This is a genomic window from Mesorhizobium sp. C432A (genome assembly GCF_030323145.1).
Classification (GTDB): Bacteria; Pseudomonadota; Alphaproteobacteria; order Rhizobiales; family Rhizobiaceae; genus Mesorhizobium.
In genome coordinates, this window is the sequence record NZ_CP100470.1 from 2025001 (window position 1) to 2140343 (window position 115343).

At 63.1% G+C, this 115343-nt stretch carries 95 protein-coding genes, 1 tRNA gene, 2 rRNA genes and 2 pseudogenes (2 of these 100 only partly in view); 46 read left to right on the plus strand and 54 right to left on the minus strand.

All coding sequences use genetic code 11. The annotated features are described in order from the left end of the window. The 3 genes from NLY33_RS09750 to NLY33_RS09760 all read left to right on the plus strand — a co-directional run. A 23S ribosomal RNA gene (locus NLY33_RS09750) occupies positions 1–1838 on the plus strand; it begins 964 nt to the left of the window's first position. 200 nt (positions 1839–2038) lie between these two features. Beyond that, positions 2039–2153: ribosomal RNA gene (gene rrf, locus NLY33_RS09755) — 5S ribosomal RNA — on the plus strand. Positions 2154–2380: 227 nt separating this feature from the next. After that, positions 2381–2457, plus strand: a tRNA-Met gene (locus tag NLY33_RS09760). A 311-nt stretch (positions 2458–2768) separates the two neighbouring features. On the opposite strand, the gene NLY33_RS09765 is transcribed toward NLY33_RS09760, so the two are convergent. Continuing rightward, positions 2769–3557, minus strand: a complete 789-nt coding sequence (locus NLY33_RS09765; protein ID WP_023704278.1) for a SapC family protein — start codon at positions 3555–3557, stop codon at positions 2769–2771. Between the two features lie 238 nt (positions 3558–3795). Here NLY33_RS09765 and NLY33_RS09770 point away from each other — a divergent pair, with 238 nt between their 5' ends. After that, positions 3796–4065 carry a DUF6916 family protein gene (locus tag NLY33_RS09770; RefSeq protein ID WP_023704276.1) on the plus strand — a complete coding sequence of 90 codons (270 nt, stop codon included), beginning with the start codon at positions 3796–3798 and terminating at the stop codon, positions 4063–4065. A 70-nt stretch (positions 4066–4135) separates the two neighbouring features. After that, the gene (locus tag NLY33_RS09775; RefSeq protein ID WP_023707559.1) at positions 4136–4708 is read left to right on the plus strand and encodes a 2OG-Fe(II) oxygenase; all 573 of its coding nucleotides are present in this window, start codon (positions 4136–4138) and stop codon (positions 4706–4708) included. A 15-nt stretch (positions 4709–4723) separates the two neighbouring features. Here the strand turns inward: NLY33_RS09775 and NLY33_RS09780 are convergent, their stop codons facing one another. From NLY33_RS09780 to NLY33_RS09800, 5 genes are all read right to left on the minus strand, one after another. Continuing rightward, positions 4724–5167, minus strand: coding sequence for a GNAT family N-acetyltransferase (locus tag NLY33_RS09780; protein WP_032995624.1), 444 nt, complete (start codon positions 5165–5167; stop codon positions 4724–4726). A 94-nt stretch (positions 5168–5261) separates the two neighbouring features. Then, positions 5262–5789: a phage tail protein gene (locus NLY33_RS09785; protein WP_023686661.1), complete on the minus strand. Its 528-nt coding sequence runs from the start codon at positions 5787–5789 to the stop codon at positions 5262–5264. 9 nt (positions 5790–5798) lie between these two features. Then, positions 5799–6320, minus strand: a complete 522-nt coding sequence (locus tag NLY33_RS09790) for a phage tail protein (RefSeq protein ID WP_023672956.1) — start codon at positions 6318–6320, stop codon at positions 5799–5801. Between the two features lie 12 nt (positions 6321–6332). Continuing rightward, on the minus strand, positions 6333–6839 hold the full coding sequence (locus NLY33_RS09795; RefSeq protein WP_023704274.1) for a phage tail protein: 507 nt from the start codon (positions 6837–6839) through the stop codon (positions 6333–6335). Positions 6840–6957: 118 nt separating this feature from the next. Next, positions 6958–19893 (minus strand): inverse autotransporter beta domain-containing protein, encoded by a 12936-nt coding sequence (locus tag NLY33_RS09800; RefSeq protein WP_156932560.1) that lies wholly within the window; start codon positions 19891–19893, stop codon positions 6958–6960. 261 nt (positions 19894–20154) lie between these two features. Here NLY33_RS09800 and NLY33_RS09805 point away from each other — a divergent pair, with 261 nt between their 5' ends. Continuing rightward, positions 20155–20703 (plus strand): invasion associated locus B family protein, encoded by a 549-nt coding sequence (locus NLY33_RS09805; protein ID WP_031196023.1) that lies wholly within the window; start codon positions 20155–20157, stop codon positions 20701–20703. 55 nt (positions 20704–20758) lie between these two features. On the opposite strand, the gene NLY33_RS09810 is transcribed toward NLY33_RS09805, so the two are convergent. The 9 genes from NLY33_RS09810 to NLY33_RS09850 all read right to left on the minus strand — a co-directional run bounded on the left by NLY33_RS09810 (position 20759) and on the right by NLY33_RS09850 (position 28699). After that, a complete protein-coding gene (locus NLY33_RS09810; RefSeq protein WP_023672952.1) occupies positions 20759–22267 on the minus strand; it encodes an aldehyde dehydrogenase family protein in 1509 nt (502 codons plus the stop codon). A gap of 20 nt (positions 22268–22287) precedes the next feature. Beyond that, positions 22288–22632, minus strand: a complete 345-nt coding sequence (locus NLY33_RS09815; RefSeq protein ID WP_023672951.1) for a cupin domain-containing protein — start codon at positions 22630–22632, stop codon at positions 22288–22290. A gap of 23 nt (positions 22633–22655) precedes the next feature. Continuing rightward, positions 22656–22997, minus strand: coding sequence for a cupin domain-containing protein (locus NLY33_RS09820; protein ID WP_023672950.1), 342 nt, complete (start codon positions 22995–22997; stop codon positions 22656–22658). 21 nt (positions 22998–23018) lie between these two features. Then, the gene (locus tag NLY33_RS09825; protein ID WP_023672949.1) at positions 23019–23369 is read right to left on the minus strand and encodes a cupin domain-containing protein; all 351 of its coding nucleotides are present in this window, start codon (positions 23367–23369) and stop codon (positions 23019–23021) included. Next, positions 23366–24640 carry a glycosyltransferase gene (locus NLY33_RS09830; RefSeq protein WP_023707560.1) on the minus strand — a complete coding sequence of 425 codons (1275 nt, stop codon included), beginning with the start codon at positions 24638–24640 and terminating at the stop codon, positions 23366–23368. Before NLY33_RS09830 ends, NLY33_RS09825 begins: the two co-directional genes overlap by 4 nt. 9 nt (positions 24641–24649) lie before the next feature. Then, a complete protein-coding gene (locus NLY33_RS09835; protein WP_023707561.1) occupies positions 24650–25723 on the minus strand; it encodes an ABC transporter ATP-binding protein in 1074 nt (357 codons plus the stop codon). Beyond that, complete coding sequence (locus NLY33_RS09840) at positions 25720–26511, minus strand: ABC transporter permease (protein WP_023707562.1); 792 nt, start codon at positions 26509–26511, stop codon at positions 25720–25722. The genes NLY33_RS09835 and NLY33_RS09840 overlap by 4 nt, the downstream gene beginning before the upstream one ends. A 186-nt stretch (positions 26512–26697) precedes the next feature. Beyond that, on the minus strand, positions 26698–27540 hold the full coding sequence (locus tag NLY33_RS09845; protein WP_023707563.1) for an ABC transporter permease: 843 nt from the start codon (positions 27538–27540) through the stop codon (positions 26698–26700). A gap of 94 nt (positions 27541–27634) precedes the next feature. Continuing rightward, complete coding sequence (locus tag NLY33_RS09850; protein ID WP_023686655.1) at positions 27635–28699, minus strand: polyamine ABC transporter substrate-binding protein; 1065 nt, start codon at positions 28697–28699, stop codon at positions 27635–27637. 235 nt (positions 28700–28934) lie between these two features. On the opposite strand from NLY33_RS09850, the gene NLY33_RS09855 reads away from it, so the two are divergent. The 5 genes from NLY33_RS09855 to ggt are packed head-to-tail and all read left to right on the plus strand — an operon-like array spanning position 28935 to position 35490. Beyond that, positions 28935–29873, plus strand: a complete 939-nt coding sequence (locus NLY33_RS09855) for a GntR family transcriptional regulator (RefSeq protein ID WP_023698838.1) — start codon at positions 28935–28937, stop codon at positions 29871–29873. Positions 29874–29883: 10 nt separating this feature from the next. Next, positions 29884–31161: a glycosyltransferase gene (locus NLY33_RS09860; protein ID WP_023707564.1), complete on the plus strand. Its 1278-nt coding sequence runs from the start codon at positions 29884–29886 to the stop codon at positions 31159–31161. A gap of 14 nt (positions 31162–31175) precedes the next feature. Then, positions 31176–32558 (plus strand): glutamine synthetase family protein, encoded by a 1383-nt coding sequence (locus NLY33_RS09865; RefSeq protein ID WP_023707565.1) that lies wholly within the window; start codon positions 31176–31178, stop codon positions 32556–32558. A 2-nt stretch (positions 32559–32560) separates the two neighbouring features. After that, the gene (locus NLY33_RS09870; RefSeq protein WP_031196022.1) at positions 32561–33862 is read left to right on the plus strand and encodes an NAD(P)/FAD-dependent oxidoreductase; all 1302 of its coding nucleotides are present in this window, start codon (positions 32561–32563) and stop codon (positions 33860–33862) included. A gap of 41 nt (positions 33863–33903) precedes the next feature. Further along, positions 33904–35490, plus strand: a complete 1587-nt coding sequence (gene ggt / locus NLY33_RS09875) for a gamma-glutamyltransferase (protein ID WP_023707567.1) — start codon at positions 33904–33906, stop codon at positions 35488–35490. Positions 35491–35512: 22 nt separating this feature from the next. On the opposite strand, the gene NLY33_RS09880 is transcribed toward ggt, so the two are convergent. The 5 genes from NLY33_RS09880 to NLY33_RS09900 form a co-directional block, all read right to left on the minus strand. Beyond that, a complete protein-coding gene (locus tag NLY33_RS09880) occupies positions 35513–35677 on the minus strand; it encodes a hypothetical protein (RefSeq protein ID WP_023698833.1) in 165 nt (54 codons plus the stop codon). Continuing rightward, entirely contained in the window at positions 35674–36729 is a 1056-nt protein-coding gene (locus tag NLY33_RS09885; protein WP_023707568.1) for an ABC transporter ATP-binding protein, read from the minus strand. Before NLY33_RS09885 ends, NLY33_RS09880 begins: the two co-directional genes overlap by 4 nt. 11 nt (positions 36730–36740) lie before the next feature. After that, a complete protein-coding gene (locus NLY33_RS09890) occupies positions 36741–37574 on the minus strand; it encodes a carbohydrate ABC transporter permease (RefSeq protein WP_023686650.1) in 834 nt (277 codons plus the stop codon). 10 nt (positions 37575–37584) lie between these two features. After that, positions 37585–38514, minus strand: a complete 930-nt coding sequence (locus NLY33_RS09895; RefSeq protein WP_156932559.1) for a carbohydrate ABC transporter permease — start codon at positions 38512–38514, stop codon at positions 37585–37587. 67 nt (positions 38515–38581) lie between these two features. Further along, positions 38582–39895 (minus strand): ABC transporter substrate-binding protein, encoded by a 1314-nt coding sequence (locus NLY33_RS09900; RefSeq protein ID WP_023672935.1) that lies wholly within the window; start codon positions 39893–39895, stop codon positions 38582–38584. 237 nt (positions 39896–40132) lie between these two features. Between NLY33_RS09900 and NLY33_RS09905 the strand changes: the two genes are divergently transcribed. The 5 genes from NLY33_RS09905 to NLY33_RS09925 are packed head-to-tail and all read left to right on the plus strand — an operon-like array spanning position 40133 to position 45170. Further along, positions 40133–40810 carry a beta/alpha barrel domain-containing protein gene (locus tag NLY33_RS09905; RefSeq protein ID WP_023672934.1) on the plus strand — a complete coding sequence of 226 codons (678 nt, stop codon included), beginning with the start codon at positions 40133–40135 and terminating at the stop codon, positions 40808–40810. Further along, entirely contained in the window at positions 40810–42267 is a 1458-nt protein-coding gene (locus tag NLY33_RS09910; protein ID WP_023704259.1) for a xylulokinase, read from the plus strand. The genes NLY33_RS09905 and NLY33_RS09910 overlap by 1 nt, the downstream gene beginning before the upstream one ends. A gap of 14 nt (positions 42268–42281) precedes the next feature. After that, positions 42282–43574 (plus strand): iron-containing alcohol dehydrogenase, encoded by a 1293-nt coding sequence (locus NLY33_RS09915; protein WP_084565728.1) that lies wholly within the window; start codon positions 42282–42284, stop codon positions 43572–43574. A 7-nt stretch (positions 43575–43581) separates the two neighbouring features. Beyond that, positions 43582–44385, plus strand: coding sequence for an HAD-IIB family hydrolase (locus NLY33_RS09920; protein WP_023692036.1), 804 nt, complete (start codon positions 43582–43584; stop codon positions 44383–44385). Between the two features lie 2 nt (positions 44386–44387). Further along, entirely contained in the window at positions 44388–45170 is a 783-nt protein-coding gene (locus NLY33_RS09925) for a DeoR/GlpR family DNA-binding transcription regulator (RefSeq protein WP_023686645.1), read from the plus strand. Between the two features lie 10 nt (positions 45171–45180). Here the strand turns inward: NLY33_RS09925 and NLY33_RS09930 are convergent, their stop codons facing one another. The 7 genes from NLY33_RS09930 to NLY33_RS09955 all read right to left on the minus strand — a co-directional run bounded on the left by NLY33_RS09930 (position 45181) and on the right by NLY33_RS09955 (position 51154). Continuing rightward, complete coding sequence (locus tag NLY33_RS09930) at positions 45181–45690, minus strand: L-2-amino-thiazoline-4-carboxylic acid hydrolase (RefSeq protein WP_023704257.1); 510 nt, start codon at positions 45688–45690, stop codon at positions 45181–45183. Then, on the minus strand, positions 45687–46472 hold the full coding sequence (locus NLY33_RS09935; RefSeq protein ID WP_023704256.1) for an ATP-binding cassette domain-containing protein: 786 nt from the start codon (positions 46470–46472) through the stop codon (positions 45687–45689). Before NLY33_RS09935 ends, NLY33_RS09930 begins: the two co-directional genes overlap by 4 nt. Further along, positions 46469–47077 carry an ATP-binding cassette domain-containing protein gene (locus NLY33_RS29650; protein ID WP_502882067.1) on the minus strand — a complete coding sequence of 203 codons (609 nt, stop codon included), beginning with the start codon at positions 47075–47077 and terminating at the stop codon, positions 46469–46471. Before NLY33_RS29650 ends, NLY33_RS09935 begins: the two co-directional genes overlap by 4 nt. Then, positions 47074–47469: an ATP-binding cassette domain-containing protein gene (locus NLY33_RS29655; RefSeq protein ID WP_502882068.1), complete on the minus strand. Its 396-nt coding sequence runs from the start codon at positions 47467–47469 to the stop codon at positions 47074–47076. Before NLY33_RS29655 ends, NLY33_RS29650 begins: the two co-directional genes overlap by 4 nt. Continuing rightward, the gene (locus tag NLY33_RS09945; RefSeq protein ID WP_023704254.1) at positions 47466–48296 is read right to left on the minus strand and encodes an ABC transporter permease; all 831 of its coding nucleotides are present in this window, start codon (positions 48294–48296) and stop codon (positions 47466–47468) included. Before NLY33_RS09945 ends, NLY33_RS29655 begins: the two co-directional genes overlap by 4 nt. Further along, on the minus strand, positions 48293–49279 hold the full coding sequence (locus tag NLY33_RS09950; RefSeq protein ID WP_023704253.1) for an ABC transporter permease: 987 nt from the start codon (positions 49277–49279) through the stop codon (positions 48293–48295). The genes NLY33_RS09945 and NLY33_RS09950 overlap by 4 nt, the downstream gene beginning before the upstream one ends. Before the next feature lie 270 nt (positions 49280–49549). After that, on the minus strand, positions 49550–51154 hold the full coding sequence (locus tag NLY33_RS09955) for an ABC transporter substrate-binding protein (protein WP_023704252.1): 1605 nt from the start codon (positions 51152–51154) through the stop codon (positions 49550–49552). Between the two features lie 363 nt (positions 51155–51517). On the opposite strand from NLY33_RS09955, the gene NLY33_RS09960 reads away from it, so the two are divergent. Beyond that, the gene (locus NLY33_RS09960) at positions 51518–52708 is read left to right on the plus strand and encodes a M24 family metallopeptidase (RefSeq protein WP_023704251.1); all 1191 of its coding nucleotides are present in this window, start codon (positions 51518–51520) and stop codon (positions 52706–52708) included. A 170-nt stretch (positions 52709–52878) separates the two neighbouring features. On the opposite strand, the gene NLY33_RS09965 is transcribed toward NLY33_RS09960, so the two are convergent. The 3 genes from NLY33_RS09965 to NLY33_RS09975 are packed head-to-tail and all read right to left on the minus strand — an operon-like array spanning position 52879 to position 55362. Beyond that, a complete protein-coding gene (locus NLY33_RS09965) occupies positions 52879–53295 on the minus strand; it encodes a cupin domain-containing protein (RefSeq protein WP_023669853.1) in 417 nt (138 codons plus the stop codon). Further along, positions 53292–54155, minus strand: a complete 864-nt coding sequence (locus NLY33_RS09970) for a phosphoenolpyruvate hydrolase family protein (RefSeq protein WP_023704250.1) — start codon at positions 54153–54155, stop codon at positions 53292–53294. Before NLY33_RS09970 ends, NLY33_RS09965 begins: the two co-directional genes overlap by 4 nt. 13 nt (positions 54156–54168) lie before the next feature. Next, entirely contained in the window at positions 54169–55362 is a 1194-nt protein-coding gene (locus tag NLY33_RS09975; RefSeq protein WP_023704249.1) for a Tm-1-like ATP-binding domain-containing protein, read from the minus strand. Between the two features lie 111 nt (positions 55363–55473). On the opposite strand from NLY33_RS09975, the gene NLY33_RS09980 reads away from it, so the two are divergent. The 7 genes and pseudogenes from NLY33_RS09980 to NLY33_RS10010 all read left to right on the plus strand — a co-directional run bounded on the left by NLY33_RS09980 (position 55474) and on the right by NLY33_RS10010 (position 62169). Continuing rightward, positions 55474–56157, plus strand: coding sequence for a TetR/AcrR family transcriptional regulator (locus tag NLY33_RS09980; RefSeq protein ID WP_023704248.1), 684 nt, complete (start codon positions 55474–55476; stop codon positions 56155–56157). Between the two features lie 358 nt (positions 56158–56515). Then, positions 56516–57832: an ABC transporter substrate-binding protein gene (locus tag NLY33_RS09985; RefSeq protein ID WP_023669849.1), complete on the plus strand. Its 1317-nt coding sequence runs from the start codon at positions 56516–56518 to the stop codon at positions 57830–57832. A gap of 68 nt (positions 57833–57900) precedes the next feature. Further along, positions 57901–58805 (plus strand): annotated as a pseudogene (locus NLY33_RS09990) (carbohydrate ABC transporter permease). Between the two features lies 1 nt (position 58806). Then, complete coding sequence (locus NLY33_RS09995; RefSeq protein ID WP_023682998.1) at positions 58807–59766, plus strand: carbohydrate ABC transporter permease; 960 nt, start codon at positions 58807–58809, stop codon at positions 59764–59766. Continuing rightward, a complete protein-coding gene (locus NLY33_RS10000; protein WP_023704247.1) occupies positions 59763–59984 on the plus strand; it encodes a hypothetical protein in 222 nt (73 codons plus the stop codon). Before NLY33_RS09995 ends, NLY33_RS10000 begins: the two co-directional genes overlap by 4 nt. Then, entirely contained in the window at positions 59981–61084 is a 1104-nt protein-coding gene (locus NLY33_RS10005) for an ABC transporter ATP-binding protein (RefSeq protein ID WP_023704246.1), read from the plus strand. The genes NLY33_RS10000 and NLY33_RS10005 overlap by 4 nt, the downstream gene beginning before the upstream one ends. Next, on the plus strand, positions 61084–62169 hold the full coding sequence (locus NLY33_RS10010; protein WP_023669844.1) for an ABC transporter ATP-binding protein: 1086 nt from the start codon (positions 61084–61086) through the stop codon (positions 62167–62169). The genes NLY33_RS10005 and NLY33_RS10010 overlap by 1 nt, the downstream gene beginning before the upstream one ends. A gap of 38 nt (positions 62170–62207) precedes the next feature. Here NLY33_RS10010 and NLY33_RS10015 read toward each other — a convergent pair whose 3' ends face one another. After that, a complete protein-coding gene (locus NLY33_RS10015) occupies positions 62208–62786 on the minus strand; it encodes a TetR/AcrR family transcriptional regulator (RefSeq protein WP_023704245.1) in 579 nt (192 codons plus the stop codon). Between the two features lie 93 nt (positions 62787–62879). Between NLY33_RS10015 and NLY33_RS10020 the strand changes: the two are divergent. Continuing rightward, positions 62880–63790, plus strand: a pseudogene (locus NLY33_RS10020) (SDR family oxidoreductase). A 2-nt stretch (positions 63791–63792) separates the two neighbouring features. Here the strand turns inward: NLY33_RS10020 and NLY33_RS10025 are convergent. After that, entirely contained in the window at positions 63793–64140 is a 348-nt protein-coding gene (locus tag NLY33_RS10025; protein WP_023704244.1) for a GFA family protein, read from the minus strand. Between the two features lie 116 nt (positions 64141–64256). Here NLY33_RS10025 and NLY33_RS10030 point away from each other — a divergent pair, with 116 nt between their 5' ends. Then, a complete protein-coding gene (locus tag NLY33_RS10030; RefSeq protein WP_023704243.1) occupies positions 64257–65552 on the plus strand; it encodes an amidase in 1296 nt (431 codons plus the stop codon). Between the two features lie 22 nt (positions 65553–65574). Here NLY33_RS10030 and NLY33_RS10035 read toward each other — a convergent pair whose 3' ends face one another. The 5 genes from NLY33_RS10035 to NLY33_RS10055 form a co-directional block, all read right to left on the minus strand. Further along, positions 65575–65952, minus strand: a complete 378-nt coding sequence (locus tag NLY33_RS10035; RefSeq protein ID WP_023692018.1) for a hypothetical protein — start codon at positions 65950–65952, stop codon at positions 65575–65577. Positions 65953–65955: 3 nt separating this feature from the next. Further along, the gene (locus NLY33_RS10040) at positions 65956–66936 is read right to left on the minus strand and encodes an NAD(P)-dependent oxidoreductase (protein WP_023686626.1); all 981 of its coding nucleotides are present in this window, start codon (positions 66934–66936) and stop codon (positions 65956–65958) included. 85 nt (positions 66937–67021) lie between these two features. Further along, a complete protein-coding gene (locus NLY33_RS10045) occupies positions 67022–67738 on the minus strand; it encodes a FadR/GntR family transcriptional regulator (RefSeq protein WP_023686625.1) in 717 nt (238 codons plus the stop codon). A gap of 2 nt (positions 67739–67740) precedes the next feature. Continuing rightward, on the minus strand, positions 67741–68910 hold the full coding sequence (locus tag NLY33_RS10050; protein WP_023683009.1) for a mandelate racemase/muconate lactonizing enzyme family protein: 1170 nt from the start codon (positions 68908–68910) through the stop codon (positions 67741–67743). Between the two features lie 9 nt (positions 68911–68919). Further along, a complete protein-coding gene (locus tag NLY33_RS10055) occupies positions 68920–69807 on the minus strand; it encodes a sugar phosphate isomerase/epimerase family protein (protein WP_023669836.1) in 888 nt (295 codons plus the stop codon). Between the two features lie 399 nt (positions 69808–70206). On the opposite strand from NLY33_RS10055, the gene NLY33_RS10060 reads away from it, so the two are divergent. The 3 genes from NLY33_RS10060 to NLY33_RS10070 all read left to right on the plus strand — a co-directional run bounded on the left by NLY33_RS10060 (position 70207) and on the right by NLY33_RS10070 (position 73443). Further along, positions 70207–71262 carry a sugar phosphate isomerase/epimerase family protein gene (locus NLY33_RS10060; RefSeq protein ID WP_023704241.1) on the plus strand — a complete coding sequence of 352 codons (1056 nt, stop codon included), beginning with the start codon at positions 70207–70209 and terminating at the stop codon, positions 71260–71262. An 18-nt stretch (positions 71263–71280) separates the two neighbouring features. Then, on the plus strand, positions 71281–72468 hold the full coding sequence (locus NLY33_RS10065; protein ID WP_023700155.1) for a Gfo/Idh/MocA family protein: 1188 nt from the start codon (positions 71281–71283) through the stop codon (positions 72466–72468). 123 nt (positions 72469–72591) lie between these two features. Then, on the plus strand, positions 72592–73443 hold the full coding sequence (locus tag NLY33_RS10070) for a sugar phosphate isomerase/epimerase family protein (RefSeq protein ID WP_023700154.1): 852 nt from the start codon (positions 72592–72594) through the stop codon (positions 73441–73443). A 288-nt stretch (positions 73444–73731) separates the two neighbouring features. Here NLY33_RS10070 and NLY33_RS10075 read toward each other — a convergent pair whose 3' ends face one another. The 7 genes from NLY33_RS10075 to NLY33_RS10105 form a co-directional block, all read right to left on the minus strand. Then, positions 73732–74748 carry a zinc-binding alcohol dehydrogenase family protein gene (locus NLY33_RS10075; RefSeq protein WP_023704240.1) on the minus strand — a complete coding sequence of 339 codons (1017 nt, stop codon included), beginning with the start codon at positions 74746–74748 and terminating at the stop codon, positions 73732–73734. A gap of 70 nt (positions 74749–74818) precedes the next feature. Next, positions 74819–75784, minus strand: coding sequence for an ABC transporter permease (locus tag NLY33_RS10080; RefSeq protein ID WP_023704239.1), 966 nt, complete (start codon positions 75782–75784; stop codon positions 74819–74821). Between the two features lie 23 nt (positions 75785–75807). Continuing rightward, the gene (locus NLY33_RS10085) at positions 75808–77331 is read right to left on the minus strand and encodes a sugar ABC transporter ATP-binding protein (protein ID WP_031196018.1); all 1524 of its coding nucleotides are present in this window, start codon (positions 77329–77331) and stop codon (positions 75808–75810) included. Between the two features lie 147 nt (positions 77332–77478). Beyond that, positions 77479–78471, minus strand: a complete 993-nt coding sequence (locus NLY33_RS10090) for an ABC transporter substrate-binding protein (RefSeq protein WP_023669816.1) — start codon at positions 78469–78471, stop codon at positions 77479–77481. Positions 78472–78483: 12 nt separating this feature from the next. Beyond that, on the minus strand, positions 78484–78699 hold the full coding sequence (locus NLY33_RS10095) for a hypothetical protein (protein WP_023669815.1): 216 nt from the start codon (positions 78697–78699) through the stop codon (positions 78484–78486). A 73-nt stretch (positions 78700–78772) separates the two neighbouring features. Next, on the minus strand, positions 78773–79771 hold the full coding sequence (locus tag NLY33_RS10100) for an aldo/keto reductase (protein ID WP_023704237.1): 999 nt from the start codon (positions 79769–79771) through the stop codon (positions 78773–78775). A gap of 52 nt (positions 79772–79823) precedes the next feature. Then, positions 79824–81329 carry a UxaA family hydrolase gene (locus NLY33_RS10105; protein WP_023704236.1) on the minus strand — a complete coding sequence of 502 codons (1506 nt, stop codon included), beginning with the start codon at positions 81327–81329 and terminating at the stop codon, positions 79824–79826. A gap of 256 nt (positions 81330–81585) precedes the next feature. Here NLY33_RS10105 and NLY33_RS10110 point away from each other — a divergent pair, with 256 nt between their 5' ends. The 5 genes from NLY33_RS10110 (at position 81586) to NLY33_RS10130 (ending at position 85841) form a co-directional block, all read left to right on the plus strand. After that, positions 81586–82485 carry a GntR family transcriptional regulator gene (locus tag NLY33_RS10110; protein WP_023692007.1) on the plus strand — a complete coding sequence of 300 codons (900 nt, stop codon included), beginning with the start codon at positions 81586–81588 and terminating at the stop codon, positions 82483–82485. A 118-nt stretch (positions 82486–82603) separates the two neighbouring features. Next, positions 82604–82960 carry a DUF2946 family protein gene (locus tag NLY33_RS10115; protein WP_023704235.1) on the plus strand — a complete coding sequence of 119 codons (357 nt, stop codon included), beginning with the start codon at positions 82604–82606 and terminating at the stop codon, positions 82958–82960. Between the two features lie 104 nt (positions 82961–83064). Next, positions 83065–83604, plus strand: a complete 540-nt coding sequence (locus tag NLY33_RS10120) for a copper chaperone PCu(A)C (RefSeq protein WP_023704234.1) — start codon at positions 83065–83067, stop codon at positions 83602–83604. 39 nt (positions 83605–83643) lie between these two features. Beyond that, positions 83644–84162: a YcnI family copper-binding membrane protein gene (locus tag NLY33_RS10125; RefSeq protein ID WP_023700138.1), complete on the plus strand. Its 519-nt coding sequence runs from the start codon at positions 83644–83646 to the stop codon at positions 84160–84162. A 53-nt stretch (positions 84163–84215) separates the two neighbouring features. Next, entirely contained in the window at positions 84216–85841 is a 1626-nt protein-coding gene (locus NLY33_RS10130) for a copper resistance CopC/CopD family protein (protein WP_023686611.1), read from the plus strand. A 25-nt stretch (positions 85842–85866) separates the two neighbouring features. On the opposite strand, the gene NLY33_RS10135 is transcribed toward NLY33_RS10130, so the two are convergent. Further along, complete coding sequence (locus NLY33_RS10135; RefSeq protein ID WP_023692002.1) at positions 85867–86304, minus strand: VOC family protein; 438 nt, start codon at positions 86302–86304, stop codon at positions 85867–85869. 206 nt (positions 86305–86510) lie between these two features. On the opposite strand from NLY33_RS10135, the gene gnd reads away from it, so the two are divergent. Beyond that, positions 86511–87938, plus strand: a complete 1428-nt coding sequence (gnd, locus tag NLY33_RS10140; RefSeq protein ID WP_023704233.1) for an NADP-dependent phosphogluconate dehydrogenase — start codon at positions 86511–86513, stop codon at positions 87936–87938. 34 nt (positions 87939–87972) lie between these two features. Here gnd and NLY33_RS10145 read toward each other — a convergent pair whose 3' ends face one another. After that, positions 87973–89016 carry a LacI family transcriptional regulator gene (locus tag NLY33_RS10145; protein ID WP_023700133.1) on the minus strand — a complete coding sequence of 348 codons (1044 nt, stop codon included), beginning with the start codon at positions 89014–89016 and terminating at the stop codon, positions 87973–87975. Between the two features lie 392 nt (positions 89017–89408). On the opposite strand from NLY33_RS10145, the gene NLY33_RS10150 reads away from it, so the two are divergent. The 7 genes from NLY33_RS10150 (at position 89409) to mgrA (ending at position 96779) form a co-directional block, all read left to right on the plus strand. Next, positions 89409–90647, plus strand: a complete 1239-nt coding sequence (locus tag NLY33_RS10150) for an ABC transporter substrate-binding protein (protein WP_023683028.1) — start codon at positions 89409–89411, stop codon at positions 90645–90647. 81 nt (positions 90648–90728) lie between these two features. After that, entirely contained in the window at positions 90729–91622 is an 894-nt protein-coding gene (locus NLY33_RS10155; RefSeq protein ID WP_023704232.1) for a carbohydrate ABC transporter permease, read from the plus strand. Next, positions 91615–92550 carry a carbohydrate ABC transporter permease gene (locus NLY33_RS10160; protein WP_023669802.1) on the plus strand — a complete coding sequence of 312 codons (936 nt, stop codon included), beginning with the start codon at positions 91615–91617 and terminating at the stop codon, positions 92548–92550. The genes NLY33_RS10155 and NLY33_RS10160 overlap by 8 nt, the downstream gene beginning before the upstream one ends. Positions 92551–92555: 5 nt before the next feature. Beyond that, positions 92556–93656, plus strand: a complete 1101-nt coding sequence (locus NLY33_RS10165) for an ABC transporter ATP-binding protein (RefSeq protein ID WP_023704231.1) — start codon at positions 92556–92558, stop codon at positions 93654–93656. Positions 93657–93774: 118 nt separating this feature from the next. Then, positions 93775–94521: a sugar phosphate isomerase/epimerase family protein gene (locus tag NLY33_RS10170; protein WP_023669800.1), complete on the plus strand. Its 747-nt coding sequence runs from the start codon at positions 93775–93777 to the stop codon at positions 94519–94521. 11 nt (positions 94522–94532) lie between these two features. Beyond that, on the plus strand, positions 94533–95675 hold the full coding sequence (locus tag NLY33_RS10175) for a Gfo/Idh/MocA family protein (protein WP_023704230.1): 1143 nt from the start codon (positions 94533–94535) through the stop codon (positions 95673–95675). A gap of 57 nt (positions 95676–95732) precedes the next feature. Continuing rightward, complete coding sequence (mgrA, locus tag NLY33_RS10180) at positions 95733–96779, plus strand: L-glyceraldehyde 3-phosphate reductase (RefSeq protein WP_023704229.1); 1047 nt, start codon at positions 95733–95735, stop codon at positions 96777–96779. 80 nt (positions 96780–96859) lie between these two features. Here the strand turns inward: mgrA and NLY33_RS10185 are convergent, their stop codons facing one another. Next, positions 96860–97951, minus strand: a complete 1092-nt coding sequence (locus NLY33_RS10185) for a S1 family serine peptidase (protein WP_023707570.1) — start codon at positions 97949–97951, stop codon at positions 96860–96862. Between the two features lie 402 nt (positions 97952–98353). Here NLY33_RS10185 and NLY33_RS10190 point away from each other — a divergent pair, with 402 nt between their 5' ends. Both NLY33_RS10190 and NLY33_RS10195 read left to right on the plus strand, forming a co-directional pair. Further along, positions 98354–99433: a trypsin-like serine peptidase gene (locus NLY33_RS10190; protein WP_023686603.1), complete on the plus strand. Its 1080-nt coding sequence runs from the start codon at positions 98354–98356 to the stop codon at positions 99431–99433. A gap of 191 nt (positions 99434–99624) precedes the next feature. Beyond that, complete coding sequence (locus NLY33_RS10195; protein ID WP_245260937.1) at positions 99625–101427, plus strand: MORN repeat-containing protein; 1803 nt, start codon at positions 99625–99627, stop codon at positions 101425–101427. 29 nt (positions 101428–101456) lie between these two features. Here NLY33_RS10195 and amrB read toward each other — a convergent pair whose 3' ends face one another. The 5 genes from amrB to NLY33_RS10220 all read right to left on the minus strand — a co-directional run bounded on the left by amrB (position 101457) and on the right by NLY33_RS10220 (position 109772). Further along, complete coding sequence (amrB, locus tag NLY33_RS10200) at positions 101457–103175, minus strand: AmmeMemoRadiSam system protein B (protein ID WP_023704226.1); 1719 nt, start codon at positions 103173–103175, stop codon at positions 101457–101459. 149 nt (positions 103176–103324) lie between these two features. Continuing rightward, a complete protein-coding gene (locus NLY33_RS10205; RefSeq protein ID WP_031196014.1) occupies positions 103325–106348 on the minus strand; it encodes a caspase family protein in 3024 nt (1007 codons plus the stop codon). Positions 106349–106360: 12 nt separating this feature from the next. After that, positions 106361–107074: a DUF4760 domain-containing protein gene (locus NLY33_RS10210; protein ID WP_023700125.1), complete on the minus strand. Its 714-nt coding sequence runs from the start codon at positions 107072–107074 to the stop codon at positions 106361–106363. Then, the gene (locus NLY33_RS10215; RefSeq protein ID WP_245260181.1) at positions 107071–107451 is read right to left on the minus strand and encodes a hypothetical protein; all 381 of its coding nucleotides are present in this window, start codon (positions 107449–107451) and stop codon (positions 107071–107073) included. The genes NLY33_RS10210 and NLY33_RS10215 overlap by 4 nt, the downstream gene beginning before the upstream one ends. Positions 107452–107552: 101 nt before the next feature. After that, positions 107553–109772: a caspase family protein gene (locus NLY33_RS10220; protein ID WP_023704223.1), complete on the minus strand. Its 2220-nt coding sequence runs from the start codon at positions 109770–109772 to the stop codon at positions 107553–107555. A gap of 295 nt (positions 109773–110067) precedes the next feature. Between NLY33_RS10220 and NLY33_RS10225 the strand changes: the two genes are divergently transcribed. After that, on the plus strand, positions 110068–110472 hold the full coding sequence (locus tag NLY33_RS10225) for a Fur family transcriptional regulator (RefSeq protein ID WP_023686595.1): 405 nt from the start codon (positions 110068–110070) through the stop codon (positions 110470–110472). A gap of 8 nt (positions 110473–110480) precedes the next feature. Here the strand turns inward: NLY33_RS10225 and NLY33_RS10230 are convergent, their stop codons facing one another. Next, entirely contained in the window at positions 110481–110969 is a 489-nt protein-coding gene (locus tag NLY33_RS10230) for a macro domain-containing protein (RefSeq protein WP_023691986.1), read from the minus strand. Positions 110970–110976: 7 nt separating this feature from the next. Further along, a complete protein-coding gene (polA, locus tag NLY33_RS10235) occupies positions 110977–113904 on the minus strand; it encodes a DNA polymerase I (RefSeq protein WP_023707571.1) in 2928 nt (975 codons plus the stop codon). 444 nt (positions 113905–114348) lie between these two features. Between polA and NLY33_RS10240 the strand changes: the two genes are divergently transcribed. Further along, a protein-coding gene (locus tag NLY33_RS10240; RefSeq protein WP_023704221.1) for a M20/M25/M40 family metallo-hydrolase crosses the window boundary here: on the plus strand, positions 114349–115343 show its 5' portion. It continues 391 nt past the right edge of the window; only the first 995 of its 1386 coding nucleotides appear in the window; the start codon lies at positions 114349–114351; its stop codon lies off the right edge, out of view.

Sequence of the window (115343 nt, forward strand, 5' to 3'; positions counted from 1 at the left end):
GGAGTACTAGTCGGCAGACACACGGCGGGTGCTAACGTCCGTCGTGAAAAGGGAAACAACCCTGACCTACAGCTAAGGTCCCCAAGTTATGGCTAAGTGGGAAAGGATGTGAGGATCCCAAAACAACCAGGATGTTGGCTTAGAAGCAGCCATCATTTAAAGAAAGCGTAACAGCTCACTGGTCTAAATAAGGGTCTTTGCGCCGAAAATGTAACGGGGCTAAAGCCATACACCGAAGCTTAGGGTTTGGTCCGCAAGGGCCAAGCGGTAGCGGAGCGTTCTGTAAGCTGACGAAGCCATACCCGTGAGGGGTGGTGGAGGTATCAGAAGTGCGAATGCTGACATGAGTAACGTAAGGGGAGTGAGAGACTCCCCCGCCGAAAGACCAAGGGTTCCTGCTTAAAGCTAATCTGAGCAGGGTTAGCCGGCCCCTAAGACGAGGCGGAAACGCGTAGTCGATGGGAACCACGTTAATATTCGTGGGCTTGGAGGTAGTGACGGATCGCACAAGTTGTCCAATCTTATCGGATTGAACGGGCAGCGGAGCGGTTCCAGGAAATAGCTCCTCCTTATAAACCGTACCCGAAACCGACACTGGTGGTCAGGTAGAGTATACCAAGGCGCTTGAGAGAACTATGCTGAAGGAACTCGGCAAATTGCACGCGTAACTTCGGAAGAAGCGTGACCCTTTTCTACGCAAGTAGAGGAGGGTGGCACAGACCAGGGGGTAGCGACTGTTTATCAAAAACACAGGGCTCTGCGAAGTCGCAAGACGACGTATAGGGTCTGACGCCTGCCCGGTGCTGGAAGGTTAAGAGGAGGGGTGCAAGCTCTGAATCGAAGCCCCAGTAAACGGCGGCCGTAACTATAACGGTCCTAAGGTAGCGAAATTCCTTGTCGGGTAAGTTCCGACCTGCACGAATGGCGTAACGACTTCCCCGCTGTCTCCAGCATAGACTCAGTGAAATTGAATTCCCCGTGAAGATGCGGGGTTCCTGCGGTTAGACGGAAAGACCCCGTGCACCTTTACTATAGCTTTACATTGGCATTCGTAGTGGCATGTGTAGGATAGGTGGTAGGCTTTGAAACCTGGGCGCCAGCTCAGGTGGAGCCACCCTTGAAATACCACCCTTATTACTATGGATGTCTAACCGCGGCCCGTTATCCGGGTCCGGGACAATGTATGGTGGGTAGTTTGACTGGGGCGGTCGCCTCCTAAAGAGTAACGGAGGCGCGCGATGGTGGGCTCAGAACGGTCGGAAATCGTTCGCTGAGTGCAATGGCATAAGCCTGCCTGACTGCGAGACTGACAAGTCGAGCAGAGACGAAAGTCGGTCATAGTGATCCGGTGGTCCCGCGTGGAAGGGCCATCGCTCAACGGATAAAAGGTACGCCGGGGATAACAGGCTGATGACCCCCAAGAGTCCATATCGACGGGGTTGTTTGGCACCTCGATGTCGACTCATCGCATCCTGGGGCTGGAGCAGGTCCCAAGGGTATGGCTGTTCGCCATTTAAAGCGGTACGTGAGTTGGGTTCAGAACGTCGTGAGACAGTTCGGTCCCTATCTGCCGTGGGTGTAGGAATATTGAAAGGATCTGTCCCTAGTACGAGAGGACCGGGATGGACGGATCTCTGGTGGACCTGTTGTGGCGCCAGCCGCATAGCAGGGTAGCTATATCCGGACGGGATAACCGCTGAAGGCATCTAAGCGGGAAACCCACCTTAAAACGAGTATTCCCTGAGAACCGTGGAAGACGACCACGTTGATAGGCCGGGTGTGGAAGAGCGGCAACGCTTGAAGCTTACCGGTACTAATAGTTCGATCGGCTTGATCGTTCTCATTCCTTATGCTCATCGTGAACACGATGATCTGACCAGCGCTCACGCATGAGCGGCCCTTACAGGGCCTATGCTCCGCGAGGGCGCCGGAAAACCGGCGACGCGCAGTCGCGCTTGCGGACTTTGTCCGTTAGCTAGACACAAACGTCGCCTTGGCACGAAAAAACAGCTTCTCGATATAACGTGCGTTTTGCCGACCTGGTGGTTATGGCGGAGCGGCTGCACCCGATCCCATTCCGAACTCGGCCGTGAAACGCTCCAGCGCTGATGGTACTTCGTCTCAAGACGCGGGAGAGTAGGTCGCTGCCAGGTCTGCAAAACGCACGTTGAACTCTCATCCGCAAACCGGATGAAACTGAAATCTTCTCTCTACGAAAAGGCCCGCCAAGGGATCACGGGCCGCGCAAGCGGCCCTTTCATTTGGTCAGCCATATACCTATCTGTAAGCCATCCTGTTCATAGGCCCAGGCTTACATCCAGATAAGCAAGCAAACGCTTGCTTCAGATCCGGAGCAGGCAAGAGCTTGCCCTGGAGGTGACGCGGGGTGGAGCAGCCCGGTAGCTCGTCAGGCTCATAACCTGAAGGTCACAGGTTCAAATCCTGTCCCCGCAACCAACATCAAAAACAGCCCGCTTCACGCGGGCTTTTTGCGTTCGGACCGTGATCGATGGCGACGACCGGCTATTCAACGATTGAGGAGGGCAGCAAGGTTGGCGTGCTGAGAGGTCCGCGAACCGGGGGATTGATGCCGCCTCGGCGCATTTCGCGAGAGATACGTCGAGCATTAGGAAGTTCGCCAACCCGTCATGGCAATCGATCTGCACGACAACAGCATGATTCGAGCCGCGGAGAGATCGTCGTGCGAAGGCGCGAACCGTTGATTTAAACAACCCGCGCCTTGCCGAAGCTTTTCGTCGCGGGCCGCGTCAGCCAGCTCGCCGCAATGACGCCTGGAAGGCCAGCGAGGTCCAGCTGTTGCTCGAGGCGAGGTGGCAATAGAGCAGCGCAAGCGCGCCGGATTTCCTGAGATCAAGAAACGCCTCGTCGCTCAATTTGTTGAAGGCCGGCTCGTCGATCACCTGAAAGTCGGTGAGGTTGAGGGTCTCGCCGCCCTCCAGCGTCACCTTGCTCTGCCGCGGCGCGAACAGGCCGTGCGCGTCGATCTTGTCGATCATGGCGCGAGTCGCATTGAAGTCGGTCTGGAACTGGCTGCAGAAGGCGAGCGCCTGCCTCGAGGCCTCGGCCGGCTCGTTGCCGTCGAAGAAGGGCGCGGTCTCGTCGCCGCCCTTGGACGAAGGCGTCTGCTCGACGACGCGTTCGCTGGCGCGGTCGATGCACAACGTCAGGCGGCCGGTCGTTTTCGATTCATCGGCCAGGATGAAGGGGTACCGGCGGACATAGGCGGGAATGTAATGCGGCTCCGCCCATTTGCCGTCGGCGCCGACGAACAGGTTCTGGTCCTGGCGCAGGCCGGTGATGATGACAGGCGCCTTGGCGTCGCCGATGAAAACGATCGGGTAGGAGCGCATTGCCGCCGGCATTTCCGAGGCGACGACGGGGATGGCGTGCGCGGTGCGGGCAAAGGAGAAATCGGCACGCGCCGTAAGGCCGAGTGAGCCGTGCCGCAGCGGATTGAGCGCCTCGGGCTTTTTGTAGAACAGCGGCAGCGCATTGGCGGGCGTGCTTTCCGCCCCGTCCGTTTTCGCATCGGTCATCCCTGGCATTCTCCTCTTATGCCCTCCCGGTTTAGGCCAGCGGCGGCGAGGGCGCAACGCACTGACGACTGATCTACCCCGACATTAGCGGGATAAATCTACCTCGTTGTTCGATCGTGCTCTTTTCTACTTCTGGAGATCGAGCTCTATAGACAGCATGCCATCAAGCAGCGACATTGGCTGACGGGACAGACTCTCAACACAAAACGTCTTAAGACAGACGAACCAGGGCAGGCGCATGGCATCGCTTTCGGATTTCGAGCAGGGGCAGAGCTTTTCCGTCGAAGCCGGCGGTCAGACGCTCACGCTGGAACTGAGCGCGGTGCAGCCCATTGCCAACAGCCCGCGCGACGGCGGTGGCTTCACGCTGCTGTTCAGGGGGCCGCGCGACGCGGCGCTGCCGCAGGCTATCTATCGGTTCAACGGCAAAAGCGGCGCCCATGAGATCTTCATCGTGCCGATCGCTGCCGATGCGGCGGGGCGACTTTACGAGGCGGTATTCAACTGATTTTTCGCGGTCCGATCGGCCAGGGGACGATCCGGTCATCAGGGTGATTGCCAGCGCGGCGGCTCGACATATGATCGACTATATCGAGATTGCGGACGTATTTGACGGAGCGGCGTGTAGCGCACTGTGCGCCGAATTCCGGGCGGCCGTGGGCCGTCCGGCCGGCCTGCTGGGGCGTGCCGACCAGAAGACGGCATGGATCCGCAAGACCGCGCGCGCCGAGGTTTCGCAGGCCACTGAAGCGCGAGTGAGTGCCCTGTTGGCGCAGCAGAAGGCGGCTCTCGAGCGGCATTTCGGGCGGCTGCTCGGCCAGGTCGAGGAACCTCAGTTCCTTCACTATCGGGAAGGCGATTTCTTTGTGCCGCATCAGGATGGCAACACGCCGCTCATTCACGACGAGTCGCGGTTCCGAAAGATCTCGGTGGTGATCTTTCTCAACCGTCAATCGGACAACCCTTCGCCAGAAAGCTATGCAGGCGGCTCGCTGGTCCTGCATGGGCCTTACAGCGGCCCGGACCTGCGCGTTGCCATGCCCGCATTGCCGGGCTCTCTCGTCGCCTTTCGTTCGGAAACGACGCATGAAGTCACCCCGGTCACGTGCAACGAACGTTTCACCATCGTATCCTGGTATCGCGGCGCGTGACGACCAACACGGCCCTTACGGCGAACGGATCATCAGGTCGTAGACGCCTTTGTCCTCGGCAACAGTGAAGCCGAGGCGTTTGTAGAGCCGCCGCGCTGGATTGTTCTTCTCGACATGGATCGAGACCGACTTGCCGGCGGCGGCGGCCTCATCGATGAGATCGGCGAGCAACGCACCGCCAGACCCCTTGCCGCGATGCGCCGGCAGGAAGGCGATATCTATGATGCAATGCTCGCTCGCCGAGCGCTCGATATACAGGCGACCGATATCTTGCCTTGCCTGCTCGATCACCAGCCAGTCGGCGTTGGGATAGTATTTCTGGTAATGCGCGTGCTGCGCTTGAAACTGCATGTCGAGGAACGCCGTTTTCTGCGCGTCGCTCCACGGCGTGACGGCAAGTTCTTCGGCGCGGGTCGAGGCGTAGAGCGCCGACAGGAACGGCAGATCGGCGTCCGCCATCGGGCGGAACGTCAGATCAATCCGCGCCGCGCGCACCCAGCAAAATATAACAGGCCCGTTGTCCACAGTCGGAAGCTGGATCATGGAGTGGCGCTTACGGACGCGCCGGATAGACGCCTTGCATGGCAATGATGAACGTCATCGCCAGATAGGGAGGCAGGTTGTTGTGAGGCAACGTACTGCCCGTTATGCTCAGTGCCTGGGGGTCCATCTGGACCAGATTTTGCGAAGTGTTGTTCTGATACAGCGTTCCGCCCCCCGACTTCCCCAGAACAACCGCATCGGTAAGAGTTCCCTGGGCGCCACTCTCGGTGGATATCGCGACAAAATGATTATGTTGCGGCATTTCCGTTTGCAGAAGGGTGACGGACGTTTCGCCACCCGTCTCGCCGAGAAACCGCTCCGACAAGCCATTGCCCTGTCCTTGCCCCATGGGCGCGGAGCCAGCCATATTCGGCAACGCGAAGGTCGACTTGCCGTCGCCGCCGTAAACTGTGCCCAGGAGCGAAAACAGCGCCGTATTCTGCGAGATTGGCAGGAGCTGGCCATCGCAGGTCGCCCACCCCGTCGGGGCGAAATCTCCGGCAAAAATTCGAATTTCGGCGACGAACGGATTGGTCATGGCAAGTCTCTAGCTTTGCTGGGGGAAGATGCCAAATAGCGAGATGATGAAACTGACGGCGAGGAACGGCACCATATTGTCGTGAGGCTGGCTGCCGCCGGCCGGCGAAATGGCTCCGGCGGCCATGTTGCCATCAGGTGCGATACCCACATAGGGCGTCAGCAGGCTCGATGTCGCCAGGACACCGCCGGACGGACCCGGATTCTTGGCGATATTCGACGAACCGGTCCAGGTATGGGAATGGTTCGGCATTTGTTGGGTTGAAACAGTGACGGATTCGACCCCGCCCAGTTCTCCGATGATATAGGTCTGGCTGACCAGCGGGCCCTTGCCAGCATGGACGGGGATGCGGGATGCGAGGTTGGGCAGGGCGAATGTTTCCTCCCCGTCGCCGCCATAGGTCGTACCGATCAGATTGAACAAGGTTTCGTTCTCGGAGATCGGCATCAGCTGGCCTTGGCAGAACGCCCAGCCATTCGGAGGGAAATTGCCACCGAACATCCTGATCTCGCCGACAAAAGGTTGGCTCATCGAAGCGTCCTCTTAATTTCGCGACGGGAATATGCCTTGCAGGGCAATGATGAAATTCAAGACGAGATAGGGCGATCTGTTCTCATGCGGCTGGCCGCCACCGACGAAAGTGATGTTTTCCTTCGCCATAGCCACCGCGCTGCCAGGCGGCTGATAGATCGGGCTGGCGTTCGCCCCCAACAGCGCGCCGGATGGATTGTTGACGTTGCCGGCAGTGTTCGATGCGTTGACGAAATGGTTGTGTGTCGGCATTTCGCCGAGCGTGAGCGTGTGAAACTCTTCGCCGCCCTGGCCGCCGACAATTGCACCGATAGGGCCGCCCGTATGAACCGCCGCACGTCCCCTCATATCCGGAAGGGCAAAATTTGTCTGGCCGTTGCCGCCGTACCTGGTGCCTAGAAGTGAGAACAATGGCTGGTTCTGGTTAAGCGGCAACAACTGGCCGTTACAAAATGCCCAGCCGCGCGGTGCATAGTTCCAGGAAATGATCTTGACTTCACCTAAATAAGGCTCGCTCATCCCCGTTCCCTCCGTTGGCCGCTTACTGTCTGAATTCTTGTATTATGCCTAAGTAAGACAGCAAGTCGATATCAGATTCATAAAATATATTTCCTAGGACGAAATCCAAGGTTGCTGACTACGGTGTCGCGGCAGGCAGCAGTGGCAGCGGCTGGTTGAAGAACGTCCGGGTGTCCGTCAGTGCCGTTGCCCCGCCATTGACGGTTTCGATACCGGCCTCGCTCGCCTGCGGTACGTTGATCGTGCCGTCGGCGCCGCCGAGGCCGTCCGCGAGGAAGCGGATGGCATTGGCGTTGTTGACGTTGGTGATGGTGTTGGCATGAACGTCGGCATTGATGATAGCGCCGGCAAATGTGGCGGTGACCGTGATGCCGCGGCTGTCGGCATTGTCGCGAATGGTGTTGTTGGTGACCGCCGCGTGCACGGTGCCCGGCTGCACGAGCTGCGTGATCGAGACGCTGTCGCCACCGCTTATGCCGTTGACGCCGATGCTCTGGATAATGTTGTTGTCGATCAGCACCTTGGCGACGCCGAGGCTTTCATGCCCAACCCTGATGCCGTTGCCGGTTCGCGATCCCGAGGTTGCTACGCCTTGCGTACCGATGACGTTGTTGGCGATTGTGCCGTCAAGCGTCCGTGCGAGGTCGCCGCTGCTGAACACGTTGATGGCCGTCGAGTCGCTGTTGGTGACGGTGTTGTTCCGGACGGTGAAATTCAGATTGCCGCCCGTGCCGGCGCCGGAATTGCTGCTCTGGGTGAGATTGATGCCGTTGTTCAGATTGTTGAATAGATTTCCCGTGGTCTCGCCGATGTGAGCGTTGACGGTGCCGTCATTGGCAATGACGAACAGACCGGTTCCAGGGATGACTCCCGGTCCGGGATAGGCGTTGTTGCCGGTGAAGGTTGCGCCGTCGACGGTCAGCGTCATCGTCGGCGCGCCGGCGACACCGGCGCCGTCCGCCTCGAAGATGAAGTCGCTGCCGGCATTGTTCGAGGCGCCGTTGTTCGAGAACGTGCCGCCGCTCACCACCAGGTTCGCCAACGTGCCGCCGGAATTGATGACCTGCACGTTATGGGTGAATGAGTTGGAGACCGTGAGGTTGGTGAACGTGGTGACGTGCGAGGCGTTGCCGGTAAGTTCGTTGAACAGGATTCCGGACTCGGTGTTGGCATCGGCATTGCTGTTCAGGGTCAGACCGTTGAGCACCACGCCGTTGACCCGCAGCCCCTTTATGCCGTTGCCCGCATTGTCGCTGATGATCATGTTGCTCAGGCTGACATCCTGAGTGTCGGTCAGGCTGACGCCATCGCCGGCCGAGTTCTGGATCGTGCCGCCGCTGCCCCCCGTCGCGCCGGTGCCGGTCACCACCAGATTGCCGCTGGTGCCGGTGTTGTTGAGCACGATGCCGTTGGCTGCACCATTGGACGCAATGCTCCTGAACGTCACGTCGCCGGCGCCGATCGTCGTGTTGGCGACATTAAGCGCCGTGCCCGTGCCGGACGCGATGGTGTTGCCGGTGCCCTGCACCGTCACCGTGCCGCCGCCGGTGGCATTGAAACCGGCGCCGCTGGTGGTGGCGATGACCAGCCCGCCATTGGTGAAGTTGATCGTCGCACCGGTATTGTCGCTCAGGCTGACGCCAGCCGCCGTGGTCGAGGTGATCGACTTCGACGCGCCGGAGAAGGTGATGATGCCGGCGACATTGTCGTCCAGCAGGAGGCCGATCTGGCCCGCCGCATTATGCGTGATGTTGCCCGACAGGGTGATGTTGCCGGCGGTCAGGGCGCGATCCTGGATGTTGACCGCCTGGCCGGTGCTGCCGCTGGTGATCGCGCCGGCATAGGTGAAGGCCGCCGTGCCGCCGCTGTTGGCGGTGCCTAGGCCATCGCCGATACGGATCACGGCGCTTGTTCCGCCCACCAGCGCGCCGGTGCCGAGGTCGATCGCTCCCGAACCGGTGACGGTATCGAGGATGACGGCGCTGGTGCCGCCGGCGCCTTTGTTCGTGGAAGCGAAGGTCACGCCGCCCGCCGCGATGGCAACGCTGTCAAGGTTGACCGCGACGCCGCTGCCGGTCGAAATCGTGTTGCCCGAGCCGATAACGGTCACGGTGCCAGTACCGTTGCTCGTGGCGTTGAAGCCGGTGCCGGAGGTGGTGGTGATGGCTAGGCCGCCGCCGGTGAAGTTGACCGCGGTGTTGGTGTTCGCCGTCAGGTCGACGGCATTGTTGGCTCCGGTGGTCAGTATCTTGCTGGCGCCGGAGAAGTTGATCGTGCCGCCGGTGTTGGCGTTGACGAGGATCCCGTTGGCCACGCCGCCGGTGGCGCTGAGAGTGCCCGACAATGTCGTGGTGCCGGCGGTGCGGGTGGAGATGCTGACGACGTTTCCGGCCGTGGTCTTGGTGACCGAGCCGGCATAGCTGACATTGGCCGAGCCGCCGGTGACCAGGAAGGCCGCGCCGGTCGCGCCGCCGAGCGCACCGGAGCCGAGGCTGACAGTGCCGGCGCCGGTGACATTGGTCAGCGACACGTTGTTGGTTCCGCCGGTCGAATTGGTCGAGGTGAAATTGATGCCGGTGGTGGTGGCGATGCCGTTGAGGTTGACCGCCTGCGCGGAAGTGGAGCTCACCGTGCCGGTCGTCACATTGACCGTGCCGCCATTGATGGCGCTGAATCCGGTGGTGCCGTTGGTGACGATGTCGAGGTTTGCGAAGCTGACGGTCGAGGCCGTGGCGCCGTTGTTGATTGCGACTGCGGTGCCGGTCATCGGCGTCGTGGTGCCGAGATCGACCGTACCGGTGAAGCTCACCGTATTGGCCGCCGTCGCGCCGGAAATACTAATGCCGCTGGCAGCGCCATTGGCGATCACCGAGCCGGCGAAGGTGAAACTGCCGCCAGCGCGGGTCGAGATCGTGGCCGCCGCGCCCGACGTGCTGATGATAGAGCTGGCGCCGTCGAAGCTGATCACCGCGTTGCCGCCGGTCACCGAAAGGCCGCTGCCGCCCGATATGTCGACATTGGTACCGGCAATCGTGCCGCCAGCGCCCGACGCGCCACCGAAGGCGATGCCGGTTCCGGTCGCCGCCGTGGTGATGTTGACGTTGGTCAGCGTCGTCGTGCCGGTGGTGTTGTCGAGTTTGAAAGCAATGCCGGTGGCGCCGGTGCTGGTGACGTTGGTGATGGTGGTGTTGGACGCGTTCAGCCACACATCGCTGGCGTTGCTGGAGAAAGTAACGTTGTTGATCGTCGTGCTGTTTGACGGCGTGATCTCGATACCCTGCGTGGCGAAATTGCTGATGGTCATGTTGCTGATGACGGTATTCGCAGCACCCGCGCCATTGTCCTTGACGCCACGCGCGGCACCCGCCGGGCTGCCATTCAGGATGAAGCCGTCGATGATGTTGCCGCTGGCGCCGAGCGTGATGACATTGTTGCCGGCGCTCGTCGTCAGCGTCGCGGCGCCATTGGGCGTCTGGTCGATGATCGAGATGCTGTTGCTGGCGAGCTGGATGGTGGAGGGCACTGTCAGCGCCAGATTGATGTTGCCGTTGCCGAAGCCGCGCACCTGCTCGCCGGTGGCGAGAGCCAGCGTGTCGTTGCCATTGCTGCCTGCCGCGGTGATGGTGCCGCCATCGTTGACGAGAACCAGAATGTCCGTCGCCACGGCTGCTGCTTCGGCGGTGGCCAGCGTCGCGAGATTGTTCTGGTCGCGACCGCTGCCGTCACCGGTCGCGGACGCGCCGACGAAATAGACCTTGCCGACTCCGAAGCCCAGGCCGGGAGCCGACTGGAAGTTCACATCCTGGAAATTGTAGGTGCCGGCAACCGGCGCACTGGATGCGTCGATGCCTACATTGGCGCCGATGGTCGAGAACTGGTCGGTCGCCGATTCGCCGTCGCCATAGGTGAAAGCGAGGTTGGTGGCGCTGTTGAGGAACACGCCGGTGTTGACGCCGGCAATGCTGGAGCTGGCGCCGCCGACAACGGCATCGCCGAGGCGTACCGTCTGGCCGCCAGTGGTGCCACGCAGGTCGACGCCTATCGAGGTGCCGGCGGCGGCGGCATTGGTGACATCGAAGTCATTGGCCGTCACCGCCGCATTGATGGTGGCACCATTGAGGTCGAAGGCCACGCCCGTGGTGCTGTTCAGGCCGATGTCGAGATCGTTGAAGGACAGCGCCGCGCCAAGCGTGCCGGAAACATCGACACCACGCGTGGTGATGCCTTGCAGGTTGACCGTGCCGAGAATGATGGCCCCGCCGCCGGACGAGGCGATATTGGTCAGCGAGATGCCGGTTGCGGCGGCAGTGGCCGAAACACTGTCGAAATTCATGCCCGCAGCGCCAATCGTAACGCCATTGAGGTTCAACGCGGTGCCGCCGGCCGTCGTGGTGATGCTGTTGTCGCTGAGGAGCGCGCCGACGCTGACCGTGCCACCGCCGCTGGCGTTGAAGCCCGTGCCGGAGGTGGTGGTAATCACCAGGCCACCCGTATCGAAGTTGATCGTCGCGCCGGTGTTGGTCGTCAAGTCGACCGCCGTATTGGCGCCAGTGGTCAGCGTCTTCGTGCCACCGCTGAGAGTGATGGTCCCGCCGGAGTTGCCGTGGACATAGATACCATTGTCGAAACCGCCGGTGGCGCTGAGCGCGCCGGACAGTGTGACCGAACCGCCGGTGACGCCGGAGATGTCGACGATCTTGCCGGCGGTGGTCTTGGTGACGGAGCCGCCATAGCTGACGGTCGCAGCGCCGCCATTGACCAGGAATGCGACGCCCGAAGCGCCGCTCAATGCGCCGGATCCGAGGCTGACTGTTCCGGTGACATTGGCCAGGCCAACATTGTTGGTGCCGCCGCCCGACGAGGTCGAGTCAAGCGCAATGGTGGCGGCGACGTTGGTGAGGCTGATCGACTGACCGCTGGTCGAATTTACCGTCTGGGCTGCAGCGGAAGCGGTGATGCCCATCGTGCCGCCGGTGCCCACGATGGCCGTGCCGGTCGTGGTGTCGATGGTCACACCGCCGGTGAAGCTTGTCGTGCCGCCGCTCTGCGACAGGCCGACGCCGCTCGTCGTATCGATGTTGGCGAGGCCGGTGACGTTGACCGTGCCTGATACCACATGGATGCCGTCGCCGGCCGTGGCGGTGTTGTTGACCGTCACCGCGCCGAAGGTGAACGTACCGGTGTTGGCGCCGGTGACGTCTATGCCGAAGCTGCTGGTGCCGGTGATGGTGGTGGCGCCGCTGACCGTGACGGTGGCGTCAACGCCATTGAAGGCGATGCCGTTGACGCCACCGTAGGCGGTGATGCTGTCGAACTGGATATCGCCGGATACACCGGATAGCGTCAGGCCATAACCGCCGACGCCATTGGTGCTTGTGCCGGCGACGAAGGCGTCGCCGTCGACCTGGTCGATGCCGACAGTCGCTGGAACGGCATCGAAGGTTACACCGCTCACCCCAAAGCCGCCGGTTTCGCCATTGTTGCCCAGAAGCGTGATGTCGGAGAAGGCGCTGACCTTCATCAGCCCGGCGCCGATCGTGCCGTCAACCTTGGCAATGTCGCCGCCGGTTGCCGACAGGATCAGGTTCGACAGTGCGATCTGGCTGGCAGCGGCGCCGTCGGTAAGCGACAGGGCGCCACCGGTGCCGCCGGCGATCGTGGCGCGGCGCAGGATAAGATCGGTGATGTTGGTGCCGGAGATGCCAAGGCCCGCACCGGTGTTCTGCACGATGACATTTTCGATGCCGGCCTTGCCGGAGAAATCGATGGTGTTGCCGTTCGCGGTCGTCAGCGTCGCCAGCACGCTGTCGACATTGGACGCTGCCGTGATGACGGTCGAGGCATTGATGCCGCTGAAGCTGAAGTTGCCGCCGAGGCCGCCGCCGACGGCGCCCAGCGGCGCGGTATCGATGGAATCGCCGGCCTTGAGACCGATCAGGATCTGGCCATCGGCAAGGTTGAGCGTGTTGTTGCCGCCGCCATTCTGCTGAGCCTGCATCATGTCGATGAGGTTGCTGGTGCCGTTCTGCGACGTGTCGACAAGGATGACAACCGAGGCGCCCGACGCTTCCGCGCCGGCAATCGAGCCCGGATTGGCGGCGGTGCCGTCGCCGTCGCCTTCCTGATCGACATAATAGGTGGTCGGTCCCTGGGCCTCGGAGAGGTCGCCGATGAAGCCGCCATTTGCGCCGTCGACATCCTGGAAATTATAGGTGCCGCCGACCGGGAAAACGCCGGTGGAATTGAGGATGTCGATTGCCTTGACCGTCGACAGCTTGTCGACCGCGCTTTCGCCGTCGCCATAGATCAAGTTGATCGCCGTCGTCGGGGTGAACTGGAAGCCGATGCCGGGTCCGGCGCCGGCGCCGCCGATGGTGGAGGATGCGCCGGCCGTGTTCGGATCGCCGAGCTGGATGGTGCCGGTGCCGGTGGTGTTGGACAGGTTGACGGCGGTGGTGCCGGTCGAGGAAGCACTGGTGAGCGTGAAACCGCCAGTCGTGAAGATGCTGTTGACGACGGCATCGGCGAAGGTGATGCCGGTCGAATTGTCGCCGGGCATGGCGATGGTCAGGCTGGCGAAGTTTACCGTCGAGCCGAGCGTGCCGGAAATGTCGACGCCGGTCGAGGTGATGCCTTGCAGGTTCACCGTGCCGAGATTGAGCGTGCCGCCGCTGACATTGTTGAGCGAAACGCCAGTCGCCGCTCCATTGACCGAGATGGAGCTGAAATTGATGCCGCCGGCGCCGACCGTTGCGTTGTCGAGGTTGAGCGCGGTGCCTGTCGTCGTGGTTATCGAGTTGCCCGTGCCGCTGACGCTGACCGTGCCGGCGCCGAAAGTGCTGGCGGTGAAGCCGGCGCCGCTCGAGGTGGTGATGACCAGGCCGCCATTGGTGAAGTTGAGCGTGCCCATGCCCTGGGTCGGGCTGATGCTGGGCAACTTGACGATCGCGTCGTTGGTGCCGCTGCTGGTGTTGAAGATCTTCGACGCACCGGAGAAGGTGGCCGTCCCGTTAGACGATCCGTCAAACCGCACGCCGATGCCCGTGCCGGTATGATCGATCGTGCTTGAAATATTGTAGACGCCGTTGGCGTTGCCGGTGAAGACGAAGGCCGCCGTACCAATGCCAGTTGCTGCCGTAGTCGAAACGACCGAACCGCTCATGTTGAGCTCGCTCCAGTCGGCCACGGCCTGCACGACCATGCCGGTGTCGACCTTGATCGAGCCGTTGTAGTTCAGCGTGGCGTGAATGAGGTCGTTACCGCCGCTGACGGCGATAGCCGCACCGGTGGTGCTTGTCGTCGCGCCGATGCTGGCGACGCCGCCATTGCCGCCAACGTTGATGATTCCTGCCTGCAGGCCGTTCGTGACAATGCCGGCTTCCCCACCGTCGATGGTCAGGGTGGAGCCGGCGACGTTGGCGATGTTTATGGTGCCCACTTGCGGGCCGCCGATATCGAACCCTCGGTAGCTGACGTCGAGATCGGTCGTGCCGGTGAAATTCACCGCACCGGCGCCGAGCAGGGCGTTCAGCGAGGCGCCCATGTAGCCGGTATCTTTCAGGCCGCCAATGTTGACGTCGCCCGCCAGATTGGACCCTGTCAGCAAGACGCCGGCAGCGTCCGATGTCGATACGGCCGAGACGCTGTCGAAGGTGACGCCGGCGGCGCCGACGTCGGCGAGGACAATGAACAGACCATTGCCGCCGGAGGCGATCTTGTTGCCGGTGCCGGAGACGCTGACGGTGCCGCCGAAGGCGGCGCCGAAGCCTTCTCCGGTCGTTGTCGTTATATCCAGGCCGCCATTGGTGAAGTTGATCGTGCCGTCCGTGTTGTCATACGGGACGATGGCGGAGAGGGGGCCCGTGTAGCCGATCTGTACAGCTGTCGTCGCGCCAGAGCTTATCTTCTTGCTGCTTCCCGAGAAGGTGACGGTCGCCGCCGTGCCGTTGGCGATGCCACCGATGAAGATCTGGCCGCCATCGGCTGCGTTGCCGTCGGTCAGATTGCCCGACAGCGTCACCGAGCCGCCGGTCAGTTCCTGGATCGAGACGGCGGCCCCGGTGCCGTTGCTGGCGATGGTGCCAGCATAGGAGATGATTGCATTGCCGCCGCTCTGATCGGCCGCCGAGCCGACATTGAAGGCTGTACCCGAACCGGTGTTGGTCAGCGTGCCGGTGCCGAGCGCGACCGTACCGGTCAGATGCTGCAGGTCGACACCGCTGCCGGAATTGAAGCTGGCGCTTGTCGAGGCGAAATTGATGTTGGCCGCAATGCCGTCGAGCGCCACCGCTCCCGCATTGGTGGCATTGATCGTTCCGGTCGTGACGTTGACCGAGCCGCCTCCGGTTGCAGTGAACGCCGTTGCGGCGTCCGTGGTGATGTCGACATCGGCGAAGGTGATTGTGGCGCCGGTGTTGTTGGTCAGCGATACGCCGCTGCCGCCGATCGTCGCCTTGTCCGTGAAGTTGACCAAGCCGCCGGTGCGGTTGGCGATTGCGATGCCGCCACCGGTCAGCGTGCCGGGCGTCGCGCTGTTGGGCAAGTTGCCGCGGGTGACCGTAATGTTGCCGTTGCCGCCGTCGACATCGAGCAGCGTGCCGGCAACGTTGATATTGTTGTTGATAATCGACAGGTTGCCGGTGAGGCCGTCGACGTTGAACGCCGTCTGGCCGGCAGCGACATTGCTGACGGTGACGCCTTCGACAACGGTGCCGCCGGAATTGTTGAAGCCACCCACGCTCTGGTCGATGACGAACACCGAGCCGCTGCCGCCGCTGTAGTCGAAGGCGGTGTTGCGCACCTGATTGCTGCCGAGCAGATGAAGGGTGTCGCCCGTGCTCTTGACCACGCCCTCATCGCCGGTGACATTGCCGCCGGTGGCGCCGAGATTGCCCTGCACATTGACCGGCTGGAACGTACCGGAGGTGAGGATGGAATTGCCGTTGCCGAAACCGGTGATCGACTGTCCCGAATCGAGCGTGAACGGCGTCGCGCTGAGATCGACGGTGCCGACAAAGGCGTAGGTCTGCGTGCCGACCATGGCATCGGCCTGCGCGGCCGTCACGGTGGTGACATCGGCGCTCAGCCCGTTCGTGCCCGCGTGAACAGTGCCGCCTGTCTGCGAGATCATGACGACCCCGCCGACAGTTACCGCCAGTTGGGCATCGCCGGTGAAGAAGACATCGTCGAAGTCGTAGTTGCCGAGCGCCGGATCCAGCCCGATCGTATTGACAGTGTAGCCGCCGGTTGCCGCGGTGATGAAGGATTCCAGCCCATCGGCGGAATTGCCGTCGCCGAAGGTGAAGTTGGCGTTGGCCGACGTGGCCGTGGTGCCGCCTGACGACAATTCGACACCGACGCCGACATTGTCGATCCTGGAGCCCTGCAGGAAGGTGATCGTCTTGTTGCCGGTCGTCGACGACAGGTCGATGCCGCGCGAGGTCAGGTCGCCGGTGCCGGTAATGCTGGTCAGCCCGAAATCGGCTGTCGTTGACGAGCCGCTGAAGTCAATGCCCGTCTGGTTCAGCCCTTCGCCGAGCAACACCGTCGTCGTACCGAAACTGACGTCGTTGTTTGTGCCGCTGAAGTTGATGCCCGCGCTGCCATCGGCAGAACCGATGACAACGATGGTGGGGCCAGAGAATGTGACTGACCCGGTATTCCCCCCAATATCGATGCCGTTGAGGCCCGGCGCACCGATTTCCGCATAGCCGAAGCTGACGGCGCCGGTGTTGCCGTTGAGCGCGATGCCATTGCCAAGCACCTGGCTGATGAGCACGTCGCCGCTGAAGCCGACCGTTGCCGTGCTGCCGCTGATCGAGATGCCGTCGCCGGTGGTGCTGCCGATCGTCGTCGGGCCGGTAACGCTGACGCTGCCGCTGACGCCCGAAAGGCTGACGCCGGTTGTGCCGCCGACGTGGCCGATGTTGGAGAGCGTGACACCGAGCCCGATATTCGACGCTGTAAAGGCGGATGTGGTGTTGTTGTTGACGGTACCGCCGTCGATCGAAAGCGAGCCGGTGCCAGTTGACGTGGCCTGGACGCCGCTGCCGCCATTGCTGGTCGCGTTGAGCGTCTGGAAGCTGGTGATGGCATTGCTGTTGATCAGCAAGCCGTCGCCGGCATTATCCGACACCGTCGTCGTGCCGGTGAAATTGTAGGTGCCGTCGCCCTGGATCGACAGCCCAGCGCCGCCATTACCGGTCGAGCTCAGATTGCTGCCGGAAACGTCGTTGGCGCCATCGAACAGCACGCCATTGAGGGCGGCCCCCGACACGGTCATGCCGGTCAGCACGACGCCGGTAACGCCGCTGCCATGGATGCCGTTGGCAGTACCGCCGGAGATGTTGAAGTCCTGGAGCGAGGTATTGTTGGCCAGCGTGACGACGTCGCCGCTGCCCGAAGCGGTCAGCGTTGCGGCACCGGCCGCATCCGAGATGGTGCTGCCGGGATCGACGTTGTCGCCGGTCACATTGATCGGCAGGCCGCCGAGCGAGAAGGTGCGGCCGTTGCCGAAAGAGGCCAGGGTCTGCCCCGCTTCGAGCGTAAAGCCGTCGGTGTCGTCGATGACACCGCGATTGACCAGCACGAAAATCGCGGTGCCGTCGGTATTGTTGTCGGCGTCGGTGATCGAAGCCAGGTCCGAAAGCGAGGTACCGTCGCCTGTGCCGCCTGCGGCGACAAAGATCAGCTGCGTCTGGTCGAACAGTTGCGGCCCGTTGAACGTCGTCGTGCCGAATGCGTATTGGCCCGAACCGGAATTGAGGCCGCGTGCGTCGAGCGAGGCGAGGTTGCCGCCGATCAAGCCGCCACCGAAGGTGAATTGGGCGTTGGCGGTGTCGGCCGGCGAGCCGGCAATGCCGAGCCGCACGCCGGTGCCGACATTGGCGATGGTGCCGCCATTGGTGATGATGATCGTGCCGCCGTTGGTCTGGACAAGGTCGATCCCGATGGACGTCGTGCCGCCGGTGCCGTTTATGTTCAGCGACTGCGCCGTGAAATTAGTCTGGCTGCCGGAGAAGTCGAGGCCGATGCCGGAGCCGAGCCCGGAGATGATGATGTTGCCGGCGATGACGGACGCATTGACGCCGGTAAACACCATGCCGTCGGTGCCGGGATCGGTGATGTTGATGTCGCCGAAGCGGATCGCGGCCGGCGAATCCGTGATCGCGATGGCCGGTCCGGTCGTGTTCGAGATCGTCGTCGCGCCGTTGACGGTGAAGCTGCCCGAAAGATTCTCGAGCACGACGCCCGATGCGCCGCCGGTCTGGGTGATCGAATCCAGCACGATATGGGCGGTGATCGGATCGATGAAGACACCGACGCCGTCGTCGCCGAGTGCCTTGTTGCCCGACACCTGGCCACCGGTGATGGTGATCGAGCCGGCGACCCCGGTGCCCTTCACGGTAATGCCGGCATCGTTGTTGTCGAGCGAGTTGAGGGTGGCGAAAGTGTAGGTGCCGTGGCCGGTTATATCCAGGCCGTCGTCGCCATTGCCCTGCAGCAGCGTCGTGCCGGTGAAGTTATAGGTGCCGTCGCCTTCGATGTGCAGTCCGTCGAGGCCGTTGCCGGTCGCGGTGAAGTTCGAGCCATTGACGCCGGTCGATGTACCGGTGAAGTCGGCGCCGTGGCCGCCGGTGCCGGTGACCGTGACGTTGGTCAACGTGGCGCCGGTGATGTTGTTGCCGAAGATGCCGTCCTTGCCGCCGGTGATGGTGATACCGCTCAGCGTGTTGCCATTGGCGAGCGTCAGGACGTTGTTGGCGGGGTTGGTGCCCTGGATGGTGCCGTTGGAGCCGCCGAAATTGTAGGTGCCGATGCTGCCGTCGGCGAGCCGCGCCTGGACACCGCCGCCACCGCCGATAACGGTCTGTCCGTTGGCGAGCGTCACGCCGGCTGTCGTAATGTTTCCCTTGCCGCCCAGCGCGACGACGACGCCGTTAGCGCCGGCGCCGGCGACTGCATTGTCGAGCGTGGTCGGGTCGCCGATCGTGCCGAGGCCGAGCGCGTCGTTGTCACCATCGGCGAAGAAGAACTGGCCGAATGCCGTGTTGGTGGCGGCATTGATCGCCACCCGCGTCGACGTGCCGGTAACTTTGTCCTGGCTCTCGATGCGAACGCCGATGTCGCCGCGTACGCGCTCGTTGACGCGTTTGCGCAGGCCGGGGCTGACCGGATAGACCGGCTCGGCGCCGTCATCGGCCGAAGACGAGCCCTTGTCGAAAGCGTTGAGCGGCACCGTCAGCCGGATGCTGCCGGCGAACTGGGTGTCATCGCGGTTGTCGTTGCGCACCTCGCCGGTGAAGGTCAGCGACGTGCCTTTGCCGATGACGTCGCCGATCGAATATTCCAGGCCGGCCTTGGCGCCGGTGATGCTGCCGTCGTCGCCGTCGGGATCGCCGAAATGGTAGGCGCCGACATCGAAACGCAGTGAATGGTTCTCGGGCAGGTTGAGCGGCACCTGAACGCCGACCTCGCCCTCGATGCCCCAGGCCGCGTAATCGCGGTGGGCGATGGCCGATATCTGCTCGATCAGCTGATGCCCGACCAGCGACAGGCTCGACTCTTGCCCGGCCGTGCTGCGGTCGCCGCTGATCGGCAGATAGACGTTTACGTGCGCATCGTATTTTGAGGTGATGGCCTCGAGGCCGAGCGTCGAGGCGACGAACTGGTGACTGTCGTGGTTCTGGATGTTGAGATAGGCGTAGCCGCCGATCATCAGATCCGGATTCACGATGCGGCGAACGCCGAGGCCGACGTCCTGGCCGAAGCCGTCGTCGAAATCGTATTTCGAGCGCACATCGAGAAAGAGAACGGATTCGAGGTTCTGCTTCAGCGGCAGGAAACCCTCGATCGCCGTGTTGCCGCCATTGTTGTTGGCGCCGATGATGGCGCGGACCTGCGGCTGCCACAGTCCGGTGTCGCCGGCATGGGCGGCTATGCCGGAAAGGGCAAGTGCCAGAGTGGACAGCGCAGTCGTCTTCCAGAGATGCCTGGAAAAACCTGACCGGCGATACTTGCTATTCGCCCGGAAGCTTCTTCCGTGCGTCGCCATGTCATTGATCTGCCGAGTTTTCTCGGTCGTCTCCATCCCTTGCGAACCCCGACGAGTACACGCTCCGTCGCTAATACTATCCGAATCCCAGTGTATAGCGAGCATGATTGTTTGCTTTACACGTACAAGATTTCAAAGTTGTTTATTGTGACAATTCAGCAACAGTAATTTAGCCTGAGCTCATGTACCGTATTGGCTTCCCCGCCAGGCTCGGCTGTTGTATCAACGCGCTCGGCGAAACCCTGACACGACGAGGATCGGGTGGCTTCATTGCTGAGAACGGTTTGTGGCCGGGCCGCCTGGGTCGGCGCGCTATGGCTGGTCGTGACGGCAGGGTCGGCGCTTGCCGAAGAGCCGAAGTCAACCACATCTGCCGAGACCAAGCCTGCAGAAGGCAATCCGTGGGCGCTAAACTGCGCCAGCGGATCGGCCGGCATCGAGCTTCAATGCCAGGTCTCCCAAAACCTTACCGAGGCCAAGACGGGGCAGCGCGTTCTTACCGTTACGGTTCGCCGCGACAACGGCAATGGCAACCTCGCCATGCTGCTGGCCTTGCCGCACGGGCTGTTCCTGCCTTCCGGCGCCTCGTACCAGATCGACCAGGGGCAGAAGACGACCATTGCCATCCAGACCAGCGACCAGAACGGCGCCTATGCCGCGACCCCTTTGTCGGCGGACCTCGTCAAGGCGATGAAATCGGGAACCAACCTGAACATCGGCATGGAGTCGGTGACGCGCAAGCCGGTGACCATTCCGGTCTCGCTTGCCGGATTCACTGCCGCGATCGACAAGCTTCAAGCGTTGAAATAGCCGGCCTATCTCGGCAGATGCGTAAGCATCAGCTTACGTTATGGACTGGCCGGGCTCACACGTGCTTGCGGCCGCCTGTCTCGCGGAACCAGCTGTCGGGGTAAGGATACCACCAGTCCTGGATCGCCGGTCTGTGGTCGATGATGACCATCTTGGAGCGTCGGAAGGCGTCGAGTCCCTGGCGTCCCAGCTCGCGGCCAAGGCCTGATGCCTTCCAGCCGCCGAAGGGCAAGGCGTCATTGTCGATCAGCGGGTTGTTGACCCAGACCATGCCGGCCTCGAGCCGCTCGGCCGCCTCATGCGCCTCGGCGAGGTCGGTGGTGAACACCGAGGCGCCGAGGCCGAACGGGCTGTCATTGGCAAGCCGGATCGCCTCGTCGAAATCCTTGACGCGGCAGATCGCGGCGACCGGTCCGAAACACTCTTCGCGCACGATCGCCATATCGGGGGTGACGCCGGTCAGGATCGTTGGCTCGTAGAACCAGCCAGTGTTGTGCGCCGGCGGAATGCGCCCGCCGGCAACGGCTATAGCGCCGTTGCTGACAGCATCATCGACCAGCCGCATCACTTTCGCCCGGGCGGCTTCGCTGACCAGCGGGCCGATCTCGGTCTTGTCCATGCCATTGCCGATGCGCAGCGCCCGCGTCTTCTCGGCGAACAGCTCGACGAAGCGATCGTGAACCGAGTCGACGACAAAGAAGCGTTCGGCCGAGGTGCAGACCTGGCCGGTCAGGTGGAAGGCGGCGGTGACGCTGCCGGCTGCCGCCACGTCGAGCGGCGCGTGCTCGCTGATGATCAGCGGATCGCTGCCGCCGGCTTCGATGACGCAAGGCTTCATGCGCTCGGCGCAGGCGACTGCCACGGCTTTGCCGGCGGCGACCGAGCCGGTGAAGGCGACAGCGTGGGTGCGCTCGGAGGCGATCAGCGCCTGCGCGGTGGCGGCCGTGCCGGGCAGGCAGGAGACCAGCCCTTCGGGCAGCGAGCGGAACACGGTCATGTAATCGAGTGTCGACAGCGTCGTGGCTTCGGCCGGCTTGATGATGCAGCCATTGCCGGCGGCAAGCGAGGCCGCAACGGTCCAGCACATCAGCAGGATCGGGAAGTTGTAAGGCATGATGTGCACGGAGACGCCATACGGCTCGTAGCGCGCATACTGGAACGACCCGGCCTGCGTCGTACCGGCGATCTTGCCGGCGTCGTCGCGCGCCATCTCGGCATAGTAGCGGAAGATCGGCGCGCAATTGGCGATCTCGCCGATTGCTTCGGGATAAGGCTTGCCCATCTCGCGCACCATCAGCTCTGCGCAGCGGGTGAAGTCCGCCGCCTCGATGGCGTTGGCGACCGCATGCAGATGCTTTGCCCGGCTCTTGGCATCGAGCTTCTTCCAGGCGGCTTGTGCCGTGGTTGCGGCACACAGCACCGCATCGACCTCACCGTCCGTTGCGGCGGAGATCGAGCCGACGGTCTCCAGCGTCGCCGGATCGATCACCGGTTTTGCCGTGCCGGTCATCGGCCGGTAGTCCGGATTGACGAAGAAAGCCGGCCGTTCAGCGGAGAATTGCATGGTCGTCCTTTCAGGTCCGCTCAGCGGATCATGTAGACCTTCTTGATGGTCTCATGGACGGTGCAGACGCCTTTCCAATTCTGAGGAAAGAACGCCGCCGTGTCCGGCTCGATCTGGATGACCTCGCCCGATTCGTGCACATAGGTGCAGCGGCCCTCGAGGAAGTGGCAGAACTCGTCGCGGGTGACATGGCAGTGCCATTTGCCGGGGGTGCAGACCCACAGGCCGCATTCCGAACGGCCCTCCGGCCCCTTGTAGAGCAGCTTGCCCGAGGTGTGGGACACGCCCTCGATCATGGTCGGGATGACGCCCCAGTCGACGAGGTCGGTGATGGCAAGCGGGGATTGCATGATGGGCGTGGTCATGGCGATTTCCTTTAAAAAAGTGCTCAGCGGCACATGAAGGCCTTGGTCAGTGTTTGCGTGATGGTGGAGGTGCCGGCCCAGCCGGCGGGGAAGAACACCAGCATGCCGGCCTCGACCGGGATCTCTTCGCCATTCTCGCGGACATAGGTCCCGCGGCCCGACAGGAAATGGCAGAACTCGTCGGCGGCAAAGGTAACCTTGCGGCTGCCTGGCGTGCACGACCACAGGCCGCATTCGCTTGAGCCGTCCGGGTTCTGCGAGAGGATCCTGCCCGAGGCGCGCGGCGAGCCGGCAAGCGTGTTGCTGCCCCCGCCCCAGTCCTCCAGTTTCACGGTCGAGGCCTTTGGCCAGTGCGGTGTCGGCATATTGGGAAGCTCCGTTGCTGTTCAAGCCAGCATGTAGACGTTGCGCATGGTCTCATGCACGGTGCATTCGCCTGTCCAGCCGGCAGGGAACATGACCACGGTCCCGGCTGCGACTTCTACCACCTCCCCGGCATCCGACCGGTACGTCGCGCGGCCGGCGACGAAATGGCACAATTCGTCGCGCGGAATCGAGAGCCGCCAGCGGCCGGGCGTGCAGACCCAGATGCCGGATTCCGGCTGGTTGTTGGGTCCTTTGTGGACAAGCCTGCCGGTCGAGTGCGACGCGCCGTCCAGCGCGTCGGACTGGGCGCCCCAGTCGACGAGGTCGGTGCGGGTGGAGGCTTGGTAGAGGTGTGGGGCGGAGGAGGTCACAGCAGCGCCTCCAGCAGCCCGGCTGCCTTCTCAGGCCCGTTCTGGGCCTGCATCTGCGCCGAGGTCTTCGCCAGCCTGATCTTCATCTTGGTGTCAGTCAGGCAGGCTTCGATCCTGCTGATCAGCTGGGCGTCGCTCCAGTCGTAGCGCGGCATACCGAAGCCGTGGCCGGTTTCCTGGACGCGGGTGGCGTTGTCGTGGCCGTCCCAGACATAGGGCATGATGATGGCCGGCTTGCCGAAATAGAGGCACTCTGTGAACGAGTTGTTGCCGCCATGGTGGATGACCGCATCGACTTGCGGAATGACCGAAGGCTGCGGAAACCAGCTCTCCACGATGACGTTGCCCGGCACATCCGTGTACTGGTCCTTGTAGCCGCCGACATTGACCAGCGCGCGGTAACGGGTCTTGCCCAGTGTTGTGATGATGCGCTTCAACAAATCGACATCGCCGGCGCCGAGGCTGCCGAAGGAGACATAGAGCAGCGGCCCGTCATTGTTCTCGGCGAAGGTCGGCACGGCGTATGGCTTTTCCTGCCGCACGCAGCCTTCGAGATACTGGAATTTCGTCGTATCAAGCGGATGGCGGCGTTTGAACTTTGCCGCTTCGGGATAGAGCAGGAGATTGAGATAGGGCGAGGCCTCGAAGAACTGACCGACCGGGTATGGCGCTTCATTGTTTGCGGTGAGGAAGGCGTTGAAGTCGTCGTGGATCGGCTTGATCACCGCATTGAAATGATCGCGATAGCGCTGGTGGCCGACATGGTCGTTCTCGCCGCAACCGGAGAGATGCGGCGGGATGTCCTCATCCTCGATCTCGTTTTCCGAGCAGGAGATGACGCGCACCCAAGGCTTGCCGAACTGTTTGATGGCCGGAAACAGGATCACATTGTCGACGCAAATGACATCAGGCTTGATGGCGGCCAGGACTCGCGGCAAATCCTTCTGCGCCCATTTGGCGCTGTCGACGATCGCGGTCCAGCAATCCTTCACGTAATTGTCGACCTGATCGTAGGGCGATTTGCGGAAGTTCGGGATGTGGCCGTTGATGAAGTCTTCCCAGAATTTCGCCATCTGCTCGGGCGGCATCGGCTCCGACAGGTTCACCGGATGCGCTTCGAAGCCGTAACCCTTGTAGACATCGACAAAGCCGGGGTCGGACAGGAACACTGCCTTATGGCCGCGCGCCTCGACGGCTTGCGCGATGCCGACCGAATTGAGCGCCGGGCCGTAGGCCGCTTCGGGAAAAAACGCGATCGTCTTCTGCGCCATCAAGCTCTCCTATTCCTGAAAAATTCTGACATCGGCGGCGTCCCAGCCGAGTTCGACCTGATCGCCCGACGAGACCGGCCGGCGGTCGGCGGCATCGGCGGTGACGCGCACCAGAAATGGTTTTGGCGACAGAGGCGTGCGGACATGCAGCTGCAGGTCGAGCCCGTGATAGGCCAGCGCCTCAACCGTGCCGGCGGTGCGGTTGGCGGTCTCGGCTGACGGGAACAGCCGGATGCGCTCGGGTCGCACCGAAGCGACAGCGGAAGCGCCGGGTGTGAGCTTGGCGGGAACCTTGCCGGTGATGCGCGCGCCGTTCGCGGCGATCACGCCATCCGCAGACACCTTGCCCGGTACGAAATTCATCACGCCGATGAAGTCGGCGACGAAACGGTCGGCGGGATGCTCGTAGATCGCATGCGGCGCGTCGCATTGCAGCAACTGGCCGTCCTTGAGCACCGCCATGCGGTCGGCCATGACGAGTGACTCTTCCTGGTCGTGGGTGACGATGACGAAGGTGATGCCGACTTCGTGCTGCAGGCGCTTCAGCTCCAACTGCATGGCGCCGCGCAGTTTCTTGTCGAGCGCCCCGAGCGGTTCGTCGAGCAGCAGCAACCGAGGCCGTTTGACCAGCGCGCGGGCGAGCGCGACGCGCTGCTTCTGGCCACCCGACAATTGCTCAGGCTTACGGTCGGCGAAGGGGACAAGCTCGGTGGTGGCCAGAATGGCCTCGACGCGGGAACGGATTTCAGCTTTCGGCAAGCGCTCCATCTCCAACCCGTAGGAGACATTGGCGCGCACGCTCATATGCGGGAACAGCGCGTAGGACTGGAACATCAGATTGACCGGCCGCTTGTTGGGCGGGGTCCGGGCGATGTCCTTGCCATCGAGCAGTATGCGGCCGTCGGTTGGCGTCTCGAAGCCGGCCAGCATGCGCAGCAGCGTGGTCTTGCCGCAGCCGGAGGGTCCAAGCAGCGCGAAGAACTCGTTTTCGCGGATGTCGAGCGAGATGCCGTCGACGGCGGTGACCCGGCCGAACTTCTTCGAAACGTTATCAATGGCCAGCAGCGTGCGCGGTTCGCTCATTGGCCGATGATCCCACGGTTGAGCCGCTGCGACAGGGTCAGCGCGGTGATGGATACCGCCATGACGATCGTCGCCAGCGCGTTGATCTCCGGCGTGATGCCGAAGCGGATCATGGCGTAGATCTGCATCGGCAGCGTCGTCGAGGCGCGGCCGGCACCGGCGGTGAAGAAGGCGATGATGAACTCGTCGACCGAGAGCGTGAAGGCAAGCAGAGCGCCGGCGACCACTGCCGGCGCGATGACCGGCAATGTCACACGCCGGAAGGTGGTCAGAGCCGAGGCGCCGAGGTCGGCGGAGGCCTCGACGATCGACCAGTCGAAACTCTTTAGCCTTGCGCGCACCACCGAGCAGACGAAGGCGAGGTTGAAGACGACATGGGCGAGGATGATGGTGTGCAGGCCCATGGTCAGGTTTAGCATGGAGAAGAACGACAGCAGAGCGATCGCCAGGACGATGTCGGGGATGATCATCGGTGCGAAGATCAGCGCCTCGAGACCCCTGCCGTATTGCCGGCGCATCTCGATGCCGATGGCCAGCAGCGTGCCGAGCAGCGTGGCGATGGCCGTGGAGACCAACGCCACGATCAGCGTGTTGAGCGCAGCGGAAAGGATTGCGGAATTGCCGGCCAGCGAGGCATACCATTTCAGCGAAAAGCCCGACCATGCCGTCGGCAATCCGCCTTCGTTGAAGGACAGCGCCACCAGCACGGCGATCGGGATGTAGAGGAAGGCGAAGACGAGGGTGAGGATCGTCCGCATGCCGAGCGTACGGGTGAAGGAATGGGTCATCGCCGGCCTCCGACAATTGGAGGGCAAGCGAACGACCAGAGTCCTTCTCCCTGTTCGCGGGTAGAAGCTACCGGCAGGCAGACGGGGGGCAGCGTTGAGCGTCGCAAAGGTTGACGCCGCCCCTCATCCGCCCCTTCGGGGCACCTTCTCCCGGTGAACGGGGAGAAGGCAAGAATTGCGCGGCGCTCAGCCATAGGCGTCACCCCTTGCCTCAGCCGCACGCCCCGCGGCGCGGTCGGCGGCGAGCGCCTGCGCCATAAGCACCAGAAGCATGATGGCGATCAGCGCCATCGCCAATGCCGCGCCAAACGGCCAGTCATTGGCGGTCAGGAACTGGTCGTAGACGAGGTTGCCGATCATCTGGAAGCGGCCGCCGCCAAGCAGCGCCGGGGTGACGAAATTGCCGATCGACAGCACAAAGACGAAGACAGCACCCGCAGCGATGCCGGGCACGGTCAGCGGCAGGATGACACGTCGGAAGGTGGTGGCAGCGGAGGCGCCGAGATCGCGTGAGGCCTCGGCCAGTTCCGGGTTGAGGCGTGACAGCGGCGCGTAGCAGGCGAGGATGACGAAGGGCAGATAGTTGTAGACGAGGCCTGCGATGACCGAGCCTTCGGTATAGAGCATCGAGGGCGGTTCGCCGGTGTAGCCGAACCAGCGCAAGAGCTGGGTGATCAGGCCTTCGCGGTTCAGCAGCACGATCCAGGCATAGGTGCGGATCAGGTAGTTGGACCAGAACGGCAGCACGGCGAAAAACAGGAACACCGGCTGCCACCGGCGCGGGGCGGCCGCGATCGCATAGGCGGCGGCATAGCCGATCACGACTGCGATGAGCGTCGCGGTACCGGCGATACGTGCTGAGTTGAGGAAGATGCCGGCATAGAGCGGGTCGAAGACCAGCCCGAAATTCCCCAGCGTGAAGGTGTAGTCGATGCCGCCATAGACGCCGCGCCGGAAGAAGGCGAGCGCCAGCACCAGGGCGCATGGGATAACCATCAGCGCGGTCAGCCAGACCAGCGCCGGGGCCATCAGCAGAGAGGAACGAAGTCGGGTCTGGGACAATTTCTCGGGTACCGCTCAGGGCCGGCGGCAGAAGTGCTGCCGGCCGTGAAGTCTGCGCCGCTTACTGCGCGGCCTTGATCTCGCTGACGATCTTGGAATAGTCGCGCTGGGCTTCGCCGACGTCACGCAACTGCTCGAACTTGACGAGATCGGCCACCGGCATCGCCATGTTGGGGAATTTGGCCAGGAAGTCGGCCGGCAGGCTTTCCATCGCCGGCTTGTTCGGCACCTTGTAGTCGATGTTCTGCGCCGCCCAGGCGTGGTTCTTGGCGTCGAGCATGAAGTTGATGAACTTGAAGGCGTCGTCCTTGTGCTCGGACGCCTTCATCACCACCATCGTGTCGACCCACAGGTCCGAACCTTCTTTAGGGATGACGTATTTGATCTCCGGCTTGTCGGCGATGCCGTAATTGCACCAGCCGTCCCAGGCCTGCACCATCAGCGCCTCGCCGGAAACCAGCTTGGAATAGAAGGTGGTGTCGTCATAGGCGAGCAGGGTCTTCTTGGCGGAGATCAAGAGGTCCTTGACCTCGGCCATCTTGGCCGGGTCGGTCTCGTTGACCGAATAGCCCTTGTCGAGCTGCCCGGCGGCCAGCAGCCAGCGATCGGTCGCCAGCATGGTGGTCTTGCCCTTCATCTCGTCGGAAGGGGCGAGCAGGTCGCTCCAGCTCGTGGGCGCCGTCTTGACAAGGTCAGAGCGGTAGCAGAGGCCCGTCGTGCCCCAGGTGTAAGGCACGGAGAAAGCGTTGCCGGCATCGTGCGGCAGCTTGGTCGCTTCGGGATAGAGGTTGGCGAGGTTGGGGATCTTGGCATGGTCGATCGGCTCGGTCAGGCCAAGCTTGTTTAATACTTCGGCGAAGGGCGAGGAGACGAAGACCACGTCATAGCCCTTGCCGCCGGCGGCAATCAGCTTGCCCATGATCTCTTCATTGGTGGCGTGCACCACCACTTCGCCGGCAATGCCGGTGGCGGTCTTGAAAGCGGCCATGGCGTCGGGTGCCATGTACCCATCCCAGTTCGAAATAACGAGGTCGGCTGCGGCGGCCGGCCCCGAGAGCGTCAGGGCGAGACCGAGAGCGATTGAGGATGTATTGAGCGCACGGCGCCGCAGGCTGGTAGCGGTCATGGCAGTCTCCCATTCGGTTTGATCGTCGAAATCATTTGCCGGACCAAGGCCGGCGACGCGCGCGCCTGCCTCGATCCTGTTCCCTCGGTCTTTTCTCGCCGATTGTGCCGACAGTACTATTGCAGAAAAAAGTACGTCAATCCATAATCTGTCAACCGACGGAGGAATTTGGCCGATTGTCCCTGTTCCGGCGATCAGCCAGACCAATGCGCCACATTCGCATTCGAGAAAAGTCATGCAAGCCGTAGCCAGACGACCTCGCACCAACCATCTCGATCTGGCGCAGCGCATCCTGGATGTGGCGCGGCAGCGTGGCTTCGAGCCTGGCGCCCGCCTGCCCGAACAGCAGATCGCCTCGCTGTGCAATGTCTCGCGCACGCCCGTACGCGCCGCACTCGGCCTGCTCGCGGAACGGGGCGTGGTGCGCTGGGAGGCCGACAGCGGTTATCATCTGACGGTCGACCTCGCCGCCCAGCCCGCCATTGCCGCCGAACTACCTAGTGCGGAGGAAGACGAGCTCGCCGAAGCCATCCTGCGCGACCGCTCGGCGCGACGGTTGGACCAGACGGTGACCATCGCGGGGCTGATGCGACGCTACGACGCTGATCGCAAGACGGTACTAAAAGCACTTAACAAACTGACCGACGAGAATCTTCTGGATCGTGCGCCTGGGCAATCCTGGTTGTTTCGCCGCGCGCCGGACGATCCGGAGGCGCAAGGCGAAAGCTACGAGTTCCGCCTGGTGCTGGAGCCGGCGGCCATCCTGACGCCAGGCTTTCGGCTGGACGGGGCGCGGGCAGCAATGTTGCGGCAAGGCATGGAAGCGCTTGCAGCGCTGCCGGACGAGACATTCGACACGCGCGAGTTCCAGCGGCTGGACATGGATTTTCATGGCATGATCGCCGAGGGCTGCGCCAACCGTTTTGTGTCGGATGCATTGGCCGATCATCTCCGCCTGCGCCGGCTGCCGGGCATCTATTCCGGCGTCAACGTGTTTCGGCTGCGGCAATCGTTGCGCGAACACTCGGGCATACTCGACTATCTTGAAAGCCGGCAGTATGAGGTGGCTGCCGATCTGCTTCGCATCCACCTGCGGCTCTCCCGCAGCCAGCGACCGCAAGCAGCCAGCCGCGGAGCTCCCGCACTGTTCAGCATGATCAGCCGGCCGGATTGAAGAGGAATAATTGACGCGTAAAGCCAGCCCGACCATCGCGCTGTTTCCCGAAGCCAGTTTCGGCGCCGCGTTGAATTGCGTCGGTATCGCACAGGCATTGCGCGCACGGGGCGCTCGCCCCGTCTTCATCTGCCATGCCGGCTTCTCCGGCGTCTTTACCGACTATGGCTTCCAGGAATACCATCTGCCGACGGATGAGCCGCTGAGCGACAGCGACCGCCAGAGCTATTGGCAGGCCTTCGTGCGCCGGCACCTGCCGCATTTCCGGCTGAGCCCGATCGACCAGCTCGAGACCTATGTCGCGCCGACCTGGCAAGCGATCGTCGACACCGCCGTCAACGCCGAGGCGCCGCTGCGCCAATTGCTGGCGCGGCTGAAGCCGGATGTGGTGGTGCTCGACAACGTCATCATGTTCCCGGCGATCGCCGCCGCCGGCTGCCCGTGGGTGCGCGTCGTCTCCTGTGCCGAGACGGAACTGCCGGATGCCGAGGTGCCGCCCTATCTCTCGGGGATGGGTGCCGACGACCCGCAACGTGCGGCGTTCGAAGCGCGCTATCTCGCGGCCTCCGCACCCGCGCATGAGCGCTTCAACCGTTTTCGCGCGGATGCCGGCCTGGCGCCGTTGCCCAAGGGCCTGTTCCTCGAGACATCACCCGACCTCAATCTGCTGCTGACGCCAGCGATCGTACGGCGTGAGCGGGCCGAGCCGCTCGACCCCAAACGCTTTGTCTATCTCGAAGGCTGCGTGCGTTCGGAAGGGCCATTCGAGGTGCCGGTGTTTCCGCGCAATGGCGGGCCGCTGGTCTATGTCAGCTTCGGCAGCCTCGGCGCGATGGATGTCGGGCTGATCGAGCGCATGCTCGCCGTCTTCGACAGGCTGCCGGCGCGCTTCATCGTCAATGCCGGCGGCCTGCGCGACGCCTATCGCGCGGTGCCGGACAATGTCTATCTCGACGCTTGGTTTCCGCAGCCTTCGGTGGTGGCGAAGTCGGACCTGTTTATTCACCATGGCGGCAACAACAGTTTTTGCGAGGCGCTGCGCTTCGGCGTGCCGTCGCTGATCATGCCCTATTGCTGGGACGGACATGACAATGCGCAACGCGCGGGAGAGACGGGCGTCGGCGACCATATCGGCCGCGACGCCTGGACCGAAGGGGGATTGGAGAGAGCCATTCTCGGCCTGCTGGCCGACGATGCGATGCGCGCCCGCCTCAGGGACAATGCTGCCAAGATGGCGCTGACCCCTGGAACGGATGTGGCCGCGCAAGCCATACTCTCTCTCTCATAGGTACGTGAACCAAAATGCAGGACAAAAATACCAACACCGCTCTCTTCACCGGCAACGATCCCAAGGCCTGGCTCGCCCAGCACGGCATCACGGAGGTCGAGTGCCTGGTGCCCGACATGAATGGCGTGCTGCGCGGCAAGGCGCTGCCGACAGCAAAATTCCTCAAGGCGCTGGAAGACCGCGCACTTTACCTGCCGAGCAGCGCTTTCCTGGTCAGCATCGATGGCCGCTACTCCGGTTCGATCGACGAAGGCTTTGCCTATCAAGACCCGGATATGCGCATGGTGCCTGATATGTCGACGCTGTGCCTGGCGCCGGGCGGTGGCGCTGGCAAAGCCTATGTCTTCGCCGACGCCTTCCACATGGAAGGCAAGCCCTGGATGGCCTCGCCACGACATGTGCTGCGCGCCGTGCTCGATCTCTACCGGAAGCGCGGTTGGCGCGCGGTGGTGGCGCCGGAAGTCGAATTCTATCTGACCGCGCCCAATCCGAATCCCGACCAGCCGCTGACGGCACCGGTTGGCGCCAATGGCCGCGCCGAGGGTTCGCAGCATCCCTATGACATGGTGGCGCTGGAAGAATTCGAGCCGGTGATAAGGCGCGTCTATGACTATGCCGCGGCCGCCGGTCTGCCGCTCGACACGCTGATCCATGAATCCGGCGCCGCGCAGCTGGAGATCAATCTGCTGCATGGCGACGCGGTGCCGCTGGCCGACCAGGTGCTGCTGTTCAAGCGGCTGACGCGCCAGGCGGCGCAGCAGAGCGGCATGCACGCCACCTTCATGGCCAAGCCGATCGCGGCGCAGGCGGGAAGCTCGATGCACCTGCACATGTCCGTCGTCGATGAGAAGACGGGCGCCGCGCTGTTTGCCGACAGAGATGATGCAGACACCGAAATGTTCGGCCATTTCATCGGCGGCCTGCAGAGATATGTGCCCGAGATCATGCCGCTGTTCGCACCCAACGTGAACTCGTTCCGCCGCATCCGGCCGAACCACAGCGCACCGGCCAACATCGAATGGTCGCATGACAACCGCTCTTGCGGCCTGCGCGTGCCGGCAGGTGGCCGCGCCGCCCGGCGGGTAGAGAACCGCTTGCCGGGAGCGGATTGCAATCCCTATCTGGCGATCGCCGGTTCGCTGCTTGCCGGCTATCTCGGCGTCGAGCAGAAGCTGGCGCGCTCGGCTGAGGCCTCGGGCAATGCCTACAAGATCAAAAGCACGCTGCCGAAAACGATGGAGGAGGCGCTTGATCGTTTCATTGCTTGCGAGCCGGTGCGGGCATTGCTCGGCGAGGATTTTTTCCAGACCTATCTGCGCGTCAAGAGCGTCGAACTCGACCTGTTCCAGAGCGTGGTGACGAGCTGGGAACGCGACCATTTGCTGCTGAAGGTGTGATCATGGCCTCCGGCTCAACGGGTTTCAATTCGAGCCTCGATATCGGCAATTCCTATTATGTCGCCACCGCCAATCCGGCGCCGGACCATCCGGCGCTGGTGGGAGATGTCGGCGCCGATCTGGTGGTGGTCGGTGGCGGCTGCACCGGCCTGTCGGCCGCCCTTCATGCCGCCGAGCGCGGCCTGAAGGTGGTGCTGCTCGAAGGCGGCAAGATCGGCTGGGGCGCGTCGGGCCGCAATGGCGGCCAGATGATCCCCGGCCTGCGCAAAGGCGCCAAGGGGCTGGTCAAGCTCTACGGCCCCGAGCGGGCGAAGGCGCTGTTCGACCTCGCCTTCGAGGCGCGGGGCCTGGTGCTCGACATCATCGAGCGCCACACCATCGACTGCGATCTGCGGCTGACCGGCCATCTCGTCGGTGCCGTTAATGGCTCCGACCTCAGGGATCTCGAAGACGAGGCCAAATGCCTCGAGAGCGTGATGAAGTTCCGCGACGTCGAGATCCTGTCGGCGGCGCAGGCACGCAGCAAGGTGGACACGCCCTATCATGGCGCGATGTATGAGCCGCTCGGCGGCCATATGCATCCGCTGAACTACACGCTCGGCCTTGCCCGTGCCGCCGTGGCGGCCGGTGTCGTCATCCATGAAAACTCCGTCGCGGTAAAGCTGGAGCGCGAGCCTTCGATCCGGGTCTCGACGGCGCAGGGGTGGGTAAGGGCCAAACATGTCGTGCTGGCCGGCGACGCGCTGCTGCATGGGCTGGAGCCGCGCGTCAACAGCCGCATCATGCCGGTAGGCAACTATATCGTCGCCACCGAGCCGCTGGAGGGCAAGCGCAATGTGATCCCGGCCAATGTGGCGGTGTCCGATACACGCTTCGTCGTCAACTACTACCGCACGTCGGCGGACGGTCGGCTGCTATTCGGCGGCGGCGAGCGCTACACGCGATCGCCGCCGGCCGACATCGCCGGCTTCGTGCGGCCGCACATGGAGGCCACCTTCCCGCAACTGAAGGGCTGCCGCATCGATCATGCCTGGGGCGGTCTGGTGTCGGTGACCACGTCGCGGCTGCCGCATGTCGGGCACTATGGCGAGGTCTATTTCGCGCATGGCTATTCCGGCAAGGGCGTCATCCTGTCAACGCTGTCGGGCAAGCTCTTGGCCGAAGCGATTACGGGCGACGCCTCGCGGCTGGACCTGTTCTCGACGCTGACGCCGATGCCGTTCCCGGGCGGTACGGCGCTGCGGGGCCCGCTCTATGTGCTGGGGATGTTGTGGTACGCCATGCGCGACCGCATCAAGCATTGAAGGCTGCGGCCGGCGGGCGCGAAATCATTGGAGGCGATTGCATGCGTGATTTTCAGTTCCCCGGACGCTCGCCAGTTCGCGCGACAGAAGCGATGGCGGCGACATCGCATCCGCTGGCGACGCTGGCCGCCATCGACATGCTGCGCTCCGGCGGCAATGCCATGGATGCCGCTGTGTGCGCTGCGGCGGTGCAAGGCGTCGTCGAGCCGCAATCGACCGGCATCGGCGGCGACTGTTTTGTGCTCTACTCCCCCAAAGGCGAGGGCGAGGTGCTGGCCTTCAACGGCTCGGGGCGGTCGCCTGCTGCTGCAAATGCCGATTGGTATCTGGAGCGGGGCCATAGCGAACTGCCTGCGGCCGGACCGCATGCCGTCACCATACCAGGCGCCATCGATGCATGGTGCCGGCTACTCGAGGACCACGGAAAAAAGGGCATCGACGCCGCGCTGGCGCCAGCCATTCGCTATGCCGAACAAGGCTATGTCGTTCATGATCGCGTCGCCTTCGACTGGGCCGACGAGGTCGCCCTGCTCTCAGCCGATGAACATGCCGCGCGCATATTCCTGCCCGAGGGAAGGGCGCCGCAAGCCGGCGATGTGCATCGGCAGCCGCACTTGGCGGACACCTTGCGCATCATCGCCAACCGAGGCCGTGCAGGGTTTTATGAAGGTGAAGTCGCGGACGATCTGGTGGAACGTCTTCGCGCGCTGGGCGGGCTGCATGCATTGGAGGATTTCGCCGAGACCCAAGGCGACTACGTCACGTCGGTGAATACGTCCTATCGCGGCTACGATATCCATCAGATGCCACCGAACAATCAGGGCATGACGGCGCTGATCATGCTGAATGTGCTTTCGGGCTTCAGCCTTGGTTCGTTGGAGCCGAACAGTGCCCAGCGGCTGCATCTCGAGATCGAAGCCGGCCGGCTTGCCTACCAGGACCGCGATACTTTCATCGGCGACCAGGATTTCGTCCAGGTCCCCGTCGAACAACTGCTGTCGGCAGCTTATGCGGAGCGGCTGCGCGCCGCCATCGATCCGGCCCTCGCCATGACGCATCTGCCGCGGCTTGAGCTGCCGCGCAGCGACACCGTCTATATCTCCGTGGTCGACCGCGACCGCAATGCAGTCAGCTTCATCAACTCGACCTTCGGTTCCTTCGGCAGCGGCGTCGTCGGTCCCAAGACAGGCGTCGTGCTGCAGAATCGCGGCAGCAGTTTTCGCCTCACGGAAGGCCATCCAAATCGTATCGCGCCGCGAAAGCGACCGATGCACACCATCATGCCTGGCATGGCGACGCGAGGGGGTAAGGTGGTGATGCCGTTCGGGGTGATGGGCGGCGGCTACCAGCCGTTCGGCCATGTCCATCTGCTGACCAACATGATCGATTTCGGGATGGACCCGCAGCAGGCACTGGATGCGCCACGGGTGTTCTACAAGGACAATGCCGTGCTGGCCGAGCGCGGGATTCCGGCTGAGGCGATCGCCGGCCTGCGTCAGCGCGGCCATCAGGTTTCGATCGCCGAGGAGCCGCATGGCGGCGGCCAGTTGGTGCTGATCGATTGGGAAAAGGGCACGCTCACCGGTGCCTCCGATCCGCGCAAGGACGGTTGTGCGCTGGGCTACTGATCTGCGTTGCTGGAATGCGCATTCAGAACCAGATCAGCCAGACAAGCTGCAGGATTACCAGTGCAATGGCGTCCCAGAAGATGAGTTCGCCCATCGAGAACCAGCGCCGCGACCGGTTGAAGCTGTAGAACAGCCACCCGACCAAGGCTGCGGCGGCCAGCGGCACCAAAGCGAGCAGCGTGCTCACGGCAGTCGCGCTCCCGACACCGCATCGAATGTGTGCAGCGCCGCCGGCGGAAAGTGTAGATAAAGCGGCTGGCCGGGATCGAAAGCGCGATCGACATTCACGGTCCTGACGATCAGCGCGTTGGCCTCGCTCGTGGCGAAGATCAGCACGTCCGGCTCGACCGGTTCGACGACGTCGACGGCAAACAGGATGGCATAGCCGGCAGTCGCGTCGACAAGCTGGATCTGCTCGGGGCGAATGCCGAGCACGATGGGACCATCAGGCTTTCCCGGAAGCGGGCAAGTGAAACCGCTGGCGTGGAAGACGCCGGCGCGGACATCGCCATCGAACGTGTTCATCGCTGGACGGCCGATGAATTCAGCGATGAAGCGATTGGCAGGCCGCCGATAAATCTCGCGCGGGTCGTCGTACTGGATCAGTGCGCCTTCGCGCAACACCGCGACCCTGGTCGCCAGCGTCATCGCCTCTTCCTGGTCGTGTGTGACGAAGACGAAGGTCTTTTTCAGCTCGCGATGCAGACGCTTCAGCTCGGTGCGCATGTGGAGCCGCAACAAGGCGTCGAGATTGGACAGCGGCTCATCCATCAGACAGAGGCTAGGTTGCCAGACCAGGGCGCGGGCCACGGCGACGCGCTGCGCCTGGCCGCCCGACAATTGCGAAGGGCGGCGGTCGAGGTAACGGGTGATTTCGAGCAGCTCGGCCATGGCGCGGACGCAGCGGTCGAGCTCGGCAGCCGGCATCTTTCGGATGCGCAAGGGATAGGCGATGTTCTCGTAGACGCTCTTATGGCTGTAGAGCGCATAGTTCTGGAACACCATGCCCATGCCGCGCAGGCGCGGCGGCAGGTCGGTGACATCGCGACCCTCGACCATGATGCGCCCGGCGGTCGGCCGCTCCAGCCCGGCGAGCAGCCGGCAGGCTGTCGTCTTGCCCGAGCCGGAGGGCCCGAGCAGCACGAGGAATTCACCGGGCTCGAAAGCAAGGTCGAGCGCCTGCAGCGCCACCGTCCCATCGGGGAAAGCCTTGGTGACGCCGTCGAAAACAATTGCCATGCGAGATCCCTTCAACCCTTGACCGCGCCGAAGGTGAGGCCGCGGACGAGCTGTTTCTGGACAAGGAAAGTGAAAAGCACGATCGGCAGCGTCGCCACGATGGCGACCGCCGCGACTTGGCCCCATAGCGTGCCATGCGGCGTCACCAGCCCCGGTATGCCGACGGTCAGCGGCCGCCCGTCGAAGGCGACGAGGATGAAGGCGTAGAGGAACTCGTTCCATGACAGGATGAAGCAGAGCACGGCCGTCGCGCCGATGCCGGGCGCGGCCAGCGGTGCAACGACGAAGAAGAAGGCGCCGAGCCGCGAGCGGCCGTCCATCATCGCGGCCTCGTCGATCTCCCTGGGGATTTCGGCGAAGAAGCCGCGCATCATCCAGACGACGAGCGACAGGTTGAAGGAGGTGTGGGCGATCACAACGGCGTAGATGGTGTCGATCAGGCCCAGCGAGGTGAAGAACAGGAACAGCGGCACGGCGATTGAGATCGGCGGCGCCATGCGCGTGGTCAGGAAGAAGAAGAACAGGTCTTCCTTGCCGGGAAAATCCGAGCGGGCAAAGCCATAGGCCGCTGGCGCGCCGATGACGATGCAGAGTATGGTCGACGACACCGAGATCAGCACCGAATTGATCGCCAGCGGCCAGTATCCCTTGTCGATGAAGACGGCGGGATAGTTGGCAAGCGTCGGCGAAAAAATCCATTTCGGCACAGAAGACAGAAGATCGACGCGGTTCTTGAACGACGCCAGCACCATCCAGACATAAGGCGTCAGCGCCACCACGACGGCGACGAGCAACACCGCCCAGGCAAAGCTTTTCCAGGCGCGGTTGGTGGACTGATCGATCATCGCAGCGCCCTCAAAACGCCCCCACCTGCTTGCGGCTCGACCAGTAGACGGCCTTGTAGAAGACCGAGCACAGGATCAGCACGACGAGATAGATCATGAAGGCGACCGCGGCGCCGTAGCCGAGGTCCCAGTTACGGAAATTGACGCGGTAGGCGTAGATCGAGACCAGCTCGGTCAGCGTTCCCGGTCCGCCGCCGGTCATCAGGAAAACCTTGTCGAACTCCTTGAAGGCGTCGATGCCGCGCAGCAGCAGCACGAGCGCGATGACCGGCCGCAGCAGCGGCAGCATGACGTTTCGGAAAATCTGGAACGGTTTGGCGCCATCCATCATCGCCGCCTCGAACGGCGCGCGCGGCAGGCTCATCATCCCGGCGAGCATGATCAGGGTGACGAAAGGCGTCCACTGCCAGACATCGATGGCGACGATGGTCGGAAACACCAGGTCGGGTGCCGAAAGCACCGCCGAATTCTGCGCCAGCAGGCCGACCTTGCGCATGTAGAAGGTGAGCATGCCGAAATCGCCCTGCAACAGCAGCCGCCAGATCAGCCCGACGGCGACCGGCGCGATCATCATCGGGATGAGCAGCAGTGTGGTGAGAAGCCGCTGGCTGGCGACGAAGCGGAAGATCAGGAAGGCCAGCGCAAAGCCGAGCAGGAATTCCAGGCCGACGGCGATGACGACGAATTTCAGCGTCAGCAGGAACGATGCCCAGAAGAATGGGTCGTTGCGCATCAGCTTGCGGAAATTGTCGAAACCGACGAAGGCGCCGGCATGGCTGGCGTCGGCGAAGCTGAGGTCGGTCAGCGCGGTGTAGACCATGTAGTAGAACGGGCCGACCAGGAAGACGACGACGAGCAGCGTCGCCGGCAGCATCAAGAGCGGCCCCACCCCACGGTCGAGAAGCGGCATTCCGCGCGGCGATGGAGTGCGGTTCGTCACGGGCGTTTCCTGCGGACAAGAACGGCTACCCGCTTGTGCGGGTAGCCTCTGCGCGACATCTCAAGGCCTATCGTGCCGGATAGGTCATGGGTGCGCAAGAACCGAGCAGTGTCGAGATGTCGGTGGCGGCGGTGTCGAGGGCGGCCTGCGCCTCCTTTTCGCCGGCGAGGTAGGATGACAGTTCGCGCACTAGTATGTCGGTCATCTCGGCCGATTGCGGCAGCGTCGCCTTCGGCACCGCATGCTCGTTGGCCTCCATCGAAGCCTTGGCATAGGGCAGCTTCTGCACCTCGGCGGAGGCATAGACATCCGGCCGACCTGAAGCGCCGCCATTGAGATGCTGTTCGAGCTGGCGGTCATAGCCCATCATCCACTGGACGAAGAGGAAGGCGGCCTGCTGGTTCTTCGAATAGACCGGGATGAGATAGGTCCAGCCCTCGACCTGGCCGATCTTCCCGCCGTCGCCTTGCGGCACGAGATCGAAGCCAACCTTGCCGACCACGGTGGAGGCCGTGGTGTCGACCGACACGGCATAGGTTGCGTCGTTCCACATGATCAGCTCGGCGACCTTGGCTTGCTGCATCAGCGCCATGACATCATCCCAGAAATAGTTGAGGCTGTCCGGCGGCGAGAATTGCAGCAGGCTCTTGTAATATTCGAGCGAGGCGACGGCCTTGGGGCTGTTGACGATGACCGGGCCGCAGGCCGAGCCGCTCTTCACGTCGAGCACGTCGCCGCCGAAGGAATAAAGGAAATTGAGCCACTCATACCACAGTGCCTCATGGCGCTTGCCCTGCAGGGCGGTGCCGTAAAAACCCTGGTCGGGGCGATAGAACCATTCGGCGATATCGCGGTATTGCTTCCAGTCCTTGGCGGGAGCGAGGCCGTAGCCATACTTGGCCTTGAAGCCTGCCTGCTCCTTGGGATCGGCGAGCAGGTCCGAGCGATACCACATGAACATGTTGAGCACTGTGAAGGGGAAGCCGTACTCCTTGCCGTCATACCAGGAGATTTCGTGCCAGGCGGTCTGGTAGAGCTGCTTCTCCGGCTCGAAGCTCGGATCGCGCAAAGCCGGGTCGGCCATCATCTTGGCGATTTCGACCAGATGGTTGTTGGTGGCGAACTTGCCGAGTTCGCGATGCGGCTGGATGATGACGTCGTAGCGGCCGCGGTGCGAGTTGAGATCGAGCTGCACCTTGTTGACGGCTTCCGAGTGCTCGTACATCTCGACTTCGACATGGATGCCGGTCTGTTTTTCAAACTCCGGCGCCATCTTCTTCAGCGCTTCGAGCGGCGGCAGCGCCTCGCCGACCATGCGGATGGTCTGGCCGCTATAGGGTTTCGACGCCTCTTTCAGATCCCACGCGTCCGCTTGTGTCACTTGCCACGTCAGGGGCCACACAAATACGACTGCGACGAGCAGTCTGGACGCGGTACGTCTCAGCGGCTTGAGCATTCTTCCCTCTCCCTAGAAGTCGTGCCTGGCGGGCCGGCGCCCGTTTTGTCATAAAATGTGTGGTACTGCAAATCAAAATGTGGCACCTTGCAACAAATGGTTGGGAGGTGTTAACAGACCGGCAGCAAACCGGCTTTCCCGACCAGGCGAGGGACCTTTCGGATGGACTTCATCTTCATGCTGACGCGCAACGATCGCACGGTCGAGGACTGTCTCGACCTGGTCGATTTGATTGAGCCGGTCGGCCTGAAGCATGTCGGCTTCAAGGATATTGGCGTCGCGCCGGATGTGCTGCGCAAGCTCGCTGTCGCCATTGGCCGGACAGGCGCCACCACTTACATGGAAGTTGTCTCGACGACGGCTGAGGCCTGCCTTAATTCCGCGCGCATCGCCAGGGATCTCGGCATCCAGCGCCTGCTCGGTGGTACCCAGGTCGACGAGATCATGGCGTTGCTGGAGGGGAGCGGCACCGAATACTACCCTTTTCCCGGGCGGCCGGTCGGCCATCCGACCAAGCTCGGCGGTTCGGCCGAGGATGTCGAGGCCGACTGCCGGGCCTTCGCCGAGAAGGGTTGTGCGGGATGCGACATCCTCGCCTATCGCGCCACCGAGGCCGACCCGGCCGAACTGGTGCGCGCAGCCCGGCGCGGGCTTGGTCCGTCGCGGCATCTGATCGTCGCCGGCGCTGTGGCATCAGCCGATCGGATCAAGGCAATCAAGCTGGCCGGCGCCAACGCTTTTACCATTGGCACAGCGGTTTTCGATGGCTCCTATTCGCCGACGAAAGGTTCTATCCTCTCGCAACTGCGGGATGTCCTCGCGGATTGCGAGCGTGTCTAATGCCAGTCATCGGCATCGATCTCGGCACACAAAGCCTAAAGGCGATCGTTGTCGATGACGAATTGCGGCTGCGTGGCGAGGCCGCTGTGTTGTACCAGCCGGCCTTCCCGGCGCCCGGCTGGGCCGAACAGAACCCGGCGCTGTGGCTGGCGGCGCTCAAGCCGGCCATTGCCGGCGCGCTCGACAAGGCTGGGCTTGCGCCGTCCGACATCAAGGGTATTGCCATTGCCGGCCAGCTCGACGGCTGCGTCGCGGTCGATCGCAATGGTGAGGCGCTGGCTCCGTGCATCATCTGGATGGACCGGCGGGCGGCAGGAGAGATCGCCGGCATCGACCCGGACTTCATCCGTGAGCGCACCGGTCTCGTTCTGGACGCCACCCATATGGCGGCGAAAATCCGCTGGGCCGCGCGCAACCTGCCCGAAGCGCGCCGAGTGGCGCTCTGGCATCAACCGGTATCATTCGTGGTCGCAGCGTTGTGCGGTCGTGCCGTCATCGATCACGCGCTGGCCTCGACGACCATGCTCTATGGGCTGAAGGAGCACAATTATGCCGGCGATCTGCTGGCGGCCTTCGACATCGATGCACATAAATTGCCCGGCATCGACGATGCATCTGAGATCGCCGGCGCCTTGACCCACGCCGGCGCCGAGCTCACCGGTCTTCCTGTGGGCACGCCGCTGGCGGTCGGCACCGGCGATGATTTTTCGGCCGCCATAGGCGCCGGGGTTGTCGTGCCCGGTGTCGTCGCCTGCAATCTCGGCACGGCCGAAGTGGTCGGCGCGGTGTCCGGCACGCTTCGCCTCGACCCCGGCGGCCTGGTCGAGACCCATGGCTTTCTCGGCGACGGCTATTTCATCTCCAATCCCGGATGGCTCTCGGGCGGCGCGGTGACGTGGTTTCTAACAACCTTCGGCGTCGATTCGCCGGCGGCGATGTCGGAACTGGCGGCGACGGTGGTTGCCGGCAGCGACGATTTGCTGTTCTTGCCCGCGTTGTCCGGTGCCATGGCGCCGCGCTGGATCGCCGAAGCGCGTGCCGCTTTCTACGGCCTGACATCCTTCCACGGCAAAGCCGCTTGTGCCCGTGCCGTGCTGGAGGGCTGTGCCTTTGCCATGCGCGACGTGGTCGACCGGCTGGACGATCTCGATATCGCGACGGATCGCATCCGGCTCTCAGGCGGTGGCGCGCGCAGCCGGGTATGGGCGCAAATCCGTGCCGATGTCAGCGGCAGGCCGGTCGAGATCGCGGGTGCGGCCGATGCCTCGCCGATCGGTGCGGCAATCCTTGCCGCCGCAGCCATCGGCCTTACCTCCTCAGTGCAGCAGGCGGCTGAAAGGCTGGCCGGCCACATCGAGACGATCGACCCTGATCCTTCCGCCAAGGCCGCCTACGACAGAAGTTACCGCCGGTATCGCACCTTGTTCGATGCCCTGACCCCGCTTCATGCTGATTGACCGGACTGCATCCTATGTCCAGACAAATGCTCGATCGCCTTATTGCCGGCACGCTGCCTGACCCGGACAGCCAGGGAATGCTGTCGGTGCCGCTGAAGACCATCGTCATAGGGCGCGGTCTCGGCGACGAGGCCGATGCGCTGGTCAAGCCGCTGCCGCTCGGCCGCAAGCTCGCCGTGGTCATGGATCCCGACACAAGGCTGGCGCTGGGTGAGAGGGTGTCGATCGGACTGCGTGGCAGCAGCGATGTCGACAAGATCATCCTGCCGCGCCATCCGCATCCGGACATGGACGCGGTGCGATCGGTGATCGCACGCACGAAAGACGCCAGCGGCCTGGTCGCGGTCGGATCTGGCTCGATCAATGACATCACCAAATATGCTGCCCATCTCACCCAAAAACCTTATGCGGTGTTCGGCACCGCGCCATCGATGAACGGCTACACCTCGGTGTCGGCGGCAATCACCGAGGACGGCCTGAAGAAATCGCTGACTGCCAGCCTGCCGGTCGGCGTCTTCCTCGATCTCGATGTCATGGCGCGGGCGCCGCACCGGCTGATCGCTGCCGGCTTCGGCGATTCGATGGCGCGGCCGACCGCGCAGACCGATTGGCTGATGGCGCATCTATTGCTCGGCACGCCCTACAGGCAGGCGCCGTTCATGCTTCTGGCCGAGGACGAGAAGGCGCTCATCGCCAAGGCCGGCGAACTCGGGACCGGCGACCTTGAGGCGATGGAAGTGCTGGTGCGCACGCTGGTCATGTCCGGTCTCGGCATGACACTGTGCGGCGGCTCTTATCCGGCCAGCCAGGGCGAACATCTGATCGCCCACTATATCGACATGCGGGGCCAGGGATTGCCTGAGGCGCATCACGGCGAACACGTAGCGGTGACGACGTTGACGATGGCGCGGCTGCAGGAGCGCGTGCTGGCACTGCCGGAGCTGCAGCTCGCGCCGTCCGCGGATACGCCAGAACGCTTCATCGAGATCTTCGGCGAAACGCTCGGACGTTCCTGCTGGGCGGCATTCAAGCCCAAGCTGCTGGACCGCGAACGGGCAAACGCCATCAACACCATGCTGGCCAAGCAATGGCGCTCGCATCGTGAAAGGCTGGTGCGGGTGGCACGCCCGGCGCGCGAGATCGCGGCAGCACTGCGCGCCGCCGGCGCGCCGACCACGCCGCAGGAGGTTGCCATACCGGCTGGCTTCTACGACGAGGCGGTCGCCAATGCCCGGCTGATCCGCGAAAGGTTCACCATGCTCGACGTCGCGGCTGCCTCGCTCGAAACGGTTGCGGCGGGAGCCTGAGCGGGTGCTGCGTCCGCTTGCCGACTTCACCGCGCTAGACCGGCGCAACATCGCCGTCGTTCTGACCGATATCGACGACACCTTGACCGACAAGGGACGGCTGCCGGCAAAAGCCTATGCGGCGCTCGAGCGGCTGAAGCAGGCCGGCTTCCTTGTCGCGCCGGTCACCGGCCGCCCTGCCGGCTGGTGCGACCTGATCGCGCGGCAATGGCCGGTCGATGGCGTGATCGGCGAGAACGGCGCTTTCTATTTCCGCTATGACGGCACTGCCAAGCGCATCGTTCGTCACTATGCCAGGAGTGCCGGGGAAAGGCAGGCTGACGCGGCGCGCCTGCGCGAGATCGAACGCGCCGTGCTCGCGGAAATTCCGGGTGCGGCGGTCGCCGCTGACCAGGCCTATCGCGAAGCCGATTTGGCGATCGATTTTCGCGAGGATGTCGCGCCGCTGCCCAAATCTGAAGTGCTGAAGATCGTCGCTATCTTTCAGCGCTATGGAGCGGCGGCGAAAATCTCGTCCATCCATGTCAATGGCTGGTTCGGCAAATACGACAAACTGTCAACAAGCCGGCTATTCTTGCGCGACTGTTTTGGTATAGACATAGACCACGACAAGGACAGCATTGTCTTCGTCGGCGATAGTCCAAACGATGCGCCAATGTTCGGCTTCTTCCCCAACAGCGTCGGTGTCGCTAATGTGCTGGACTTCGCCGGCGAACTTCCGGCATCTCCTGCCTTCGTCACAAGCGGGCGCGGCGCGCAAGGGTTTGCCGAGCTTGCCGACGCACTGATTGCTGCAAAGGGAATGGAATAATCATGGATCAGGGCCGACTGACGAAGAAGGAGCGGCACGCGCTTATCCTTTCGGAAGTGCGCCGGTCGGCGTCCATCCGCATCTCCAAACTTGCACGGCGCATCGGCGTCGCCGGCGAGACCATCCGCCGCGATCTCATCGAACTCGGCGATGCCGGGCTGATCAACCGCACTTATGGCGGTGCGACGATCTCGCTGGTGACATCAGAGCCGGTGATTTCGGAGCGCGGCCTGACCCTGGTCGAGGAGCGCGCCCGCATCGGCCGCGGCGCAGCGGGCCTGGTCCAGAAGGGCCAGATCGTGATGATCGATGGCGGTTCGACCACTTATGAGGTGGCGCGCAACCTTTCGCAGCTGAAGCGCGACCTGACCATCATCACCAATTCCACCGGCGTGGCCTCGGTGGCCGGCGCCAATCCGACCTTCCGCGTGCTGCTTTGCCCCGGGACCTATGACAGCCGCGAAGGCAGCGTGCTTGGCGAAGACACCGTCGAGTTCCTGCGCCGCTACAATGCCGACGTCGCCATTATCGGGGCATCGGGGATAAGCGCCGATGGTCCGAGCGACATGATCTCGGGCGCCGCAGCCGTTAAACGCGCAATGATATCGCGTTCACTGTCGACGGTGCTGGTGGTGACCCACGACAAGTTTGGCCGCAGCAGTCTGGAACGCATCTGCGGGCTCGATGACATTGCCGATATCGTCACCGACAGCGAACCGAAGGCCGATCTGCGCACTGCTGCCGAACAGGCGGGCACGGAGCTGCATGTGTTTGCCGCCGACTGATCAGCATTGGCTATCCGGCGGCATCCCTGTTGGTCAGCGCGATGTGGCAGCAGCCGGGGCCGTGGCCCGGCGTCCAGGTGACATTGTCGAAGCGCACGCCCGTTGCCTCGAACAGACCACGGTCGAAAGCGCCGGCGATGCGGCAGAGCGTGGCGAGTTTTTCATCACCGACACCGGCCTCGACCCAGGCGTCCTTCAGCGGACAACGCTTCACCTTGAAGGCGATGTGGTCCGGCCCGCGCTCGACATCGGTCGGATACATCAGGCCGCCATCCGGGCTGACGGCCAAAAATGCCTCGCCGATGGCCGGCGCGTCGTTAGGTCCGAAACGGGCGAAGGCGGCCGCCGCCACCTCCTTGCCGCGCTGCTCGATGGTGCGGATCATGATCGCCTCGGCCTTTTCCGCGCCGAGTTCGCCGGTCAGCTCGTCGAGAAACAGACGGTAGAGATCGGCGCGGTTGCGGAAGGCGGAATCGAGTTCGCGCGAGAGTTTTTCGGCTCTGGCTTCTGGTTCGGTCATGGTACTTGCCTGCTGCTTCTGTCCAATCTTGGCGCCGCCGCAACCAGCGCCTTGCCGATTGCCGATTGCGGCGCGTCGACTACGTTGCGGGGGTCGCCGCTCTCGGCGATCCGCCCGGCGTTGAGAAGAACGACGCGGTGGGCGATGGCCCGTACGACGCCGAGATCATGCGAAATGAAGAGATAGGCGATCCGTTCCCTGGCTTGCAGGTCGAGCAGCAACTCAAGGATCTGTCCGCGGACCGAAACGTCGAGCGCCGACACCGCCTCGTCGAGCACGATCAGCGACGGTTTGGTCGCGATGGCTCGGGCGATGGCGACGCGCTGGCGCTGGCCGCCGGAGATTTCGTGAATGGCGCGCGGGGCGAGATCGGCTGCCAGCCCGACGCGATCCAGCAAGGCAGCAATGCGGGCCGGCCTCTCGGCGCGGGAAGCGATGGCATGGATGCGCAAGGGATCGTCAAGCACGCGAGCCACCGTGGCGCGCGGGTTGAACGCGGCGAGCGGATCCTGGAACACCATTTGCAGGCGCGCGCGCTTGGTGCGCAGGGCCGCACCCTTCAAGAGCAGAAAGTCATCGCCTTCGAATTGGACGGTGCCGGCGTCGGGCTCGATCAACCTAAGCACCAGCCGCGCGATCGTCGACTTGCCGCTGCCGGAGGGCCCGGCCAGCGCCAGCGTCTCGCCGGGTTCGATGGCGAAGGAGACACCGTCGACGGCCGCGATGGCCTTGCCGCCACGACGGTATCGCTTGGTAAGACCGGAGACGGTGAGCAAGTTCATGCCGGCGCCCGTCGTAGCAGCGGATCGGCGTCGAGGCCGAGATGGGCGTTGAGCAGCGTTCGCGTATAGGCATGGCGCGGGGCGTTTATGATTTGCTCCGTCGGGCCGAGTTCGATCAGTTCGGCGTTCCGGAATACAGCGATACGCTCTGCGAGTTCGGCGGCCAGCGCGATGTCGTGGCTGATGAACAGCAGCGTCATGCCGTCCTCCGCCACCAGTTGCCGAATGAGGCTGACGATTTCGGCTTGCACAATGGTGTCCAGCGCGCTGGTCGCCTCATCGGCGATCAGCAGTTTCGGACCGGCTGCAATGGCCGCGGCAACAGCAACGCGCTGCTTCTGGCCGCCGGAGAGCTGGTGCGGGAAAGCACGCATGGCGGTTTGTGGGTCGGGCAGCCGGACACGCTGGAGCAGGGTTTTGGCTTTGGCGTAAGCTTGTGGCCAGTCGAGGCCGAGGTGGGTGCGGGCGACTTCGGCGATCTGTTTGCCGACGGTCATGACGGGGTCGAGGCTGGCGGAGGGGTCCTGGAAGACGAAACCAATGTCGCGACCGGGAAGGGGGAGCGTACTGGGTTCGGTTAATTTGAGAGGTCGGCGTTCCGTCACACCCCCCTCTGTCCTGCCGGACATCTCCCCGGCAAGGGGGGAGATTGCTCTCTCATCTCCGCCTTCGCCAACCACGAACGTTGCAGAAGGGAAGCCGTCGGCAAAGCTGCTGATCTCCCCCCTTGCGGGGAGATGTCCGGCAGGACAGAGGGGGGTGGGAAGGATCGCGGCGCCTGAAATTGCCACTTGAAATGCCCTTCAATCTTGGCGCTCGCCGGCAGCAGTCCAGCCACCGCCAGCGCCAGCGTGCTCTTCCCCGACCCGCTTTCGCCGATAATCGCCAGCCGCTCGCCGGCAATAACATCCAGGCTGACCCCCTTCAGTGCCGTCACTTCGCCCCCGTCCCGCCGATAGCGCACCGACAGGTCGCGTACCTCAGCCAGTGCGGTCATGACAGGCTCCTCCGCACCGCCGTCGTTTCGACCACGCCTTCGCCGGCGAGATAGACGCCGAGCACGGTCAGCACCAGGGCAATGCCCGGAGCGATCGACAGAAAGGGCGCGGTTCGCAGCACAGTGCGGCCCTCGGCAATCATGCCGCCCCAGGTAACGCGATTGGGGTCGCCGAGACCAAGGAAGGACAGCGCCGCCTCGGTGAGGATCGCGGCCGCCACGATCACCGAGGACAAGGCCAGCACCGGCGGCAACGCGTTGGGCAACACCTCGCGAAAAGCGATCTCAAGCGGGTGCATGCCGATGACGCGGGCGCCGGCGACGTAATCGCGCTCGCGGATCGACAGCACTTCGGCGCGCGCTACACGCGCCGGCCCGGTCCAGGCGCCAAGCGCTATTGCCGTGACGACGACGCCGAGCGACGGCCCGACGACGCTGACGAAGGCCAGCGCCAGGAGAAAACTCGGCACGGTCTGGAAGGCATCGGTGATGCGCATCAGCCCCTCGTCGACAAGGCCGCCGGCAAAGCCGGCCAGCGTGCCGACGACCGCGCCGATGAAGAGTGCCGCCGCTGCCGCCGCCAGGCCGACCGCCAGCGAGGTGCGGGCGCCGTGGAACAGTTCGGCCAGCACGTCACGGCCGAGCCGGTCGGTGCCGAGCGGCAGCGACCAGTCCTGGAACGGCGGCAGCAGTGCTGGTCCGGCAATGGCCTGCGGGTCGCCGGGGAAGAGCAGCGACGCAAACAGCGCCATGGCGAACAGAAGCGCCAGGATCATCGCGCCGGCGACCGCTTCCGGCCGGCGCAGGAACCGCGGCAGCGCGCTCACGCGCTGGCCTCGCTGGCACCGACGCGCGGATCGAGGAAGGCGTAAGCGATGTCGACTGCAAGGTTGATGGCAATGACGAGGACGGCGCTGGTGAGGATGATGCCGAGCAGCAGCGGCGTGTCGCGCGAGGCGACCGCTTCCTGCGCCAGCCGGCCGAGGCCGGGCACGGCAAAGACGCTTTCGATGACGACGCTGCCGCCCAGCATCTGCGCCGATTGCAGGCCGAGCATGGTGACCAGCGGCAAGAGCGCGTTGCGGGCGACATGGGCGAGCACGATGCGGCGGCGCGACAACCCCCTGGCGCGGGCGGCGAGCACAAAATCCTGCCGCCACGCCTCGGCCATGCCGGCGCGCATCATGCGCAGATAGAGCGCGAGATAGATGAAGCCGAGCGCGGAAACCGGCAGGATGAGATGGACGGCGATGTCGATGGCGCGGTCAAAACCGGTCTTGTCCGAGGCCAGGCTCTCGATGCCGCCGATCGGCAGCCAGCGCAGGTCGACGGCAAAGACGACGATCAGCACCAGGCCAAGCCAGAAACCCGGCACGGCATAAAGCGCCAGCGAGCCGATCGACAGGAAGCGGTCGCGAAAGCTGCCGGGTCTGGCGCCGGCATAGATGCCGAGCGCCGAGCCGAGCCCGAAGGAGAGCGCGGTGGCGGTGACCATCAGGAGCAGTGTCGTCGGCAGGCGTTCCAGGATGACGTCGCGGATCGGCCTTGAGAAAGTGACGGACTGGCCGAGGTCGAAATGCAGCAGCGCCCAGAGATAGTTCGCGAGCCGGGTCAACTCGGACTGGTCGAGGCCCCAGCTATGACGCAGCAATTCGATCATGCCGGCGTCGCTGCCGGTCGAGACGATGTAGGCGTCGACCGCGTCACCGGGGGCGGCTTCCAGGAGGAGGAATGTGCCGATGATGACGATCAGCAGCACGAAGATGCTGCCGACGAGGCGACGGCGGATGAGGGTGAAGGCGCGGGTCATGGGGGACGCATGGCGGCGCGCCAGTCGGGAGAAGTGCGGTGTCTAGGCACCCCCCTCTGTCCTGCCGGACATCTCCCCCGCAAGGGGGGAGATTGGATTTCGCCTCTGCCTTCGCCAATCTTCGATGCCGAATGTACGCGACAGCGAAGCTGCTGATCTCCACCCTTGCGGGGGAGATGTCCGGCAGGACAGAGGGGGGTGTGACGAAACGCGGCCCTACGCCATGCCTTCACACCAATTTCTTCGCGAACTTTCATCCGCGAAATACTGTCACGATTCCAGATACGTGTCCGCCCAGTTCGAAACCGCCCATCGCGGGTTGTTGGCGATGTTGCCCACGGTATCGCGCGCGACGCTGATGAAGCTCCATTCGGCGACGTTGATCAGCGGCAGGTCCGCCGCGACCTGTTTCTGGAATTCCTTGTAGAGGTCGGTGCGCGCTGACGTATCCAGCGTCTCCGAAGCCTTGGCGATCAGCGCGTCGAGCGCGGCGTTCTTGTAGCCGCCCTGGTTGGAGAACGGCACGCCGTTGGGAATGCCGCTCTGCACCAGGATGGTGGTCGAGATCGCCGGGTCGCCGCGGAACACCGGCGGGCCGACGGCGAGGTCGAAGGCGTGGTCGGTGTAGACGGCCTTGATGTGCGCGGCCGAGTCGTTGTTGACGATCACGGCGTCGATGCCGATTGCCGCCAGCGCCTGGCGCAGATAGTCGCCGAACTGCTTGGTCTCGTTGAAATAGGGTGCCGGCAGGAGTTTCAGCGCAAAACGCTTGCCGTCATCGGCGCGCTTGTACCCCGCGTCGTCGAGCAAGGAGTTGGCCTTGGCGACGTCGAATGGATAGATCGGCACGTCGGCAGTGTAGAATTGCGGATCGTTCTTCGGCACCGGGCCGGTGGCGGTGGCGGCATAGCCGAGGAACACCGTCTTGACGACGAAGTCCTTGTCGATGGCATGCGCGATCGCCTGGCGGACCTTCACGTCGGCCAGTTCCTGGCGGCGATGATTGATCTCGACGACGAGCTGATAGGTCAGCCCCTCATAGCCCTTGGAGATCACCTTCAGGCCCGGCACCTTGGAGATGCGGTCGAGGTCGGCCAGGGGCACGGCGGAGAAGGCGGCGAGCTGGATCTCTTCGGCCTCGAGCGCCGCTGCAGCCGACGTGCGGTCGGGCAGCACCTGGTAGATGATCTCGTCGAGATACGGCTCGTCCTTGGCCCAGTAATCCGCATTCCTGGTCAGCTTGTAATACTGGCCGGCCTTGTATTCGCCGAACTTGAACGGCCCGGTGCCGATGGGTGCATTGTTGGCCGGGTTGTCCTCGATCTTGCCGACCTCGTAGATGTGCTTCGGCACCACGCTTGACAGCGCCGGCAGCGCGTTGCGGATCAGCTGGAACGGCGTTGGCTTGGCGAATTTGAAGACGGCGGTCAGATCGTCAGGGATGTCGACGCTGGCCAGATCCTTGAACACGGTGCGGCCGAGATTTTGCAGCGGCTTCCAGATCTGCAGCGCGGAGAAGGCGACGTCGGCCGAGGTGAACGGCTCGCCGTCATGCCACTTGACGCCGTCGCGCAGTTTGAAGGTCACCGACAGCCCGTCGGCGGCACCTTCCCAGGAGAGCGCAAGACGGGGTTCCAGTCCGTCCTTGCCTTCGAACGAGGCTTCGGCCAGCGTTTCGACGATCTTGCTGGAGATGAAGAAGACGCCGTTGGAGGCGACGATGGCGGGATTGAGGTTGCGCGGCTCGGAATCGGCGGCAAGCACGAGGCGGCCGCCCTTCTTCGGCGTCTGCGCCCAGCTGAATGTGGGCATGGCGGTGGAGGCCAGCAGTAAAACTGAGCCGCCTAGCAGCGTGCGTCTGGAAATATCCGACATGATCAACCTCCGTCCTCTCCGCGACCAGATGGGCGCACCCCTCGAAGCTAGCGGCACCCGCCAGCATCCTCGCGGCGATTATGGCCCTTGCCAAGGGTTTCGCCAGAGACGGAATTGGCGCATCTTTGCTTGGCTTTGAAATTTTCGTCCTCTGGACCAGTTTTAGAGGTGGCCCTTTCATTCTGGTATTCCGGTAGGACCAGATTGCCTTAGTGTGCAGCAATGACGAGTGGTGACAGCCTGCCGAAGCAATCTAACCTGTTTCTGGCTGGACCAGAGTTAACGAAATGGTGCAGATTTGATCGAAGCCAAGGGATTGGACGCAGTACGGCTGGCGATCCCACTGATATCAGGGAGAGAAAGATGAACATTGCCCCGGGCAAGAGCGCCGTCAGCAATATCCCGTTCGACCAGGCGAGGGTCGACCGGCTGATGGAAGAGGCCGGCATCGATGTTCTGCTCGCGACCTCCAAGCACAACACGCAGTATCTGCTTGGCGGCTACAAGTTCATCTTCTTTGCCGCCATGGATGCGATCGGCCATAGCCGTTACCTGCCTATCGTCCTCTATGAAAAGGGCGGGCCCGGTCATGCCGCCTATATCGGCAACCGCATGGAAGGCGCCGAGCACCAGAACAGCCCGTTCTGGACGCCGACGCTGCATGCCGCCTGCTGGGGCACGCTCGATGCTGCCAATCTTGCGGTCGAGCACATCAGCAAGATCGGCAAGGCCGGCGCCCGCCTCGGCATCGAGCCGGCCTTCCTGCCGTCGGACGCCTATGCGCTGATCCGCAAGGCGTTGCCGGATGCCAGGCTGATCGACGCGACCGGCATGCTGGAGAGCATGCGCGCCATCAAGACGGACGCCGAGCTGGAAAAGCTGCGTATCGCCTCCGAGCTGATCACCGATTCCATGTTGGCGACCATCCGGTGGGCGCATGAAGGCACGACCAAGGCGGAGATCATCGAGCAGCTGCGGCGTGAGGAAACCAATCGCGGCGCGCATTTCGAATATTGCCTGCTGACGTTGGGCGCCAGCCACAACCGCGCGGCGTCACCGCAGGCGTGGAAAAAGGGCGAAGTGCTGTCGATCGATTCCGGCGGCAATTATCACGGCTATATTGGCGATCTCTGCCGCATGGGCATTCTGGGCGAACCGGATGCCGAGCTTGAGGATCTATTGGCCGAGGTCGAGACGGTGCAGCAGGCGGCGTTCTCGAAGGTGAGGGCGGGCACCATCGGCGGCGACATGATTTCGCATGCCGAGGGTGTGCTGAAGGCCTCCAAGGTCGCGCCCTACACGGATTTCTTCGCCCACGGCATGGGCCTGATCACGCATGAGGCTCCGTTCCTGATGACCAACCATCCGGTGACCTATGAAGGCACCTATGCCGCCAAGCCGCTGGAGACAAACATGGTGCTGTCGGTGGAGACGACCATGCTTCACCCGACGCGGGGGTTCATCAAGCTGGAGGACACGTTGGCGGTGACGGATGCGGGATATGTGATGTTTGGGGATCGGGCGCGGGGGTGGAATAGAGGTGGGATAGCCTAGCTCGGCGCTACCCCCTCACCCGGATTGCCATCCGAATTGCGAAGGGCAATTCGGGGCTATCCGACCTCTCCCCGAGGGGAGAGGAGTTTGCGCCGGCGCTGGCTTCTGCCTCTTCTCCCCTCGGGGAGAAGGTGGCCGCGAAGCGGCCGGATGAAGGGGGCCTTTCGCGATTACTTCCCCGCCGGGATCAGCCTGAAATCCGGCAGCTCCCGCAGCACCAGTTCGGGTCCAGCCGGCGAATAGACAACGAAGAGCTGCATCGGCCCATCGCCCGTGTTCAGCGTCGAATGGAAACGGCTTTCCGGCACATAGATGGTGCAGCCGGGGCCGACCTTGGCGACGACCGGATTGCCCTCCTCGTCCTCGACCATCTGCTCGCCATTGCCCGAAATAACGAAGATGATCTCTTCCGCGCCGGGATGGTTGTGGCGCGTGTGTCCCTTGCCTGAGGGCAGGTCGACGACACCGCCGGAAAAGCGCTCAGCGCCATTCACTTCAGGCGCCACCGTCAGCGACAGCTTGCCCCAGTCAAAGCCGAAGGCGCTCACGTCCTTCGGGTATACGAATACCTTGCTCTTGTCGGTCATGATCTCATCCCCTTCTTTTTCTTCTGGTCGTGCAGCATGACGGCCTTGAAATCCGCCGTCTGCCTGGCGATCGCGGCTTCAGCCGGCAGCCGTTCCATCGAACTCGCGCCATAAAAGCCGTGCAGGCCCTTGCAGCGGTCGAGGATGTAGCGGGCATCATCCGGCATCGAGATCGGCCCGCCATGGCAAAGCAGGATGACATCCTTGCGCACCGAGCGCGCCGCGTTGGCGATGACGTCGATCTCGACCACGCAGTCGTCGAGCGACTTGGCCGACGTGGCTCCGATCGAGCCGCCGGTCGTCACCCCCATATGGGCAACGACGATGTCGGCGCCGGCTTTTGTCATGGCGCGCGCCTCGTCGGGGTTGAAGACATAGGGCGTGGTCAGAAGATCGAGCTTGTGCGCCTCGGCGATCATGTCGACCTCCAGCCCGAAGCCCATGCCGGTTTCCTCAAAACTCTGGCGCATGCTGCCATCGAACAGGCCGATGGTCGGGAAATTCTGCACGCCGGAAAAGCCCATCGTCTTCAGCTCGGCAAGCAGCAGCGGCATGATGACGAACGGATCGGTGCCGTTGACACCGGCCAGCACCGGCGTCTTTTTGACCACCGGCAGCACCTCATAGGCCATTTCCTTGACGATCTCGTTGGCGTTGCCATAGGCGAGCAGGCCCGCAGCCGAGCCGCGCCCGGCCATGCGATAGCGGCCGGAATTGTAGATGATGATGAGGTCGATGCCGCCGGCTTCCTCGGCCTTGGCCGACAGGCCAGTGCCGGCGCCGCCCCCAACGATGGGCACGCCGTCGGCGATCATCGCCTTGAACTTCTTCAATATGTCCTTGCGCGGTATTGCGGGCATTTGTTGGCTCTCACTATCTGGCGATGTCGAGGAAGGCCGCGGTTGCGGCTTTGGCAAATTCCGGATCGTTGATGTGCAACGGCAGGCGTGAGACCCGGCGCGCGGCGTTCGGCTTGATGGTGCGCTCGACGGCACCGAACAGCACGGCGTCGGCTTCGGGGTCGAAGAAGGCGCCGCCCTCGATGTCGAGTGCCGAGACGCCTTTTTCGGGGATCAGGAAATGCACAGGGCCCTCGCAGCGAGCGAGCCTGGTGCCGATCCACTCGCCTATACCGCGGCATTCATCCACCGTGGTGCGCATCAGTGTGACGTTGGGATTGTGCTCGTAGAACAGCCGGCCCCTAAACTTCTCGGGAATGGTCGGCGGCGCCCAGAAATTGACCATGTCCAGCGCGCCGACCGAGCCTACATAGGGCAGCTTGGTGCGGGCGATGGCGCCGAAGCGGTCCTCCGTCGCAGGCAGCACGCCGCCGAGCAGCAGGTCGCAGACTTCCGTCGTGGTGATGTCGATGACGCCGGCGAGCAGGCCCGAGTCCGCGAGCTTCTCCATCGAGCGGCCGCCGGTGCCGGTGGCGTGGAAAACCATGCAGTCATAGTTGGCGCGCAACTGATCCGCGATGGCGGTCACGCAAGGCGTGGTGACGCCGAACATGGTGAGCCCGAGTGCCGGCTTGCCGGTGGCAGTCGGCGCCGGCTTTGCGGCCATGCCGGCGATCGCTTGCGCCGCGTTGTGCAGCACCGTGCGGGAGAGCCGGTTCAGTCCCGCCATATCGGTGACCGATGGCATCATGATGATGTCGGAGACGTCGACATAGGGCGCGGTGTCGCCGGAGGCGAGCGTCGAGACCATGATCTTGGGCAGCCCAAGCGGCAGCGCGCGCATGCCAGCAGTGATGATCGACGTGCCGCCGCCGCCGCCAATGCCGATCACGCCTGATATGTCGTCGCGCGACTGAATGAAACTGGTGAAGGCGGCGCCCATGCCGGTCACTGCCGTGCCGCGATCATCGATGCCGAGCACGCCACTGGCTCCACCCGGATGATGCGCCGCGACCTCGCTGGCCGGGATATCGACCGGCACCGTGGCACCGCGCGTTCCGATGTCGACGCGGGCAACCGAACTGCCGGTGGCGGCAATAGCATCGGCCAGGAAGGCAAGTTCCTCGCCCTTGGTGTCGGCTGTGCCCACCACGTAGATGCGCTTCATCGCGTTTCTCCCGTCACCGGCCGACCGGCGCCGGGCCGCCTGTCGCCCTTTGCCGGCCCTTCGGTGGGCAAAGGTCATTGCAATTTTTTGAGACGCGCGTATCGTATTGACATGGAAGTCTCACGTCAACAAGCCGCTGGGAACGACGACGCCAACGAGGCTGCCGAACGCGGCCCACGGGCCCGCACAAAACGGCTGATGCTGAAGACGGCGACGCGGCTGATGCAGGCGGGCGTCACCCCGTCGGTCAGCGAAGTCGCGGAGGCGGCGCAAGTGTCGCGCGCCACCGCCTATCGCTATTTCCCCAGCCAGGCAGCCCTGGTGCAGGCGGTGGTTGACGAGGGGCTTGGGCCGATCCTGACCTGGCAATCGACGTCCACCGATGCCGGGCGGCGCGTTGCCGAATTGTTCGATACCGCCATGCCGCGCATCGAAGCTTTCGAGGCAACTTTCAAGGCAGCGCTGAAACTGTCGCTCGACCAATGGGCGCAGCGGCAGGCGGGCACGCTGGGCGGCGAGCCGCAATTCACGCGCGGACATCGCGTCCAGCTGCTGAAGGATGCCATCGCACCGCTCAAGGGCCGGCTGCCGCCGCGCGAGTTCAAGCGCCTGGCGCAGGCGCTGTCGATGATGTTCGGCGTCGAAGTGCTGATCGTGCTGAAGGATATATGGGGGCTCGATAGCCGCGGCATGCGGTCGGTCGCGCAATGGGCGGCGGGCGCCCTTGTGCGCGCCGCGGTGGCGGAATCAACGGCTGAAATCGATGCGGCCCCGACAGCGGCATTGGCGAAATAGCGCCAATCTGGTTCGACCAGATTTGGATGCCCACTATTGATGTTAACCGGGATGGCAGTGCCGAAACAAGGCTCTCCTATATCAACGAGTAGGAAAATTCAGGGAAAACAGTCGGATACATGAAGAATCCGGTTATACAAGGTCCGGTGGTGGTCCAAGAAAGAGCTTGACGGCTATCTAAAATTGGTAATACCAGATCAGGACAGAAAAGCGGATCGAAAGTGAGAGCTGCGATCCAGTTTCCGGCAAAGCGAGGAGGCTTGGAACCGGAAAGGTGCGATCTCGGGAGGAACTACCAGGCCGGCTTCACCGCCGGCTAGCATGACAAGGTAGAATGCGCACAAGGGAGGAAATCATTATGCGCAAGACAATGACCAGCCTGCTTGCTGGTATCGGCTTAGTACTTGCCTGCGGAACGTCCGTCTACGCGCAGGACAAGGAGCTCACCATCTTTTGGGCGGAATGGGATCCGGCCAATTATCTGCAGGAACTCGGCAACGAGTACGAGAAGGAAACCGGCGTCAAGATCACGGTGGAAACCACGCCCTGGTCCGACTTCCAGACCAAGGCTTTCACCGAGTTCAACGCCCATGGCGACGCCTATGATATGGTCGTCGGCGACTCGCAATGGCTCGGCGCCGGCTCGACCGGCGGCCACTATGTCGACCTGACCGACTTCTTCAACAAGCACAAGCTTGGCGAAGTGATGGCGCCGGCAACGGTGAAATATTACGCCGAGTATCCGGGCGGCAGCAGCAAGTACTGGGCGATCCCGCTCGAAGGCGACGCTGTCGGCTGGTCCTATCGCAAGGACTGGTTCGAGGACCCGAAGGAAAAGGAAGCCTTCAAGGCCAAATACGGCTACGATCTCGACGTGCCGAAGGATTTCAAGGCGCTGCGCGACATCGCGGAGTTCTTCTATCGGCCGGATCAGAAGCGATACGGCATCGCCATCTACACCGACAATTCCTATGACGCGATGGCGATGGGCTTCGAAAACGCGCTGTTCTCCTTCGGCGGCGAACTGGGTGACTACAAGACCTACAAGGTCGACGGTTTCATCAACTCCGACAAGGCAATCGCCGCACTCGACGCCTACAAGGAACTCTACACGTTCACGCCTCCGGGCTGGGCCAAGTCGTTCTTCGTCGAGGACAACCAGGCGATCACCGAAAACCTGGCCGCGATGAGCATGAACTACTTCGCGTTCTTCCCCTCGCTGATCAACGAGGCGTCGAACCCGAACGCCAAGAACACCGGCTTCTTCGCCAATCCTCCAGGCCCGAACGGCGATCAGTTCGCCGCACTCGGCGGTCAGGGCATCTCCATCGTCTCCTACTCCAAGAAGCAGGAAGAGGCGACGAAGTTCCTTGAATGGTTCATCAAGGACGAGACCCAGAAGAAGTGGGCGGCGCTCGGCGGCTACACCTGCAGCGCCGCCGTGCTCAAGTCGGAGGAATTCCAGAACGCCACGCCGTACAACAAGGCCTTCTACGAGACCATGTTCAAGGTGAAGGACTTCTGGGCGGTGCCGGAATATGCCGAGCTGCTGCAGCAGCTCAACCAGCGCGTCTATCCCTACATGATCGGCGGCGAAGGCACCGCCAAGGAAACGCTGGACGCGCTCGCAGGCGACTGGAACGCGACGTTCAAGAAATACGGCCGCGGCCAATAAGCAGCTTTTCTCGCGGAGGAGGCATCCGTGCCTCCTCCGTTCTTTTTTTCCGAAACGGGAGCAGGGTCTTGGCGACCACGATGATCACCACGCTGGACACTTCCTCGCGGGCCGCTGCACGCGGCTTGAGCGACATGTCGATCCGCAACCTCTTCATAATCCCGACGATCCTGTTCCTGATCGTCTTCAATATTTTCCCACTGATCTATTCGCTGGGCTATTCCTTCACCGATTTCCGCGCGTCGACCAACGCGCCGGCGAATTTCGTCGGGCTGCAGAATTATCGCGATCTGCTCAACGATCCCTATGTCTGGTCCAACTTCGCCATCACCGCGAAGTACGTCATCATCTCGGTCGCGGGTCAGCTGCTCGTCGGCTTCGGCGTGGCCATGCTGCTCAACCGGGATATTCCCCTCAAGGGTCTCATCACAACGCTGCTTCTGCTGCCGATGATGCTGTCGATGGCCGTCGTCGGTCTGTTCTGGAAACTGCTCTATGATCCGTCATGGGGGTCATCAACTATGCGCTTGGCCTCGGCAATTTCGAGTGGCTGGCCGATCCCAAGATGGCGCTCTATGCGGTTGCGCTGACCGACATCTGGATGTGGTCGCCCTTTGTCATGCTGTTGTCGCTGGCCGGCCTTTCAGCGGTGCCGAAGCATCTCTACGAAGCAGCGGCGATCGACCGCGCCGGACCGTTCTACACCTTCTTCCGCATCACGCTGCCGCTGGTCGCGCCGATCCTGATGATCGCGGTCATCTTCCGCACCATGGAAGCGTTCAAGACCTTCGACCTCGCCTATATCCTGACCAGCCAGCCGACGGCCGAGCTGATCTCTATCCGGCTGTACAAGATGGCGTTCCAGGAATGGCAGACCGGGCGCTCCTGCGCGCTCGCCTACATCGTGCTGATCATGGTGCTGGCCATCACCAACATCTACGTCAAGTACCTCAACAAGGTGAAGGAGCGCTGAGATGGCCGCCGTCCGCACTTCTTCCGAAATCGGCTTCAATCGCGTCGCCATCGTCGCCGTCCTTTTGGTGACGATCATCTTCCTGGCGCCGATCTACTGGATCGCCTCGACGGCGTTCAAGCCGCGCAACCTTGCCACGACCATCCCGCCCACGGTGGTGTTCCAGCCGGAGATTTCGCCCTTCGTCAAGCTGTTCACCAAGCGCTCGCAAATGCGCAACCCGCCGTCGCCGGAAGAGTATGCGGCGGCACCCTGGTGGGAACGTGTCGTCTTCGATGGCGGTGAAAAGATCGTGCGCGACGGCAAGGGCCAGGTGCAATGGTCGGGCTATCCGAGCCGCTTCATGAACTCGCTGATCATTGCCATCACCTCGACGGTGCTGGCTGTCGGCATGGGTACCTTCACCGCCTACGGCTTCTCGCGCTTCAAGGTGAAGGGGGAGGCGGATCTGCTCTTCTTCATCCTGTCGACGCGCATGCTGCCGCCGGTGGTGGTCGCGATCCCGATGTTCCTGATGTACCGGGCCGTCGGCCTCAACGATTCCCATATCGGGCTGATCATCCTTTATACCGCCTTCAACCTGTCCTTTTCGGTGTGGCTGATGAAGGGGTTCATGGACGAGATCCCGAAGGAGTATGAAGAGGCAGCGCTGGTCGACGGCTACACCCGCATGGAAGCCTTCTTCAAGATCGTGCTGCCGGAGGCCGCCACCGGCATCGCCGCGACCGCGGTTTTCTGCTTCATCACGGCGTGGAACGAGTATGCTTTCGCGCTGATCATGACCAACCGCCGCGCCCAGACGGCGCCGCCCTTCATCCCCAGCCAGGTCGGCGCCGGCCTGCCCGACTGGACGGTGATCGCCGCCGGAACCTTCCTGTTCCTGCTGCCGGTCGCAATCTTCACCTTCCTGCTCCGCAACCATTTGCTGCGCGGCATGTCCTTCGGAGCGATCCGCAAATGAGCTTTCGAGCCATCAACCAGAAATATCTCGAACCGGGGTCTCAGGTGCTGATGGTCCTCGGCATCATCGCGCTTTGCCAGCCGTGGAACCTGCTGCTGCACAGCTATGGCGTGACCATCACCCTGATCGGCCTGATCGGCTTCAACATCACCTCGAAGATCGCGCCGGCGGAGAAGGCCGGTACCGGCCAGGTGCGCAATCCGGGAGCAGAGCATTGACCCAGATTGAGCTTCGCGGCGTCCAGAAATTCTTCGGTGCGGTCCAGGTCATCAAGGACCTCAACCTCAAGATCGACGACAACGAGTTCATCGTGCTGCTCGGTCAGTCGGGTTGCGGCAAGACGACGACATTGAGGGCGGTTGCCGGGCTGGAGACGATCGACGGCGGTGACATCCTCATCGACGGCAAGCCGGTGCAACACCTCAAGGCCGCCGACCGCGACATCGCCATGGTGTTCCAGTCGTTCTCGCTCTACCCGCATATGAGCGTCTATGAGAACATTGCTTTTCCCTTGCGCGCGACGCGCAAAAGCAAGGCCGAGATCGATAGCGAGGTGCGCTCGGTCGCCAAGACGCTGCAGATTACGGAACTGCTGGCCAAGAAGCCGTCGGCGCTGTCGGGCGGCGACATGCAGCGTGTGGCCATCGGCCGGGCTCTGGTGCGGCGGCCGAAGGCGATGCTGATGGACGAGCCGATCGGCGCCCTCGACGCCAAGCTGCGCGAAGAGATGCGGGCCGAGATCAAGCGGCTGCACATCAAACAGGGCTCGACCACCATCTATGTCACGCACGACCAGATCGAGGCGATGAGCCTCGCCGACCGCATCGTGATCATGCATGAGGGCGTGCTGCAGCAGGTCGGTTCGCCCGACGAGGTCTATTCGCATCCAGCCAATCTGTTCGTGGCGCAGTTCGTCGGCAGCCCGGTGATGAACGTCGCCGATGCGGCGATCGCCGAGACCGCTTCGGCGGCCTCCGTCACCGTCGGTGGCGCTGCCGCCGGCTTCGAGTTCCCGCGCGCGCTTTTGTCCAAGCTCAACGGTCATGCCGGCGGCCAGCTGGCGCTCGGCATCCGGCCCGAAGGCGTGCTGGTGCGCCATGAAGCGGCGGAGGGTTTCTTGCCGGTCGAGACGCAGATCGTCGAGCCGCTCGGCTCGTTCGACATTGTCGATCTCAAGGTCGGCTCCAAGATGCTGCGTGCGCGCACCAAGAGCGGCTTCGTCGGCGGCCCGGGCGAAAAGGTCTTCGCCAGGATCGATCCGACGCAGGCACATTTCTTCGACACGGCAAGCGGCAAGTCGCTTGAGGTGAGGCTCTGATGGCTCATATCCAGCTCAAGAATATTTCCAAGAGCTTCGGCAACCACACCGCACTGACCGGGCTCGATCTCGAGATCGCCGATGGCGAGTTCTTCGTGCTGCTCGGCGAGACCGGCGCGGGCAAGACGACGACGCTGCGCATGATCGCGGGTCTGGAAAAGCCGACCGAGGGTCAGGTGTTCATCGACGGCGTCGACGTCGCCGACTGGGGTGCGGCCGAGCGCGACGTGGCGCTGGTGCTTCAGCAATATTCGCTCTATCCGCGCTATACGGTGCGCGAAAATCTCGAATTCCCGCTGAAGCCGAAGATACGTCGGCTGCCGGATGCCGAGATCAAGGACCGTGTTGCGCGAGCGGCCAAGACACTGCGGATCGAGCATCTGCTCGACCGCAAGACCGACCGGCTTTCAGGCGGCGAAATGCAGCGCGTCTCTATCGGGCGCGCCATCGTGCGCAAGCCGCGCGTGTTCCTGATGGACGAACCGCTGTCGGCGCTCGACGCCAAGCTGCGCGAGGCGCTGCGCACGGAACTGAAGAACCTGCAGATCCAGCTCGGCGCCACCTTTCTGTTCGTCACTCACGACCAGATCGAGGCGATGTCGATGGGCGACAAGGTGGGCGTGCTCAACCATGGCCGCATCATCCAGACCGGCACGCCGCACGAGATCTACAACAATCCGCGCGATACCTATGTGGCCAGCTTCGTCGGCTCGCCGCCGATGAACCTGATCGATGGCAAGCTGGTCAACGGCCGCGCGGTGATGGCGCCGCTGAATTTCGAACTGCCTTTCTCTGGGGGTGCCAAGGCGGGCGGTGCGACCGACGGTCGCCCGCTCGTCTTCGGTATTCGACCTGAGGATGTGTATCTTGAAAGCGGTGCGCCGGTCGAGGCACGCGTCCACGATGTCGAGAACCATGGCGTGGAAAAGATCCTGACTCTGCGGGTCGGCGACACGACGCTGCGCGCCACGGTGCCGGCCAGAACCGATGTCCAGATCGAGCAGCCGGTGCGCTTTGCCTGGAATCAGGACAAGGTGGTGCTGTTCGACAAGGGCAGCGGCGTGAGCTTGCGTCACGCCAGCTAACTTAGACTACATCCACTCCCAGCTTGCGCAGCGGCCCATCACGGTTTTCGGGCCGCTGTCTTGGTGATGGCTGCAACGAAGCACTTGAGGCTTTCCTCGACATAGGTGGCCACCTCGATCGTCGGGTCAAAACTCCACCACAGCAGTGAGCCCTGCCAATGCGATGCCATCAGCAGGCCGATGTCGCGCGGGGTGTCGGGCGTTCCGGCGAAGCAAGCCGCAAGGGCCTCGCTCAGGAACGCTTTCCAGGCGGCGCCCCGCGCCCTGAGCACGGGGTCGCGCAGATCCTCGCGCAGCACGAGCAGGCCTTCGGCATAGGCTTCGATGCCGCCAGAGCCCTGCGATAGTCCCACCAGAAGCTCGATGGCGCCTGCCGGGGTTTTGGCAACCGTGGCCGTCAGCATCCTGGTCTTGTCGTCGAGACCGCCCCAGGCACAGAGCAAGGTGCGCTGCTTCAGCTGCGCCTTGTTTCCAAAGCGCTGCACCAGTGTCGCGCCCGAGAGGCCGCAGGCCTTTGCCAGCCGCTCAAAGGTGAGCGCCTCGGGGCCTTGATCGTGAATCAATCGCAGCGCGGCTTCCAGCACCTGCTCGTCGGATTGCGTTTTTGGTCGAGTCATCTTGACATCCAGATATAACCGAATGATCATTTATATATAATGTGAGCGGCGAAGGCCAGCTGGATTAATCATTGTTTCGTTTGGGAGCGTACCATGACATTGCAGGGAAAAGTCGCTTTGGTCGCCGGCGCCACGCGTGGCGCAGGGCGGGGAATCGCGGTTGAGCTCGGTGCCGCCGGCGCCACCGTCTATGTCACGGGGCGCACCACACGCAGCCAGCAATCCGACTATGCCCGGCCCGAAACCATCGAGGAGACGGCGGAGCTGGTTTCTTCGCATGGCGGCAAGGGCATTGCCGTGCAAGTCGATCATATGGTGACTGATGATGTGCGCAGTCTGGTCGAGCGCATCCGGGCCGAACAGGGTCGGCTCGACATTCTGGTCAACGATGTCTGGGGCGGCGAAAAGCTGTTCGAGTGGAATAAGCCGGTCTGGGACCACAATCTGGAAAACGGCCTGCGCCTGTTGCGGCTCGGCATCGACACGCATCTGATCACCGCGCATCATGCGCTGCCGCTGATGATCGAGCGGCCGGGCGGGCTGCTGGTCGAGGTCACTGACGGCACCGCCGAGTACAATGCCGATCACTATCGGCTGTCGCCGTTCTACGATCTCGCCAAGGTCGCGGTGAACCGCATGGCATGGGCACACGCCAAAGATATTGCTGCGCATGGCGCCACCTCGGTGTCGCTGACGCCCGGCTGGCTGCGTTCCGAAATGATGCTGGAGGCGTTTGGCGTCACCGAAGACAATTGGCGCGACGCCACCGCCAACGTGCCGCATTTCGTCATTTCCGAAAGGCCGCGCTTTGTCGGCCGCGCGGTCGCGTCGCTTGCGGCGGATCCGGATCGTGCGCGCTGGAACGGCCAGTCGCTGTCCAGCGCGGTGGGTTGGCGCAGATTTATGGTTTTACCGATCTCGACGGCTCACGCCCGGACGCCTGGCGCTATGTTCCGGAGGTACAGGACGCCGGCAAACCTGCCGATGCCGCGGGTTACCGGTAAGCTTAGACCGAGCGGCCATCGAAGTCGAAAATCGACAGACCGGCAGCATCAATATCCGCAACGCAGTTGAGGTTGATGTAGGCGCTGCGTTCGCTGCCCTGACTGACATCCTCGGCAAAGGGATGGATGCCGCAGGTGCGGCAGAAGCGATGCGCCATTGCATGATTGCCGAATGTGTAGGTGCCGAGATCGTCGCCCCACGCCAGCACCGTCAGGCTGTCATGCGGGATGGCGGCCAACAGCGCGCCCTTGCGCGAGCAGATCGAACAATTGCACCGCACGGCGCCGGTCAGCTGCGCCTTGAATTCGAACGCAACCTTGCCGCAGTGGCAGCTGCCTTTGTACAGCATCAGTCCCTTCCTATCGCTGGCAGGTGCAAAGGCACGCTGTCCGGGCTATTCCTTCCGCTGACCTAGCGGCCCATATGCCTTAAAGACGCTCCACCTTGACGGAATCCGACATCGACATGCAATCAATCCGCGATCGTCTCGAGATCATCCTGTCACGTCTTGCCAGTTGCGCGGCAGGCGAGAAGGTGTTCACCAAACTCTATGCCGAGGCGGCGCGCGCAGCGGCCGAGGCCACCGATGCGCGCAAGAAGGCCGGCGTATCGCTCGGGCCGCTCGACGGCACCATCGTGTCGATCAAGGATCTGTTCGATGTCGCCGGCGAGCCGACCACGGCCGGGTCGCTGATGCTGAGGGACACCGCGCCCCGTCGGCACGACGCTGCGGTCGTCAGCCGTCTGCGCCAGGCCGGCGCCGTCATCATCGGCAAGACCAACATGACCGAATTCGCCTTCACCGCTATCGGCGACAACATGCACTACGGCACACCGGGCAATGCCGCCGACACCAGCCGCATTCCAGGCGGTTCGTCGTCGGGCGCCGCCGTGTCCGTTGGCGAGGGGACGAGCGACATTTCCATCGGCTCCGACACCGGCGGTTCGGTGCGCATCCCGGCATCGCTGAACGGCGTCGTCGGTTTCAAGCCGACGGCGCGGCGCGTGCCGCTGACTGGTGCCTATCCCCTTTCCGCGACGCTGGATTCGATCGGGCCGCTGGCGCTGAGTGTTGCTGCGTGTGCCCTGGCTGACGCCGCGATGACGGGCGAGCAGATGCCGCAACTGCCCCTGCCGTTAGCGCTTGCCGGGCTTCGTGTCGGCATTCCGCGCGGCCTGCTTTTCGAAGACACGGAAACGGAGATTGCCGCCGCGTTCGATCGCAGCCTTGCCGGGATCGAGCAGGCAGGCGCGTGGCTCACGGACATTTCGATCGACGACCTCATTGCCGATCTGCGCCTGGCCACCAAACGCGGCTCGATCGCGGCCATGGAAGGTGCTGAAATCCATGCCGACTGGCTGGCGACGGGCGCATCGGTGGCGGTCGATCCCCATGTCAGCGGGCCGCTGTCGCGGGCGGCGGCCATACCGACGCCGGTTTATATCAGGGCAATGCGTCGTCGCGCGGCACTGTGCATAGCCATGGACGAGCGGTTGGGTTCGGTCGATGTGCTGGCTCTGCCGACCACGCCGGTGACAGCGCCGACTATCGTTTCGATGGCCGAGGATACGGCTCTGCGTGAACGCACCGAAGGTCTGCTGCTGCGCAATACCCAGGTCGCCAACCAGTTCGACCTCTGCGCGATCTCGCTGCCGATGCCCGGCATGACGCTGCCGGCCGGACTGATGCTGGTGGCGCGCAATGGCCACGACCACCATCTGCTGCGCATCGCGGCTGAAGTCGAGCGGCTGCTCCGATAGGCAGCGAGCCGTAGGTCGGCAGTCAACGTGCCGCGCAGCGCTTGCGCTCGCTTTTCTTGGAGGAGCGTTCGATTTTGGTAACGACCAGCATCGGCGGATCGTTCGGCTGGCCGCGATGCTGGATCGATCCTCGGACGACGAGTTTTCCAGCATAAAGCTTGTCGGAGAGGTCAGGTGCCGATCTGTCCAGCGGCGGCAATTCCGTAGTGTTGAGCTCCACGCCTTTAACGACATTGCCGGTGGTCAGATCCAGCGCATTGCCTGACGGGCAGGGCGCCATCATGCAGACGATCCCATTGCTGCAATAGACATAATCGCTGCTTTGTGCCGCCGCGAGCGAAGGTAAGGCCACGATCGACGACACTGCGAGAACCAGAGATGCGAAGCGAAAACCGGACATGGTTCACGCGTCCGCCGGGAACCGTCTGCGGTAATGCTCGACCACGTCGGGATTGCGCAGATTGACAGGCAGCCGGTTGGCCAGCACCAGCAAGGTCTCGCCGGCCGCGCCCACGCCCATGCGCATCATCGATTGCTCGGTAATCCCCGCCATATGCGGGGTGACGATAACATTGTCGAAACCGAAATAGGGATGGTTTGCCGGCAGCGGCTGCGTGGCAAAGACGTCGAGTGCGGCGCCGCCGATCCGGTCTTGGCGCAAGGCCTCGATCAGCGCCTCGTCGTCGATCACCGGTCCGCGCGAAATGTTGATCAAAAGCGCGTCCGGCTTCATGCGGGCAATGCGTTCGCGGCTGATCAGGCCGCGCGTTTCCGGCGTCAGCGGGCAGCAGAGCACGATGATGTCGCTCTGTTCGATCAGCGCATCGATCGACAGGAAGCCGATCCTGTCGGGTGCCGGCTGCATGCTGCGGGTCGTCGCCACGACGTCGAGGCCGAAGCCGTGCGCGGCGATATGGGCGACCGCCTGACCGATGGCGCCGAAGCCGATGATGCCGATGGTCTTGCCGGCAAGCTCGCTGGCATGGCTGGCGTGGTCGCGGCCGGCATTCCAGCCCTTGGCGCGCAAGTCGCGGTCGACCGAACGGAAGCGCCGAAGCAGGGCAAGGGCCGCGAACATCACATATTCGGCGACCGAACGCGCATTGACCGCCGGCACGTTGGCGACCAGCACGCCGGCCGCGGCCGCGGCCTCCATCGGCACCATGTCGAGCCCGGCGCCGTGGCGGACCGCTGCTCTGAGTTTCGTGGCGTTTTCGAACAGCGACGGCGGCAGCGGTGCGCGAACGATGATGACGTCGGCATGCTTCGCCTCGGCGGTCAGCGTGGCCGCATCGAGCGCTGAGGCGACGACGAGTTCACCGGCGCCCGCCAGCATTGCGGAGGCACGCGGATGCAGCGTGTGCGTCGACAGGATTCTGGGCATGGGGCTCTCGCTAGTCGCAATTCTCAAAGGAAAGCGCCGCGCGCTTTTCCCAGAAAAACCGTTTCACACCTTTCCTGGAATTGCACTAGACCTTCTCAAGTGCCAGGCTTTGCGCTTGCGCCTCCCGGCCCTCGATGATCCCCTTCCAGTAGCTTTCCGCGCCTTGCAGGTGGGCGCTCATCAGCGCCTGGGCGAGATTGCCGTCGCGACGCAGCAGCGCCTCGTAGATCTGGATATGCTCGGCATGCGAGCGCACTGAGCGCTCGGGATCGTTGAAGTAGATCGGCAGCCGCTGCTCGCCCATCAGGTAATAGACACTGCAGATATTGTGGAAGACGCCGTTCTTGGTCGCCCGCACGATTTCGAGGTGGAATTCGCGGTCTTCCTTGGCGAGGCCTTCGCCGGCGGCGATGCACTCCTCCGAGGCTTTCAGGATCTCCCGCAGGCGTTCGAAATTCTCTTCGGTGGCACGCGAACAGGCAAGTTCGGCGGCCTTGATCTCGTGGATCTTGCGCAGTTCGACGGTCTCGTAGATTTGCACCGGGTCGAGCGGCAGGCCGGCACGGGCAAACAGCGCCAGCGCCTCGACACTGGCCTGCCTGGTGTCGACATAGATGCCGGATTTGGCGCGGCGCTCGACGATGCGCATGGCCTCCAGAATGGCCAGCGCCTCGCGGATCTGGCCGCGACTGACGACGAAATGCTCCGCCAGTTCGCGCTCCGAAGGCGTGCGGCCGGTCTCCTTGTCCGAATGGGCGAAGAGATAGGCGGCGAGCTCGGCCAGAAGGTTCTTTTCTTTCATCGTCAACCGCGTTGCGCGTGCGCCTCCAGGAACCGCTCCGAAATGGTGAATCCCAGACCCGGCTTTTCAGGGATCGCTATCATACCGTCCCTTGCTTCGACAGTCTCTTCGATAAGATCGTGGATCATCGGGTTGGCGCCGAGCGAATATTCGACGGTAAAACTGGCAGGCGAGGCCGCACAAACATGCAGGCCGGCGAAGAAGCATGGCGCGCCGGCCCACAGATGCGGGGCAAAGCGCAGATTGAAGGCACTGGCGATGGTGCCGATCTTCATCGCCTCGCTGATACCGCCGCAAAAGGCCGGATCCGGCTGGAAGATGTCGGCGGATTTCAGCACCGCGAGATCGCGGAAGGCGTAGCGCGTCGCTTCGCTTTCGCCGGTGGCGATCGGGATCGAACCCGAGGCGCGCACCTCGGCCATACCAGCCTTGTCGTCGGCGATAACAGGCTCCTCGAACCAGGCGAGGTCGAGATCGCTGGCCAGGCTGATGAAGCGCTTGGCCTCGGCCACCGTATAGGTGCCGTGCGCGTCGACCATCAACTCGACGTCAGGACCGAGCGCCTGCCGTGCGGCGCGGACGCGGGCGGCGGAAATGTGCGGGGCGCCGTCCATGGCGCCGACGCGCATCTTCAGCGCCTTGAAGCCGCCTTTGGCGATGTAGGATTTGAGCTGCTCGCCGATAGCGTCGGCGGCAGCCCAGCCGCCGGAGGCGTAGGCCGGCATGCGGTCGAGCTTGCGGCCGCCGATGAGCCGCCACACCGGCTGTCCCAACGACTTGCCCAGAATATCCCAGAGCGCGATATCGACGGCGCTGATTGCCGCAATGCTCATGCCGCGCCGCGCCAGCTGCGGCATGGCATGGCCGGCGCGCGCGGCACTGTCATGGCGCACGCCGTTGTAGAGCATCTCCCAGATCATGCCGATGTCGGCGGGGTCGCGGCCGATCAGCTGCGGCCCGACCTCGTGATTCAGCATGTAGACCAGCGCACCATAGCTGCCGGCGCTGCCGGCGGCGTTCTTGCCCTCGCCCCAGCCGATCAGCCCGTCGTCAGTCTCAATGCGCAGGATGGCGGCGTCGAACGTCGTCACCTGGCCAAAGTCGCTGCGATGCTGCTTCGCGGCCTCAATCGGCACGCGGACCCACCACGCCTGGACCGTTTTGATGCGCATCCCGATCGGCTACTTGATCAGCGGCAGCAGCGTTTCGGCCGTGATGCGCATCTGGTCGGTGTAGAATTTCTCCGTCAGCACGCTGGAGCCGTGATCCTGGATGAACTTCAGCTGTTCGGGAGAAATGTCGACCGGATTCCGGTCGACCATGTCGGGATAGGGCGCGGCGGGTGTGCGGTCGACGGGCGCGACGAATTCGTTGGTCAGCGCGCCGTCATAGCCGACTTCCTTCAGCGTCTGCACGATCCGTGGCCAATCGATCTGGCCAAGGCCGGCGGCAAAGCGGTTGTTGTCGGCGACGTGGAAGTCGAACAGCCGTTTGCCGACCTGACGGATCGCGTCATGGACGTTAAATTCTTCCATATGGATGTGATAGGCGTCGAGGCAGACGCCGCATTCGGGGCTGACCGCATCGGCCAGGGCCAACGCCTGCGCGCCGCGGTTGAACAGATAGGTCTCGAAGCGGTTGAGCGGCTCGACCGCGATCTTGACGCCGACCTTCTTGGCATGGGTGAAGCATTCGCGGGTGGCGTCGACCACCCACTTCCATTCCTCTTCCTCGGTGCCGTCCGGTACCACTTTGCCGACGGTCGCGGGCACCAGCGTTATGATCTCGCCATCAAGTTCGCTGACCATGGTCAGCACGTCCTTGACGTACTGCACCGAGCGTTCGCGCTGGCCCTGGTCCCTGGCGGCAAGGTTGCGTTCGCCCAGCATCAGCGTCACCGACCCCCAGCAGCGGATGCCGTATTCTTTCAGCAGCGCGCGGGTCTCCTTGGTCTTGTATTGCTCGGGCTCGCCGGAAATCTCGATCGACTCGTAGCCGAATTTCTTGATGCGCTTCAGCGTCACCTCCAACGGTTCCGCGCGCATCCAGTTGTGCGTCGAAAGATGCATGGTCTATCCTTCCCAGAATTCGTCTGTGCCAGTTCGCCTGCGATGCGCCCCACAAGGCGCGTCGCGTGTTTCCTCCCCAAGGCGCTCCAGCGTTTTTGCGCAACTGGTTCGACCAATTGGGCCCTAATGGAGGTCTACAGCAATTTTTGTCGCGCGGCAAGAACCGCCGCCATGCGATATCGACATCTGTGTACCGTATTGATTATGCTGGTATATATCGCCAAAAATGGAATGCCCTGGCAGCTTTGCGCGTGAGTCAAATGGCTTGACCCATTTTCGGTATTTGGTAATACCAGAATGCCGATACGAGAATGCACATCGCAAGAGACCAAAGAGGCTGGCCCTGCTTTCATCAGGCGCTATGCTTGGTCCTTGGAAAAATGAATTGGGAGGATGCCGATGCCGTCGACAATGAAGGGTCCGGGGCTGTTTCTGGCGCAGTTCGCGGGGGATACCGCGCCGTTCAATTCGCTGGCCTCGATCACCAAATGGGCGGCCGGTCTCGGTTACAAGGGCGTGCAGATCCCGACCTGGGATGCACGCCTGTTCGACCTCAAGAAGGCGGCATCTTCCAAGACCTATTGCGACGAGGTGAAAGGCATCTGCGCGGATGCCGGCGTCGAGATCACCGAACTGTCGACGCATCTTCAAGGGCAGCTGGTGGCGGTGCACCCGGCCTATGATGCCCAGTTCGACGGCTTTGCACCGCCTGCGGTGCACAACAACCCCAAGGCCAGGCAGAAATGGGCGGTCGAACAGATGGAGTTCGGCGCCAAGGCCTCGAAGAATCTTGGCCTGAAAACCTCGGTGACGTTTTCCGGCGCTCTGGCCTTCCCGTATCTCTATCCCTGGCCACAGCGGCCGGCCGGGCTGATCGAGGAGGCCTTTGCCGAACTCGGCACACGCTGGAAGCCGATCCTCGACGTCTATGACGAAAACGGCGTCGATGTCGGCTACGAGATCCATCCTGGCGAGGACATCTTCGACGGCGCCACCTTCGAGATGTTCCTAGATGCGGTTGGCGGCCACAAGCGCTGCAACATCAACTACGACCCGTCGCATTTCCTTTTGCAGCAGCTCGACTATCTCGAATTCATCGACATCTATCACGAGCGGATCAAGGCCTTCCATGCCAAGGATGCCGAGTTCAATCCGACGGGGCGGCAAGGCGTCTATTCCGGCTATCAGAGCTGGACCAATCGCGCGGGGCGATTCCGCTCGCTTGGCGACGGGCAGGTCGATTTCGGCGGCATCTTCTCCAAGCTTACCCAGTATGGCTACGATTCCTGGGCGGTGCTGGAGTGGGAGTGTTGCCTCAAGCATCCGGAGGACGGCGCGGCCGAAGGCGCGCCCTTCATCCAGCACCACATTATCCGGGTGACGGAAAAGGCCTTTGATGATTTCGCCGGCGGCACCACCGACAAGAAGATGCTGCGCGCCATGATGGGTATTTGACACAAGCAGGAGAAAGACATGGTCGGCGCATCGAAGTCGGAAGCGGGGGGCGGCCCGATCCGTTATGGTATGGTCGGCGGCGGCCAAGGCGCCTTCATCGGCGCGGTGCACCGGATCGCGGCGCGCATGGACAATGACTTCGTGCTGGTGGCCGGCGCCCTGTCGGCCAATCCCGAGCGCGCCAAGGCTTCCGCCGCCGAACTCGGTCTCGACCCGGCGCGCAGCTACGCCTCCTATGCCGAGATGGCCAAGGCCGAGGCCAAGCGCCCGGACGGCATCGAGGCGGTGGCGATCGTCACCCCTAACAATGTGCACGTGCCGGCGGCCAAAGCGTTTCTCGAGGCCGGCATCCACGTCATCTGCGACAAGCCGCTGGCGACCACCTTGGCTGAAGCCAGGAAGCTAGCGGCGATAGTCGAAAAGACCGGCAAGGTGTTCGTGCTGACCCACAATTACACTGCCTATCCGATGATCCGGCAGGCGCGCGAGATGGTGGCCAAGGGGCAGCTTGGCGACATCCGCATCCTTCAGTCCGAGTACCCGCAGGACTGGCTGACCGAGGATCTTGCCGCCACCGGCCAGAAGCAGGCGGCGTGGCGCTCCGACCCCAAGCAGGCGGGCGCGGGCGGCGCGCTCGGCGACATCGGCACGCATGCCTACAATCTGGCGCGCTTCGTCTCGGGTCTGGAGCTCGATTCCCTGTCGGCCGATCTCGACGCTTTCGTGCCGGGGCGACTGCTCGACGACAATGTCAATGTCATGCTGCGCTTCAAGCCGGTCGGCAAGGTGCATCCGGCCAAGGGCATGATCTGGGCAAGCCAGGTGGCGCCCGGCCACGAGAACGGGCTGAAGCTGCGCATCTATGGCTCTAAAGGCGGCCTGGAATGGGTGCAGGCCGATCCGAACTATCTCTGGTACACGCCGTTTGGCCAGCCCAAGCAGCTGCTCACCCGCAACGGCGCCGGCGCGCTGCCGGTTGCGGGACGCGTCAGCCGCGTTCCGTCTGGCCATCCGGAAGGCTATCTCGAAGGCTTCGCCAACATCTACCAGGAGGCGGCGCGCGCGATCCGCGCGGCACGCAAGAAGGGCGGCAAGCCGGGCAAGGACGTGGTGTTCCCGACCATCCAGGACGGCGTCGAAGGTATGGCGTTCATCGAGGCCTGCGTGAAGTCGTCGAAGAAGAACGGGGCGTGGACGAAACTTTAGGGAGCGCCGGCGCCAAGTCTCTTCTCCCTTCGGGGAGAAGGTGGCCGCTAAGCGGCCGAATGAGGGCGCATGGTGCGAGGTGCGAAAGAAACCAGCGCGCCGTCAAATGGGGAGGGGCTGTCGATGAAAATCGGCATGTGCATGTTTTTGTGGACGACTTCCGTGTCTAAGAAACACGAGCCGTTGCTGCGCGACATCAAGGCGACCGGCTTCGACGGCGTCGAGATACCGATCTTCTCAGGCACGCCAGAGGACTACAAGAAGCTTGGCGATTTGCTCGACCGCATCGGGTTGGAGCGCACGGCTGTTACGGCGATGGGCGACCCGGCGATGAATCTGATTTCGCCGGATGCCGCGACCCGCAAGGCCGGCATCGGCTACATGAAATGGGCGATCGATTGCGCCCAGGCGCTCGGCGCGAGTACGCTGAGCGGGCCGCTGCATTCGACGCTCGGCGCCTTCTCCGGCAGCGGGCCGACCGCTGCCGAGAAGAAGCGCTCGATCGCCTCGCAGCGCGCCATTGGCGATCATGCCGGCAAGCGGAACGTTACCATCGGGTTGGAGGCGCTCAACCGTTTCGAGTGCTATCTGCTGAACACGATGGCCGATCTGTCCGAGCACGTCGACGCCATCGACCGGCCGCACATCAAGGCGATGTACGACACCTTCCACGCCAATATCGAGGAGGCCGACCCGATCGGCGCCTACATGAAGCACCGGCGGAATGTCGTGCACGTCCACATTTCGGAGAACGATCGCGGCGTGCCGGGACGCGGGAACATTCCGTGGAAAGAGACTTTCGCGGCCATCCGCAAGAGCGGCTATGACGACTGGCTGACGATCGAGGCGTTTGGCAGGTCGCTGAAGGATCTGACGGCGGCGACCAAGGTGTGGCGGGATTTTTCCGAGACGCCGGAGGCAGTTTATCGCGAGGGATACAGGCATATCAGGGATGGGTGGAAGCGGGCGGCTTAGCCGCTCACTTCCCTCATCCACGGGCGCAGCGGACGCGGAGACTCGAGGACCCATGCCGCGACTGTCGCGCGCCGCAGCGGTGCAGGTAGGAGATGCGAATGGACGCCTCTTTTTGCACCGCTGGATTCTAGCGCAGACGTCACCGAATGAAACCTCGGGTCTGCGCCGCGTCGCTTCGCTCCTTGCTCCGCCCGTGGATGAGGAAGCGACGGGCCTTTTCGCAAATCGCCGAGGTATGCGATCTGCCTTAACTCGGCACTTATCGCTCCACCAAATTTTTCGGATGTCTTACCCCACCTCGATCACAGCCTTGATCAACCCCGATTTCTCATGCGCCCAGCGGGCGAGATCATCCGGCGTGCCGGCCAGCGTGGTACGGTGGGTGACGAGTTTTGCCAGAGGCACGGCGCCGTTGCGGATCGAGGCAGCGACGTGGTCGAAATCGACTCTCAGCGCGTTGCGGCTGCCGATCAATGTCATTTCGCGCTTGTGGAATTCCGGATCGGAAAAGACGATGTCGTCCTTGACGACGCTGACCAGCACGAGCGTGCCACCATGCGCGACATGGGCGAAGGCCGACTGCACCGAGGCGGTGTTGCCGGTGGCGTCGAAGACGACGTCGAACCCTTCGCCGCCGGTTGCCTCGCGCACCAGTTCGGCTGCCGCTTTTTGTGAACCGTCGAGCGTGGCGAAGCCGAGTTCGCCTTTTGCAAAATCCAGCCGCTCCGTGCTCATGTCGAGCAGGCTGACATCGAGCCCGGCGATGCGCGCAAACAGCGCTGCGCCAAGGCCGATCGGCCCGGCGCCGATGACCAGCGTGCGGGCGCCTGGTTCGGCGCGGGCACGCCGCACGGCATGCGCGCCGATGGCGAGGAATTCCACCGCCGCCGCGTCGGCCAGCGACAAGCCGTTTGCCGGATAAAGATTCTGCGCCGGCACGAGGATCTGCTCGGCCATGGCGCCGTCGCGATGCACGCCAAGCACTTCGATCCTGACGCAGCAATTCGGCTTGCCGTTCCGGCAGGCGATGCATTTTCCGCAAGCGAGATAGGGATTGATGATGACGGGCTCGCCCACGGCAAGGTCGACATCTTCGCCGGTCTCGACGACGGTGCCCGACACTTCATGGCCCATGATGCGGGGATAGGCAAGGAACGGGTGCTTGCCTTCGAAGATGTGGTAGTCGGTGCCGCAGATGCCGACATGGCTGACGGCAACCAGCGCCCAGCCGGCAGGCGGCGCTCCTGGCGCCGGCCGGTCTTCCAGGACAAGCTCGCCGGGCGAGCGGCAGACAACAGCTTTCATTCGGCAATTCCAGTGTTCAAAAAGGCGCCGGTCCGTTGTTGAGCGGACCGACACGGAAGGTCAGGGAGGATTACTTGCCGCGACGGCGCAGCCCGTCGAAATAGACGATGATGATGATCAACGCGCCGGTGATGATGCGCTGCCAGAACGAGTTGACGTTGAGCAGATTGGCACCGTTGTTGATGGTGGCCAGGATGAAGGCGCCGAGCAGCGGGCCATGCACCGAGCCGACGGCGCCGAATAGCGAAGTGCCGCCGATCACCGATGAGGCGATCGCCTGCAACTCCCAACCTTCGGCCTGGGTCGGGTTGCCGATGCCGATGCGCGCCGCCAGCAGCACGCCGACGAAGGCCGCGCATAGGCCCGACAGCGTGTAGGCCATGTAGATGGTGTGCTGGACATTGACGCCCGAGAGGCGCGAGGCCTCGGCATTGGATCCCACAGAGAAGAGATAGCGGCCCCAGCGGCTGTGGTGCAGGAAGATGTAGGCCGGGATGCCGACCAGGATCACCATCCAGAACAGATTGGGGATGCCGACAAAGGAACTGCGCGAGAACGCGGTGAAGCTGTCGCTGTTGATGTTGATCGAGTTGCCGTTGGTCATCAACAGGCCGATGCCGCGCAACGAGGTCAGCGTCGCCAGCGTGATGATGAAGGGCGGCAGGCCCATCTTGACGATGCCGAAGCCATGGAACAGGCCGATGGCAACGCCGACCAGCAGCGTCACCAGAATGGCGACCCAGATCGGGAAGCCGGCATTGATCATCATGGCGACAATGACGGTGGCGAAGCCGACCACGGCGCCGACCGAGAGGTCGATGCCGCCGGTGATGATGACGAAGGTCTGGCCGACCGCCATGATGGCGATCATCGAGCCCTGCCGCAAAAGATTGGCGATGTTGTTGGAGGAGGCGAAGCTCGGCGTCGCCACCGACAGCACGATCCAGAGCAGAACCAGCAACGCCAGAAGCGTCAGCCCGAACAGGACGTTGTAGTTCCGTTTCGGTTTTTCGATCGCGATGGTTTCGATGCTCATGGTTCCTCCCGTTTCTTGTTTTGTCAGCCGATCGCCTGTGTCAGCACGTCTTCGTGGCTGGCGGCGCGAAAGCCATGGCTGGCGACCAGTTTGCCGCGCCGGAACACGTGCAGCGTATCGGCGAGTTCATAAACCTCGGGCAGATAGGACGAGATCAGGATGATGCCGGCGCCCTTGGACAACAGTTCCCCGAACAGGCGGTAAATCTCGGCCTTGGTGCCGACATCGACGCCGACGGTCGGCTCATCGAAGATGAACAGCTTGGCGCCGTGCGCCAGCCATTTGCCGATGACGATCTTCTGCTGGTTGCCGCCGGACAGGCTGGAGGCCAGTGCGCCGCGTGTCGGCGTCTTGATGCGGAGGCCGGCGATCTGGCGATCGGCTTCAGCCTTTTCCTTCGTGTTCGAAATCAGCAGGTTGTTGGAGATGCGCTTGTAGATCGGCAGGTTGAGGTTGAGGCCGACCGGCAGGTTCAGGCACAGGCCCTGGTCGCGGCGGCTTTCCGGCGCCAGCGCCATGCCGAGCTTGATCGCGTCGTGCTCGGAATTGATCAGCACCGGTTTGCCTTGCCAGCGGATCTGGCCGGCCGACTTCTTGTGGCGGCCATAGAGCGTGGTGACGAACTCGCTGCGGCCGGCGCCGATCAGGCCATAGAGCCCGACGATCTCGCCGGCACGCACTGTCATCGAGACGTCTTCGAAGCCCTTGCCCGACAGGTTTTTCGCTTCAACGATCACGGCACCGGGGGTGAAATGCTCCTTGTGGTAGACTTGCTCGATCGAGCGGTTGATCATCATCTTGACCAGCTCGGCGTCATTGGTCTCGGCAATGTTGCGGGTGCCGACCAGCGTGCCGTCGCGCAGCACCGAGACGCGATCGGCGAGTTCGAACACCTCTTCCATGCGATGGCTGATGTAGATGATGGTGACGCCTTCGCCCTTGAGCCTGCGGATCAGCGTGAACAGCTGGTCGGCTTCCTTGCGGGTGAGATAGGCGGTCGGCTCGTCGAAAATCAGGAACTTGGTGCCGCGCACGGTGGCGCGGGCGGCGGCGATCAGCTGCTGCTGGCCGATGGTGAGGTCACCCAGCATGACATGCGCCGGCAGATCGAAGCCGAGACCGTCGATGATCTTCTGCGCTTCCTTCACCATGGCGCGCTGCTGCAGGATGCCGAAGCGCGAATTCTCCTCGCCGAGGAACATGTTGGCGGCGACGGTGAGATGGCGGCAGAGCACGACCTCCTGATGCACGGCGTTGATGCCCAGCGCCATCGCCTCGTGTGGGGTTGCCAGCGCTGCCGGCTTGCCCTCCCAGATGACATCGCCGGAGGTGCGCGGCATGACGCCGGTCAGAAGCTTGATCAAGGTGGATTTGCCGGCGCCGTTCTCGCCGACGATGGCGTGGATCTCACCTGCCTTGAAGGCAAGGTGAACGGGCTTCAGCGCATGCGTGCCGGGATAGCGTTTTTCCAGCCCGTGCAGTTCGAGGATCGTCCTGCCGGGCGCTAGCGTTGGGGCCGGGTGCAGTTCCTGCGCCGTGGGCGTCATGACAATCCTCCCAGATTGGCCTTACGATTGGCACGTCGCGATGCAGTCAAGCCGCATCGTCGAGGTGATTCAAGCCGGTGGATATTCAAGCTTGTATCCGGTGTTTCCGGGGCGCGAGGCCCCGGAAAGGATTTTTGGTTGACGGGCTCAGAGCTTCGGGTTGAGCAGGGCGTCGATCTTGGGGTCTTTCATGTTTGCCTTGGTCACCAGGTTGGCGCCGGTGTCGACATTGGCCTCGACCTTCTCGCCCTTCGAGGCGGCGAGCGCGGTCTTGATGCCGTCATAGCCCATCCGGTACGGATCCTGGACGACGAGCGCGGAAATGACGCCGTCATTGAGGAACTTGATCAGCTTCTCGTCGCTGTCGAAGCCGACCAGCGCCAGCTTGCCGCCAAGGTTGTTCTCGGCGACTGCCTGACCGACGCCCTGCGCCATGATCAGGTTGGACGCGAAGATGCCCTTGAGGTTCGGGTTGGCGGTGATCAGGTCGGTGGCGATGTTGAGACCGGTCGTTGCCTGGCCGTCGGCATATTTGTCCGCGACGAGCTTGAGCCCCGGATATTTCGCGGCCAGCTGCTCGGTGAAGCCCTGCTTGCGCTGCTCCAGCGAACCGGCGCCCGGCGCGTTGGTGATCAGGGCGACGTCGCCCTCGATCTTGCCGCCATTGGCTTCGCCGATGGCTGCTGCAAGACCGTCAGCGGCGACGCGTCCGCCCTGCACATTGTCGGTGGTCAGGAACGAGGTGAAGGCCTTGGAGTCGGCGCCGGAGTCGATGCCGATGACCTTGACCTTGCTGGCCGCTTCATCGATCGGCTTGCCGAGCGCCTTGAATTCGGTCGGCGCGATGACGATCGCGGCCGGGTTGCCGGCGACGGCATTCTCGAGGATCGAGACCTGGCCGTTGACGTCGGTTTCAGCCTGGGCGCCGAGTTCGGGTACGTTGACGCCGAGATCCTTGCCGGCCTTGCGGGCGCCGGCCAGGACGATCTGCCAGTAGAAGGACGTGGTGTCCTTGACGATGATCGGAATGGTCACGTCCGCCGCCGAAGCCGGCGCCGTGTGCAGCGTGCCGGCAAGCATCGAGGCGGCAGCTAGTGCCATCAGTGAGCGGCGGTTGAGAATGCTGGTCACGAATTTCATTAGGAATCCTCCCTAGATCGCCCGGTGAAGGTTACGGAAGCTCCATTTGGATAGGCGCGGCCCAAACAGAACTTTATCAATAAAAAACAATTGCCGCTTTTTGATAGTGCATCGGTCCGGCCGACGCAAGCGGTGTTTCATATCGGCCTGCGCATGGCTTGGCGGGGAAACCTCCCTGCCGATCCTCAGTGCCACGTCCAGACGCTCCCGATCCTCCTTGATCATCATGGAATATTAATTCCACCGTCGAGTCAATATGGAATATTCATTCCTTCTTTAGAACCGTGATCGTGGCGTTTCGTCAGCCGAGCTCCTGAACGATGGTGTAGGGAGCGTAGCGGGCGAATTCCGCTTGCGGCACCTGGACATTGAACAGGTCGAGGTTGCGCGTCAGGTTGGCGGGCTTGGCCGTTCCGGTCAGCACGCTGGCCACGACAGGCTCCTGCAGCGGAAACTGCAATGCAGCCGCCGCCAGCGGATATCCGCCCTCATCAGCGATTTTCTCCATCGCCCCAACGCGCTCGAGTATGTCCTGCGTCGCCGGCAGATAATCGAAATGCGCGCCGTGCACCGGCCCGGTCGCCAGGATGCCGGAGTTGAAAACGCCGCCGATGATGAGCGAAGTCTGTCGCTCACGACACAGCGGCAGCAACTCGGCTTCAGCCGAGCGGTCGAGCAGCGAATAGCGGCTGGCCAGCAGGATGCAGTCGAGCGGCGCTTCGCGCAGCACGTCGAGGCAGATCTGCACCTCGTTGACGCCGAGCCCATAGGCGGAAATCACGCCGGACGTTTTAAGCTCTTCCAGCGCCTTCAAGCCGCCGTCGATCAGCTGGCGAAAGTGCAGCTTCGTCTTCTCGACGCCATGTGTGTAGGTGCCGATGTCGTGCACAAACAGGATGTCTATCCGGTTCAGCCCGAGCCGGGCATAGGAGAACTCGACCGAGCGCATGATGCCGTCATAGGAGTAGTCGTAGTCGAGCGCGAAGGGCAGCGGGTCGACATAGGAATGATCGGGAACCTGGTCTTCCGGCACCGGGCGGAACAACCGTCCGACCTTGGTCGACAGCACATAGGAATCCCGCGGCTTGTAGCGCAGGAAATCGCCGGTCCGCCGTTCCGACAGGCCGAAGCCATAGAAGGGCGCGGTGTCGAAATAGCGCAGGCCGGCATCCCAGGCTGTCTGCAGCGTCTCCATCGCCGCTTCGCGCGGACACGCCCGGTAGAGCCCGCCGATCGCCGCCCCGCCGAAGCTTATCTCGGTTACCTCGAGCGCAGTCGTGCCGATGCGGCGTTTGTCCATCCACAGCCTCCCCTTGTGAGCCGTCTTTGCAGCCCGCTTTTTTCGTCGGTGGTTAGAGCGTCGCGCCGAGGTGCCACGGCACGAACTCGTTGTCGCCGTAGCCGAACGCCTCGCTCTTGGTCTTGCGGCCCGATGCCGTCTCGACGATGAGTTCGAAGAGTTCCCGGCCCATGCCGGCGATGGTCTTCTCACCCGAAGCGATGACGCCGCAATTGACGTCCATGTCCTCTTCCATCTGGTGGTACATGGTCGAGTTGGTGGCGACCTTGATCGACGGCGTGGGCCGGCAGCCGAAGCAGGAGCCGCGGCCGGTGGTGAAGACGATGATGTTGGCGCCGCCCGCCACCTGACCGGTCGCCGAGACCGGGTCGTAACCGGGCGTGTCCATGAACACCAGGCCACTGCCGGTGACCTTTTCGGCATAACCGAAGACGCCGTTGAGCGGAGTCTGGCCGCCTTTGGCCACGGCGCCCAGCGACTTTTCCAGGATGGTGGTCAGACCGCCGCGCTTGTTGCCGGGCGAGGGGTTGTTGTCGATCGAGGCGCCGTGCTTGGCGACATGGTCCTCCCACCATTTGACGAAACCGTCGAGCTTCTTGGCGATCTCCGGCGTTGCCGCGCGATAGGCGAGCAGATGTTCGGCGCCATAGATCTCCGTCGTCTCCGACAGGATGCCGATGCCGCCGACGCCGGCCAGGATGTCGACCGCCGCTCCCAGCGCGGGATTGGCGGTGATGCCCGACATGCCGTCGGAACCGCCGCATTGCAGGCCGACGACGATCTCCGAGACCGGGATCGGCTCGCGCTGATACTGGCCGACTTCCTCGGCGATTTCGGCGAGCACGTCCATCGCCTTTGCGACCGATTTGCGCGAACCGCCGGCGTCCTGGATGTTGAAATGGCGTTTTCCCGCCGCCGCACCCTTCTGGCCGTAAAGGGTGAGCTGGTTGACCTCGCAGCCGAGGCCGACCATCAACGCGCCGCCGAAATTCGGATGGCGGGTGTAACCGGCGAGCGTGCGGTGCAGTACCATCATGCCGTCGCCGGTGCCGCTCATGCCGCAGCCCTGGCCATGGACGATCGGGACGAAGCCGTCGATCCCCGGATATTTCGGCAGCAGCACGCGGTTGGCCTCGTCGGCGATGGCGTGGCAGACGGTGGCCGAGCAATTGACGCTGGCGATGATGCCGATGAAGTTGCGGGTGCCGGCACGGCCATCGGCGCGACGATAGCCCATGAATGTCCGGGCGCGGTCAGCTTCGGTGGCATGCTCCGCTTCGCTCGGCGGCACCACCGGCAGACGGCCGGACTCGAAGACCAGATTGTGCGAATGGACGTGGTCGCCGGGCGCGATGTCCTGGGTGGCGCGGCCGATGGCCTGGGCATACTTGACCACCGCCTCGCCGGCGGCGATAGGCTTGATCGCCACCTTGTGGCCGGGCTCGATCAAGGCCGTGGCGACGGCGCCGCCGGGCAGAGGGGTGCCGATCTCGATGCGGCCATTGGCGACCGCGACATTGTCGGCGGGGGACAGAAGAATGCTGTTCGAGGCGTTCACGGGCAGTTTCCTGGGTCTGTTCCTGGGGATGCGCGGATTGACACGCGTCTGTTTACATATAATGTCTTTTATCGTGAAAAAACATTTGTGCGTCAATTGTTTTTTCAGGAGGAGACCATGCGTCCGATGGACGCTTGGCTTGTGGGGAGCGGCGTCTGACACGCAGAGCGTTTGCTCTGCCGGGTGAGAGCCAGGACATATGTGATATCGCGCTTCAAGCCAGCCACAGCAAGCGCCGGCGCGCAACGGGGCAGGGATGTCGAAGAGCAACAACGTCTACAAGGACGCTTACAACAGGGGTCTGCGGCTGCTCGATGAAACGCAGAGCCTGCCGTCGGAGCCGGAACTGGGCACTTTGCTCGGCGTCAGCCGGACCACCGTGCGCACCATTCTGGCGCGCATGGAAGAGACCGGGCTGATCGCGTGGAACAAACGCAGCAAGACAGTGCTCAGGGCGCCGAAGCCGGATGATTTCTTCCCCGAGGAGGAGACAGACACACTGGCCCAGATCATCGAGCGGTCGTTTATGCGCAGATTGCTGGCTGGCGGCGCCGAGGCCGGCATGCAGATCAACGAGCTCGAACTGGCGCGCGAGATCGGCGTCGGCACCACCAGCGTGCGCGAGTTCCTCATCCGCTTCTCCCGCTTCGGCCTGATCGAGAAGCGGCGCAACAGCCACTGGGTGCTGAAGGGGTTTACGCGAGCCTTCGCGCTCGAACTCACTGAAATCCGCGAGATGTTCGAGATACGCTCGGCGGCGGCCTTTGCCGCCTTGCCTGGGGATAGTCCGGTCTGGGCGGATCTCGACCGGCTGGAAGACGAGCACCGGCTTCTGGCCAGCGAAATCGCCATCCGCTTCAACGAATTCTCGGAGCTAGACGAGCGCTTCCACCGGCTGATCCACCGGGCGTCGCACAACCGCTTCATCGTCGATTTCTACGACGTCATCGCCATGATCTTTCACTACCACTACCAGTGGAACAAGGCGCAGGAGCGCGAGCGCAACGAAGTCGCGGTGAGCGAGCATCTCGCCTACATCGCGGCGCTGAAATCGCGCGATCTCGGCAAGGTCGACGCCGCCTGCCGCAAGCATCTGAAGTCGGCACGCCACACGCTGTTGACGTCGATCCCGGAAATCGGTCGGATTGCTTCTTAACGCGCCGCGTTGCCGCAGCGATGATTTGGCGATTTTCCGGCCGCGTGACGCATGCTAGGTATCCGCCGTTGCTGCGTGAAGAGGCAGATCCTTGAACTTCGGGCGTAAGAGATGGAGCATGATGGCCGCGTTTGTCGCGACCTGTGTGCTGCTGCTCCAGTCGACGCTCGGCGTGTTTGCCTTCGGCATTGCGCCGGATGCCTCGCAACTCGACGCTTTCGGCAATGTCATCTGCAGCCATGAGGGAGCGGTCAAGCTTCCCGGCGGCGATCCGCACCAGCAGCATATGCCGGCGTGCTGCATGCTCGGCTGCAGCATGGCCTCCGTCGCCTATGCGCCGCCGGCAGGCGTCGGCCTGGCGCCGGTCAGCCAGTCCTTGGAAACAGTCGCTTTTGCCCCGCCGGCAGTCAGGCATCCCGACGTCACGCGCGAGCGCTCTCCGGCCAATCCGCGCGCGCCGCCGCTTGCGGGCTGAAAACCGCCGCTCGCTTTGCGTAACCTGCGCAGGCGATAATCATCCAATGACAAACACGTTCGCAGCCCGACAACGGCGCGACCTTATATTCATGGAGCCTACCCATGTTCCGTTTTCTTCGTGCCGGCGCGTTGCACCGCAGCACCCGTTTATTCAGCACTATCGAGCAGCGTCTCGGCAGCGCCCTGTTCGCCTTTGCACTGTTGTTCGTCGGCTCCCATTCCGTCCTTGCGCATGAATTCAAGGCCGGTGACATCGAGATCGAGCATCCCTGGTCGCGCGCCACGCCGGCCGGCGCCAAGGTTGCCGGCGGCTATTTCACCATCGTCAACAAGGGCAGCGCGCCAGACCGGCTGCTATCGATTTCCTCCGACATTTCGGGCAAGGCCGAACTGCATGAAATGGGGGTGAAGGATGGCGTCATGACCATGCGCCCGGTCAGTGGTGGCCTGGATATCCCGGCGGGCGGCAAGGTCACGCTGGGTCCCGGCGCCTATCACGTGATGTTCATGGATCTGAAGCAGCCCCCTAAAGAAGGCCAGATGTTTGCCGCTACGCTGACTTTCGAGAGGGCCGGAACCGTGACCGTCGAGTTTGCCGTGCAAGCCATAGGCAGCGCGCCACCCCTGGAAGACAACGACTGACCAATTATTGCCAATCAATTTTTTCGAGAGGGACCCATCATGAACAAGCATCATTTGCCGGCCGCTGCATTCCTCGTCCTGGGGACAAGTGCCGCCTTCGCCCATATCACGCTCGAAACACAGGAGGTTGCGGTCGGTTCGACCTACAAGGCCGTGCTGCGCGTGCCGCATGGCTGCGAAGGCAAGGCGACGATTGCCGTGCGCGTGCAGATCCCGGAAGGGGTGATCGGGGTGAAGCCGATGCCCAAGCCCGGCTGGACGCTGCAGGTCAAGAAAGGCAAGTACGAGAAATCCTACCAGCTCTATGGCGAGGCGGTGACCTCGGGCGTCAAGGAAGTCGACTGGAGCGGCGGCAGCCTGCCGGATGAATTTTATGACGAGTTCGTCTTCCGCGGCACGTTGGCCGCCGATCTGCCGGCCGGGCAAAAACTCTATTTTCCGGTGGTGCAGGAATGCGATGGCGCCACCACGCGTTGGATAGAGATTCCGGCGGCTGGTCAGGATGAGGATGCGCTGGAAGATCCGGCGCCCGGCCTCAACCTGCTGCCGAAGAAATGATGCATTGGCGGCGCGCTGCTTCGAAGCGGCGCGCCGCTGTTTTGGTGGATGGCATGAACGTGGCCTGTTTTCAGCGGATAGAACGGACAGCCGGCAGGTGCTTCGGCCTGCTGGCCGCGATCCTGCTGCTTGCCGTCCTTGCCACGCCAAACCAGGCCTTTGCCCATGCGGCGCTGATCAAGGCCGAGCCTGCCGACGGCGCGGTTCTGGAGCGAGCGCCGACGCAATTTTCGCTGACCTTCAGCGAGCCTGTGTCGCCGCTGGTGCTGACCTTGGTGCGGCCCGACGGTACGCCTGTCGCTTTGACCTCGTTTCGGTTGAGCGACCAAACGGTTGAGATCGACAATCCACAAAAGCTCGGGCCGGGCACCCATGTCTTGAGCTGGCGGGTGATTTCCGCCGATGGCCATCCGGTCGGCGGCTCGGTGCTGTTTTCCGTTGGCGCGCCAAGTGCGGCGCCGGCGGTGGGGGAAGCTGTCGATATAGATTTGCGGTCAGCGATCTGGACCGGCAAGGTTCTTCTCTACATCGGGCTTTTCCTCGGCATTGGCGGCGCCTTCGCGCTGACATGGCTGGCACAAGGCCAGCGCTCAGGCCAGCGCTTCGTCATTGCCGCCATCCTGTGCGGGCTGGTCGCAGCACCCCTGTCGCTCGGGTTCCAGGGGCTGGACGCGCTGGGCGCGCCACTCGCCCGGCTGGCGCAACCGGTGGTCTGGCGGACGGCGCTTGGCACCAGCTTCGGCTGGACGGTGCTGATTTCGCTGGCGGCGCTCGGGCTTGGCCTGCTGTCGTTGGTCGGATCGCGTGCTGGCGCCAGGCCGTTGGCGCTCGCCGGGCTGGCCGGTGTGGGTGCAGCCCTTGCCGCCAGCGGCCATGCCAGTGCAGCCGAACCGCAATGGCTGACGCGGCCTATGGTGTTCCTGCATGGCGCCGGCATCGCTTTCTGGGCTGGAGCATTGCTGCCGCTCGGCCTGGCGTTGAGCAGCCAATCGGTGGAAGCCGGGGCGTTCCTGCGGCGGTTTTCGCGCGCGATCATGCCCGTGGTGGTAGTGCTTGCCGCCGCCGGTGTGGTGCTCGCCATCATCCAGGTGCAGACACCGGCGGCACTGGTCAACACCGCCTATGGCCGGCTGCTGCTGATCAAGCTGGCGCTGCTGGTGTTTCTGTTCACGCTGGCGGCGGTCAATCGATGGCGGCTCACCGCCTTGGCCGAGGCCGGAGCGACGGAAGTGCGGCGACGGCTTAGCCGCTCGATCTCAGTCGAAATGCTGATCGTGCTCCTGATCTTCGGCGTTGCCGCCGGCTGGCGCTTCACGCCGCCGCCACGGGCCCTGGCAATCGCCGCGGCACAACCGACGTCGACCCATATCCACACTATGAAGGCGATGGCCGACATCGACATCACGCCCGGCCATACCGGGGAGGTCACCGCCTCCATCGTCATCATGGATGGCGATTTCGGCCCGCTCGACGCCAAGGAAGTGACGCTGGTGCTGTCCAAGCCCGATTCGGGGATCGAGCCGATCAAGCGTCCGGCGACCAAGCCAGGCGACGGCACCTGGCGCGTCGATAATCTCGTCATCCCGATTCCAGGCCGCTGGACGGCGCGGCTCGATATTCTGGTTTCGGATTTCGAAGTGGTAAAGATCGAAGCGCCGATCGATATCCGCGCCGAGTGATATTCAGCCCGCCTGCGAAGGGCGCTCAGCCGAGTTCCTGGGCTAACCCGATGAGATGCCCTTCCGGCCCACGGATGTAGCAGAGCCGATACACGTCCTGGTAACGGACGACTTCACCGGCCAGCTGCGCGCCACGCTTGCGGAGCCTTTCAAGCGTGTCGTCGATGTCGTCCACGGTAAACATGACGCGCAGGTAGCCCAGGGCATTGACCGGGGCGTTGCGGTGATCGGCGACGACCGTCGGCGTGAGGAAGCGGGAGAGCTCGAGCCGGCTATGGCCATCCGGTGTGCGCATCATGGCAATCTCGACGTGCTGATCGCCGAGCCCGGTGACACGTCCGGCCCACTCGCCTTCGATCGTCGCCCGCCCTTCCAGTTCGAGGCCGAGCTCGCGAAAGAAGGCAATCGTCTCGTCGAGGTCATCGACGACGATTCCGACATTGTCCATCCGTTTGACTGCCATAAGTTCAACCTAACGTCATATGTTCGATCGGCAAGGCGTCGCCTGGTCACCAACTGACCCTTCCTGACTCGGTCTGACACAACGCAGACGCAACACAATTCGGCGAGGCGGTTGACGTGGCGCGAAAGGCCCGTCAATCATCTCGCCGAAAAATGGGCATCCCGAAAAACGCGGCCTCAACAAAATCCGAAAGCAGGGAAGAAACGATGGAAAAAGCCGAAATAGGCCTGATCGGCCTTGGCACAATGGGCTCCAACCTCGCGCTCAACATTGCCGAGCACGGGCACCGCATCGCCGTCTTCAACCGCACCAAGGCGCGCACCGATGCCTTCCTCGAAGGCGCCGGTTCGCTCAGGGACATGGTGGTGCCCTGCTACAGCCTGGAGGAACTGGCAGCTGCGATCAAGCCGCCGCGCCCGGTCATCATCATGGTGCTGGCCGGCAAGCCGGTCGACGAACAGATCGAAGCGCTGCGCGGCGTGTTGTCTGACAACGATATCGTCATCGATGCCGGCAACGCCAATTTCCGCGATACGATGCGGCGCTTTTCGGAACTGTCGGGCTCAGGTCTCACCTTCATCGGCATGGGCGTATCCGGCGGCGAGGAAGGCGCGCGCCATGGACCGTCGATCATGGTCGGCGGCACCGAAGACTCCTGGAAGCGCGTCGAACGCGTGCTGACCGCGATCTCGGCCAAGTTCAAGGATGAACCGTGCGCTGCCTGGCTTGGCACAGACGGCGCCGGGCATTTCGTGAAAACCATCCACAACGGCATCGAATATGCCGACATGCAGATGATCGCCGAGATCTACGGCATCCTGCGTGACGGTCTCGGCATGGGGCCGAAGGAGATCGGCAAGGTCTTCGAGGACTGGAACAAGGGCCGGCTCGATTCGTATCTGATCGAGATCACCGCCAGGGTGCTGGCCGCTGACGATGCAAAGACCGGCAAGCCGGTAGTCGACATCATCCTCGACCGTGCCGGCCAGAAGGGCACCGGCAAATGGTCTGTCATCGAGGCGCAGCAGCTCGGCATTCCGGCGACGGCCATCGAGGCGGCGGTGGCGGCCCGCGTGCTGTCCTCGATCAAGGATGAGCGGCAGGCGGCCGAAAAAGCCTATGGCAATATCGGCGTCACCAAGATCTCCGGCGACAAGGCGGCACTTCTGAAAGATCTGGAGCTGGCGCTGCTCGCCGGCAAGATCGCCGCCTATGCACAAGGTTTCGCGGTGATGAGCGCCGCCTCGAAGGAGTTCAACTGGAACTTGCCGATGCCGACCATCGCCAAGATTTGGCGTGCCGGCTGTATCATCCGCTCGCAGATGCTCGACACCATGGCGGAAGCCTTCGGCTCGGGCGGCGCGTCCACCAACCTTTTGATGGCGCCGGCTTTCACCACCATGATGCAGGAGGCGCATCCGTCGCTTAGGCGCACCGTTGCCAAGGCATCGGAAGCAGGCTCGCCGGTGCCTGCACTGGCGTCGGCACTTGCCTATTTCGACAGCTACCGCCAGGGCCGCGGCACCTCGAACCTGATCCAGGCGCAGCGCGACTTCTTCGGCGCGCATGGCTTCGAGCGCATCGGCGAGCAGGGCGCTTTCCATGGGCCATGGGGAAGTGGAGCGGCCGGATAGGGTCAGGTGAGGCGGACCTCTCAGGTCGTGCCAGTCAGCCCTGATACGCGACGACGTCGCCTGGCTTGACCACAGTCTGCAAAGAGCCAGGTGCCGCGCCGCCTATCCAGCCCAGCACGGCGCGGGCAAGCTCGGTGCCGGCGAGGCGGAAATCTTCGTTGACGATCAGCAACTCCCGGCGGAACAGATGCAGCAGTTCCGACGATTGCTTGGACACGACATCGACGTCGCGGCCGAGTTTCAGGCCGGCATCCTCGATGCCGGCGACGATGGCCAGCGTTGCTGCGGCGGCGCTGCTGACGAAACCGTCCGGCCTGACGTCGCGGCGCATCAACTGCGCGGTCCGCGTCCTGATCTGATCGATCGACTGGTCGATCGAAACAGCGTTGAACGGCACTTCGCTGGCGTCGACCTCGCTCAGTGCGTCGGCAAAGCCATTGACCGTGTGGTCGTAATAGGTGAGCCCGACCGGCGGCGCTACCAGCGCCAGCCGGCGCCGGCCGACGCTGGCCAGATGGCGCACCGCTTCGGCGGCGAAGGCGTAATTGTCGAAGTCGTGATAGGGGTGGACAAGCCCCATATCGGTGCGGCCATGTGTGGCAAAGGGTATGCCACGCTCCAGCATGTAGCGGGCGCGCGGATCGTTGGGCTGCGTGCGTGAGATGATGACGCCATCGGCCGAGCCGGACTCGACCAGATACTTTACCGGGTCCAGCGGATCCTGCGAGCGCGAGTAGGGCGTGACGATCAGGTGATAGGGTGTGTCGGCAATGACCTCCGAGACGCCGTAGATGATGTCCGAGACAAAGCTCATGATCTCGCGCTCGGTATTGAGCACGAGGCTGATAACATTGGTCTTGCCGGTCCGCAGGCGCACGCCGGCGCGGTTCGGCCGGTAGCCGATCTGCCTCGCGACGAGTTGAACCCGCCGCCTGGTCTCGGCGCCGATCTCGGGTGCATCCTTGAGCGCGCGCGAGACGGTGGTGACGCCGAGCCCGGTCATGAAGGCAAGCGTCTTCAGCGTCGGCCGCTCATGCGCCGACGCCTCGTCGTCCTTGTCCGTCTGGTCCCTGTCCATTCGTCCCGCCCCGTCAGGCGCATAGCAGCCGCCGGACCAGCCGACAATCGCTTCGATGACGATGTGGCACGGTTCTTCGCAGTCGGGCCTCAATATACTGAAACGTTACAGATTTCCAACATCGCAGCGCGTGGGCCTCTCAAGCCATGGTTTTGGCAGGGTTTTGGCGGCCAGAAACGTAGCGCGACAATCAGGTTCGAGACGGTTTTCTTGCGCTGCAGCATGATTTTGCAGCGCAGCACCCGGTTTTGCGCGCAGTTTGCCGGTTCGCACGCAACGAATTTGTTCGCGCCTCGAAAAAACATTCGAGCGCGTTTATCTCAGGGGTTGCACGCACCGCATAATTGCCGTATCGAAAATCTGTAACGTTTCAGATTCTGGGAGGAACCGAAATGCGCTATAGACTTTTGACCGCTGCCCTTGCCGCGACGGCCGCGCTTCAGCTTGCCGGCCCGGCGGCCGCCACCGACCTGGAAGTGACCCATTGGTGGACATCGGGCGGCGAGGCGGCGGCGGTTGCGGAATTCGCGAAGGCTTTTGACGCGACCGGCAATCACTGGGTCGACGGCGCCATTGCCGGATCCGGCGGCACGGCACGGCCGATCATGATCAGCCGCATCACCGGCGGCGATCCGATGGGCGCCACCCAGTTCAATCACGGCCGGCAGGCCGAAGAACTGGTGCAGGCCGGCCTGATGCGCGACCTCACCGATGTCGCCACCAAGGGCAAGTGGACGGAAATCGTGCGGCCGAAGAGCCTGCTCGACAGCTGCACCATCGACGGCAAGATCTATTGCGTGCCGGTCAATATCCACTCCTGGCAGTGGTTGTGGCTGTCGAACGAAGCCTTCGAGAAGGCCGGCGTGCCGCTGCCGAAGGACTGGAATGAATTCGTGGCGGCAGCGCCCGCCCTGGAAAAGGCGGGCATCATCCCGCTCGCTGTCGGCGGACAGGCCTGGCAATCTTCCGGCGCCTTCGACGTGCTGCTGGCGGCGGTCGGCGGCACCGACGCGTTCCTTAAGGTCTACAAGGACAAGGATGCCAAGTTCGCCGCCGGGCCCGAGATCGCCAAGGTCTTCAAGGCCGCCGACGATGCCCGCAAGATGGCGAAGAACACCAATGTGCAGGACTGGAACCAGGCAACCAATCTCGTCATCACCGGCAAGGCCGGTGGCCAGATCATGGGTGACTGGGCGCAAGGCGAGTTCCAGGTTGCCGGCAAGGTCGCCGGCAAGGACTATGCCTGCCTGCCGGGCCTCGGTCTGAACGAAGTGATCGCCACCGGCGGCGACGCCTTCTATTTCCCGCTGCTCAAGGATGCCGACAAGTCCAAGGCGCAGGAGGTGTTGGCAGAGACGCTGCTCGACCCTAAGACTCAGGTCGCCTTCAATCTCAAGAAGGGCTCGCTGCCGGTGCGCGGTGACGTCGATCTCAATGCGGCGAACGACTGCATGAAGAAGGGTCTGGCGATCCTCGCCAAGGGCGCCGTCATCCCGTGGACTGACCAACTGCTTTCGCAGGACACCCAGAAGCAGAAGGAAGATCTCTTCGCCGAATTCTTCGCCAAGCCGGACCTGACCATCGAAGACGCGCAGAAACGCTTCGCCGACCTCATCGCTTCGGCAGACTGACGTTGGAGGCAATACACCTCGCTCCCGGTCTTGCGAAAGCAGGGCCGGGATAGCACCGCCCTTACCCAGCCGGCTGACGAGATGAGCAAGAGCGAACGCCCCAACCCGCTGTTCCGCAACCTCAATGCGAAGGTCGCCTCGATCCCGATGATCCTCACCGCGTCGGTGGTTTTCGTCGGCGGCACCGTCTGGACGGTGTTCTATTCCTTCACCAATTCGAAGCTGCTGCCACGGCTGAATTTCGCCGGGCTCGATCAGTATTACCGGCTGTGGGTGACGCCGCGCTGGCTGATCTCGATCGAGAACCTTTTGATCTACGGCGCGATCTCGCTGGTGTTCTCACTGGTCATCGGCTTCCTGCTTGCAGCGCTTCTCGACCAGAAGATCCGTTTCGAGGACACGTTCCGCACCATCTTCCTCTATCCGTTCGCGCTTTCCTTCATCGTCACCGGCCTGGTCTGGCAGTGGCTGCTCAATCCGGATTTCGGCATCCAGCATGTGGTGCGGGACCTCGGCTGGACGAGCTTCAACTTCGACCCGCTATACAATTCCAGCATCGTCATCTACGGCATTTCGATTGCGGCGCTGTGGCAAGGCACCGGGCTCATCATGTGCTTGATGCTGGCCGGCCTGCGCGGCATCGACGAGGACATCTGGAAGGCGGCGCGGGTAGACGGGATCCCGATGTGGAAGACCTATCTGTTCATCGTCATCCCGATGATGCGGCCGGTTTTCATCACCACGCTGGTCATCATCGCGTCGGGCATCGTCAAGGTCTACGACCTCGTTGTCGCCCAGACCAGCGGCGGCCCCGGAATCGCCTCCGAAGTGCCGGCCAAATATGTCTACGACTACATGTTCTTCGCACAGAATCTTGGCCAGGGCTTTGCCGCCTCGACCATGATGCTGCTCTCGGTGGTGATCGTCGTCGTGCCGTGGGCCTACCTTGAATTCGGAGGCAGGAAGCGTGGCTGACCCGGCCGTCCCTTTGCCCGCCAGCGCGGGTGCCGCCGAGCGCGAAGCCTCCGGGCCGCGCGGGCCGAAGCCGCGGCATGTCTTCTCGCGCCGCAATATCTTCCTCTATGGCACGCTGATCGTGGTGGCGGTCTACTATCTGCTGCCGCTCTACGTGATGGTCGTAACCTCGCTCAAGGGCATGCCCGAGATACGGATGGGCAATATCTTCTCGCCGCCGCTCGAAATCACGTTCGAACCGTGGGTGAAGGCGTGGGCGACCGCCTGCACCGGCCTCAATTGCGACGGGCTTTCGCGCGGCTTCTGGAATTCGGTGCGCATCACCGTGCCGTCGGTGCTGCTGTCGATCGCGATCGCCTCGGTGAACGGCTATGCGCTGGCCAACTGGCGCTTCAAGGGCGCCGACACATTCTTCGTCATCCTGATCGTCGGCGCCTTCATCCCCTATCAGGTGATGATCTATCCGATTGTCATCATCCTGCGCGAGATCGGCCTCTACGGCAGCCTCAGCGGCCTGGTGATCGTCCATTCCATCTTCGGCATGCCGATCCTCACGCTTTTGTTCCGCAACTATTTTGCCTCGATGCCGGAAGAGCTGTTCAGGGCGGCACGGGTCGACGGCGCCGGCTTCTGGGGCATCTTCCTGCGGATCATGGCGCCGATGTCGCTGCCGATCTTCGTCGTCGCCATCATCCTGCAGGTGACCGGCATCTGGAACGACTTCCTGTTCGGCGTCGTCTACACCCGCCCCGACACCTATCCGATGACGGTGCAGCTCAACAACATCGTCAATTCGGTGCAAGGCGTGAAGGAGTACAACGTCAACATGGCCGCCACCATCCTGACCGGCCTTGTGCCACTCATCGTCTACTTCATTTCCGGCAAGCTTTTCGTGCGCGGCATCGCCGCCGGTGCGGTGAAAGGGTGATGGCGATGACGGCAGCCAACGGCACCAGCGTTTCGATCCAGGACCTGTCCCTGAATTTCGGCTCTGTATCGGTGCTGCAGACCCTCAATCTCGAGGTCGCAGAGGGCGAGTTCATCGTGCTGCTCGGTCCCTCGGGCTGCGGCAAGTCGACCTTGCTCAACTGCATCGCCGGGCTGCTCGATATTTCCGAAGGCCGCATCTTCATCAAGGGCAAGAACGTCACCTGGGAAGAGCCCAAGGATCGCGGCATCGGCATGGTGTTCCAGTCCTATGCGCTTTATCCGCAAATGACGGTGGAGAAGAACCTGTCGTTCGGCCTGCGCGTTGCCGGCGTGCCCAGGGACGAGATCGCCAAGCGCATCGCCCGCGCCGCCGAGATCCTGCAGATCGAGCCGCTTTTGCAGCGCAAGCCCGCGGCCTTGTCCGGCGGCCAACGCCAGCGCGTGGCGATCGGGCGGGCGCTGGTGCGCGACGTCGACGTCTTCCTGTTCGACGAGCCACTATCCAATCTCGACGCCAAGCTGCGCTCGGAACTGCGCGTCGAAATCAAGCTTCTGCATCGCAAGCTGCAGAACACCATGATCTACGTCACCCACGACCAGATCGAGGCGATGACGCTGGCCGACCGTATCGCGGTCATGCGCGGCGGCGTCATCCAGCAGCTTGACGCGCCGCAGACGATCTATAACCGGCCGGTCAACCGGTTTGTCGCCGGCTTCCTCGGCTCGCCGGCGATGAATTTCCTCGAAGGGGAGCTGGAGGCCAATGCTGCTCCAGTGTTCAGGACCGACGGTGTTTCGGTGCCGCTCGATCGCTATACCTTTGACGGCACGGAGCGCCCGGCCGGCGCTTGCGTGCTGGGCATCCGGCCTGAACATATCGCTTTCGGTGACGCGGCGAAGTCGATGCCGTTTTCCGCCGGCGGTTCGGTCGAGATCGTGGAGCCGATGGGTTCCGACACGCTGGTGTGGACGAAGCTTGCCGGCCGCAACCTCTCCTTCCGCGTCGAGGCGGAACGGACGCTGCGCAGCGGCGATCCGATCCAGTTCGGTTTCGATCCGGCGCGCGCCTCGCTGTTCGACGCTGCGACCGGCAATCGCCTGTGACCCTCTAGAATCATCCGCAAACCATCCTCCCAAGAACGATCCCCCTAAAACGATCTCGCGAAAACGATCCCCCGAAAACATCCCCAAGCCTTAACCACCCAAGAAACGGACAGAGACGATGAACTGGTCATTCCAACTCTACAGCGCCCGCAATTTCCAGCCGTGGGACGGCATCCTGAAAATGCTTGGTAAGCTCGGCTACAAGGAAGTCGAAGGTTTCGGCGGCGTCTATGACGACCCCACGGCGTTCCGCGCCGAACTCGACAAGAACGGGCTTTCGATGCCGACCGGACATTTCTCGATCGATGCGCTGGAGAATGATTTCGACGGGGTACGCAAAACAGCCGACGCACTCGGCATCACGCTCGTCATCTGTCCCTATCTGCTGGCCGAGCAGCGGCCGGCCGACGCTGCCGGCTGGCGCGGCTTTGGCGAGCGTCTGGCCAAGGTCGGCGAGACCGCAAAAAAAGCCGGCTACGGCTTTGCCTGGCACAACCATGATTTCGAGTTCAAGACACTCGCCGACGGCTCGGTGCCGCAGGATCACATCCTGTCGGCTGCGCCCGACATCGGCTGGGAGATGGACGTCGCCTGGGTAGTCCGCGGTGGCGTTGATCCGCTGCCGTGGATCGAAAAGCACGGCAAGCGCATCAGCGCCGTCCATGTCAAGGACATGGCCAAGTCAGGCGAAGGCCTTGACGAGGACGGCTGGGCGGATGTCGGCCACGGCACCATCGACTGGGCCGGCCTGATCAAGACACTTCGGGCGAAGAGCGCGGCCAAATATTACGTCATGGAACAGGACAACCCCAACGATATCGAGCGCTTCGCCAGCCGCTCGCTCGCATCCGTCAAGGCTTACTAGGAACAATCATCATGGCAAAGAAACTGGGTATCGGCGTCATCGGCTGCGGCAACATCTCGAAAGCGTATTTCTCGCTGGCGCCGCTGTTTCGCGGCATTGAGATGCGCGCCTGCGCCGACATCAACATGGACGCGGCCAAGGCACGGGCGAAGGAGTTCAAGCTGCGCGCCGAGACCGTCGAAGAACTGCTCAAGGATGACGAGATCGACATCGTCGTCAACCTCACCATCCCGGCGGCGCACTACGGGGTGTCGAAGCAGATCCTCGATGCCGGCAAGCACGTCTATTCGGAAAAGCCGTTCGTGCTGTCGGTCAAGGAAGGCCTCGACCTCAAGAGCCGGGCCGAGAAGAAAGGGCTGCGCATCGGTTCGGCTCCGGACACTTTCCTCGGCGGCGCGCACCAGCTGGTGCGCAACCTCATCGACACCGGCGCGCTCGGCAAGATCACCAGCGGCACCTGTCATGTGATGGGCCACGGCATGGAGCACTGGCACCCCAATCCCGATTTCTTCTTCCAGCCGGGCGCCGGGCCGGTGCTCGACATCGGGCCCTACTACATCACCAACCTGATCCAGCTGATCGGGCCGGTGAAGCAGGTGGCGGCCTTCGCGACGACGCCTGCCAAGGAACGCACGATCTCGTCGAAACCGCGCGCGGGCGAAAAAATCCCGGTGAACACGCCGACGACGATCCACGGCCTGCTGGAGTTCGAGAACGGCGCCGTGATCACGCTCAACACCAGCTGGGACGTCTGGGCGCATGGTCACGCGCCGATGGAACTCTATGGCGAGACGGGCACGGTGTTCGTGCCGGATCCGAATTTCTTCGGTGGCGACGTGCGCATAACCAAGGCGGCAAAACCGGTGAAGAAACTGCCGAAATGGCAGCATCCGTTCGGCGTGCCCAACGAAATGCACGGCCAGGGCATGATGGCCAACTACCGCACCGCAGGCCTTGCCGACATGGCGCTGGCGATCGCCGAGGGCCGGCCGCATCGTTGCTCGATGGAGCTCGCGCTGCATGCCGTCGATGTCATGACCGGCCTGTTGCGGTCGGGCGAGACCGGCAAGTTCGTCGCCATGCAGACCAGCTGCGAGCGGCCGGCTGCACTCGGCGTCAAGGACGCAAAAGGACTGTTGGCGAAGCAGAAATGAGGTAGAAGGGTGTCGGCGCGCTCGCGCCGACACCCATACAATCCAGGATCTGTACCCATGCGCTGGCAGCCGGCTGAACACCGCTATGAGAAAATGCTCTACAACAGATGTGGGCGATCCGGCCTGAAACTGCCGGCGATCTCGCTCGGCCTGTGGCACAATTTCGGCAACGACACGCCGCACAAGACCAAGCAGGCGATCGCGCGCAAGGCCTTCGATCTCGGCATCACCCATTTCGATCTCGCCAACAATTACGGCCCGCCGCCCGGCTCGTCCGAGATCGCCTTCGGCGAGATATTGCGCACCGACTTCGCCAGTTATCGCGACGAGCTGATCATCTCGACCAAGGCGGGCTATGAGATGTGGGCAGGGCCTTATGGCGAATGGGGCAGCCGCAAATATGTGCTGGCGAGCCTCGACCAGAGCCTGAAGCGGATGGGGCTCGACTATGTCGACATCTTCTATTCGCACCGCTTCGATCCGGATACGCCGCTTGAGGAAACGATGGGCGCTCTCGACCATGCGGTGCGTTCCGGCAAGGCGCTCTATGCCGGCATCTCGTCCTACAATTCGCAGCGCACGCGCGAGGCCGCCGACATATTGAAGCAGCTCGGTACGCCCTGCATCATCCATCAGCCGAGCTATTCGATGCTCAACCGCTGGGTCGAAGAGGACGGACTGCTCGATACGCTGGAAGGGCTCGGTGTCGGATCGATCGTGTTCTCGCCGCTGGCGCAAGGCATGCTGACCGACAAATATCTCGGCGGCATCCCCGAGGGTAGCCGCGCCAGCCAAGGCAAGTCGCTGCGGCCCGCCTTCATCAACGAAAAGACCATCGCTAACATCCAGGCGCTGAACGCGATCGCCGGCAAGCGTGGCCAGACGCTGGCGCAGATGGCGCTAGCCTGGGTGCTGCGCAAGGGCCGGGTCACCTCGGCGCTGATCGGCGCCAGCCGGCCCGAACAGGTCGAGGACTGCGTCGGCGCGCTCAAGGTGCTCGAGTTCAGCGATGCCGAGCTCGCCGAAATCGACACTTACGCACGCGAGTCCGACATCAATCTGTGGGCGGCGTCGGCCGAGCGCAAAGGCCCGCCGCGGAAGTAAGCGGAACAGCCGGCACCGGACATGAATCAAAACGGCGGGAAAGATCCCGCCGTTTTGCGTTTATCAAGCTTCGGGCCCGTTCAGGGCTTCTTGGCCGTGCCGAGACCGGCCTTGGGCGCCGCCGCGGCTGCGGGAGCCGGGGTCTTCATCTTGGCTTCGATCCAACCCGTATAGTTGGCCAATCGCGTGTAGATGCCATAGGCATTCTTGTGGCCGCAAGCGGCGGTGCCGTCGGACGGACCTTCGCCCCAGGAGACGACGCCGACCTGGACCGGACCGTTGGCGCCGGTCATGAACAGCGGACCGCCGCTGTCGCCGTTGCAGGCGTCGCGTTCGCCGCTGTCGGTGCCGGCGCAGATCATGTTCTTGGTCAGCGGATCCGACATATCGGCGGCGATCGCATTGGCGGCGGCATCGATGCCCTTTTCCGAATAACGCATCCGATGCGAGAGATCGCCAAGTGCCGCCTTCAGGTCATGCGCATAGATCGACTTGATGCCGCTGTTGCAGGCAGCGCTCGGCTCGAGATCGAGATCGGCCACCATCAGCGCGGTCGGGAAGGTGCCGTCCTGCATCTTGCCCCAGCCGATGACCGTGGTCTTGCCGCTGTCTGGCGTCGGCTCATTGGTGATCTTGATGACCGGCGCATCGGCGGGCTCCGCCAGCCGGAGCAGGCCGAGATCATTGTCCAGCGTCTGTTCGCTGTAGCCCTCGTTGACGATGACCTTGACCACCTTGTAGCGCTTGCCTTCGGTAAGATCGGTGGCGCCGGTCAGCACGGTCACCGTGTCGGGCGAAATCGGCCGGCCCTTGTCGTTGAGGCAGTGCGCCGCCGTCAGCACCCATTGCGGAGCAATCAGGCTGCCGCCGCAGAATTGCGCGTTCGGCTGCGAGGCCGGGCTGGGGTCCAGCCGGGCGCTGGTCAGCAGCGCCACCTGGAACGGATAGGCCCCCTTATCGGCTTCCTTGCCGCCATAGACGCGGTCGGCCCCGTCGGGATTCTCGGCCTTGGCCTTGTCCCGGGATTCGGCGACGCGCTGCATCGGCGAGACCGCCGCTTCCGGCCTGGCGGCGTCGTCGGCTGCATAGAGCACGTTGACGGCGGGGAAAGCGGCCGCGATGCCCAGCAGCGATGCAGCGGCAAGCGGCCTGAACCGATGGATAATGTTCACCTTGAAACCCTCCTGAGATGAAAAATGCCGAGCCATGCCGCCGTGACGCATAACCAACAGAAGCGGTACCGGTACCTCGATCGCCTTCTGCCAGAACGAACGACATCCGCGCGGTCATAAAACCGAAATACGACTTTTGCTAATCGTGCCCCATCGGGCAGAGCCCACCCAAACCCTATAGCCCCCCACGGGCTACGTGGAAGCGATTTGTCATTGCCAATGTTGGATTATTTTAGGCAGTATATCGACGCGGGTGCGTTTGGCGGAGGGCTTTAACGAGGCCGCCCGGACCGATGATCCGATACGGGCGGGTAACCAAACTAATTTTTTAACTCCACCACGATCTCGACAATATTTCTGTATTTTGCTCCACTCCTTGCTGACTTTTGGGAGAGTCTCACCATGACGAAACTGACAAGCACTATCATTGCGTCCGCACTGCTATCCACCGCACTGTGGACGATGCCTGCCTTCGCCGCCGATCCCGGCTCAGCGAATGCCGGCAACGGCGAAAGCATGCGCGATCTCGGAACGGGCGACTACCAGCCCGGCCGTGCAAAGCCGATCGCGCCGCCGAAACTGACCGAAGATGAAGCCAGCCGGGCAGCGCCGCTGACCGACGAGGGCACGGCGGTCAAATCCTATGGCATCGTCGGACGTTCCGCCGATGGCAAGGACATCAAGATCGATGCCGGCGAGACGCTGAAGGACCTTGTCATCAAGGAACTGAATGCGCCCGCTAACGCACCAGCGGCCAACAAGACCGGGCTGACGGGCGGCGACGAAGCCGGCCGCCAGGTGTTCGGGGCCGACGACCGCGAGCAGATCAAGAACACCAAGACGTACCCGTTCACCGCGATCGGCTATATCGAAGGCAAAGCCAAGAGCGGTTACGGCAGCTGCTCGGGAACCCTGATCGGTCCGCGCACGGTGCTCACCGCGGCGCATTGCCTCTACAGCAATGAAGACAAGGCTTGGCTCGACGACGTCATCTTCGTGCCGTCGCTCAACGGCAACACCGCCGACGATGCACCGTTTGGCGCTTTCAGCTACGAGAGCGTCTATATCTTGCAGGGCTTCATCGACAATTATCAGGGTTACTACGGCTCGGTCATTCCGTGGGATCTCGGCATCATCACGCTGAAGCAGGATGTCGGCACCAATCTCGGCTGGCTGGGTTATGCCAACTATGAGAACCTCGGCGATTTCACCGCAAACATCGTTGGCTACCCCGGCGACAAGCCGATGGGAACGATGTGGAAGGCGACCTGCGAAGTGAAAGCCGAAAACGTCGGCGCGGAGTATTTCCAGTACGACTGCGACACCTATCCGGGATCGAGCGGCAGCTCGGTCTACGCCTATGATAATGGCGCCAAGCAGCGCGTCGTCACCGGCGTGAACGTGGCCGAAAGCCCCAACGCCAACACTGCGGTGCGCCTGAACGCCGCCAACGTGGCGTGGATCAACAGCCTGTACAAATAAGGCTGAATGATCTTTCGCCGGCAAACAGCGGCGATAACCAGCACTACCAAACCGGCGGCGGGACGTTCCTGCCGCCGGTTTTTTTGTATCGAAACACCTCTCTTGCACTGTGTTGCAGCGGTGCTTACGCTAGGCGATCCAAGGGGTTGGGTAAGATGGCGCGGGCAAGAATGATCTTCGGGGTCAAAGCGATGGCGGCTGCATCCATGCTGGCCGCACTGCCATGCTTTTCCGCTATGGCCGATCAAGGCGGTGCCGCACCCGATGGCGCCTGGGCCGAGCGGGTGCAAATCCTCTATCAAAGCGAAACACGTTCGGTGCTGCGCAAGAATGTACGGGTCTGGGATTCCCACCCGGAATTGGGTCTTGATTTCACCTGGGAGCCGGCAGCCGGCGTGTCGCCGGACCGCACCGTCGCAGCCGACGGCACCGTCAACGGCAAGGGCAGGCTGGTCTGGCGCGTACGCGGCTCGGCGAGCTACGACCCCAAGACGATCTATTCCAGCTATTTCGGCGAGATCAGGAATGGCCGCCCCGAAGGACAAGGCCGGCTGGAGCTGCGTTCGGGCGAGATTCTCGACGGCCATTGGGTCGCCGGCCAGCTCGACGGCCATGCGATCCATGTCGATGCCGACGGCAATCGCTATGAAGGGCAATTCAGGGCCGGTGTGCCGAATGGCGAGGGCAGGCTGGAGACGAAGACAGGCAAGATATTCGTCGGCTCTTTTGCCGATGGGCTGAAGGACGGCAAGGGCCGCACCCGGCTGCCCGGCGGCACCGTCTACTGGTCGCAATGGGCGATGGGCAAGGAGATCGGCGGTGCGCGCCCCGACGTGCTGGCCGATGCCAGAGTGGGCGGGTTGCTCAAGGCGCAGACCGGCGGCGGTTCCGCCGACAAGGTCGAGATCGGCATTGCCGTCGACCAGCGCATGACGCAGCAGGCCGACATGCAGTACCAGCATCTGGTGCGCGACGAAGACATCGCGATCTATCCGGTGTCGGACCAGTACAACGATGCCTGGAACGGCACCGGAGAGATTCGTACCGGCAATGTCTATGAAGGCATGGACTGGGAGACGGCGCCGGCCTTCGCCGAAGTCGACCTCAAGACCACCGACCAGTCGAGGGTCAAGATCGACAGCCTGGAAATGAAGGTGGCCGCGAGCGAGGCCTACCGCAAGCCGATGCTGTCGATCAGCGAGCACTATGGCTGCGTCGGCTTCCGCCCCGACTTCTCGATCGTCAACAATGGCTGGGGCGACGTGAAAGACATGAAGATGTCGATCCAGTTCACCAGGACCGACGAGGAGGACAACGCGACCGGCGAGCCGAGCCGCATGTTCACGAAGGACATCGGCACTTTCGGCGATGGCGTCGACGTCTCGATCAAGGACGTGCTGACTGAAGCCGGCGTCGACACAACCACGCTCGAGACCGAGCGCTTCACCTGCCCGTCAAGGGACAGCCTGGATGTCTGCCGCGCCCAGGTGGCCAACAAGGTCAAGTTCGGCGACGTTGCCGATTACATCAGCGGCAGCGTCGAGAAAATGAGCGTGACCGGGATTGGCAAGCTCGATTATTCCTGGGCGGACGATCAGGGCGCTGTCTACCAGCAGAGCGAGCCGTTTCGCGTCATCGTCTCGCTGGTCAGCATCGAGGTCCCAGAATCGCTCGCCGAATGCGGCGATGGCGGCGGCGCGTCGCCCGAAGCGCTGCGCTACCAGAACATCGAATTTCCGATCGGCAAGACCGATTACAGCATCCCCATGCCGGTGCGCGGCAACAAGAATCTCAGCGCCTACACGGCACGGCTGAAAATGTGGTCGTCAATGTCGTCGATCCATCGCTTCAGCATCGCCGCCCATTTCGCCGATGGCAGCACACGCGAGAGCAAGCCGGCCACGTTCTTCTATTTCAGGCCGAAGCAGTCGCTGTTCGAAACCAGCACCAAGCCGGCGGTCTGCTATCTGCCGGAAGATCTGCAAGGCTGTTGAGGTCCTGTCACGTCCTTTCGGGAATCGCGTCATTTCGAGCCCATCTCGAAAAAATTGGGCAGCGGGATCAGCCGGGCAAAGATCGTGTCCTGGCTGAACACCCTGAGTTCCAGCATCGACCCGGACGATCGTTCGGCTTTCTGGTCGAACAGGAAATTGCCGAGCGAATAGATCTCCGCAACATCGCCGCCGCCGAGCGGCAGGATCGCCTCGCTCGATACATGTGGATGACCGCCGACGATTGCCGTGACACCGCGCAGCCGCATCTGGTCGGCAAGCATCTCCTCGCGCGGCGACGGCTCCGTCTTGTACTCGCGGCCCCAATGGACGAAGGCAATCACCGGCCGCTCGGCATTGTCGTGCAGCAGCCGGTCGAGCAAAGCAGGCGTCAGAAGGTCGGTGTTCCTGGAGCCGTTGGTATCGATGTCGGTCAGCCCGACCAGGTCGAGATCGGCAAGCGCCAGCGTCTCGCCCTGCCCGAAATGGGCGATGCCGGCCGCATCGAGTGCGGCCAGCGTCTCGGCATAGCCTGACGGGCCGAGGTCGTAGGCGTGATTGTTGGCCAGGCTGACAGCGGCGACATGCAATTTCTTGAGCATGTCGATGGCGAGGTCTGCGGGCATGGCCAGCGTCATGTCGTCGATCGCTTCAGGGACGTTGGGCAGGATCACGCCTTCGAGATTGACGATCAGCGGCCGCGAGCGGGTCAGGGCCAGCACGCTTTCGACGATCTTCTCGGCAACACCGTCGCGGACCAGGATCTTCTTCATGGCGCGGCCGAAATTCACGTCGCCCGCGAAATAGTAGAGCTTGTCGTCGGGACGGGCAGGATTGTTGAAGCCGGGGCCGAAGGTGCCGAACAGCGCCACGACATAGCTGGTGGTGCGCTCGACATAGTCGCTTGAATGCGCCTGCGAGTTCTCGTTGGCGACGACCAGCGGCGCAGCACCGAACAGTTCGCGCTGCAGCCTGGTCTGGATATAGAGCGCACCGACCGAATCGGCGTGATCCGGCTGGCGCAGCGCCGCGATGCCGTCGAGCGAACCGGCGGCGAGCATGTTCAGCGTCTGCTGGTCGAAACGCCTGGCTTCGTGCTGCGGCAGATAGTGGGAGAAATCGGTGGATTCGACGATCAGCGTGTCCTTGTCGACGATCGCTTTCAGCGCCTGCGCCAGCCGGTCCCAGTCGGCTCGCTTGGCTTTGACCGACATCGCCACCGGCACGATTTCAGCTTCGGGGAAATAGTGATGCAGGAAAGGCAGCATCGCCTGCACGCCATGCTCCCTGGCGAACAGGCAGGAGTCTTCGACCATGTCGCTGTTCGCTTCCAGAAGGTGCACGGCTTCCGTGTCGGCCTGGACTGGACCGAGCACTGTTTCAAAACCGCGCGGCGTCGTGGCGAAGAGTTTCTGCGTCTCGTGGAAATGGTCCGGCGACAGGATGACGATGCGCTTGTAGCGGAAGCCGGACGCGGCGTGGAAACCGAGTGCGACGAGATCTGCGACGAGCAGGTGGTGGGGGACTGTGATGCCGGTGAGGCGTTGGTTGGACGGCTCGATTCTGGCGACGGCGGCGATGGCGTCGGTGAAGAGTGTGGGGTCGGAGTAGAAGGACGGGAAGTTTGTGTCGCCGGGCGGGCAGGTGATGGGGGCGGCAGACGCTTGAAGCACTGAGAGGATAAGCAAGGCGGTGGCAAAGACCAGAATGCTGGTCCGTGCCCAGGCACCCCCCGCTGTCCTGCCGGACATCTCCCCCGCAAGGGGGGAGATTGGATGTCGCCTCGGCTTTCGCCAATCATCAACCTTGAAAATAGATCTCCAGCAATGAAGAGACTGATCTCCCCCCTTGCGGGGGAGATGGCCGGCAGGCCAGAGGGGGGTGCCTGGGCGCCGACCTCTCACGGCTCAGCCAGCACAATGTTCTCCACGCCGCCGACATAGTAGAACGGCTTCTGCTTGGACGCGGTCAGCCGCAGCACTTCGCGCGAAATGTAGTCGGCGAGGCCGAACAGCGTCACGCCGCCGTCGGAGGTCTTGGCCCGGCCGCGCAGGCCTTCGAGGATCGAATAGGTGAAGACGCCATGGCCGAGCTCGGGCAGTTCGGCGGCGGTGTTGTTGGCAGCGGTGGCCGAGAAGACGACGATGCGTGCGTCCTGCGCGTCTTTTTCCAGGCGCGGGTTGAAGGCGTTGGCGGCGTGGCAGGTGTCGAGCAGCATGAAGCGCAGGCCCTTGGCCCGCTCAACCGATTTCTGGATGTCGCCCCAGTCGACCAGCGAGGAGCGCTTCCAGCGGTCGGGATCCTGTTTGCGGCCGTCCGTGGGGATGAAATAATAGTCTTCGTCGATGTTGATGCCGTGACCGGCGACGAAAATGATGGTGGTGTCGTTCTCGCCGGGTTTGTCGAGGAAATCGGCGAGCTGGTCGTCGATCGTGTCGGAATCCGGCTCCAGGATGCTGTCGGCGTTGGCGACCTTGAAAACGTCCTTGCCGGCATCGGGCGCCTCATCCAGCGCTTCGCGGTTGACCAGAACCAGCGTCTCCATCGCCGAAAACAAGGGCGCGGATTTCTGCGAAATCACCTTGAGGAATTCAGTGGCGTCATCGACGGGATAGCGCAGATCGCAGGCGTGGCCAGCGCATGCATCGGTGAGGAAAGGATATTTGTCGACGCCGATCACGGCGACGTAGAGCTTGCCCTTGTTGGCTGGACTTTCGGTTTTCCTGGCAAGTGCTGTGACACTGCGCTCGGTCAGATAGCCGAACTCGTTGGTGCCGGTGATGCGAATGGTGTTTTCGCCATTCTCGACCGGCACTTCGACGATGGTGCTCTTGCCGCCATCGATTGACCGAGCGGTGACATCGCCGACATTGCGGCTGTCCGACAGGATCGAAAATCCGGCGACATCGGCGCCGGCTTCCTGCGCGCCCGAAATCTCGACGGCGACATAGCCCTCGCGGACGTTGCTCTGGTCGGCGGCAAGCTTGATGCCGAATTCCGGCGGTTTGCGCTCGAGCAGCTTTTCCAGCTCGCGGTCGACGCCGGGGCGCATTTCCTGGACCGCCTGTTCGGCGCTGCGCAGGATGATGGCCCGGCGCACCATTTCCGGGCTCCAGAGATATTTCTTCAGCTGGCCGGCGCTGATGAAACGCCCTTCGTGGTCGCGGCCCTGATTGACGTGCCAGCCGATCAACTTGTCGCCATCGGCGGAGGAATAATAGTAGCCCTGCGGCATCCAGGCGATCCATTCGGAGCCGGCGAAGAACATCGACACTATCAGTTTGTGGCTCTTCAAATTCCACAACCGCACGGTCTGGTCGGCGCTGCCGGTGACCAACAGCCCTTCCTTCTCGGCGGCAACCATGGCGTTGATCTCGCCGGTGTGGCCGGTGAATTCACCCGATACATCGGCGGTCGCGGTTTTGTATTCCAACAGCGTGCCGTCGCTGCCGCCGGTGATCAGGCCAAGCCCATTGCCGATCAGCGTGTAAGCCGAATGGACGAAGCCATTGGTGGCGGAATTCTCGATGCTGTGCATCACCTTTCCGCCGCTCGCGATTTCGAGCACGGCATTCTCCAGGCCGTCCTTGCCGCCGGGGGCAGCACGGAGCGACCACTCACCCTCTGCGAGTGCCGCGCGGGCATAGGCGCCCTGTTCCGCAAACGCCACCGGGTCCTCGAAGAACCGCTCGGCCGTCGGTAGCGCCAGCACCTTGTCCAGCGTGCCCTGCAGCTCGGGACAGGACACGCGTTCAGGGCAGGGGTTGGTGTTGCCCCAAGCGATGGAGCTGCTCGCCGCATCGATCCCGATCGCCGTCACCGGTTCGCCGACCCCTTGCAGCAGCGCCTTGCGCTCGCCGGTCATGGGGTTCCAGACCTGGATGGCGTTGCGGGTGCCGCCGGCTGTCGCCACCAGCGAGCCGTCGGCATTGCCGGCGCCAGCAAAGACCGTGCCGTCATGGCCGTTATAGTCGAGCAGTTGCTCGCCGCTGTCGATATTCCAGACCGCCGAGCGATGCTTGTCGGCGCAGCGATAGCTGCATGACGCAACAAGCCGCGAACCCGTGGCGAAGCTCAGAGCGCCGATCTGGAAATCCTGCTTCGGCATGGCGCGGACGAATTTGCCGTCGCTGGCCCGCCAGAGCTGGACGTCACCGTCCTTGCTGCCAGTGGCAAACAGGCTGCCATCCAATGACACGGCGAGTGCGGCGACGCCGACATCCCGCAGCGGTTCGGCCTCGGTCGGCAAGGCGATTTCCTCAGCCTTGGCCACATCCCAGAGCCTTATGCCGTTGTCGGTGGTCGTCGCCACCAGCCGGGTTCCCGCAGCGGCGAAGGCGAGCTTTTCCACACGCCAGGAATCGGCATCGAGTTTTTCCGCCAGCGTCCAGCCCGACGCGGATTTGTCGTCCGCCCGCCAGAGGTAGACGAAACCATCGCCACCGCCGGCGGCGAGCGTGTTTCCGTCGGGTGAAAAGGCGACATCATAGATGGCATAGTCGGCGGCCTTGAGCACGGTTTTGATCTTGCCGGTGGCGAAATCGAACAGCCTGATATCGCCATAAGGGGCCTTGTCGCCGATGCCGGCGCCGAAATAACCGCCGGCGGCGATCGTCTTGCCATCCGGCGACACGGCAATCGCAAAGACCTTGCCGTCATTGCCATTGCCAAGATAGCCGCGAATGGTGCGCAGCGTCACCCCGCTCTGCCAGTCCCAGATGCGGATGGTCTTGTCGTCAGATGCGGAGACCAGTTCCTCGCCGTCCGGCGTGAAGGCAAGGTCGGTGACCCTGGCGCTGTGGCCGCCGGTGTTGAGATCGAGGTGGAAATCGAGGTCCTCGGCACCGGCGGTTGACGTTAACGCCAGAAGACCGACCAGGATTAGCCACCGGATAGCACGCAAGGGATGGGAGCTGCCCGGCACCTTGTTGCGCCGCTATTTGGAGTCGGCGGGCGGCGCCGACCCGTGACGCACATAATTCTCGATCGCCTGGGCATAACTGGCGGAACCGGCCTTGCGCTCTTTTTCGATGTAGCCGGCAAAATAGCTCCAGAACGACACCGCATAGTCGCGGAAATAGGCATCGGCGACATCGCGCGAACAGAGCTTGCCCTCAACGCAGATGGAGAGACGATTGAGGAAATAGACGATGCGATCAAAATTGTCGTTGAAATCGGCGATCGGCATGGTGCCGCCGCCGGCAGTCATCGCCTCAATGCCAATGCGTTGCCGGAAGACCCGTTCCTCGGTCGGCGACGGCGTGGCGCTGAGCAGATTGTCGTATTTGGCGTTGAGCGACGAGAGGCGCTCCTTGAGCGCGCGCTGCGCCTGCTGAAAATCCTTGCTTTCCCAAAGCTCGACCAGCGACATCGTCTGCTCGACGCGCTTCTGTTCCTGGTTTGCCAGAAACTGGAAGACCGAGAAGCCCAAGGTGAAGACGATCGCCAGGCGCACGGCGAGACCCGACCAGGCATAGATCAGCATGCGCCAGTCGCGGTCGGTGAACGGGTTGGCTTCCTTCTTGATCTCGTGACTGCTCGGCCACGGAAAGCCTTCGGTGGTTTCGGGCAAGGTCGCCGGCTTCTTGGCCGGTGCCGGCGCCGATGTGGCTGGCGATTTTTGCGTTGCAGTGCCCCCCGGCTTTTTCATCCGCAGCTGTCCAGTTGGATAATGGCGGTGGGATCGAGCACGATGCCGGGTGTCTCCAGCTTCTTTTTCAGGCAATCGAGCTGCGTGCGCGAAATCATGAACTGCACGTCCGGTTCGGCAGCCGCCTTGCTGGGTGACGGCAAGGGCTCGACCACGCCGCGCGAGGCGCAGCTGGAGAGATCGACGACAACGGCCGTGTTGCCGGTCTTGGCGATCTGGTCGTACTGGTCGAGAAAGCAGGTGGCGAGCTCGGAGTTGGTGACGATCTGCTTGGCGCACAGGCCGCAATTCTCGTCCGCCGAGGCGCTGGCAACCAGCAACAGGCTTCCGGCAAGGCCGGCCGTCGCTGCACGCCAGGAGAGCACGGGGATAGTCACTGATGTCCTCATCTGTTGCATTCAGCCGCGGCGCATAGAAGTGTCGCGAGCCGGGAATGTTCATATATCACGCCGGCAAGAGCCGGCGAAGCGATGTCAGGTCAGGCGCGGGGCACCGTCTCCATCGGGAAGATCATCACCGCGCCTTTGGGACCGCTCTTGTCGGCAAGCCGCATCACCGAGCGCGTCGCCGGCGCCATGCCGATGTCGGCCAGCATGTCGGAAAAACCAGGCGTTCCCGATGCGGCACGCGTCACGGCGCGCACGCCTTCCTGGGCAAGAAAGCTCAGATCCTCTTTCTCGCTCTGCGGCGGCGCCTCGGTCAGCACGGCAATCATGCGCTCCATGCCGAAGCTGGTGTCGGTGAAGGCGAGCAGCCCTTCCTTCAGGCCCTGATCGGCCTGCTGGTTGATCGGCGCCAGCCGCTCGGCGACGATATGGGTGATCGAATAGTCGCTGCCGATGTAGAGCACGTTGATGTCGACGAACTCGTCGGACCCGTTCTTGGCCGCAATGTGTACCTGATCGCCCGGCGAAACGCGCGGCACCGTCGAGGATTCGATCGGCTCCAGCACATCGCTGTCCTGGCGCTTGATCAGGAACTGGACGCTGACCTCGTCCGGCCGGTAGTCGGACGCCGCGGCGAGTCGCGACAGGCCGGTGGCGCGGAAGATCGTGGTCAGGTTCTTGGCTGTGTTTTCCGCAAGCTTGTCGCGGCCATCCTGATGGATGACGATGCGCGGCGGCTTGCTGCCGTCCTTCAAGCTGATGTCGCCGGACGCCGGCAGGAACCACAGCGCCGGTTCGTCGCTGGCGTTGGCGGCAGCGCCGTCCATGGATTTTTCGCGCAGCACCGCAAGCCGCAGATCGGCGCTCTTGCCGGGCTCGACCAGCGCGATGTGGAAGCCGGACTTCGGCTTCGCCACCAATTCGTCCAGAACCGAATTGACCAGCTCGGTTTCTTTATCGAGCCCTGCGGTCGGCGCCGGCTTTGCCACCAGCAGCTTGTAGTCGACTGCGAGTTCGGCAACGCGCGCATAGGCGCCGGCGGGCACCGCCGTCGGCGCAAGCGCCGGCTTGCCGTCGAATTCGACCGGTGCGAGCTGGCTTTCGAGGTTTTTTGCCAATTTCACTTCGAGATAGCCGACGGCGTCGGAGAGCTTCGACAGCGCCGAAGGCAAAATGGCGAGCTTGCTGCCGGGGGTCAGACCCTGCAGCAGCCCGGCGCCGATCGCGACATCGCCGTCCTTGACGGCAATCGGCCATTGCATGACGGCGTCGGTCTTGTCGGTGCCGAACACGCGGGCGTCCAGTTCGCCCTCGAACAGGGGCGTCGGCCTTGTGCGGCCGTCGGCCGAATATTGCTGCAGCACGGCCTGGCCGAGCTGGCGATAGGTGACGTTGGGGTTCTCGGCCAATTTCGACAGGATGGTGAAGGTGAACAGGCCGAAGCGCGGCGCGTCGGGCGTGCCCTTGGGCAGCGGCATTTCCGGCGTCGTCTCGACCGTCTGCGCGGCATAGAAGGCGACCAGCTTGCCCCTGGCGATCGGCTCTGCGCCGGTCGGCGTCAGGTTGAAGGCCGGCTTGCGGCCGCCATTCTCGTCGAAACCGCGCGATGCGCTTGCCGAGATGTCGTCATAGGCCTTCACCGCCGCTGCTCTCGCCGCGTTGTCGCCGCCGACGAGGTCGGCGAACTCGACCTTGCGCTCCAGTTCGTCATCGACTTCCGCGGCGCGCGTCGCGGTGCCCGAATGGCAGCAGTCGAACACCACCCAGACAAAGGCGCCCTTGTCGCGGATGGCGTCGAGTGCGGCGCCGACCTCGTTGTCGACCAGCGCGTTCGGCACGCCCTCTTCGCGGTTGATCCATTTGTCGATATCGGACGGCAGGAAAATCTCGTCGAGGCCGTCGGTCTCGTCACCGGCCTTGGCTTGCGGCTGCTGGGCGCCGTGGCCCGACAGATGCAGATAGACGAAATCGTCGCGTTGCACCTTGCCGGCGAGGTCGGCAAGGGCGGCCTTGATCGCCGCATGCGTCGGCGGGCCGTTGGCGCCTTCGACGTCCTTGGCGAGCAGGATCACATTCTCGGCCGAGAACTTCACCGGATCGGGCGTGTTCTTCAGGAGATAGTCGCGCACCAGGCCGGCATCGTTCTTCGGCCCGATCAGCCAGTTCTTCTGCGGCAGGTTCGGATAGTCGGTGCAGGCAACCAGCAGCGCGTGATAGGTGCGCGAGGCGGCGAGAGCGCGGAACGAAACCGTACCGGCAGCCACAAGCGCCGACGTGCCGACGAGCAGCGTCCGTCGTGTCAGTTTGATCATAATTGCTTCCCCAAGCCCGATCGAATTTGCAAGTGCGGCACCTTTCGTCGCGAATTTTGTCAGTATTTTGAATGTGGTCGGTGCCGTCAATCGGCGGTGGTGGTCATGGTGTCGATGGCGATAACGGAAACAGTGGCAAAAAGCCTGCTTCATCGCTATCTCAAGGGAATTGAGACCGCCGCATGGCAGAAATGATTTGCGAGCGGCGCTGGATCAAACAGATAGAACATGATGTCGTCCGAGAACCGCTTCACACTTTTCGGCATCATGCTCTAAACGATCGGAAAACGGGATCATGGCGGCAAGGGATGTGCTGACGAAGAATCAGCTGAGCGTGCTCGAAAAGCTTGAGGCCGCCAGCGGACCGCTCAGCGCCTATACGCTTCTCGACCAGCTGCGCGAGCGCGGTTTCCGCGCGCCGCTACAGGTCTATAGGGCGCTCGACAGCCTGGTGAAGTCAGGCTTCGTGCACCGGTTGGAAAGCCTCAACTCCTTCGTCGCCTGCGCCGAACCGCACGACCATACGCATTCGATGACAGCCTTCGCTATCTGCGACACATGCGGGCAGGTGATGGAGATGTCCGACCATGACGTCGGCCACCGGCTGGACGAATGGGTGCGCTCGACCGGGTTTGCTGCGAAGAAGGCGGTCATCGAGTTTCGGGGGACGTGTGCCAAGTGCCTGGCTGAGGCGGCTTAGCTTGCTTCCTACTTGAGCCGAGGCGGTGCGCTATTCTCGAATTCGTTCAAGAATGTCTCATAGACGACGTACCGCGTAGGCCCAGGTGTTAGCTGCTCCATAAGCAGGGGTTTCACCTCGTCGAGCCAAGATAATTTGCCAAGCCCAGACCCGATTTTTGGCAAGGCGATGGATTCTACCCGGTTTTTGTCGGCCCATTTCACAAGCCCGCGAACTGCTTTCCGTAAATAGGGAAGCGTGGCGTGATACATATCTGGCTGGGTTGCCAGATAAATGAAGCCCGGCTGATTGCCGTCTGGCTCCAATGTCCAGATATGACCCCCAATAAACCTGCCGGTCCGAGCATATTTCTTGAACGCAGCCTGCACATTCGGCCACTTTTTCGAAATCTTCAGCGCAAGTCCGGTGCCAAGGCCCTCTTGATTGCCCTCTGCCACGCCTTGAGCGATATAGCTTTCCTGGGCGGCCAGCAGGTCTCCGGTGACAAAGACAATCATCGCACCTTCAATGCGCCTCGTCCCAGTTGTTCGCTGCGCGGGCATCGACATGCAGCGGCACCGACATCGAGATGGCCGGCATCGGCGCGTTCTCCATCACCCTGCGCACCACGGGGATCGTCGCCTCGACTTCCGCTTCAACCGTCTCGAAGATCAATTCGTCATGCACCTGCAAGAGCATGCGGGCGGACAGGCCGGCCTTTTCCAGCGCCTCGTCCATATGCACCATGGCGCGGCGGATGATATCGGCAGCGGTGCCTTGCAGCCTGGCGTTGATCGAGGCGCGCTCGTTGAAGGCACGGATCGACGGGTTTGACGACCGGATCTCAGGATAGTGGATGCGGCGGCCGAAGATGGTTTCGACGAAGCCATGCTCGCGGGCATAGGCTTTTGTTGCCTCGATATAGTCGCGGATGCCGGGGAAACGCTCGAAGTATTTCTTGATGTAGGCGCCGGCCTCCTCGCGCGGGATCGACAGCTGGTTGGCCAGCCCAAAGGCCGAGATGCCGTAGATGATGCCGAAATTGATCGCCTTGGCGCGGCGGCGCACTTCGGACGGCATGCCTTCGACCGGCACGTTGAACATTTCCGAGGCGGTGATGGCGTGGATGTCGGCGCCATCGGCGAAGGCTTGCTTCAACTGCGGGATTTCGGCGACGTGGGCAAGCACGCGCAATTCGATCTGGCTGTAGTCGGCCGAGACCAGTTTCTGGCCCTTGTCGGCGATGAAGGCGGTCCTGATCTTGCGTCCCTCCGCGGTGCGCACCGGGATGTTCTGCAGATTGGGGTCGGAGGAAGACAGCCGGCCCGTGGTCGTCGCGGCCAGCGCATAGGAGGTGTGGACGCGCCTGGTGTCGGGATGGATGAAGCCCGGCAGCGCGTCGGTATAGGTCGATTTCAGCTTGGTCAGCTGGCGCCAGTCGACGATCTTGCGCGGCAGTTCGTGGCCTTCGGCGGCGAGGTCTTCCAGAAGCTGCGCGGAAGTCGACCATTGCCCGGTCTTGGTCTTGGAGCCGCCGGGCAGGCCCATGCGGCCGAACAGGATGTCGCCCAGCTGCTTTGGCGACCCGATGTTGATGCGCTCGCCGACAAGGCCGTAGATTTCCTCTTCCAGGCGTGCGGCGCCTTGCGCCAGCTCGCCGGAGAGCCGCGACAGGATCTGGCGGTCGACCGAGATGCCGCGCTGCTCCATCCGCGCCAGCACCGGCACCAGCGGCCGCTCCAGCCGCTCATAGACCGAGACCAGGCCCTTGGCGGCCAGCCGCGGCTTCAGCACCTGCCATAGCCGCAGCGCTACGTCGGCATGGCCGGCGGCGTAGGCGGTCGCCCGGTCGATGTCGACCTGGTCGAACCCGACCGAGCTTCTGCCGGAGCCCGCGAGATCCTTGAGCGGCGTCGTGGCATGGCCGAGCCATTTGTCGGCAAGCGAGGACAAAGTGTGGTGGCCGGTGCCGGCATCGAGCACATAGGAGATCAGCATAGTATCGTCGAAGGGCGCGATATCGATGCCGTGGCGGCTCATGACGACGATGTCGTATTTGGCGTCCTGGGCGATCTTGAGCACCGATTTGTCTTCCAGCAGCGGCTTCAGCAGCGCCAGCGCCTCGCGGACCGGAATCTGGTTCTCCAGCGTGCCGCCGCCGAGCAGGTCGCCGGCGCCGCTCTTGTGGGCGAGCGGCACATAGGCGGCGCGGCCGGGGCCGATCGCCAGAGAGAAACCGATGAGGTCGGCCAGCATCGGATCGGAAGACGTGGTTTCGGTGTCGAAGGCGACGGTTCCGGTCTCCTTGGCCTGGGCCAGCCAGGCCTTGAGCGTCGGCGTGTCGCGGATGGCGACATAGGCGGCGGGATCGATTTTGGCCGCGGTGGCCGTTTCCAGGCGAAGTGCGGCAAGCAGCGAAGGGGCGTCGCCGGCCTTGGCGGTTTCGGTTTTGGCTTCATCCTGTGTTGCCGCAGGCGCCGGTGTGCCGGAGCCGACATCGGGGCCATGCGCATTGTCGGCGCGCTCGACGGTGACGGCGACAGCCTGCACATCGCCTGCTTCGGTGCTGGTCGCTTCAGCAACGCGCCGGGTCAGCGAGGTGAATTCCATGGTCTTGAGAAAGCCGATCAGCTTCGGCCCATCCGGCGCATGCAGCACGAAATCGTCGAGCCCGTCGGTCACCGGCACGTCGTTCTTCAGCGTCACCAACTGGCGCGATATGCGCGCCTTGTCGGCATTGGCGATGATCGATTCACGCCTTTTTTCCTGCTTGATCTCGCTGGCCCTTGCGAGCAACCCGTCAAGGTCCCCGAACTGTTCCAGCAATTGCGCCGCCGTCTTCGGCCCGATGCCGGGTACGCCCGGCACATTGTCGACGGAGTCGCCGGTCAGCGCCTGCAGGTCGATCATCTTTTCCGGCGGCACGCCCCATTTCTCGATGACTTCGGGGATGCCGATCTGGCGGTCCTTCATCGGGTCGTACATGCCGACCGTGGGTCCGACCAGCTGCATCAGATCCTTGTCGGAGGAGATGATAATGGTGTCGCCGCCGGCCTCGCACGCCAGCCTGGCATAAGTGGCGATGAGGTCGTCGGCCTCGTAGCCTTCGATCTCGATGCAAGGCAGGTTGAAGGCCACGGTTGCCTGGCGGATCAGACCGAATTGCGGGATCAGGTCTTCGGGCGGCGCGTTGCGGTTTGCCTTGTATTCCGGGTAGAGATCGTTGCGGAAGGTTTTCGACGAATAATCGAAAATGACCGCTAAATGCGTCGGCACAATGCCTACATCGGTGTTGCGGGCGTCCTGCATCAGCTTCCACAACATGTTGCAGAAGCCGGAGACCGCGCCGACCGGTAGCCCATCGGATTTGCGGGTTAGCGGCGGCAGCGCATGATAGGCGCGAAAGATGTAACCGGAGCCGTCGATAAGGAAGAGATGATCGCCTTTTTTCATGCCGGCAGGGATAGCGCGGCGGGACGGCGCGGTCCATGGCAAAGGCGGGCTTCCAACAGGTGTTGCGGCGACATGCTGACAGAGCCTGCCTGCCGATAGGCCCTGCTGCTGTTTGCCTCGGCGCTCACGGCGATGTTACAAAAGTGTAATTTTTGTGCCCTTGAAACGCCACGATCCGAGACACAAATAAAGGTCATCGGCAGTTTTCGCCGAGTCCGGAGCAAGGCCCGTCCCCCGCCTATCCCGGACAATTGCGGCAGCCTATCCCCCCTCTCCGGGCTGCCGCATCGTTTCGAGTAAAGACCGCCGTGGTTCCCCTCCACCACGGCGGTTCTTTTTTGCCTTCTGAAAAGTGGTTACGGTGCGTGGTCTAACGATCGCGGGCTTTTCGTTTTGATGCGCTGCCTTTACGGTTCGGCCACCGAAAAGAAAGGCCCGCAAGACATGTCCTCAATTACCCCCGTCCTCGACCGTCTCGATAAAAATCTCGACCAGAGCCTGGAGCGCCTGTTCGGCCTGCTCCGCATCAAGTCGATCTCCACCGATTCCGACTATGCCGCCGACTGCCGCAAGGCCGCGGAGTGGCTGGTGTCGGAGCTCAAGCTGATCGGCTTCGACGCTTCCGTGCGCGACACGCCGGGACACCCGATGGTGGTTGCGCAGCATGAAGGCCCGGCCGGCTCGCCGCATGTGCTGTTTTACGGCCATTACGACGTGCAGCCGGTCGACCCGATCGAGCTTTGGGAGAACGACCCGTTCGCACCGGCGGTCAAGGAGATCGAGCCCGGTCACAAGGTAATCACCGGCCGTGGCTCGGCCGACGACAAGGGGCAGCTGATGACTTTCGTCGAGGCCTGCCGCGCCTGGAAGCAGGTGCATGGCAATCTGCCTTGCCGCATCACCATCCTGTTCGAGGGCGAGGAGGAGTCCGGTTCGCCGTCGCTGAAGCCGTTCCTCGAGGCCAATGCCGATGAGCTGAAGGCCGATTTCGCGCTGGTCTGCGATACGGGCATGTGGGACCGCGAAACGCCGTCGATCTGCGTTTCGCTGCGCGGAATGGTCGGCGAGGAGGTCACGGTCAAGGCCGCCGATCGCGACCTGCATTCGGGCCTCTATGGCGGCGCCGCCGCCAACCCGATCCGCATCCTGGCGAAAATCCTGGCCGACATCCATGACGAGAACGGCCACATCGCCATTCCCGGTTTCTATGACGGGGTCGAGGAGACGCCGTCGCAGATCCTGAAGTCATGGGAGACGCTGGGCGAGACCGCAGAAAGCTTCCTCGGGCCGATCGGCCTGTCGATCCCGTCGGGCGAGAGGGGCCGCTCGGTGCTGGAACTGACCTGGGCGCGGCCGACGGCCGAGTTCAACGGCATCATCGGCGGCTATACTGGCAAGGGGTTCAAGACGGTGATCGCCGCGGAAGCGTCGTCGAAAAT

What these genes read in the sequence shown, in the direction of transcription:
- NLY33_RS09765 (WP_023704278.1), bottom strand. Translation starts at nt 3,557, where the DNA reads ATGACCGATGCGAAAACGGACGGGGCGGAAAGCACGCCCGCCAATGCG.
- NLY33_RS09770 (WP_023704276.1), top strand. Translation starts at nt 3,796, where the DNA reads ATGGCATCGCTTTCGGATTTCGAGCAGGGGCAGAGCTTTTCCGTCGAA.
- NLY33_RS09775 (WP_023707559.1), top strand. Translation starts at nt 4,136, where the DNA reads ATGATCGACTATATCGAGATTGCGGACGTATTTGACGGAGCGGCGTGT.
- NLY33_RS09780 (WP_032995624.1), bottom strand. Translation starts at nt 5,167, where the DNA reads ATGGCGGACGCCGATCTGCCGTTCCTGTCGGCGCTCTACGCCTCGACC.
- NLY33_RS09785 (WP_023686661.1), bottom strand. Translation starts at nt 5,789, where the DNA reads ATGACCAATCCGTTCGTCGCCGAAATTCGAATTTTTGCCGGAGATTTC.
- NLY33_RS09790 (WP_023672956.1), bottom strand. Translation starts at nt 6,320, where the DNA reads ATGAGCCAACCTTTTGTCGGCGAGATCAGGATGTTCGGTGGCAATTTC.
- NLY33_RS09795 (WP_023704274.1), bottom strand. Translation starts at nt 6,839, where the DNA reads ATGAGCGAGCCTTATTTAGGTGAAGTCAAGATCATTTCCTGGAACTAT.
- NLY33_RS09800 (WP_156932560.1), bottom strand. Translation starts at nt 19,893, where the DNA reads ATGGCGACGCACGGAAGAAGCTTCCGGGCGAATAGCAAGTATCGCCGG.
- NLY33_RS09810 (WP_023672952.1), bottom strand. Translation starts at nt 22,267, where the DNA reads ATGCAATTCTCCGCTGAACGGCCGGCTTTCTTCGTCAATCCGGACTAC.
- NLY33_RS09815 (WP_023672951.1), bottom strand. Translation starts at nt 22,632, where the DNA reads ATGACCACGCCCATCATGCAATCCCCGCTTGCCATCACCGACCTCGTC.
- NLY33_RS09820 (WP_023672950.1), bottom strand. Translation starts at nt 22,997, where the DNA reads ATGCCGACACCGCACTGGCCAAAGGCCTCGACCGTGAAACTGGAGGAC.
- NLY33_RS09830 (WP_023707560.1), bottom strand. Translation starts at nt 24,640, where the DNA reads ATGGCGCAGAAGACGATCGCGTTTTTTCCCGAAGCGGCCTACGGCCCG.
- NLY33_RS09835 (WP_023707561.1), bottom strand. Translation starts at nt 25,723, where the DNA reads ATGAGCGAACCGCGCACGCTGCTGGCCATTGATAACGTTTCGAAGAAG.
- NLY33_RS09840 (WP_023707562.1), bottom strand. Translation starts at nt 26,511, where the DNA reads ATGACCCATTCCTTCACCCGTACGCTCGGCATGCGGACGATCCTCACC.
- NLY33_RS09845 (WP_023707563.1), bottom strand. Translation starts at nt 27,540, where the DNA reads ATGGCCCCGGCGCTGGTCTGGCTGACCGCGCTGATGGTTATCCCATGC.
- NLY33_RS09850 (WP_023686655.1), bottom strand. Translation starts at nt 28,699, where the DNA reads ATGACCGCTACCAGCCTGCGGCGCCGTGCGCTCAATACATCCTCAATC.
- NLY33_RS09855 (WP_023698838.1), top strand. Translation starts at nt 28,935, where the DNA reads ATGCAAGCCGTAGCCAGACGACCTCGCACCAACCATCTCGATCTGGCG.
- NLY33_RS09865 (WP_023707565.1), top strand. Translation starts at nt 31,176, where the DNA reads ATGCAGGACAAAAATACCAACACCGCTCTCTTCACCGGCAACGATCCC.
- NLY33_RS09870 (WP_031196022.1), top strand. Translation starts at nt 32,561, where the DNA reads ATGGCCTCCGGCTCAACGGGTTTCAATTCGAGCCTCGATATCGGCAAT.
- ggt (WP_023707567.1), top strand. Translation starts at nt 33,904, where the DNA reads ATGCGTGATTTTCAGTTCCCCGGACGCTCGCCAGTTCGCGCGACAGAA.
- NLY33_RS09885 (WP_023707568.1), bottom strand. Translation starts at nt 36,729, where the DNA reads ATGGCAATTGTTTTCGACGGCGTCACCAAGGCTTTCCCCGATGGGACG.
- NLY33_RS09890 (WP_023686650.1), bottom strand. Translation starts at nt 37,574, where the DNA reads ATGATCGATCAGTCCACCAACCGCGCCTGGAAAAGCTTTGCCTGGGCG.
- NLY33_RS09905 (WP_023672934.1), top strand. Translation starts at nt 40,133, where the DNA reads ATGGACTTCATCTTCATGCTGACGCGCAACGATCGCACGGTCGAGGAC.
- NLY33_RS09910 (WP_023704259.1), top strand. Translation starts at nt 40,810, where the DNA reads ATGCCAGTCATCGGCATCGATCTCGGCACACAAAGCCTAAAGGCGATC.
- NLY33_RS09915 (WP_084565728.1), top strand. Translation starts at nt 42,282, where the DNA reads ATGTCCAGACAAATGCTCGATCGCCTTATTGCCGGCACGCTGCCTGAC.
- NLY33_RS09925 (WP_023686645.1), top strand. Translation starts at nt 44,388, where the DNA reads ATGGATCAGGGCCGACTGACGAAGAAGGAGCGGCACGCGCTTATCCTT.
- NLY33_RS09930 (WP_023704257.1), bottom strand. Translation starts at nt 45,690, where the DNA reads ATGACCGAACCAGAAGCCAGAGCCGAAAAACTCTCGCGCGAACTCGAT.
- NLY33_RS09935 (WP_023704256.1), bottom strand. Translation starts at nt 46,472, where the DNA reads ATGAACTTGCTCACCGTCTCCGGTCTTACCAAGCGATACCGTCGTGGC.
- NLY33_RS29655 (WP_502882068.1), bottom strand. Translation starts at nt 47,469, where the DNA reads ATGACCGCACTGGCTGAGGTACGCGACCTGTCGGTGCGCTATCGGCGG.
- NLY33_RS09950 (WP_023704253.1), bottom strand. Translation starts at nt 49,279, where the DNA reads ATGACCCGCGCCTTCACCCTCATCCGCCGTCGCCTCGTCGGCAGCATC.
- NLY33_RS09955 (WP_023704252.1), bottom strand. Translation starts at nt 51,154, where the DNA reads ATGTCGGATATTTCCAGACGCACGCTGCTAGGCGGCTCAGTTTTACTG.
- NLY33_RS09960 (WP_023704251.1), top strand. Translation starts at nt 51,518, where the DNA reads ATGAACATTGCCCCGGGCAAGAGCGCCGTCAGCAATATCCCGTTCGAC.
- NLY33_RS09965 (WP_023669853.1), bottom strand. Translation starts at nt 53,295, where the DNA reads ATGACCGACAAGAGCAAGGTATTCGTATACCCGAAGGACGTGAGCGCC.
- NLY33_RS09970 (WP_023704250.1), bottom strand. Translation starts at nt 54,155, where the DNA reads ATGCCCGCAATACCGCGCAAGGACATATTGAAGAAGTTCAAGGCGATG.
- NLY33_RS09975 (WP_023704249.1), bottom strand. Translation starts at nt 55,362, where the DNA reads ATGAAGCGCATCTACGTGGTGGGCACAGCCGACACCAAGGGCGAGGAA.
- NLY33_RS09980 (WP_023704248.1), top strand. Translation starts at nt 55,474, where the DNA reads ATGGAAGTCTCACGTCAACAAGCCGCTGGGAACGACGACGCCAACGAG.
- NLY33_RS09985 (WP_023669849.1), top strand. Translation starts at nt 56,516, where the DNA reads ATGCGCAAGACAATGACCAGCCTGCTTGCTGGTATCGGCTTAGTACTT.
- NLY33_RS09995 (WP_023682998.1), top strand. Translation starts at nt 58,807, where the DNA reads ATGGCCGCCGTCCGCACTTCTTCCGAAATCGGCTTCAATCGCGTCGCC.
- NLY33_RS10000 (WP_023704247.1), top strand. Translation starts at nt 59,763, where the DNA reads ATGAGCTTTCGAGCCATCAACCAGAAATATCTCGAACCGGGGTCTCAG.
- NLY33_RS10010 (WP_023669844.1), top strand. Translation starts at nt 61,084, where the DNA reads ATGGCTCATATCCAGCTCAAGAATATTTCCAAGAGCTTCGGCAACCAC.
- NLY33_RS10015 (WP_023704245.1), bottom strand. Translation starts at nt 62,786, where the DNA reads ATGACTCGACCAAAAACGCAATCCGACGAGCAGGTGCTGGAAGCCGCG.
- NLY33_RS10025 (WP_023704244.1), bottom strand. Translation starts at nt 64,140, where the DNA reads ATGCTGTACAAAGGCAGCTGCCACTGCGGCAAGGTTGCGTTCGAATTC.
- NLY33_RS10030 (WP_023704243.1), top strand. Translation starts at nt 64,257, where the DNA reads ATGCAATCAATCCGCGATCGTCTCGAGATCATCCTGTCACGTCTTGCC.
- NLY33_RS10035 (WP_023692018.1), bottom strand. Translation starts at nt 65,952, where the DNA reads ATGTCCGGTTTTCGCTTCGCATCTCTGGTTCTCGCAGTGTCGTCGATC.
- NLY33_RS10040 (WP_023686626.1), bottom strand. Translation starts at nt 66,936, where the DNA reads ATGCCCAGAATCCTGTCGACGCACACGCTGCATCCGCGTGCCTCCGCA.
- NLY33_RS10045 (WP_023686625.1), bottom strand. Translation starts at nt 67,738, where the DNA reads ATGAAAGAAAAGAACCTTCTGGCCGAGCTCGCCGCCTATCTCTTCGCC.
- NLY33_RS10050 (WP_023683009.1), bottom strand. Translation starts at nt 68,910, where the DNA reads ATGCGCATCAAAACGGTCCAGGCGTGGTGGGTCCGCGTGCCGATTGAG.
- NLY33_RS10055 (WP_023669836.1), bottom strand. Translation starts at nt 69,807, where the DNA reads ATGCATCTTTCGACGCACAACTGGATGCGCGCGGAACCGTTGGAGGTG.
- NLY33_RS10060 (WP_023704241.1), top strand. Translation starts at nt 70,207, where the DNA reads ATGCCGTCGACAATGAAGGGTCCGGGGCTGTTTCTGGCGCAGTTCGCG.
- NLY33_RS10065 (WP_023700155.1), top strand. Translation starts at nt 71,281, where the DNA reads ATGGTCGGCGCATCGAAGTCGGAAGCGGGGGGCGGCCCGATCCGTTAT.
- NLY33_RS10070 (WP_023700154.1), top strand. Translation starts at nt 72,592, where the DNA reads ATGAAAATCGGCATGTGCATGTTTTTGTGGACGACTTCCGTGTCTAAG.
- NLY33_RS10075 (WP_023704240.1), bottom strand. Translation starts at nt 74,748, where the DNA reads ATGAAAGCTGTTGTCTGCCGCTCGCCCGGCGAGCTTGTCCTGGAAGAC.
- NLY33_RS10080 (WP_023704239.1), bottom strand. Translation starts at nt 75,784, where the DNA reads ATGAGCATCGAAACCATCGCGATCGAAAAACCGAAACGGAACTACAAC.
- NLY33_RS10085 (WP_031196018.1), bottom strand. Translation starts at nt 77,331, where the DNA reads ATGACGCCCACGGCGCAGGAACTGCACCCGGCCCCAACGCTAGCGCCC.
- NLY33_RS10090 (WP_023669816.1), bottom strand. Translation starts at nt 78,471, where the DNA reads ATGAAATTCGTGACCAGCATTCTCAACCGCCGCTCACTGATGGCACTA.
- NLY33_RS10095 (WP_023669815.1), bottom strand. Translation starts at nt 78,699, where the DNA reads ATGATGATCAAGGAGGATCGGGAGCGTCTGGACGTGGCACTGAGGATC.
- NLY33_RS10100 (WP_023704237.1), bottom strand. Translation starts at nt 79,771, where the DNA reads ATGGACAAACGCCGCATCGGCACGACTGCGCTCGAGGTAACCGAGATA.
- NLY33_RS10110 (WP_023692007.1), top strand. Translation starts at nt 81,586, where the DNA reads ATGTCGAAGAGCAACAACGTCTACAAGGACGCTTACAACAGGGGTCTG.
- NLY33_RS10115 (WP_023704235.1), top strand. Translation starts at nt 82,604, where the DNA reads ATGATGGCCGCGTTTGTCGCGACCTGTGTGCTGCTGCTCCAGTCGACG.
- NLY33_RS10120 (WP_023704234.1), top strand. Translation starts at nt 83,065, where the DNA reads ATGTTCCGTTTTCTTCGTGCCGGCGCGTTGCACCGCAGCACCCGTTTA.
- NLY33_RS10125 (WP_023700138.1), top strand. Translation starts at nt 83,644, where the DNA reads ATGAACAAGCATCATTTGCCGGCCGCTGCATTCCTCGTCCTGGGGACA.
- NLY33_RS10130 (WP_023686611.1), top strand. Translation starts at nt 84,216, where the DNA reads ATGAACGTGGCCTGTTTTCAGCGGATAGAACGGACAGCCGGCAGGTGC.
- NLY33_RS10135 (WP_023692002.1), bottom strand. Translation starts at nt 86,304, where the DNA reads ATGGCAGTCAAACGGATGGACAATGTCGGAATCGTCGTCGATGACCTC.
- gnd (WP_023704233.1), top strand. Translation starts at nt 86,511, where the DNA reads ATGGAAAAAGCCGAAATAGGCCTGATCGGCCTTGGCACAATGGGCTCC.
- NLY33_RS10145 (WP_023700133.1), bottom strand. Translation starts at nt 89,016, where the DNA reads ATGGACAGGGACCAGACGGACAAGGACGACGAGGCGTCGGCGCATGAG.
- NLY33_RS10150 (WP_023683028.1), top strand. Translation starts at nt 89,409, where the DNA reads ATGCGCTATAGACTTTTGACCGCTGCCCTTGCCGCGACGGCCGCGCTT.
- NLY33_RS10155 (WP_023704232.1), top strand. Translation starts at nt 90,729, where the DNA reads ATGAGCAAGAGCGAACGCCCCAACCCGCTGTTCCGCAACCTCAATGCG.
- NLY33_RS10165 (WP_023704231.1), top strand. Translation starts at nt 92,556, where the DNA reads ATGACGGCAGCCAACGGCACCAGCGTTTCGATCCAGGACCTGTCCCTG.
- NLY33_RS10170 (WP_023669800.1), top strand. Translation starts at nt 93,775, where the DNA reads ATGAACTGGTCATTCCAACTCTACAGCGCCCGCAATTTCCAGCCGTGG.
- NLY33_RS10175 (WP_023704230.1), top strand. Translation starts at nt 94,533, where the DNA reads ATGGCAAAGAAACTGGGTATCGGCGTCATCGGCTGCGGCAACATCTCG.
- mgrA (WP_023704229.1), top strand. Translation starts at nt 95,733, where the DNA reads ATGCGCTGGCAGCCGGCTGAACACCGCTATGAGAAAATGCTCTACAAC.
- NLY33_RS10190 (WP_023686603.1), top strand. Translation starts at nt 98,354, where the DNA reads ATGACGAAACTGACAAGCACTATCATTGCGTCCGCACTGCTATCCACC.
- NLY33_RS10195 (WP_245260937.1), top strand. Translation starts at nt 99,625, where the DNA reads ATGGCGGCTGCATCCATGCTGGCCGCACTGCCATGCTTTTCCGCTATG.
- amrB (WP_023704226.1), bottom strand. Translation starts at nt 103,175, where the DNA reads ATGTCCGGCAGGACAGCGGGGGGTGCCTGGGCACGGACCAGCATTCTG.
- NLY33_RS10210 (WP_023700125.1), bottom strand. Translation starts at nt 107,074, where the DNA reads ATGAAAAAGCCGGGGGGCACTGCAACGCAAAAATCGCCAGCCACATCG.
- NLY33_RS10220 (WP_023704223.1), bottom strand. Translation starts at nt 109,772, where the DNA reads ATGATCAAACTGACACGACGGACGCTGCTCGTCGGCACGTCGGCGCTT.
- NLY33_RS10225 (WP_023686595.1), top strand. Translation starts at nt 110,068, where the DNA reads ATGGCGGCAAGGGATGTGCTGACGAAGAATCAGCTGAGCGTGCTCGAA.
- NLY33_RS10230 (WP_023691986.1), bottom strand. Translation starts at nt 110,969, where the DNA reads ATGATTGTCTTTGTCACCGGAGACCTGCTGGCCGCCCAGGAAAGCTAT.
- polA (WP_023707571.1), bottom strand. Translation starts at nt 113,904, where the DNA reads ATGAAAAAAGGCGATCATCTCTTCCTTATCGACGGCTCCGGTTACATC.